Origin of the sequence: Kitasatospora sp. NPDC004669 (assembly GCF_040609455.1) — a bacterium.
In the GTDB taxonomy this organism is placed as follows: domain Bacteria; phylum Actinomycetota; class Actinomycetes; order Streptomycetales; family Streptomycetaceae; genus Kitasatospora.
This window is the reverse complement of sequence record NZ_JBEXKB010000025.1, coordinates 1-115343: the sequence shown is the minus strand read 5'-3', so window position 1 is coordinate 115343 and position 115343 is coordinate 1. Positions and strand designations below refer to the sequence as shown.

General features: G+C 71.5%; 94 protein-coding genes, 1 tRNA gene and 5 pseudogenes (1 of these 100 running past the window's edge). 59 read left to right on the top strand and 41 right to left on the bottom strand.

Annotated elements, in window-relative coordinates; translation table 11 throughout:
• Together ABZW30_RS21985 and ABZW30_RS21980 are read left to right on the top strand one after the other, a co-directional pair.
• Window positions 1-250: pseudogene (locus ABZW30_RS21985) on the top strand (hypothetical protein) (its annotated part extends 632 nt beyond the left edge of the window); the annotation flags it as partial.
• 441 nt (window positions 251-691) lie between these two features.
• Window positions 692-1618: a tetratricopeptide repeat protein gene (locus tag ABZW30_RS21980; RefSeq protein ID WP_355672834.1), complete on the top strand. Its 927-nt coding sequence runs from the start codon at window positions 692-694 to the stop codon at window positions 1616-1618.
• 80 nt (window positions 1619-1698) lie between these two features.
• Here ABZW30_RS21980 and ABZW30_RS21975 read toward each other — a convergent pair whose 3' ends face one another.
• Entirely contained in the window at window positions 1699-3069 is a 1371-nt protein-coding gene (locus tag ABZW30_RS21975) for a DUF1015 domain-containing protein (RefSeq protein ID WP_355672825.1), read from the bottom strand.
• 93 nt (window positions 3070-3162) lie between these two features.
• On the opposite strand from ABZW30_RS21975, the gene ABZW30_RS21970 reads away from it, so the two are divergent.
• A complete protein-coding gene (locus ABZW30_RS21970) occupies window positions 3163-3747 on the top strand; it encodes a tetratricopeptide repeat protein (RefSeq protein WP_355672824.1) in 585 nt (194 codons plus the stop codon).
• 80 nt (window positions 3748-3827) lie between these two features.
• Complete coding sequence (locus ABZW30_RS21965) at window positions 3828-4865, top strand: HAD-IIA family hydrolase (protein ID WP_355672823.1); 1038 nt, start codon at window positions 3828-3830, stop codon at window positions 4863-4865.
• Window positions 4866-4886: 21 nt separating this feature from the next.
• Here the strand turns inward: ABZW30_RS21965 and ABZW30_RS21960 are convergent, their stop codons facing one another.
• Window positions 4887-5234: an SCP2 sterol-binding domain-containing protein gene (locus ABZW30_RS21960; protein ID WP_355672822.1), complete on the bottom strand. Its 348-nt coding sequence runs from the start codon at window positions 5232-5234 to the stop codon at window positions 4887-4889.
• Between the two features lie 160 nt (window positions 5235-5394).
• Here ABZW30_RS21960 and ABZW30_RS21955 point away from each other — a divergent pair, with 160 nt between their 5' ends.
• The 4 genes from ABZW30_RS21955 to ABZW30_RS21940 all read left to right on the top strand — a co-directional run bounded on the left by ABZW30_RS21955 (window position 5395) and on the right by ABZW30_RS21940 (window position 8258).
• Window positions 5395-6234: a hypothetical protein gene (locus ABZW30_RS21955; RefSeq protein WP_355672821.1), complete on the top strand. Its 840-nt coding sequence runs from the start codon at window positions 5395-5397 to the stop codon at window positions 6232-6234.
• Window positions 6218-6415, top strand: coding sequence for a hypothetical protein (locus tag ABZW30_RS21950; protein ID WP_355672820.1), 198 nt, complete (start codon window positions 6218-6220; stop codon window positions 6413-6415). Before ABZW30_RS21955 ends, ABZW30_RS21950 begins: the two co-directional genes overlap by 17 nt.
• Before the next feature lie 36 nt (window positions 6416-6451).
• Complete coding sequence (locus ABZW30_RS21945) at window positions 6452-7258, top strand: TlyA family RNA methyltransferase (protein ID WP_355672833.1); 807 nt, start codon at window positions 6452-6454, stop codon at window positions 7256-7258.
• Window positions 7259-7349: 91 nt separating this feature from the next.
• Entirely contained in the window at window positions 7350-8258 is a 909-nt protein-coding gene (locus ABZW30_RS21940; protein ID WP_355672819.1) for an NAD kinase, read from the top strand.
• Window positions 8259-8277: 19 nt separating this feature from the next.
• Here ABZW30_RS21940 and ABZW30_RS21935 read toward each other — a convergent pair whose 3' ends face one another.
• The gene (locus ABZW30_RS21935) at window positions 8278-9798 is read right to left on the bottom strand and encodes a PLP-dependent aminotransferase family protein (RefSeq protein ID WP_355672832.1); all 1521 of its coding nucleotides are present in this window, start codon (window positions 9796-9798) and stop codon (window positions 8278-8280) included.
• 281 nt (window positions 9799-10079) lie between these two features.
• Between ABZW30_RS21935 and ABZW30_RS21930 the strand changes: the two genes are divergently transcribed.
• The 3 genes from ABZW30_RS21930 (at window position 10080) to ABZW30_RS21920 (ending at window position 13946) form a co-directional block, all read left to right on the top strand.
• Window positions 10080-10712, top strand: coding sequence for a hypothetical protein (locus ABZW30_RS21930; protein ID WP_355672831.1), 633 nt, complete (start codon window positions 10080-10082; stop codon window positions 10710-10712).
• 88 nt (window positions 10713-10800) lie between these two features.
• Window positions 10801-12534 (top strand): DNA repair protein RecN, encoded by a 1734-nt coding sequence (gene recN, locus ABZW30_RS21925; protein ID WP_355672830.1) that lies wholly within the window; start codon window positions 10801-10803, stop codon window positions 12532-12534.
• Between the two features lie 233 nt (window positions 12535-12767).
• The gene (locus ABZW30_RS21920) at window positions 12768-13946 is read left to right on the top strand and encodes a glycosyltransferase family 4 protein (protein WP_355672818.1); all 1179 of its coding nucleotides are present in this window, start codon (window positions 12768-12770) and stop codon (window positions 13944-13946) included.
• 7 nt (window positions 13947-13953) lie between these two features.
• Here the strand turns inward: ABZW30_RS21920 and ABZW30_RS21915 are convergent, their stop codons facing one another.
• Entirely contained in the window at window positions 13954-15939 is a 1986-nt protein-coding gene (locus ABZW30_RS21915) for a glycoside hydrolase family 15 protein (protein WP_355672817.1), read from the bottom strand.
• A 717-nt stretch (window positions 15940-16656) separates the two neighbouring features.
• Between ABZW30_RS21915 and ABZW30_RS21910 the strand changes: the two genes are divergently transcribed.
• From ABZW30_RS21910 to ABZW30_RS21865, 10 genes are all read left to right on the top strand, one after another.
• Window positions 16657-18336: a CTP synthase gene (locus tag ABZW30_RS21910; protein ID WP_355672816.1), complete on the top strand. Its 1680-nt coding sequence runs from the start codon at window positions 16657-16659 to the stop codon at window positions 18334-18336.
• Window positions 18337-18429: 93 nt separating this feature from the next.
• Window positions 18430-19077 (top strand): NUDIX hydrolase, encoded by a 648-nt coding sequence (locus ABZW30_RS21905; RefSeq protein WP_355672815.1) that lies wholly within the window; start codon window positions 18430-18432, stop codon window positions 19075-19077.
• A 220-nt stretch (window positions 19078-19297) separates the two neighbouring features.
• Complete coding sequence (locus ABZW30_RS21900; protein ID WP_355672814.1) at window positions 19298-21346, top strand: AAA family ATPase; 2049 nt, start codon at window positions 19298-19300, stop codon at window positions 21344-21346.
• Window positions 21347-21607: 261 nt separating this feature from the next.
• Complete coding sequence (ald, locus tag ABZW30_RS21895) at window positions 21608-22723, top strand: alanine dehydrogenase (protein WP_355672813.1); 1116 nt, start codon at window positions 21608-21610, stop codon at window positions 22721-22723.
• A gap of 326 nt (window positions 22724-23049) precedes the next feature.
• On the top strand, window positions 23050-24216 hold the full coding sequence (locus tag ABZW30_RS21890; RefSeq protein ID WP_355672812.1) for a ParA family protein: 1167 nt from the start codon (window positions 23050-23052) through the stop codon (window positions 24214-24216).
• The gene (locus ABZW30_RS21885; protein WP_355672811.1) at window positions 24213-24803 is read left to right on the top strand and encodes a hypothetical protein; all 591 of its coding nucleotides are present in this window, start codon (window positions 24213-24215) and stop codon (window positions 24801-24803) included. Before ABZW30_RS21890 ends, ABZW30_RS21885 begins: the two co-directional genes overlap by 4 nt.
• A 351-nt stretch (window positions 24804-25154) precedes the next feature.
• Entirely contained in the window at window positions 25155-26033 is an 879-nt protein-coding gene (locus ABZW30_RS21880; RefSeq protein WP_355672810.1) for a segregation/condensation protein A, read from the top strand.
• 227 nt (window positions 26034-26260) lie between these two features.
• The gene (locus ABZW30_RS21875; protein WP_355672829.1) at window positions 26261-26854 is read left to right on the top strand and encodes an SMC-Scp complex subunit ScpB; all 594 of its coding nucleotides are present in this window, start codon (window positions 26261-26263) and stop codon (window positions 26852-26854) included.
• A gap of 62 nt (window positions 26855-26916) precedes the next feature.
• Window positions 26917-28116: a pseudouridine synthase gene (locus ABZW30_RS21870; RefSeq protein WP_355672809.1), complete on the top strand. Its 1200-nt coding sequence runs from the start codon at window positions 26917-26919 to the stop codon at window positions 28114-28116.
• Window positions 28117-28351: 235 nt separating this feature from the next.
• Window positions 28352-29359, top strand: a complete 1008-nt coding sequence (locus tag ABZW30_RS21865) for a helix-turn-helix domain-containing protein (RefSeq protein ID WP_355672808.1) — start codon at window positions 28352-28354, stop codon at window positions 29357-29359.
• Between the two features lie 33 nt (window positions 29360-29392).
• Here ABZW30_RS21865 and ABZW30_RS21860 read toward each other — a convergent pair whose 3' ends face one another.
• Genes ABZW30_RS21860 through ABZW30_RS21850 form a run of 3 tightly spaced genes read right to left on the bottom strand, consistent with a single transcriptional unit; the run spans window position 29393 to window position 33641 of the window.
• On the bottom strand, window positions 29393-29755 hold the full coding sequence (locus ABZW30_RS21860; RefSeq protein ID WP_355672807.1) for a DUF952 domain-containing protein: 363 nt from the start codon (window positions 29753-29755) through the stop codon (window positions 29393-29395).
• A 52-nt stretch (window positions 29756-29807) separates the two neighbouring features.
• Window positions 29808-31370 carry a mucoidy inhibitor MuiA family protein gene (locus ABZW30_RS21855; protein ID WP_355672806.1) on the bottom strand — a complete coding sequence of 521 codons (1563 nt, stop codon included), beginning with the start codon at window positions 31368-31370 and terminating at the stop codon, window positions 29808-29810.
• Between the two features lie 3 nt (window positions 31371-31373).
• Window positions 31374-33641, bottom strand: a complete 2268-nt coding sequence (locus tag ABZW30_RS21850; RefSeq protein WP_355672805.1) for a DUF4139 domain-containing protein — start codon at window positions 33639-33641, stop codon at window positions 31374-31376.
• Window positions 33642-34056: 415 nt separating this feature from the next.
• Between ABZW30_RS21850 and ABZW30_RS21845 the strand changes: the two genes are divergently transcribed.
• From ABZW30_RS21845 to der, 4 genes are all read left to right on the top strand, one after another.
• A complete protein-coding gene (locus ABZW30_RS21845) occupies window positions 34057-35142 on the top strand; it encodes a prephenate dehydrogenase (protein ID WP_355672804.1) in 1086 nt (361 codons plus the stop codon).
• A gap of 62 nt (window positions 35143-35204) precedes the next feature.
• Window positions 35205-36590 carry a DUF4419 domain-containing protein gene (locus ABZW30_RS21840; protein WP_355672803.1) on the top strand — a complete coding sequence of 462 codons (1386 nt, stop codon included), beginning with the start codon at window positions 35205-35207 and terminating at the stop codon, window positions 36588-36590.
• Window positions 36591-36779: 189 nt separating this feature from the next.
• The gene (gene cmk / locus ABZW30_RS21835) at window positions 36780-37493 is read left to right on the top strand and encodes a (d)CMP kinase (protein ID WP_355672802.1); all 714 of its coding nucleotides are present in this window, start codon (window positions 36780-36782) and stop codon (window positions 37491-37493) included.
• Between the two features lie 198 nt (window positions 37494-37691).
• The gene (gene der, locus ABZW30_RS21830) at window positions 37692-39146 is read left to right on the top strand and encodes a ribosome biogenesis GTPase Der (protein ID WP_355672801.1); all 1455 of its coding nucleotides are present in this window, start codon (window positions 37692-37694) and stop codon (window positions 39144-39146) included.
• A gap of 81 nt (window positions 39147-39227) precedes the next feature.
• Here der and ABZW30_RS21825 read toward each other — a convergent pair whose 3' ends face one another.
• Together ABZW30_RS21825 and ABZW30_RS21820 are read right to left on the bottom strand one after the other, a co-directional pair.
• Window positions 39228-39836, bottom strand: coding sequence for a hypothetical protein (locus tag ABZW30_RS21825; protein ID WP_355672835.1), 609 nt, complete (start codon window positions 39834-39836; stop codon window positions 39228-39230).
• 187 nt (window positions 39837-40023) lie between these two features.
• Window positions 40024-40860: a hypothetical protein gene (locus ABZW30_RS21820; protein ID WP_355672800.1), complete on the bottom strand. Its 837-nt coding sequence runs from the start codon at window positions 40858-40860 to the stop codon at window positions 40024-40026.
• 592 nt (window positions 40861-41452) lie between these two features.
• Between ABZW30_RS21820 and ABZW30_RS21815 the strand changes: the two genes are divergently transcribed.
• The 6 genes from ABZW30_RS21815 to ABZW30_RS21790 all read left to right on the top strand — a co-directional run bounded on the left by ABZW30_RS21815 (window position 41453) and on the right by ABZW30_RS21790 (window position 46904).
• Window positions 41453-42223 (top strand): transglycosylase family protein, encoded by a 771-nt coding sequence (locus tag ABZW30_RS21815; protein ID WP_355672799.1) that lies wholly within the window; start codon window positions 41453-41455, stop codon window positions 42221-42223.
• A gap of 312 nt (window positions 42224-42535) precedes the next feature.
• Window positions 42536-43228 carry an alpha-ketoglutarate-dependent dioxygenase AlkB gene (locus ABZW30_RS21810; protein ID WP_355672798.1) on the top strand — a complete coding sequence of 231 codons (693 nt, stop codon included), beginning with the start codon at window positions 42536-42538 and terminating at the stop codon, window positions 43226-43228.
• Window positions 43229-43434: 206 nt separating this feature from the next.
• On the top strand, window positions 43435-44295 hold the full coding sequence (locus ABZW30_RS21805; RefSeq protein ID WP_355672797.1) for an acyl-CoA thioesterase II: 861 nt from the start codon (window positions 43435-43437) through the stop codon (window positions 44293-44295).
• Window positions 44296-44487: 192 nt separating this feature from the next.
• Window positions 44488-45276 (top strand): DUF1684 domain-containing protein, encoded by a 789-nt coding sequence (locus ABZW30_RS21800; protein ID WP_355672796.1) that lies wholly within the window; start codon window positions 44488-44490, stop codon window positions 45274-45276.
• A gap of 165 nt (window positions 45277-45441) precedes the next feature.
• On the top strand, window positions 45442-46692 hold the full coding sequence (locus ABZW30_RS21795; RefSeq protein WP_355672828.1) for an MFS transporter: 1251 nt from the start codon (window positions 45442-45444) through the stop codon (window positions 46690-46692).
• 135 nt (window positions 46693-46827) lie between these two features.
• A tRNA-Pro gene (locus ABZW30_RS21790) sits at window positions 46828-46904 on the top strand.
• Here the strand turns inward: ABZW30_RS21790 and ABZW30_RS21785 are convergent.
• Window positions 46883-48328, bottom strand: a complete 1446-nt coding sequence (locus ABZW30_RS21785; RefSeq protein WP_355672795.1) for a site-specific integrase — start codon at window positions 48326-48328, stop codon at window positions 46883-46885. The genes ABZW30_RS21790 and ABZW30_RS21785 overlap by 22 nt on opposite strands.
• A 261-nt stretch (window positions 48329-48589) precedes the next feature.
• Here ABZW30_RS21785 and ABZW30_RS21780 point away from each other — a divergent pair, with 261 nt between their 5' ends.
• On the top strand, window positions 48590-48832 hold the full coding sequence (locus tag ABZW30_RS21780; protein WP_355672794.1) for a hypothetical protein: 243 nt from the start codon (window positions 48590-48592) through the stop codon (window positions 48830-48832).
• A 13-nt stretch (window positions 48833-48845) separates the two neighbouring features.
• Window positions 48846-48974, top strand: a complete 129-nt coding sequence (locus ABZW30_RS21775) for a hypothetical protein (RefSeq protein ID WP_355672793.1) — start codon at window positions 48846-48848, stop codon at window positions 48972-48974.
• Window positions 48975-49025: 51 nt separating this feature from the next.
• Here the strand turns inward: ABZW30_RS21775 and ABZW30_RS21770 are convergent, their stop codons facing one another.
• The 5 genes and pseudogenes from ABZW30_RS21770 to ABZW30_RS21750 form a co-directional block, all read right to left on the bottom strand.
• Window positions 49026-49559, bottom strand: coding sequence for a hypothetical protein (locus ABZW30_RS21770; protein WP_355672792.1), 534 nt, complete (start codon window positions 49557-49559; stop codon window positions 49026-49028).
• 33 nt (window positions 49560-49592) lie between these two features.
• Window positions 49593-50879, bottom strand: a complete 1287-nt coding sequence (locus ABZW30_RS21765; protein WP_355672791.1) for a NucA/NucB deoxyribonuclease domain-containing protein — start codon at window positions 50877-50879, stop codon at window positions 49593-49595.
• 86 nt (window positions 50880-50965) lie between these two features.
• The gene (locus ABZW30_RS21760; RefSeq protein ID WP_355672790.1) at window positions 50966-52306 is read right to left on the bottom strand and encodes a hypothetical protein; all 1341 of its coding nucleotides are present in this window, start codon (window positions 52304-52306) and stop codon (window positions 50966-50968) included.
• Window positions 52307-52492: 186 nt separating this feature from the next.
• Window positions 52493-52982 (bottom strand): annotated as a pseudogene (locus tag ABZW30_RS21755) (integrase core domain-containing protein); the annotation flags it as partial.
• 86 nt (window positions 52983-53068) lie between these two features.
• On the bottom strand, window positions 53069-53533 hold the full coding sequence (locus ABZW30_RS21750; RefSeq protein WP_355672789.1) for an HD domain-containing protein: 465 nt from the start codon (window positions 53531-53533) through the stop codon (window positions 53069-53071).
• A 191-nt stretch (window positions 53534-53724) separates the two neighbouring features.
• Between ABZW30_RS21750 and ABZW30_RS21745 the strand changes: the two genes are divergently transcribed.
• The 6 genes from ABZW30_RS21745 (at window position 53725) to ABZW30_RS21720 (ending at window position 59132) form a co-directional block, all read left to right on the top strand.
• Entirely contained in the window at window positions 53725-54303 is a 579-nt protein-coding gene (locus ABZW30_RS21745; protein WP_355672788.1) for a DUF4240 domain-containing protein, read from the top strand.
• Between the two features lie 131 nt (window positions 54304-54434).
• Window positions 54435-55094 carry a hypothetical protein gene (locus ABZW30_RS21740; protein WP_355672787.1) on the top strand — a complete coding sequence of 220 codons (660 nt, stop codon included), beginning with the start codon at window positions 54435-54437 and terminating at the stop codon, window positions 55092-55094.
• 38 nt (window positions 55095-55132) lie between these two features.
• Window positions 55133-55366 (top strand): DUF4253 domain-containing protein, encoded by a 234-nt coding sequence (locus ABZW30_RS21735; protein ID WP_355672786.1) that lies wholly within the window; start codon window positions 55133-55135, stop codon window positions 55364-55366.
• A gap of 1079 nt (window positions 55367-56445) precedes the next feature.
• Window positions 56446-57387, top strand: coding sequence for an ABC-three component system protein (locus tag ABZW30_RS21730; RefSeq protein ID WP_355672785.1), 942 nt, complete (start codon window positions 56446-56448; stop codon window positions 57385-57387).
• Entirely contained in the window at window positions 57384-57650 is a 267-nt protein-coding gene (locus tag ABZW30_RS21725; protein WP_355672784.1) for an ABC-three component system middle component 6, read from the top strand. Before ABZW30_RS21730 ends, ABZW30_RS21725 begins: the two co-directional genes overlap by 4 nt.
• Window positions 57651-57710: 60 nt before the next feature.
• Complete coding sequence (locus tag ABZW30_RS21720; protein ID WP_355672783.1) at window positions 57711-59132, top strand: ABC-three component system protein; 1422 nt, start codon at window positions 57711-57713, stop codon at window positions 59130-59132.
• 259 nt (window positions 59133-59391) lie between these two features.
• Here ABZW30_RS21720 and ABZW30_RS21715 read toward each other — a convergent pair whose 3' ends face one another.
• The 14 genes and pseudogenes from ABZW30_RS21715 to ABZW30_RS21650 form a co-directional block, all read right to left on the bottom strand.
• On the bottom strand, window positions 59392-59550 hold the full coding sequence (locus ABZW30_RS21715) for a thiazolylpeptide-type bacteriocin (protein WP_355672782.1): 159 nt from the start codon (window positions 59548-59550) through the stop codon (window positions 59392-59394).
• Between the two features lie 36 nt (window positions 59551-59586).
• Window positions 59587-59751, bottom strand: coding sequence for a thiazolylpeptide-type bacteriocin (locus ABZW30_RS21710; RefSeq protein ID WP_355672781.1), 165 nt, complete (start codon window positions 59749-59751; stop codon window positions 59587-59589).
• Window positions 59752-59866: 115 nt separating this feature from the next.
• Window positions 59867-60682: an ABC transporter permease gene (locus ABZW30_RS21705; protein WP_355672780.1), complete on the bottom strand. Its 816-nt coding sequence runs from the start codon at window positions 60680-60682 to the stop codon at window positions 59867-59869.
• Entirely contained in the window at window positions 60679-61644 is a 966-nt protein-coding gene (locus tag ABZW30_RS21700; RefSeq protein WP_355672779.1) for an ABC transporter ATP-binding protein, read from the bottom strand. Before ABZW30_RS21700 ends, ABZW30_RS21705 begins: the two co-directional genes overlap by 4 nt.
• 57 nt (window positions 61645-61701) lie before the next feature.
• Entirely contained in the window at window positions 61702-63576 is a 1875-nt protein-coding gene (locus ABZW30_RS21695) for a TOMM precursor leader peptide-binding protein (RefSeq protein WP_355672778.1), read from the bottom strand.
• Window positions 63573-64760 (bottom strand): peptidase M50, encoded by a 1188-nt coding sequence (locus tag ABZW30_RS21690; RefSeq protein ID WP_355672777.1) that lies wholly within the window; start codon window positions 64758-64760, stop codon window positions 63573-63575. Before ABZW30_RS21690 ends, ABZW30_RS21695 begins: the two co-directional genes overlap by 4 nt.
• Window positions 64757-65842 carry a lantibiotic dehydratase C-terminal domain-containing protein gene (locus ABZW30_RS21685; RefSeq protein WP_355672776.1) on the bottom strand — a complete coding sequence of 362 codons (1086 nt, stop codon included), beginning with the start codon at window positions 65840-65842 and terminating at the stop codon, window positions 64757-64759. Before ABZW30_RS21685 ends, ABZW30_RS21690 begins: the two co-directional genes overlap by 4 nt.
• Window positions 65842-68505 (bottom strand): lantibiotic dehydratase, encoded by a 2664-nt coding sequence (locus ABZW30_RS21680; protein WP_355672775.1) that lies wholly within the window; start codon window positions 68503-68505, stop codon window positions 65842-65844. The genes ABZW30_RS21685 and ABZW30_RS21680 overlap by 1 nt, the downstream gene beginning before the upstream one ends.
• Window positions 68506-68571: 66 nt before the next feature.
• Window positions 68572-70110 (bottom strand): SagB family peptide dehydrogenase, encoded by a 1539-nt coding sequence (locus ABZW30_RS21675; protein WP_355672774.1) that lies wholly within the window; start codon window positions 70108-70110, stop codon window positions 68572-68574.
• 37 nt (window positions 70111-70147) lie between these two features.
• Window positions 70148-72094, bottom strand: coding sequence for a TOMM precursor leader peptide-binding protein (locus tag ABZW30_RS21670; RefSeq protein WP_355672773.1), 1947 nt, complete (start codon window positions 72092-72094; stop codon window positions 70148-70150).
• Entirely contained in the window at window positions 72081-74327 is a 2247-nt protein-coding gene (locus tag ABZW30_RS21665) for a TOMM precursor leader peptide-binding protein (RefSeq protein WP_355672772.1), read from the bottom strand. Before ABZW30_RS21665 ends, ABZW30_RS21670 begins: the two co-directional genes overlap by 14 nt.
• A gap of 221 nt (window positions 74328-74548) precedes the next feature.
• A pseudogene (locus tag ABZW30_RS21660) lies at window positions 74549-75322 on the bottom strand (AfsR/SARP family transcriptional regulator); the annotation flags it as partial.
• 90 nt (window positions 75323-75412) lie between these two features.
• On the bottom strand, window positions 75413-75862 hold the full coding sequence (locus tag ABZW30_RS21655; protein ID WP_355672771.1) for a hypothetical protein: 450 nt from the start codon (window positions 75860-75862) through the stop codon (window positions 75413-75415).
• 117 nt (window positions 75863-75979) lie between these two features.
• The gene (locus ABZW30_RS21650) at window positions 75980-77044 is read right to left on the bottom strand and encodes a helix-turn-helix transcriptional regulator (RefSeq protein ID WP_355672770.1); all 1065 of its coding nucleotides are present in this window, start codon (window positions 77042-77044) and stop codon (window positions 75980-75982) included.
• Between the two features lie 135 nt (window positions 77045-77179).
• Here ABZW30_RS21650 and ABZW30_RS21645 point away from each other — a divergent pair, with 135 nt between their 5' ends.
• The 5 genes from ABZW30_RS21645 to ABZW30_RS21625 all read left to right on the top strand — a co-directional run bounded on the left by ABZW30_RS21645 (window position 77180) and on the right by ABZW30_RS21625 (window position 80756).
• Window positions 77180-77434, top strand: a complete 255-nt coding sequence (locus ABZW30_RS21645) for a hypothetical protein (protein ID WP_355672769.1) — start codon at window positions 77180-77182, stop codon at window positions 77432-77434.
• Window positions 77435-77465: 31 nt separating this feature from the next.
• A complete protein-coding gene (locus ABZW30_RS21640) occupies window positions 77466-77699 on the top strand; it encodes a helix-turn-helix transcriptional regulator (protein WP_355672768.1) in 234 nt (77 codons plus the stop codon).
• 74 nt (window positions 77700-77773) lie between these two features.
• A complete protein-coding gene (locus ABZW30_RS21635; RefSeq protein WP_355672827.1) occupies window positions 77774-78223 on the top strand; it encodes a UPF0158 family protein in 450 nt (149 codons plus the stop codon).
• A 356-nt stretch (window positions 78224-78579) separates the two neighbouring features.
• Window positions 78580-79332 (top strand): hypothetical protein, encoded by a 753-nt coding sequence (locus ABZW30_RS21630; protein WP_355672767.1) that lies wholly within the window; start codon window positions 78580-78582, stop codon window positions 79330-79332.
• Window positions 79329-80756, top strand: coding sequence for a helicase-associated domain-containing protein (locus ABZW30_RS21625; RefSeq protein ID WP_355672766.1), 1428 nt, complete (start codon window positions 79329-79331; stop codon window positions 80754-80756). Before ABZW30_RS21630 ends, ABZW30_RS21625 begins: the two co-directional genes overlap by 4 nt.
• A 699-nt stretch (window positions 80757-81455) precedes the next feature.
• Here ABZW30_RS21625 and ABZW30_RS21620 read toward each other — a convergent pair.
• Window positions 81456-82616 (bottom strand): tyrosine-type recombinase/integrase, encoded by a 1161-nt coding sequence (locus ABZW30_RS21620; RefSeq protein ID WP_355672765.1) that lies wholly within the window; start codon window positions 82614-82616, stop codon window positions 81456-81458.
• 633 nt (window positions 82617-83249) lie between these two features.
• On the opposite strand from ABZW30_RS21620, the gene ABZW30_RS21615 reads away from it, so the two are divergent.
• From ABZW30_RS21615 to ABZW30_RS21590, 6 genes are all read left to right on the top strand, one after another.
• Window positions 83250-83393 carry a hypothetical protein gene (locus ABZW30_RS21615; RefSeq protein WP_355672764.1) on the top strand — a complete coding sequence of 48 codons (144 nt, stop codon included), beginning with the start codon at window positions 83250-83252 and terminating at the stop codon, window positions 83391-83393.
• Between the two features lie 1407 nt (window positions 83394-84800).
• A complete protein-coding gene (locus ABZW30_RS21610; RefSeq protein ID WP_355672763.1) occupies window positions 84801-86084 on the top strand; it encodes a cytochrome P450 in 1284 nt (427 codons plus the stop codon).
• Between the two features lie 1305 nt (window positions 86085-87389).
• Window positions 87390-89231 (top strand): asparagine synthase (glutamine-hydrolyzing), encoded by a 1842-nt coding sequence (asnB, locus tag ABZW30_RS21605; RefSeq protein ID WP_355672762.1) that lies wholly within the window; start codon window positions 87390-87392, stop codon window positions 89229-89231.
• Between the two features lie 195 nt (window positions 89232-89426).
• Window positions 89427-89780, top strand: a complete 354-nt coding sequence (locus ABZW30_RS21600) for an IS3 family transposase (RefSeq protein ID WP_355672826.1) — start codon at window positions 89427-89429, stop codon at window positions 89778-89780.
• 896 nt (window positions 89781-90676) lie between these two features.
• Entirely contained in the window at window positions 90677-92701 is a 2025-nt protein-coding gene (locus tag ABZW30_RS21595; protein ID WP_355672761.1) for an ABC transporter ATP-binding protein, read from the top strand.
• A 644-nt stretch (window positions 92702-93345) separates the two neighbouring features.
• Window positions 93346-93630, top strand: a complete 285-nt coding sequence (locus ABZW30_RS21590; RefSeq protein WP_355672760.1) for a DUF5132 domain-containing protein — start codon at window positions 93346-93348, stop codon at window positions 93628-93630.
• Window positions 93631-93650: 20 nt separating this feature from the next.
• Here the strand turns inward: ABZW30_RS21590 and ABZW30_RS21585 are convergent, their stop codons facing one another.
• A complete protein-coding gene (locus ABZW30_RS21585) occupies window positions 93651-94298 on the bottom strand; it encodes a hypothetical protein (RefSeq protein WP_355672759.1) in 648 nt (215 codons plus the stop codon).
• A 261-nt stretch (window positions 94299-94559) separates the two neighbouring features.
• Here ABZW30_RS21585 and ABZW30_RS21580 point away from each other — a divergent pair, with 261 nt between their 5' ends.
• Window positions 94560-95936, top strand: a complete 1377-nt coding sequence (locus ABZW30_RS21580) for a hypothetical protein (protein WP_355672758.1) — start codon at window positions 94560-94562, stop codon at window positions 95934-95936.
• A 139-nt stretch (window positions 95937-96075) separates the two neighbouring features.
• Here ABZW30_RS21580 and ABZW30_RS21575 read toward each other — a convergent pair whose 3' ends face one another.
• Window positions 96076-96738, bottom strand: a complete 663-nt coding sequence (locus ABZW30_RS21575) for a hypothetical protein (RefSeq protein WP_355672757.1) — start codon at window positions 96736-96738, stop codon at window positions 96076-96078.
• Between the two features lie 934 nt (window positions 96739-97672).
• Between ABZW30_RS21575 and ABZW30_RS21570 the strand changes: the two genes are divergently transcribed.
• Window positions 97673-99130, top strand: coding sequence for a hypothetical protein (locus tag ABZW30_RS21570; protein WP_355672756.1), 1458 nt, complete (start codon window positions 97673-97675; stop codon window positions 99128-99130).
• A 137-nt stretch (window positions 99131-99267) separates the two neighbouring features.
• Here ABZW30_RS21570 and ABZW30_RS21565 read toward each other — a convergent pair whose 3' ends face one another.
• The 4 genes and pseudogenes from ABZW30_RS21565 to ABZW30_RS21550 all read right to left on the bottom strand — a co-directional run bounded on the left by ABZW30_RS21565 (window position 99268) and on the right by ABZW30_RS21550 (window position 104213).
• Window positions 99268-100518 carry a tyrosine-type recombinase/integrase gene (locus ABZW30_RS21565; protein WP_355672755.1) on the bottom strand — a complete coding sequence of 417 codons (1251 nt, stop codon included), beginning with the start codon at window positions 100516-100518 and terminating at the stop codon, window positions 99268-99270.
• 717 nt (window positions 100519-101235) lie between these two features.
• Window positions 101236-102069 (bottom strand): site-specific integrase, encoded by an 834-nt coding sequence (locus ABZW30_RS21560; protein WP_355672754.1) that lies wholly within the window; start codon window positions 102067-102069, stop codon window positions 101236-101238.
• 63 nt (window positions 102070-102132) lie between these two features.
• The gene (locus tag ABZW30_RS21555) at window positions 102133-102642 is read right to left on the bottom strand and encodes an N-terminal phage integrase SAM-like domain-containing protein (RefSeq protein WP_355672753.1); all 510 of its coding nucleotides are present in this window, start codon (window positions 102640-102642) and stop codon (window positions 102133-102135) included.
• 435 nt (window positions 102643-103077) lie between these two features.
• Window positions 103078-104213, bottom strand: a pseudogene (locus ABZW30_RS21550) (NAD(P)/FAD-dependent oxidoreductase).
• A gap of 69 nt (window positions 104214-104282) precedes the next feature.
• On the opposite strand from ABZW30_RS21550, the gene ABZW30_RS21545 reads away from it, so the two are divergent.
• Window positions 104283-105011: a TetR/AcrR family transcriptional regulator gene (locus ABZW30_RS21545; RefSeq protein ID WP_355672752.1), complete on the top strand. Its 729-nt coding sequence runs from the start codon at window positions 104283-104285 to the stop codon at window positions 105009-105011.
• Window positions 105012-105277: 266 nt separating this feature from the next.
• Here the strand turns inward: ABZW30_RS21545 and ABZW30_RS21540 are convergent, their stop codons facing one another.
• On the bottom strand, window positions 105278-105694 hold the full coding sequence (locus ABZW30_RS21540; protein ID WP_355672751.1) for a hypothetical protein: 417 nt from the start codon (window positions 105692-105694) through the stop codon (window positions 105278-105280).
• A gap of 29 nt (window positions 105695-105723) precedes the next feature.
• The gene (locus ABZW30_RS21535) at window positions 105724-106599 is read right to left on the bottom strand and encodes a LysR family transcriptional regulator (RefSeq protein ID WP_355672750.1); all 876 of its coding nucleotides are present in this window, start codon (window positions 106597-106599) and stop codon (window positions 105724-105726) included.
• Window positions 106600-106721: 122 nt separating this feature from the next.
• Here ABZW30_RS21535 and ABZW30_RS21530 point away from each other — a divergent pair, with 122 nt between their 5' ends.
• The 3 genes from ABZW30_RS21530 (at window position 106722) to ABZW30_RS21520 (ending at window position 108501) form a co-directional block, all read left to right on the top strand.
• Window positions 106722-107720 carry an NADP-dependent oxidoreductase gene (locus ABZW30_RS21530; RefSeq protein ID WP_355672749.1) on the top strand — a complete coding sequence of 333 codons (999 nt, stop codon included), beginning with the start codon at window positions 106722-106724 and terminating at the stop codon, window positions 107718-107720.
• Window positions 107717-108118 carry a nuclear transport factor 2 family protein gene (locus ABZW30_RS21525; RefSeq protein WP_355672748.1) on the top strand — a complete coding sequence of 134 codons (402 nt, stop codon included), beginning with the start codon at window positions 107717-107719 and terminating at the stop codon, window positions 108116-108118. Before ABZW30_RS21530 ends, ABZW30_RS21525 begins: the two co-directional genes overlap by 4 nt.
• A gap of 173 nt (window positions 108119-108291) precedes the next feature.
• The gene (locus tag ABZW30_RS21520) at window positions 108292-108501 is read left to right on the top strand and encodes a hypothetical protein (RefSeq protein ID WP_355672747.1); all 210 of its coding nucleotides are present in this window, start codon (window positions 108292-108294) and stop codon (window positions 108499-108501) included.
• 124 nt (window positions 108502-108625) lie between these two features.
• Here ABZW30_RS21520 and ABZW30_RS21515 read toward each other — a convergent pair whose 3' ends face one another.
• Together ABZW30_RS21515 and ABZW30_RS21510 are read right to left on the bottom strand one after the other, a co-directional pair.
• Window positions 108626-109222 (bottom strand): NAD(P)-binding domain-containing protein, encoded by a 597-nt coding sequence (locus ABZW30_RS21515; RefSeq protein WP_355672746.1) that lies wholly within the window; start codon window positions 109220-109222, stop codon window positions 108626-108628.
• A 41-nt stretch (window positions 109223-109263) separates the two neighbouring features.
• Entirely contained in the window at window positions 109264-110082 is an 819-nt protein-coding gene (locus tag ABZW30_RS21510) for a 3'(2'),5'-bisphosphate nucleotidase CysQ (RefSeq protein ID WP_355672745.1), read from the bottom strand.
• A 139-nt stretch (window positions 110083-110221) separates the two neighbouring features.
• Here ABZW30_RS21510 and ABZW30_RS21505 point away from each other — a divergent pair, with 139 nt between their 5' ends.
• Complete coding sequence (locus tag ABZW30_RS21505; RefSeq protein ID WP_355672744.1) at window positions 110222-111127, top strand: LysR family transcriptional regulator; 906 nt, start codon at window positions 110222-110224, stop codon at window positions 111125-111127.
• Between the two features lie 477 nt (window positions 111128-111604).
• Here the strand turns inward: ABZW30_RS21505 and ABZW30_RS21500 are convergent, their stop codons facing one another.
• On the bottom strand, window positions 111605-113590 hold the full coding sequence (locus ABZW30_RS21500) for a BTAD domain-containing putative transcriptional regulator (RefSeq protein WP_355672743.1): 1986 nt from the start codon (window positions 113588-113590) through the stop codon (window positions 111605-111607).
• Window positions 113591-113716: 126 nt separating this feature from the next.
• On the opposite strand from ABZW30_RS21500, the gene ABZW30_RS21495 reads away from it, so the two are divergent.
• Window positions 113717-114595 carry an alpha/beta hydrolase gene (locus tag ABZW30_RS21495; RefSeq protein ID WP_355672742.1) on the top strand — a complete coding sequence of 293 codons (879 nt, stop codon included), beginning with the start codon at window positions 113717-113719 and terminating at the stop codon, window positions 114593-114595.
• Between the two features lie 221 nt (window positions 114596-114816).
• Window positions 114817-115343: pseudogene (locus tag ABZW30_RS21490) on the top strand (hypothetical protein); the annotation flags it as partial.

The window sequence follows — 115343 nt, the reverse complement described above, 5'->3', positions numbered from 1 at the left end:
CGATGACCGTGGTGGCGACCGCGGTGGTTTCCGCCGTGACGACCGTCCGGCCGGTGGTGGTTTCCGTCGTGACGACCGTCCCTCGGGCGGCTTCAACCGTGACCGTGGCGATGACCGTGGTGGTTTCCGTCGTGACGACCGTCCGGCCGGTGGTGGTTTCCGTCGTGACGACCGTCCCTCGGGCGGCTTCAACCGTGACCGTGGCGATGACCGTGGTGGTTTCCGTCGTGACGACCGTCCGGCCGGTGGCGGCTTCCGCCGGGACGACCGTCCCTCGGGCGGCCCCCGTCGTGACGACCGTGACGAGCGTCAGGGCGGCTTCCGTCGCGACGACCGTCCGGGTGGCTTCCGTCGTGACGACCGTGACGAGCGTCCGCGTCGTGACGACCGTCCGTACCGCGACCGCGATGACCGCGGCGGCTTCCGTCGTGACGACCGTCCGGCCGGTGGCGGCTTCCGCCGCGACGACCGCCCCTCGGGCGGCTTCCGCCGCGACGACCGTGGTGGCGACCGCGGCGGCTTCCGTCGTGACGACCGCGGCGACCGTGGCGGCTTCCGTCGTGACGACCGCCGGGACGACCGGGGCGGCGACCGCGGCGGTCGGGACTACGACGACCGCCGTGGCAACTACGAGCCGGTCAAGCGCCTGCCGATCCCGGAGGACGTCACCGGCTTCGAGCTGGACGCGGATGTGCGCCAGGAGCTCAAGAGCCTGCCCAAGACGCTCGCGGACGACGTCGCCCGCAACCTGGTGATGGTGGCCCGTCTGCTCGACGGCGAGGCGGAGGAGGCCTACCAGTACTCGCGCGTCGCGCTGCGGCTGGCCTCCCGCGTCGCCGCCGTCCGTGAGGCGGCCGGTTTCGCCTCCTACATGACGCAGCGCTACTCGGAGGCACTGACCGAGTTCCGCGCCGCCCGTCGGATGACCGGTCGCGCCGACCTGTGGCCGGTGATGGCCGACTGCGAGCGCGGTCTGGGCCGTCCGGAGCGGGCGCTGGCGATGGCCGGTGAGCCCGAGGTGAAGCAGCTGGACAAGGCCGGCCAGGTCGAGATGCGCCTGGTGGCGGCCGGTGCCCGCAGCGACATGGAGCAGTACGACGCCGCCGTCGTCACCCTGCAGAGCCCGGAGCTGGCCTCCAGCGCCGTGCACCCGTGGACCGCGCGGCTGCGGTACGCCTACGCCGAGGCGCTGATCGCCGCCGGCCGTGGCGACGAGGCCCGCGAGTGGTTCGCCAAGGCCGCCGAGGCCGACACCGACGGTACGACCAACGCCTCCGAGCGCCTGGCCGAGATCGACGGCGTGGAGTTCACCGACGCGCTCGACCCGGAGCTGGCCGAGGACGAGGCCGACCAGGCCGAGGCCCCGGCGAAGAAGCGCGGCGGCGACATCGCCGACGACCGCGTGATCTTCGAGGACGAGGAGGACGTCGAGGAGTACTACGACGAGGACGACCTCGAGATCGACGAGGACTTCGACGGCGTGGTGCCCGAGCGTTCCCAGGATGCCGAGGCCGAGGAAAAGCAGGCCGAGGCCGAGGAAAAGCAGGCCGAGGCCGAGGAAAAGCAGGCCGAGAAGGCCGAGAAGGCCGAGGACAGCAAGGGCGACGCCCAGGGCTGAGCGCCCTGACCTGCCCTGAAACACCGTGAGGCCCTGCCGTTCCCCGAAGGAGCGGCAGGGCCTCACGGCGTCCTGGACCGTCAGCCCAGGGCGAGGTTGCGCAGCACCAGCCCCGTGGCCGGCTTCGGCCCGAAGGAGGTGGACTTGCGCGGCATGGTGACGCCCTGTTCGGCCAGTCGCCGTACCACGCTCTCCCGGACCGGGTGCAGCAGGACGGCGGTACCGCCGGTGCGGGCGGCCTCGCGCTCGGCGGCCGCGGCAGTGTGCAGGTAACCGATGTCGTCCGGGCCGTCGGGGACGTGCCAGGTGCGGTCGAGCAGGGTGGCGTGCAGGACGGTGGCGTCCAGGTGGCGCCACTCCTCGGGCCGGTCGTGCGGCACGGTCGCGTCGAGCAGGGACTCCTCGGGCTCACTGAGCAGCCAGTAGACGCCGGCGCCGCCGGTCAGCACGAACCCGTTGCCGCCGTGCCGCTTCTGCTCGGCGAGTGCCTGGAGCGCGGCGGGCAGCGGGCCGGGGACCTCCTTGACCTTCCACTGGTCGCCGAGCTTCTCCAGCGCGTCGGCCACCGGCAGCCGGTACAGCACCCGGTGGATGGCCCGGACCCGCAGCGGGTAGCGGGCGGTGTCCACCAGGAGCACCATGCCGCGGTCCCAGGGGCTGCGCGGCAGGTGGCGGTGCTCGCGCTGGAGCCGCAGGTACATCTCCCAGCGGTGGTGGCCGTCGGCGATCAGCGCCCGGCAGGTGGCCAGGTCGCGGCCGATCTCGGCGATCTCGGCCGGGTCGGTGACGGCCCACAGGCGGTGGTGGGTGCCGTCGCTGGTGGCGGTGGAGAGCAGCGGCTCGCCCTCGACCGTCCGCTCGAGGACGCCGGAGGCGCCGCCGTTGCCCCGGTAGGTGAGCAGCAGCGGTTCGAGGTTGGCCCGGGTGGTGCGCATCAGGCCGACCCGGTCGGCGACCGGGCGGGGCATGACGTCCTCGTGCGGGAGGACGACGCCGGCCTCGGGCCCGCTCACGGCGAGGGCGCCGATCAGGCCGCGCTGGAGCAGCTCGGGGGAGTCGCCGGTGGCGGGCACCCGTTGCTCGTAGACGTAGATCGCGGGGACCGGGTCGGCGGCGAGCACGCCTTCGCGCTGCCAGGCGGCCAGCAGTCGGGCGGCGTGCCGGTACCTGGTGTCGCGGTCGGGGCGGTCGCCGGCGTCCTCGGGCTCGGGCCGGGGCAGGATCAGCCGGACCACGTTGTGCGGGTCGGCGGTCTCCAGGTCCAGTCGGCGCCCCGGGTCGACGACGTCGTACGGCGGGGACGTCACCGCGGCCAGCGCGCCGACCCGGTCGGGGACGTAGCGCAGTCCTCGGAAGGGGGACAGCGACAGGCCTGCGGTGGCGACGTGCCCGGGATCGCCGGGGCCGCCCTCGGGAGTCTCGACTCCGTCTTCTGCACTGGGTGCGCTCATTCTGGGCATGGTAACCGGGGTAGACGTTGTTGAAAGATCTGAATACCCGTGCCGTCTTGTGGGGCGGGCGAGTGATCGAGGGCGAGGTACGGCATGGACGACCGGCAGGGACGGGCGGACGGCGGCGGCCCGGGGGAGAGCGTGCCGACGGGGGGCATCCCGGCCCAGGGGCGGTCCGGGGAGCCCGCCGGAGACGTGTACGACTGGTTCCGCAGGGGCGCGAAGCTGCTGGCCCAGGGGCATCCGGCGGCCGCCGAGCAGCTGCTCGCCCGGGCGGCGGAGGCCGAGCCGCACTCGCGCAGCATCCGGGAGGCGCTGGCCCGCGCGCAGTTCGACGCCGGTTCGTACGCGGCGGCGCTGGAGAACTTCCGGGCCGTGGCGCTGGCCGATCCGGCGGACGACTACGCTCAGTTCGGGTGGGGCGTCGCGGCGGCCCGGCTGGGCGACTTCGAGACGTCCGCCGAGCACCTGGCGCTGGCCGTGGCGATGCGGCCGGAGACCGACCACTACCGGGAGGCACTGCGGCAGACCCGGGCCACCCTGGCGGCCCGCGCCGGGGCGTTCGGCCCGCTGCTGCCCGGGGTGCCGGCCAGCGGGAAGGTCCGGGGCGGGGGGCCCGGAGCGGGTGCCGGGAAGCAGGCCGGGGGAGAGCCCGAGGGCGTCAACGACGACGCCTGAGCGGGCAGGTACGAGCAGTGCAGTCGGCGAACGCGGTGAACCGCAGTGAACGAGACTGCGATGAACGAGATTGGGCAGGCATGACCGAGACGGCCACCACCATGCGACGGACCGCCCCCGGCGGCAGTGACAGCCCGCTGACCGAGGCGTACGACACCGCGCTGCTGGACCTGGACGGCGTGGTCTACGCCGGCCCGCGCGCGATCGAGCACGCGGTGGACTCGCTGGCGGCCGCCCGTACGGTCGGGATGCGGCTCGCGTACGTGACCAACAACGCCTCCCGCCCGCCGCGGGTGGTGGCGGAGCACCTGACCGAGCTGGGCGTGCCGGCCGAGCCGACGGACGTGATCAACTCGGCCCAGGCGGCCGCCCGGGTGGTCGCCGAGAAGGTGCCGGCCGGGGCGAAGGTGCTGGTCGTGGGTGGTCTGGGGCTGGAGGAGGCGCTCGCCGAGCGTGGGCTGGTCGCGGTCCGCTCGCTGGACGAGAAGCCGCTCGCCGTGGTCCAGGGCTTCGACCCGTCGGTGGGCTGGCCGCAGCTGGCGGAAGCCGCGTACGCGGTGCGCGGCGGGCTGCCGTGGGTGGCCTCGAACACCGACATGACCGTGCCGACGGCGCGCGGGATCGCGCCCGGCAACGGGACGCTGGTCGCGGCGGTCCGGGCGGCGGCCGGGGTGGAGCCGGAGGTGGCGGGCAAGCCGCTGCCGCCGATGCACCGGGAGACGGTGCTGCGGACCGGAGCCCGGCGGCCGCTGGTGGTCGGGGACCGGCTGGACACCGACATCGAGGGCGCGTTCAACGGCGGGGTGGACAGCCTGCTGGTGTTCACCGGCGTGACCACCCCGGCGCAGCTGCTGGCGGCTCCGGTCGAGCACCGGCCGACCTACCTGGCGGCGGACCTGCGCGGCCTGTTGGTCCCGCACCCGGCGGCGACGGCCCGGGACGGCGGCTTCGGCTGCGGCGGCTGGGTCGCCGCGGTCGAGGGCGGCGAGCTGAGGCTGACCGGTACCGGCGACCGCTGGGACGGCCTGCGGGCGCTGTGCGCGGCGGCGTGGACGGCGCTGGACGCGGACGGCGCTCCGGCGGACGGGCGGAAGGCGCTGGCCGAGCTCGGCTTCTGAGACCGGTGGACCGCGGAGCGGTCAGAGCAGGGTGCGCAGCCGCAGCAGGTCGCGGAAGCGGGCCTCCAGCTTCACCCGGCCGCTCGCCCAGGCGGAGGCGAAGTGGAGCTTGCCGCCGACCAGGGCGAGCAGGTCGTCGCTGGCCATGGTGAGCCGGATCTCCGCCTTCCCGGCGGGCGCGCCGGGCGCGGTGACGACGTCGTGGATCCGGCCGTCGCGCAGTTGCCCGGTGAAGGTCAGGTCGAGGTCGGTGATCCGGCAGCTGAGCGAGCGGTCGAGGGCGGCGGCCTTGCGGACGTCGCCGGTGGAGTCGGCCATGTTCCGGCTGAGCTGCTCCAGCGCCTCGCGGCACTCCTCGGCGTTCGCCATGACGGTGGCTCCATCCCCAGGTCACTACGGTGCTCTGACTGCCGGGCCACGGTACCTCAGGAGGGTTTTGGCGGTAGCGTCGTCAGTGGGGTGCCCGGAAACGGCCCGGGTACCGACGGCGACGGAGCGATGCGCGCGTAGGCGCTAAGGAGGCACCCGGATGCTGCCGAGGACGGTGCGGGGAGCGGTGGCGACCGCCGCTGTGGTGGTGGAGGAGGTCGGCAAGCGGGTCGTCGGGACGGCGGCCGCGATCCTGGAGAAGACCGGCGTCGATGTCGCCGAGGTCGAGCGCAAGCTCGGCGGGCAGTTCCCGCCGTCCGCCAAGACGCTGCAGACGCTGGCGGAGGAGGCGGTCACCGCCGGGCGGGCCGGAGTGGACCTGGCGGTCGGGGTGGCGCGCAACGAGGTGGAGAAGGCCTTCGAGAAGGTCGGCGACCAGGTGACCAAGGTCGGCGTGGTGCTGGCGTACCTGGAGAGCAAGCTGCGCGAGGTCGAGGAGGAGCCGGCCGCGGCCGGGCCGAGCCCGTACCCGGCGGCGGAGGAGCCGGCGCCGGCGCCGCGGGCGGACGACCTGTTCGGGCGCGGCTGGGAGTACGAGAACGAGCGCACGGCGGGCGAGCCGATAGTGGCCGAGCGGGTGGAGGTGGACGAGCCGGTCGAGGTCGATCCGCCGGTGCCGCCGACGGCGTTCGCGGTGCCGGCCGCCGAGAAGCCGACTGCCGAGAAGCCGACTGCCGGCGAGTTGGCGGCCGCGAAGGGGACGACGGCGAAGAAGGCCGCCGTGAAGGAGACGACCGCCGGCAAGGCCGGCGCGGCCAAGAAGACCGGCGCGGCGAAGAAGACCACCGTCGCCAAGAAGGCCACGGTCAAGAAGACCGCCGCCGCGAAGCGGACGCAGGCGGACGCGCAGCCCAAGACCCCCGCCAAACGGACGGCGACGAAGAAGACCACCGTCCGCAAGGCGACCAGCACGAAGAAGCCCGATGCCCGAGACGAGTGAACCCGGCCCGGCGGTCGAGCCGCTCGGCGTCGAACTGCTGCCCACCGGACACCCCGGGGTGGACGCCGGGCTGGCCCGGCTGGAGGCCTTGGACGGGGTCCCGGCTGAGGCACACGTCGCGGTGTACGAAGATGTTCACCAGCGGCTCGCCGACACGCTGGCCGCGCTCGACCAGGAATGATCCGCAGGACCCGTAGGAGCTGAAGCACCAGTGGCAGTGGCACGACGCCGACTCGACGCGGAGCTGGTCCGCCGCAAGCTGGCCCGATCGCGTGAGCACGCGTCCGAGCTGATCGCGGCCGGCCGGGTGACCGTCGGCGGCACCACCGCGACCAAGCCGGCCACCCAGGTGGAGACCTCGGCGGCGGTCGTGGTGGCCAAGGACGACAACGACCCCGACTACGTCTCGCGCGGCGGCCACAAGCTCGCCGGGGCGTTCGCGGCCTTCGTGCCGCAGGGCCTGGTGGTCGAGGGCCGCCGGGCGCTGGACGCGGGCGCCTCCACCGGGGGCTTCACCGACGTGCTGCTGCGGGCCGGGGCCGCCCGCGTGCTGGCGGTGGACGTCGGTTACGGGCAGCTCGCCTGGTCGCTGCAGAGCGACGAGCGGGTCACCGTGATGGACCGCACCAATGTGCGCGAGCTGACCCTGGAGACGATCGGCGGCACCCCGGTCGACCTGGTGGTCGGCGATCTGTCCTTCATCTCGCTGGGCCTGGTGCTGCCGGCGCTGGCCGCCTGCGCGGCCGAGGACGCGGACCTGGTGCTGATGGTCAAGCCGCAGTTCGAGATCGGCAAGGAGCGACTGGGCAGCGGCGGGGTGGTGCGCAGCCCGCAGCTGCGCGCCGAGATGGTGCGGCAGGTGGCGGGGCAGGCGTGGGAGCTCGGCCTGGGCGTGCGGGCGGTCACCGCGAGCCCCCTGCCGGGGCCGTCCGGGAACGTCGAGTACTTCCTCTGGATGCGCCGGGACGCCCCGCAGCTGGACCCCGCGGAGGCGGACCGGGCCGTGGCGGAGGGGCCCCGGTAGGGTGCTCTGCGAGCGTCCGGCCCGTCATGCTGTATGGCGCGGCCGCACCGGGCCAAGGGCGACCCGGCAGGCGTAGGGAGAGGGCAGCGGCATGAGCGATGAAGAACGTACGGTCTTCCTGATCGCGCACACCGGCCGGGAGGCGGCGCTGCGCAGCGTCGAGGGCCTGGTGCACGGGCTGCTGAAGGCCGGGCTCCGGATCAGACTGCTGGAGGCCGAGGCGGTGGACCTCGACCTGCCGGACGGGGTCGAGAAGGTGGCCGAGGGGCCCGGGGCGGCGGACGGCTGCGAGCTGATCCTGGTCGCCGGCGGGGACGGGACGCTGCTGCGCGGCGCGGAGTTGGCGCGCTCGCACGGGCTGCCGATGCTGGGGATCAACCTCGGCCGGGTCGGCTTCCTGGCCGAGGCCGAGCGGGACGACCTGGCCGTGGTGGTCGAGCGGGTGGTGGACGCCGACTACGAGGTCGAGGAGCGGATGACGATCGACGTGATCGTCCGCACCAACGGTGATGTGGTCCACGAGGACTGGGCGTTGAACGAGGCGTCCATAGAGAAGGCCTCCCGGGAGCGGATGCTGGAGGTGGTGACCGAGGTGGACGGCCGCCCGGTCTCCAACTTCGGCTGCGACGGGGTGGTCTGCGCGACGCCGACCGGCTCGACCGCGTACGCGTTCTCCGGCGGTGGGCCGGTGGTGTGGCCGGAGGTGGAGGCGCTGCTGATGGTGCCGATCTCCGCGCACGCGCTGTTCGCCCGGCCGCTGGTGACCTCGCCGGACTCGGTGCTGGCGGTCGAGGTACAGCCCAAGACCCCGCACGGGGTGCTCTGGTGCGACGGCCGGCGTTCGGTCGAACTGCCCGCCGGGGCACGGGTGGAGGTGCGCCGGGGGCGGACGCCGGTGCGGCTGGCCAGACTGCACCGGGCGCCGTTCACCGACCGGCTGGTGGCCAAGTTCGCGCTCCCGGTGACGGGTTGGCGCGGACGGTCGAACACCAAGCACTGAAGCGACGACTGGCGGACCGTCAGACCGCCAGCGGCTGAGCCTCGTCGGCCGAGCCGAGCCGGCCGCCCGCCGCCGCGCGGGCGGCCACCGCGGCGAGCCGCTCGACGGCGGCGGGCACCGTCGCGGCGGGCACGGTGACTGGCAGCCGGATGTGGTGCTCGAAGGCGCCGTCAGAGCCGAACCGGTTGCCGGCGGCGATCCGGATCCCGGCCCGCTCCCCGGCCTGGGCCAGCGCAGCGCCGGACAGGCCGTCGGTGGACACCCACAGCGCCAGGCCGCCGGGCGGCATCGGGAAGCTCCAGCCGGGCAGATGCTCGGGCAGCGCGGCGGCGAAGGCGTGGGCGGTGGCCCGCAGCCGGGCCAGCTGGTGGGAGCGGACGGCCCGGAGCGGCTCGCCCAACAGCTCGGCGGCGATCAGCTGGTCGAGCACCGGGGTGCCGACGTCGCTGTAGACCCGCTCGGTGGCCAGCCGGCGCACGAGCGCGGGCGCGGCCCGGACCCAGCCGATCCGCAGGCCGCCCCAGAGCAGCTTGCCGGCCGAGCCGACCGTGACCACCTGGGCGGAGCGGTCCAGCGCCGCCATCGGACGCGGCAGCGGCGTGGACTCCGGCACGCCCCAGCCGAGTTCGACGGTGGTCTCGTCCACCAGCACCACGCTCCCGGCGGCCCGGGCGGCGGCCAGCAGCTCGCGGCGCTGCTCCTCGCCGATCAGCGCGCCGGTCGGGTTGTGGAAGTCCGGGATGACGTACGCGACCCTGGGCGCGGCACCGCGCAGCACCCGCTGCCACTCCTCCAGGTCCCACAGTGACTCGCCGGCTCGCCTCCGGGACTGCGGATCCCAGCTGTACGGCACGGGCACCAGGCGCGCCCCGGTGAGGCGCAGCGCCTGCAGGGTGTGGGCGTAGCTGGGCGCCTCGACGGCGACCCGGTCGCCGCGGCCGATCAGCACCCGCTGGACCAGGTGCAGGCCGCCCATCGCGCCGGTGGTGATGAGGATCTGGTCGGGAGTGGTGGGCAGGCCGCGCTCGGTGTAGCGGCGGGCGACGGCCTCGCGCAGCACCGGGACGCCGGTGGGGTAGTGGCCGTGCCCGGCGGCGTAGTGCGGCAGCAGCTCGACGGCCCGGGCGGCGGCCTGCCCGAGCCAGGGCTGCGGGGCGGGCAGGGCGGCGACGCCGAGGTCCAGGGTGCTGCCCTGCTCGTCCGGCGGGACGGGGTGCAGCGCGTCGCTGGGCGGCGGGGCGCCCTCGGGCAGGGCGGTCCAGCTGCCGGCTCCGCGCCGACTGAGCAGGTAGCCGTCGCCGCGCAGGGTCTCGTACGCGGTGGCGACGGTGGTGCGGCTGAGTTCCAGGGCGGAGGCGAGTTCGCGTTCGGCGGGCAGCCGGGCGCCGACCGGCAGCCGGCCCTCGGTGACCAGCAGCCGGATCTGCCCGGCCAGGGTGCGGTAGGCGGGGCGGCGCGAGGTGGCCGGTTCGGGGAGCCGGGCGGTGGCGAGCAGCCGGGCCAGTGCGGGCGGGGTGACGGTGGTGTGCCAGTCGGCCATGGCGCTCATGCGCCCACCTCGCTTCGCTCGGCAGGCGCTTCGCGCAACCCGCACCTCTTTGGTGATGAGCTCGCTTCGCTCGCTCAGCAGTCCACTTGCTCGGAATTGGCCCTGTCGGGGGCTCGTTTGGCCTGTTCATCATGGCAGCGCGGCCGTTGCGCCGCCACCACCGGGGGCCGCCCCGGGGTGCGGCACCACCCGCAGGAGCAGCATTGGCCACCCCGACCCCGACCACGACCCCGCCCGCCCCCGCGCCGACCCGGCCGAGCCTCGCCGTCCGGATCCTCGGCGACACCCATGCGCTGGGCCGCCGGCTCCCGCAGCTCGTCGTCGGCCTGGGCCTGTACGGCGCGAGCATGGCGCTGATGCTCCGCTCCGGGCTCGGCCTGGACCCTTGGGACGTCTTCCACCAGGGCCTGCAGCGGGTGCTCGGCCTCACCGTGGGCGCCTGGGTGACCATCTGCGGAGCCCTGGTGCTGCTGCTGTGGATACCGCTGCGCCAGCGCCCGGGCCTGGGCACCGTCGCCAATGTGCTGATGATCGGCGCGGCCATGGACCTCACCCTGAAGCTGGTCTCCGGCCCCGAGGGCCTGTCCGCCCGGATCGCGCTGATGGCCACCGCCATCGTGCTCAACGGCCTGGCCTCCGGCCTCTACATCGGCGCCCGCTTCGGCCCCGGCCCGCGCGACGGCCTGATGACCGGCCTGCACCGCCGCACCGGGCGTTCGCTGCGGCTGGTCCGCACCGGCATCGAGGTCATCGTGCTGGCGGCCGGCGTCCTGCTCGGCGGCACCGCCGGGGTCGGCACGGTCGCGTACGCGCTGGCCATCGGCCCGCTGGTACAGCTGTTCCTACCCTGGTGCACCGCGCCGGGCCTTGGGATGAGCCCGGCGCAAACGTCCCGGAAGGGATGAACTTCCGGGCGTGGAGTTGCCGCGCGCCGTTGCCGCTCGTCGCGCTCCGGGGGTGGAACCTCGTAAGGTCGTCTCCGTGTTGGACGAGATGCGGATACGGGATCTTGGGGTCATCGACGACGCGGTGGTCGAGCTGGCCCCCGGCTTCACCGCCGTGACCGGTGAGACCGGCGCAGGCAAGACCATGGTCGTGACCAGCCTCGGCCTGCTGCTCGGCGGCCGCGCCGACCCGGGCCTGGTGCGCAACGGCTCCGGCCGTGCCGTCGTGGAGGGCCGGCTGGAACTGCCCACCGACTCCCCGGTGGCGGCCCGTGCCGTCGAGGCCGGGGCGGAACTGGACGACGGCGCCCTGCTGGTCAGCCGGACCGTCTCCGCCGAGGGCCGTTCCCGGGCCTACGTCGGCGGGCGGGCCGTCCCGGTCGGGCTGCTCGCCGAGATCGGCGAGGACCTGATCGCGGTGCACGGACAGACCGACCAGCAGCGGCTGCTGCGCCCGGCCCGCCAGCGCGGCGCGCTGGACCGCTACGCGGGCGAGGCGGTGGCCGAGCCGCTGGCCCGCTACCGGGAGACCTACCGCGCCCTGCGCGAGGTCTCGGCCACCCTGGAGGAGCTGACCACCCGGGCCCGCGAGCGCGCCCAGGAGGCCGACCTGCTGCGCTTCGGCCTGGACGAGATCGCCGCCGCCGAGCCGGTGGCCGGGGAGGACGTCGAGTTGGCCGCGGAGGCCGAGCGGCTCGGCCACGCCGACGCGCTGTCCTCCGCCGCGACCCTCGCCCACGCCGTCCTGGCCGGCGACCCGGCCGACCCGGAGGCGCTGGACGCGGGCACTCTGCTCGCCCAGTCCCGCCGCGCCCTGGACGCCGTGCGCCACCATGACGAGCGGTTGGCCGCCCTGGCCGACCGCCTGAACGAGGTCGGCTACCTGCTGGCCGATGTGGCCGGGGACCTGGCCGGCTACGCCGACGACCTGGACGCCGACCCGGTGCGCCTGGCCTCCGTCGAGGACCGGCGGGCCGTGCTGGCCCAGCTGCTGCGCAAGTACGGCGGCGAGGAGAACACCCTCGCCGAGGTGATCGCCTGGGCCGAGGTCGGGTCCGTCCGGCTCGCCGAACTCGACGGCGACGACGACCGGATCGACCAGCTCGGCGCCCAGGAGACCGAGCTACGGGCCGAGTTGGCCGAACTCGCGGCCGAGGTGTCGACCGCCCGGCAGGCCGCCGCCGGCCGCTTCGCCGCGGCCGTCTCCGCCGAACTCGCCGAACTGGCCATGCCGCACGCCCGGGTGACCTTCTCGATCACCCAGGTCGACGACCTGGCCGGGATCGAGGTCGACGGCCGCACCGTCGCGTACGGGCCGCACGGCGTGGACGAGGTCGAGGTGCTGCTCGCCCCGCACCCGGGCGCCCAGCCGCGCCCGATCGCCAAGGGCGCCTCGGGCGGTGAGCTGTCCCGTGTGATGCTCGCCGTCGAGGTGGTCTTCGCGGGCGCCGACCCCGTCCCCACCTACCTGTTCGACGAGGTGGACGCGGGCGTCGGCGGTAAGGCCGCGGTCGAGATCGGTCGCCGACTGGCCAAACTGGCCGAAACCGCCCAGGTCGTGGTGGTTACCCACCTCCCGCAGGTCGCCGCCTTCGCGGACCGGCACCTGGTGGTGGAGAAGACCAACGACGGCACCGTGACCCGCTCCGGCGTCAAGGTGCTGAACGACGAGGAGCGGGTGCGCGAACTCTCCCGGATGCTGGCCGGCCTGGAGGACTCGGAGCTGGGCCGCGCCCACGCCGAGGAGCTGCTGGCGACCGCCCGGGCCCCGCGCCAGCGTTAGGGCCCGCCGGTGGGTTTTGTCGGATCAGCCCCGGCAAGGACCCGCCGGGCAGGCCCTGGGGCCCCTCCGCCGGGTCCGGCGGCCCTCACGCCACGACGACGCGCCCCCGTGGCGCCGACTGTCCAAGAGGGCCGCCGACCTGGCATGGTGGCGGCTGGACACTGGCTTTCCAGTCCCGAGCGCCGCCGGGCGGGCAACCCTCGCGAAGCGGCGCGCGAACCTGATCGAGTCGGATGCGAGACGACGTGGACCATTCCGCCGCCCGGGCCACCGCGGCCGCCCCGGAACCGGGGCAGCTGCACGTGGTACTCGTCCTGGCCGCCAGCACCGGCGGCATCGGTGCGCACGTGCGCTCCCTGGCCCAGGGCCTGGTCGCGCACGGGGTGATCGTCACGGTCTGCGCGCCGGCCGGCACGGACGCGCTGTTCGGTTTCTCCCGCACCGGCGCCCGGTTCCACACCGTCGACATCACCCCCACCGCGGGCGCCCGCAGCGACGCCACCGCGATCGGCGAGCTGCGCAGGGCCTTCACCGGCGCCGACGTGGTGCACGCCCACGGACTGCGCGCCGGGCTGCTCTCCGACCTCGCGCTGCGCACCGCCGGCCGCTTCCCGGGCCTGCGCCCGGAGACCCCGCTGGTGGTCACCTCGCACCACGCGCTGCTGGCCACCGGCATGGAGCGCCGCCTGCAGCGGCTGATGGAGCGCCGGGTGGCGCGCGCGGCCGACCTCGTCCTCGGCGCCTCCTCCGACCTGGTCGCCCGGGCCCGCGAACTGGGCGCCACCGACGCCCGGCTGGGCCCGGTGGCCGCCCCGCCGATGCCCGAGGGCCGGCTCGGCCGCCCCGAGGCGCGCGCCGCGCTGCTCGGCGACGGCCCGGACCGCCCGCTGGTGCTGGCGGTCGGCCGGCTCGTCCCGCAGAAGGCCTTCGGGGTGCTGCTGGACGCCACCCGGGAGCTGTCCGCGCTGGACCCGGAGCCGTTGGTGCTGCTCGCCGGGGACGGCCCGGAGGCGGGCCCGCTGCGCGAGCGGGTGGCGGCCGAGAAGCTGCCGGTGCGCCTGCTCGGCTACCGCACCGATGTGCCCGACCTGTTGGCCGCCGCCGACGTGGTGGTGGTCTCCAGCCGCTGGGAGGCCCGTTCGCTGGTGGTCCAGGAGGCGATGCGGGCCGGAGTGCCGGTGGTCGCCACCGCCGTCGGCGGCATCCCCGAACTGGTCGGCGACGCCGCCGTGCTGGTGCCCCCGGGCGATCCGGCGGCGATCGGACGGGCGGTGCGCGAACTACTGGCCGACCCCGCCGGCCGCGAGCAGCTGGTGGCGGCCGGCCGGCAGCAGGCCGAGACCTGGCCGGACGAGGCCGCCACCGTCGCCCAGGTGCTCAGCACCTACGACGAGTTGGTGCAGCGGCCCTAGGCGTGCCCTAGACGGTCGCCTGTTCGACCCGGTCGGCGGCCGGGCCGTCCGGCTGGGCCGACAGGTAGGCGGCGCCGCAGGCGGTCAGCCGCAGCGCGGTGTCGATCAGCGGGACGTGGCTGAAGGCCTGCGGGAAGTTGCCGACCTGGCGCTTGAGCCGTGGGTCCCACTCCTCGGCGAGCAGCCCGAGGTCGTTGCGCAGCGACAGCAGCCGGTCGAACAGCTCGCGGGCCTCCTGCACCCGGCCGATCATGGCCAGGTCGTCGGCCAGCCAGAACGAGCAGGCCAGGAAGGCGCCTTCGTGGCCGGACAGGCCGTCCACGTTGTTCCCCGCCTCGTCGTGGGTCGGGTAGCGCAGCACGAAGCCGTCCTCGGTGGACAGTTCGCGCTGGATGGCCTCGATGGTGCCGATCACCCGCTTGTCGTCCGGCGGCAGGAAGCCCACCTGCGGGATGAGCAGCAGCGAGGCATCGAGCTCCTGGCCGCCGTAGTACTGGGTGAAGGTGTTGCGCTCGGGGTCGTAGCCCTTCTCGCAGACGTCCCGGTGGATGGTCTCGCGCAGTTCGCGCCAGCGCTCCAGGTGGCCGTCGGAGGGGGCGTCCTCGGGGGTCTGCTCCAGCAGCTTGATGGTGCGGTCGACGGCGACCCAGACCATCACCTTGGAGTGGACGAAGTGCCGGCGCGGCCCGCGGACCTCCCAGATGCCCTCGTCCGGGTTCTGCCAGTGGTCCGCCAGGTAGTCGATCAGGCGCAGCTGGAGGTGGTGGGCGTGGTCGTTGCGGACCAGACCGGTCATGTGGGCCAGGTGCAGGGCCTCCACCACCTCGCCGTAGACGTCGAGCTGGAGCTGACCGGCGGCGCCGTTGCCGACCCGGACGGGCTGGGAACCCTCGTAGCCGGGCAGCCAGTCCAACGAGGACTCGGTGAGCTCGCGCTCGCCCGCGATGCCGTACATGATCTGCAGGTTCTCCGGGTCGCCGGCGACCGCGCGCAGCAGCCACTCGCGCCAGGCGCGGGCCTCCTCGCGGTAGCCGGTGCGCAGCAGCGAGGAGAGGGTGATCGCGGCGTCGCGCAGCCAGGTGTAGCGGTAGTCCCAGTTGCGCTCGCCGCCGATGTCCTCCGGCAGGGAGGTGGTGGGGGCGGCGACGATGCCGCCGGTGGGGGCGTAGGTGAGGCCCTTGAGGGTGATCAGCGAGCGGATCACGGCCTCGCGGTAGGGGCCCTGGTAGGTGCACTGGTCGGCCCACTCGTGCCAGAAGTCGGTGGTGGCGTCGAGCATCGCCTGGGCGTCCGGGACGGCGGGCGGGTCCAGGTGGGAGGCCTGCCAGGTGAGGGCGAAGGCGATCCGCTCGCCGGCGTTGACGGTGAAGTCGGCGTAGGTGGTGAGATTGCGCCCGTAGGTCTCGGCCTCGCCGTCCAGCCAGACCGAGTCGGGCCCGGCGACGGCGACGGTGCGGTGGCCGCCGTCGGCCTGCTCGACCCGGTGCACCCACGGGACGATCCGGCCGTAGGAGAAGCGCATCCGCAGCGCCGAGCGCATCCGCACGGTGCCGGCCACGCCCTCGACGATCCGGATCACCTGGGGGACGGCGTCGCGGCCGGCCAGCGGGCGGGGCGGCATGAAGTCGATCACCCGGACGGTCCCGCCCTGGGCGTCCCACTCCTGCTCCAGGACCAGCGAGTCGCCCCGGTAGCGGCGCCGGTCGGCGGGCAGGGCGGGGGCGGACGCGGTGGGCGGGGGGACGCGCAGGTCGGCGGTGTCGGTGGGGCGGGCCCGGCCCGCGGCCGTGACGGGAACGGGGACCTCGGTCACGACGGCTTCGACCGGGCCGATCCGCCAGAAGCCGTGTTCGTCGGTGCCGAGCAGGCCGGCGAACACGGCCGGCGAGTCGAAGCGGGGAAGACAGAGCCAGTCCACCGCCCCGTCCCTGCTGACCAGGGCGGCGGTCTGCATGTCCCCGATGAGTGCGTAGTCCTCGATACGGCCGGCCACGTGGATCTCCAGTTCGCAATGTGGTCAGGGCATCGGCGAACGAGGGAGCGAGCGGTCTGCGGGGCCGGGGGTCCATCCCGGGACGTCCGGTCCGCCGGGGGTGGTGGCGGGCCTTGCTGGAGTGTCCGCGCGGAGCTCGGTCGAGCCCCTGAGGTGGGTGGGGAGGAGCTGAAATACGGGGAGGTCCGGTCGCGCATCGGGGACCGGGAGTGTCCTGACCTCCCACGCCCTCCGCGTGCTCGTGCTGTCGGCGATGCGTCCGTGCAGCTTACGACGGACGAAAGGGGCGAAGCACGCGGACGCAGCCTCGTGTGGCGCCGCAATTCGGCGGAAATGCCGTGCATCGCGTGGGCCCGGCGCAGGATGGTCCGGAAGGATCACCTCCGGGTGGTCGTAACGGAGGGGCTGGCATGGCCCGGACGGAGACCGCGGGCTGGCCCGGTCCGGCCGGTGGTGCGACCGGTGTGACTCGTGCGGCGTATGGTGCGCCGGTGGTGCGCCCGGCGCACGCCCCCGGAGCGCCGCGCGCGGGCCGAAGGGCGTCCCGGTCAGGTCACTGATACCCTGGTATCCCGTGGACCGGCGGGATCAAACGTCCCGGACCAGCCGAACCGACGACCCTTCGAGCGCCGAGCACCTGTCGGCCTCCCGTCGCCCGGCGAGCCGTGAGCCTCCCGCCCACGTCACTTTCGACACGCGACCCACGGGAGCCCCCTCTTGGCACAGCCCCATTCCGGCAAGGCAACGAACGGCCGCGCCGTGACGACCAAGCACCTCTTCGTCACCGGGGGTGTCGCCTCTTCGCTCGGCAAGGGGCTCACCGCCTCCAGCCTCGGCGCGCTGCTCAAGGCCCGCGGCCTGCGCGTGACGATGCAGAAGCTCGACCCGTACCTCAACGTGGACCCGGGCACCATGAACCCGTTCCAGCACGGTGAGGTCTTCGTCACCGACGACGGCGCCGAGACGGACCTGGACATCGGCCACTACGAGCGGTTCCTGGACACCAACCTGCACGGCTCGGCGAACGTCACCACCGGCCAGGTGTACTCGACCGTCATCGCCAAGGAGCGTCGCGGCGAGTACCTGGGCGACACCGTCCAGGTCATCCCGCACATCACCAACGAGATCAAGTCCCGGATCCGCCGGATGGCGACCGAGGACGTCGACGTGGTGATCACCGAGGTCGGCGGCACCGTCGGCGACATCGAGTCGCTCCCGTTCCTGGAGGCCGTCCGCCAGGTCCGCCACGAGGTCGGCCGGGACAACGTGTTCTTCGTGCACGTCTCCCTGCTGCCGTACATCGGCCCCTCGGGCGAGCTGAAGACCAAGCCCACCCAGCACTCCGTCGCCGCCCTGCGCAACATCGGCATCCAGCCGGACGCCATCGTGCTGCGCGCCGACCGCGAGGTCCCGCAGGCGATCAAGCGCAAGATCTCGATGATGTGCGACGTGGACGAGGAGGCCGTGGTCGCGGCCATCGACGCCAAGTCGATCTACGACATCCCCAAGGTGCTGCACGGCGAGGGCCTGGACGCCTACGTGGTGCGCCGCCTCGACCTGCCGTTCCGCGACGTGGACTGGACCACCTGGGACGACCTGCTGCGCCGCGTCCACGAGCCGCAGCACATCGTCAAGGTTGCCCTGGTCGGCAAGTACATCGACCTGCCGGACGCCTACCTGTCGGTGACCGAGGCGCTGCGCGCCGGCGGCTTCGCCAACAACGCCCGGGTCGAGATCAAGTGGGTCACCTCGGACGACTGCGAGACCCCCGAGGGCGCCCGGGCGCAGCTCGGCGACGTGGACGCGATCTGCATCCCCGGCGGCTTCGGCGACCGCGGCGTCAACGGCAAGGTCGGCGCGATCACCTACGCCCGCGAGAACAAGATCCCGCTGCTGGGCCTGTGCCTGGGCCTGCAGTGCGTGGTCATCGAGGCGGCCCGCAACCTGGCCGGCCTGCCCGAGGCCAACTCCACCGAGTTCGACGCCGCCGCCAAGCACCCGGTCATCTCCACCATGGCCGAGCAGCTGGCCATCGTCGACGGCAAGGGCGACCTGGGCGGCACCATGCGCCTGGGCCTGTACCCGGCCAAGCTCGCCGAGGGCTCGATCGTCCGCGAGGTCTACGGCGGCGAGCAGTACGTCGAGGAGCGCCACCGCCACCGCTACGAGGTCAACAACGCCTACCGCGCGGACCTGGAGAAGACCGGCCTGCAGTTCTCCGGCCTCTCGCCCAAGGGCGACCTGGTCGAGTACGTCGAGTACCCGCGCGAGGTGCACCCGTACCTGGTGGCCACCCAGGCCCACCCGGAGCTGAAGTCCCGCCCGACCCGCCCGCACCCGCTGTTCGCGGGCCTGGTCAGGGCCGCCATCGACATCAAGACCGCGGCCTCCGAGTAATCCCCGGTCGTTCACCGGACGGCGGCCCCGCGATTCCCGCGGGGCCGCCGTTCGGCGTTAGATTGTGTCGTACTGACGAAAAGGGGTAGAGCGATGGACGAGCAGAGCGACCAGGGGATCGCCGACGTGGCCGAGGAGTGGGAGGTCCGGGGCGGCGAGACGCCGTTCCAGGGCAAGGTCACCGGTGTGCGCAGCGAGGAGGTCCGGATGCCCGACGGCAGCTGGGCCCGCCGCGACTACCAGACCCACCCCGGCTCGGTCTCGGTGCTCGCCCTGGACGACAAGCAGCGGGTGCTGGTCCTGCGCCAGTACCGCCACCCGGTGCGCCAGCGGCTGTGGGAGCTGCCGGCCGGCCTGCTCGACGTGCCCGGCGAGAACCCGTGGCACGCCGCGCAGCGCGAGCTGTACGAGGAGGCGCACTGCAAGGCCGACACCTGGCGGATCCTCGCCGACTACTACACCTCCCCGGGCGGCACCGACGAGGCGCTGCGGATGTTCCTGGCCACCGACCTGTCGACCGCCGAGGGCGAGCGCTACGAGGCCGAGGGCGAGGAGCAGGAGATCGAGGTCGCCTGGGTAGCGGTGCCCGAGCTGATCCGGCTGATCCATGCCGGGCAGCTGCACAACCCGACCCTGATCACCGGCACCCTCGCCGTGCACGCCGCGCTCACCGGCCCGGACGGCCTGGACGGGCTGCGCCGGCCGGACTCGCCGTGGCCGGCCCGACCCTTCGAGGCGTGAGCGCGCCTCATGGGGCGGGCGCCCTTCCAGGCGTGGGCGGACGACCCGGTTTGATGCGTTGGGGTGATTTGCCGGTTCGTACGACCGGATGTCACCTCGGCTGAGCCGGACGGTCGAACTACGCTTCGCAGACAGGGCGCCCGTGCCGGGCCGCCTCCGCCGAGCGCCGGACGCTGACCAGCCGGACGCCGGACGCGGGATGATGTCGGGAGTGGCACGGGTGGCGAGGAAGACGGCGACGATGGACCCCGGCCCCGACACGCCCGCGAGTGCCGTCCCCGGTCTGGAACGGCTGCCGGCCGGGCCCGCGCTGTTCGCCGGGCGCCGCGCCGAACTGGCCGCGCTGCGGGCGGCCGCCACCCGCCGGGTGAGCGGCCGCTGCCCGGTGCTGGTGCTGGCCGGGCGCCCCGGCTCCGGCCGGACCGCGCTCGCCGCCCGCTTCGCCCGGACCGTCGCCGCCGACTACCCGGACGGCGTGCTGTTCGCCCGGCTGTCCGCCCCCGACGGCGGGCGGGTGCCGCCCGGTCGGGCCGCCCGGCTGCTGCTGGAGCAGCTCGACCCGCAGGCCGCCGTGCCGTTGTCGGGCACGGCCGAGGACGGGCGGGACGAGCCCGGCTGCGTGGCACTGCGGGAGGCGCTGGCGGGGCTGCGGGTCCTGCTGGTGCTGGACGACGTGCGGGACGCCGGGCAGGTGTGGCCGCTGCTGGCCGACGAGCCCGGCTGCCTGGTGCTCGCCACCACGGCCGGGCCGCTCACCGGGATCGAGGACATCGACCCGGTGATCCTCGGCGGGCTGGACCGGCAGGCCTCCGGCGAACTGCTGGCCGACCTGGTCGGCGGCACCCGGATCTCCTGCGACCCGGTCGGCGGGGCCGACCTGGCCGAGGCCTGCGCGGCCCGGCCGGCCGCGCTGCGGCTGATGGCGGGGTGGCTGCGCGGCAACCCGAAGACCGCGGTCACGGACGCGGCGCGGGAGCTCAACCTGGTGGTGGCGGAGGAGTCGGCGGCCGCGGGTGCCAAGGGCGGCAAGGCGGGCAAGGCCGGGGAGGCGGCCAGGGCCGCCGCCGAGGCGGTGAAGAAGAAGGAGAGCCCGCAGCAGTCGGCGCAGGACAAGGCCGCGGAGCCGGCCGTCGCGCCCGAGCCGGCCGGCGACCCGTCGACCTGGGTCAAGCCGGAGCCGGAGCCGGCCGAGCCGGTGCCCGTCCCCGACAACGACCCGCTGATCGGGGCGTTCACCCTGATCTACCGCACCCTGTCGTCCGCCCAGGCGCGGATGCTGCGCACCCTCACCCTGGCCCCGGCGCAGACCGCCGACCCGCGCACCGCCTCCGCGCTGGTCGGCTGCCCGGCACCGGAGGCCGCCGCGACGCTGGCCGCGCTGGTCGAACGGGAGCTGCTCGGCGAGGAGGCGCCGGCCGCCGACGGCACCCCGCGCTACCGGGTACCCGGGCGGCTCTACCCGCGGCTGGTCAAGCTGCGCGAGCAGGAGGACCGGTCCGCCGAGACCGAGCTCGCCCGGGCCCGGCTGCTGGAGCGGCTGGTCCGGCTCACCGAGTCGGCCCGCGCCCTGCTCGACCCGGCGGGCGGCCCCGGCCCCGAGCCGCTGCCCGTCGCGCTGCGGCTGCGCTCGGCCGAGCACGCCCGGGACTGGCTGCTCGGCGAGCGGGAGCTGCTGCTCGGCGCGGTGGCCGACGCGATCGGCCAGGGGGACCTGGACGGCTCGGCCGGGCGGCTGGTCACCGCGCTGCTGCGCTCGCTGCCGCTGACCGGCGCCGCCGCCCCCGCCGACCTCTACCGGCTGCACGAGCTGGTGCTCACCGTCGCCGAGCGCAACGGCCGCCCCCGCCGGGCCTCGGCCGCACTGCTCAACCTGGGGGACCTGCAGGTCGCGGCGGGCCGCTGGGAGCGGGCCGCGGCCCACTACCGGGCCGCCCTGGAGCACGCCCGGACGGCCGCGGACGAACCGCTCTGCGCCCGGGCCCTGGAGAGTGCGGCCGGCTGCCACCGGGCGCTCGGCGACGCGGTGCGCGCCGCCGACTGGTACGGGCGGGCGCTCGGCCTGCGGCAGTCGCTGGGGGACCACGCGGCGGAGGCCCGGCTGCTGGCCCGGGTGGCCGAGGCGCACACCGCGCAGCGCCGCTTCGAGGAGGCCGACCGGGAGTACCGGGCGGCGCTCGCGGTGCTGCGCAGGATCGGCGACGAACGGGGCCGGGAGGCCGTCGGGGCGGCCCTCGCCGACCTGCGGGAACGCGTCGAGGCCGGATGGTGAGGGTGGTTTCAGAGGTATTGTCGAAAGTGCCCGATTGTGACGCCTTTGACAGGTAAGTTCCGGCGGAAGCCTACGAACCTGCCAATGTGTTCGGCGAAATTATTCGATTTGGAAGGCTGACAGGCTGCCTGGGCTTCATTACACTCGAACTCAGTCGCGCAGCGATCCCCTGCCCCGGCCTGCCCGGAGGCTTCCCCACGTGCGCGTCGCCCACCGGTCTTCTCCGGTCGGGACCCCCATGGCAAGAGGACGTGTTTAGCCGTGAAGGTCGGCATCCCCCGCGAGGTCAAGAACCACGAGTACCGCGTGGCCATCACGCCCGCCGGCGTGCATGAGCTGGTCCGCAACGGACACGAGGTCTGCATCGAGGACAACGCCGGTCTCGGCTCCTCGATCCCCAACGAGGAGTACGTGGCCGCCGGCGCCACCATCCTCCCCACCGCCGACGAGGTGTGGGCCACCGCCGACCTGCTGCTGAAGGTCAAGGAGCCCATCGCCTCGGAGTACCACCGGCTGCGTAAGGGCCAGACCCTCTTCACGTACCTGCACCTGGCGGCCGACCGGGCCGGGACCGACGCGCTGATCGCCTCGGGCACCACCGCCATCGCGTACGAGACCGTGCAGCTGGGCAACGGCGCGCTGCCGCTGCTCGCCCCGATGTCCGAGGTCGCGGGCCGCCTGGCCCCGCAGGTCGGCTCGTACCACCTGATGCGTCCGGCCGGCGGCCGCGGCGTGCTGCCCGGCGGCGTGCCCGGCACCCACCCGGCCAAGGCCGTCGTCATCGGCGGCGGCGTCTCCGGCTGGCACGCGGCCACCATCGCCATCGGCATGGGCTACGACGTGACCCTGCTCGACCGCGACATCAACAAGCTGCGCGAGGCCGACCGGATCTTCGGCACCAAGATCAAGGCCATCATGTCCAACTCCTTCGAGCTGGAGAAGGCCGTCCTGGACGCCGACCTGGTCATCGGCGCCGTGCTGATCCCGGGCGCCAAGGCCCCGAAGCTGGTCACCAACGAGCTGGTCTCCCGCATGAAGCCGGGTTCCGTGCTGGTCGACATCGCCATCGACCAGGGCGGCTGCTTCGAGGACTCGCACCCGACCACGCACGACGACCCGACCTTCCAGGTCCACAACTCGGTCTTCTACTGCGTGGCCAACATGCCGGGCGCCGTTCCGAACACCTCCACCTACGCGCTGACCAACGCCACCCTGCCGTACGTCATCGAGCTGGCGAACCGCGGGTGGAAGGAGGCGCTGCGTCGCGACGAGGCGCTCGCCAAGGGCCTCAACGTGCACGAGGGTCAGATCACCTTCCCGGCCGTGGCCGAGGCCTTCGGCCTGGAGTCGGTCTCGCTGGAGAGCGTGCTCGCCTGAACTCCCTGACCGCACGGCGGTCGTTCGCCCCCGACCCGATCCGTTCGGGTCGGGGGCTTCGCCGTGCCCGTGAACACTCGGCGGACCCGGTGGGTCGCTCTGTCGTCAATTTCCGTGGGTCGTGTCACCCGCCCGCAGAAACGTTAGGGTCATAGGCCTACTCATCCCTTGACAGCAGCCCGCCCGATAGTCGACACATGGTGCCTACTACCGTGGATTGTGTTGCTGCGAACGCCTTGAACGGCCTAGAGTCGCAAACCGTCGGCATGCTGCCACGCTGACGAATCGACATAGAGTCCTGGATGCCCAAGGAGGTAAGACGACTTGTGAATGAGTCGACAATTGCTCCCGGGGGTGGTCAGCCAGGACTGGCGGAGCTCACCGCCGGCCAGCCGAGTGAGGAGTCCGGGGCCCGGCAGTCCACCGTGGGCTCGGCCGAGGTCGGCTCGGTCGCACTCCGTACCTTCGAAGCACGCCAGAACACAGCACAGGTGACCGCGGTGACCGATCAAGACGCCGACCTGGCGGCCTACGGCCTGGCCTACGGCGAGTTCGCCTACGGCGCCTACGACGACCCGGACGCCGAATACGAGCCGGACCCGGAGTACGCCGCCACGCTGGCCCCCGACGCCGCGCGCCAGCGCCGTGAGCGGGTCGGCCCCACCGGCCGTCCGCTGCCGTACTTCCCGATCCCCGCGCCGGTCGCCGAGCACGGCCCCGCCCAGATCATCGCCATGTGCAACCAGAAGGGCGGCGTCGGCAAGACCACGTCGACCATCAACCTGGGCGCGGCGCTGGCCGAGTACGGCCGCCGGGTGCTGCTCGTCGACTTCGACCCGCAGGGCGCGCTCTCGGTCGGACTGGGCGTCAACCCGATGGAACTCGACGTCACCGTCTACAACCTGCTGATGGAGCGGGGCCTGACGGCCGATGAGGTGCTGCTGAAGACGGCCGTGCCGGGCATGGACCTGCTGCCGTCCAACATCGACCTCTCCGCTGCCGAGGTGCAGCTGGTCAGCGAGGTGGCCCGGGAGTCCGCGCTGGCGCGCGCCCTGAAGCCGCTGCTGCCCGACTACGACTACGTCATCATCGACTGCCAGCCCTCGCTGGGCCTGCTGACGGTCAATGCGCTGACGGCCGCTCACAGCGTGATCGTCCCGCTGGAGTGCGAGTTCTTCGCGCTGCGCGGTGTCGCGCTGCTGACCGAGACCATCGAGAAGGTGTGCGAGCGGCTCAACCCCGAGCTGCGCCTGGACGGCATCCTCGCGACCATGTACGACTCGCGCACCGTGCACAGCCGTGAGGTGCTGGCGCGGGTCGTCGAGGCGTTCGGCGAGCACGTCTTCCACACCGTCATCGGGCGGACCGTGCGCTTCCCGGAGACCACCGTCGCCGGCGAGCCCATCACCACGTACGCGACCAACTCGGTCGGTGCCGCCGCCTACCGCCAGCTCGCCAGGGAGGTGCTCGACCGGTGCCGCCCCGCCGAGTGAGTCTCCCGGGTGCCGACGAGCTGTTCCGGACCACCGGCGGGATGGCGCTGTCGCCGTCCCTCGCGCCGCGTCCGGCCGCCGAGGCATCCAGACCGGAGACCGCGCGGACCGTCAACGGCACGGGCGGTGCCGAGGGCGCCCAGGGTGCCCAGGACGACCGGCAGGTGTCGCAGGAGCAGCAGTCGGCCGCCGCGGTGCCGTCGCCCGCACAGCGGCCCGCCGGGGACCAGGGTGCCGCGACGGCCGGGCAGACCGCGTCCGGCGGCCGAGGCGCCGCAGCCGCCCCGGCGGCCCGTACGCACGCGGGTGCCGCCGAGGAGCAGGCCGGTGCCGCCGGGCGCGCCCGGCCGCGGGGGCGCGCGCCGCGCCGCCCGAGCGGGCGTGAGCGGCACGACGAGAAGATCACCGTGTACGTGTCCGCCGAGGAGCTCATGGACCTCGAGCACACCCGGCTGGTGCTGCGCGGTGAGCACGGCCTGGCCGTGGACCGCGGGCGGATCGTCCGGGAGGCCATCGCGGTCGTCCTGGCGGACCTGGAGCAGCGCGGTGAGGCCTCCATCCTGGTCCGGCGGCTGCGCGGCCGCTAGGGGCCTGCCTCTCGGATCCTTGCCGGGGCCGCGACGCTCCCCCAGCCTTCGGCCGGGAGGTACCCCCAGGGCACGAGCGCACCTGGCCGCGTTGTCGTCGGTCGCCGATGGGCCCAGCCTTCGGGCGGGAGGTGCCCCCACCTCCGCCTTGTGATGCACGCGCCCCAACGCCGCGGCCTGATCCGACGAAGTCCGAGAGACAGGCCCCAGGGGCTGTCCGGGCGGGTGCCGAGGGCCGGCCCGACGGGCGCTGGGCGCCCGGCCGTCGGCCGGGGTCCCGGGCCCCGTCGGGCGGCGTGTCGGTGGCCCCGGGGCGGGGCGGCGGGCGGCGGCGGGTGAAGATGGACCGTCATGCCGAGCACCGTCGAAACACCGGCCAGCGCCGCGAACCCCGCCGGGGACGAGTCCCGGGGCGGCTTCCGGGTGCGGCTGGACAACTTCGAGGGGCCCTTCGACCTGCTGCTCAGCCTGATCGCCAAGCACAAGCTGGACATCACCGAGGTGGCGCTGGCCACGGTGACCGACGAGTTCATGGCGCACATCCGGGCGATGGGGCCGGACTGGGACCTGGACGCGGCGACCGAGTTCCTGGTGGTGGCCGCCACCCTGCTGGACCTCAAGGCCGCCCGGCTGCTGCCGGTGGCCGAGGTCGAGGACGCGGAGGACCTCGCGCTGCTGGAGGCGCGGGACCTGCTGTTCGCGCGGCTGCTGCAGTACCGGGCGTACAAGCGGGCGGCGGCGCTGTTCGGTGAGCGCTGGGCGGCCGAGCTGCTGCGGCGGCCGCGGACCGTCGCTCTGGAGCCCCGGCACGCCGAGCTGCTGCCCGAGGTGGTGATCACCGTCGGGCCGGAGGGGCTCGCGCAGCTGGCCGCCAAGGCGATGGAGCCCAAGCCGAAGCCGGTGGTCTACGTGGACCACATCCACACCCCGCCGGTCAGCGTGCGCGAGCAGGCCGGGCTGGTGGTCGACCTGCTCACCGGGCTGGGCGAGGCATCCTTCCAGCAGCTGGTCGCGGACGCGCCGGACACCCTGGTGGTGGTCGCCCGCTTCCTGGCGCTGCTGGAGCTGTACCGGGAGCGGGTGCTCGCCTTCGAGCAGCCGGAGGCGCTCGGCGAGCTGCGGGTGCGCTGGGTGGCCGAGGAGGGCCGGGGCGCGGTCGAGGTCACGGACGAGTTCGACCGCCCCGCGGGCGAGGCCGCGGAAGAGGCGAAGGAGGACGGGCGGCGATGAGTGCCGGGAACGACGGCGGGCGGCCGGCGCGGCGCCCGCTCGGGCTGCCGGGGCAGCCGCGGGCCGAGGAGTGGCTGGAGCCGGCCTTCGAGCTGCTGCCGGAGCCGGTGGCGGCCCCCGTGGACGCCGAGCCGTGGGTGGGGCACCGGAGGGCGGACCCGTCGACGTCCGGGGTGCCGGAGGAGCCCGCCGGGCCCGGGCTGCGGGCCGAGCTGGAGGCGATCCTGATGGTCGTCGACGAGCCGGTCACCGAGGAGCGGCTGGCCGGGGTGCTGGAGCGGCCCCGGGCCGAGGTGGCCGCGGCGCTGCGCGAGCTGTCCGCCGAGTACGATGCCGCAGGCCGCGGGTTCGACCTGCGGCTGGTGGCCGGCGGCTGGCGGTTCTACAGCCGGGAGAGCTGCGCGCGGGCCGTCGACCGGTTCCTGCTGGACGGCCAGCAGGCCCGGCTGACCCAGGCCGCGTTGGAGACCCTGGCCGTGGTCGCCTACCGGCAACCGGTGTCCAGATCGCGGGTTTCCGCCGTCCGCGGTGTGAACTGTGACGGCGTGATGCGTACCCTGGTACAGCGAGGACTGGTGGAAGAGGCCGGATCCGAGCCCGAAACAGGTGCGATCCTGTATCGGACGACGAACTACTTCCTGGAACGGATGGGGCTCCGCGGCTTGGACGAGCTGCCGGAGCTCGCTCCCTTCCTGCCCGAGGTCGACGACGTGGAAGCGGAGTCCCTGGAGGGCACGATGATCGCGGAGGCGGTCGCCGCCGCTGCCGCACAGGCCGCGGACGGCAGTGGCGAGGCCGACCGGGCAGCGCCCGATCGGTAGGGGGAGGTGAGGTCGGCCGAGACGACCGCACATCCCAGACGGAACGACGTACGGACATTTTGATGCGTAGCAGTGGCAACGGCAGGAACGGCAGCGGCGGCGGCAGCGGTCGCGGCGGACAGGGTGGGGGCCGGGGCGGCTCCTACGGCGGGGGCGGCGGCCGCGGCGGCTCGGGCTCGCGCGGCGGTTCGTACGGCTCCGGTTCGCGCGGCGGGTCGGGCGCGGGCTCGCGCGGCGGCTCGTACGGGCGGGACGACCGGCGCGACGACCGGGGCTACCCGGACCGCCCGCTGCGGCCCGAGGAGCGCAAGTACGACCGCCCCGAGTACGGCGGCGGCCCGAACGCCACCCCGGCCCGCGGCGGCTTCGGCGGCCGGCGCCCCGGTCCGGCCCCGCGTCCGCGCCGTGAGGGCCAGGGCGCCCCGGGCGACCCGCGCCGCCAGCCGCAGCGCTCGCGTGAGCTGCAGGCCAAGATCGAGGACGCCGTCCTCGCCCGGCACGACAAGCCGGCCGTCAAGCTGCCCAAGACCTTCGGCGAGCCCGAGGGCGAGCGCCTGCAGAAGGTGCTGGCCCGGGCCGGCGTCGGCAGCCGCCGCGCCTGCGAGGAGCTGATCGAGCAGGGCCGGGTCGAGGTCAACGGCAAGCTGGTCACCGAGCAGGGCAAGCGGGTCGACCCGGCCAACGACGAGATCAAGGTCGACGGCCTGACCGTCGCCACCCAGTCCTACCTGTTCTTCGCGCTCAACAAGCCGGCCGGCGTGGTCTCCACCATGGAGGACCCGGAGGGCCGCCAGTGCCTCGGCGACTACGTGACCAACCGGGAGACCCGGCTGTTTCACGTCGGCCGCCTGGACACCGAGACCGAGGGCATCATCCTGCTCACCAACCACGGCGAGCTGGCCCACCGCCTCACCCACCCCAAGTACGGCGTGACCAAGACCTACCTGGCCGCCATCCAGGGCCCGATCCCGCGCGACCTGGGCAAGCAGCTGGCCCAGGGCGTCGAGCTGGAGGACGGCTACGCCCGCGCGGACAGCTTCAAGGTGATCTCCAACGTCGGCAAGAACTACCTGGTCGAGGTGACCCTGCACGAGGGCCGCAAGCACATCGTCCGCCGGATGCTGGCCGAGGTCGGCTTCCCGGTCGAGAAGCTGGTGCGCACCCACTTCGGCCCGATCGCGCTCGGCGACCAGAAGTCGGGCTGGCTGCGCCGCCTGACCAACCCGGAGGTCGGCCAGCTGATGCGCGAGGTCGGCCTGTAGGCCACCGGTTTTCCCCGGGTCTTCACCGGTTGTTCGTCGGAGGGTCCCCCGCCCGTGGTGGCGGGGGGCCCTCCCGCGTGTATGTGAGCCAGGACGCAACCGCTGGTCACGGCCTTGTCAGCGTCATGATCCGTGGCAGAGGATGGCCACCGGACCACCGCCCCGCCGTGTGGCGGGACTGCGCCAGGACGGGCGCCGGTGGGGGTGTTCGGGGCGAACAGGGGGAGACGGCGTCGTGTCCGATGCAGTACTGGGACGATCAGCCGGACAGGCGCTCGGGCCGCTGGGACTGGCCGAGCCGGACGGGCAGGTCTACGCGGCGCTGGTGGCCAGTCCGCAGTCCACCGCGGAGGAGCTGGCCGAGAACTGCGGTCTGACGTTCCAGCAGAGCGTGCGCGCGCTGGACCGGCTGGCGCAGCAGGGTATGGCCACCCGCGCGCCGGTGGACCGGGAGCGCTACCTGCCGGTCGCCCCGGACGTGGCGATCGGCACCTTGATCGGCCACCGGGAGTCCGAACTGCGGCACGCCCGGGCCGAGATGCACCGGTTGATGGACGCCTTCCGGGAGGCCTCGCGCTACACCGACCCGGCGCACTCGGTGGAGGTGCTGACCGGCGGCGAGGCGATCGCCCAGCGGCTGGAGCACATCACCGAGACCAGCCAGTACCAGGTCCGCGGCTTCGACCGCCCGCCGTACATCCAGGACCCGGTGGCGCCGATACCGCTGCAGCGGCGGCGGCTGCGGGAGGGGCTGAAGTTCCGGACCATCTACGACCGGGAGGCGGTGGCCTGGCCCGGCCGGCTGGAGCGGAACATCCTGGTCGGCGTCACGGACGGCGAGGAGGCCCGGGTGCGGCCGACCCTGCCGATGAAGATGATCATCTCGGACGACCGGATGGCGATCATCCCGATCAGCGTCGGCGACAGCGTCCTGGACGCCGCGTACGTGATCCACCCCTCGGCTCTGCTGCAGGCGCTGGACACGCTGTTCGAGGCGGAGTGGGAGCGGGCCGTACAGCTGCAGGCCGCGATCGGCACCGGGGAGGCGTCGCTGGAACCGGAGGCCGACCACCGCAAGCTGCTGGGCCTGCTGGCGGCCGGGCTGACCGACGAGTCGATCGCCCGCTCGCTCGGCTGGAGCGCCCGGACCACCCAGCGGCGGCTGCAGAGCCTGATGCGCTCGCTGGGGGCCACCACCCGCTTCCAGGCCGGGATGGCGGCCCGGGAGCGGGGGTGGCTGTGAGCTGTCCTTGTACGGGGCCCTTCTCGTGTGGGCTCAGCTCCAGGGGGTGAGGGCCGCCCAGCGGCCGTCCGGGCCGCGCTCGACCTTCTCCAGGCCGACCACGGCGGAGCGGTTCAGCCGGCCGTAGATGTGCGGGAACAGGATGTCGGGGGTGGCTCCGGGCGGCGGGGCGCCGTGCGGGGCCTCCCACTTGACCATCGGTTCCACCAGCGACTCCTCGATCAGCAGCACCATCAGCGGGTCGGGGGTGTCGGCGAAGAAGGCGTTGGCCACCGCGAGCGCCGTCTGCTCGTCCGCCGAGCAGTGGATGAACCCGTCGGTGAGCAGCGACGCGGCGGCGTACGGGCGGCCGGGGTCGGTCAGCCAGTCGTCCAGGGGAGAGAGGTGGAGGATCATGTTCCTTTTCTACCCGTTTCAGTCCTGAGCGGTCGTCACGAGGGCTCGGGCGTCACAGCCCGGCCACCTTGGCGGACGCCGAGACCTCGTACACCAGGGTGAGGGTGCGGCGGGCGCCGGGGCCGAGCGGCACGTCCCAGCGGACGATGCCCCCGGCGTCGAAGGAGTCCGGCGGCGGGGAGCACTCCTCCTTGCACAGCCGGACCTCGACCGCCGTCACCTCGGAGACCGGCACCCGTTCGCGCACCGTGACCAGCTGCTCGCCCCGCTCCTCCGGGCCGGAGAAGCGGGACAGGTGCAGCCGGACGGTGCGAGTGGTGGTCCGGCGGCCGGTCAGGGTTGCGGTGGCCCGGTGCTCCTCGGCCTCGCGGACCACCCGGTAGCCGTCCGAGCTGCCGAAGGACAGCTCGGCGTCGGCCCCGGCGGCGGTGAAGCGCAGCTCGCCGCGGCCGGTGAAGCCACTGCCCCGGACCAGCTCGACCGGGCCGGCCAGCAGCGGGTGCCCGGCCGCGTTGCGGAACCGGACCACCTGGGTGACCAGCGGCGACAGCTCCGGGGCGCAGGCGTACTCGCGGCCCGCCGGGCCGGTGAAGGCGCCCAGCGGGACCTTGTGGGCCCGGCCGTCGGAGGGGACGGTGGCCGGGGCGGGGGCGGGCAGCACCCGCACCTCGCCGCCGTCGTCCAGGCCCGGGACGGCCGCGGTCGGGCCGAGGGTGCTGATCGCCTCCTCGCGCAGTTCGACCTCGACCGTGCGGCGTTCCTCGTCGGTGCGCTCGCGCAGCATCAGCACGTCCTCGGTGAGCGCGGGCGGGTCGGTGGCGAGGGCGGAGCGGGCGGTGGAGAAGGTGAGCCGGGCGCCCGTCCAGTCCTCGCCGGTGCGCTGCCAGACCACCGCCTCCGACTCCAGGCGCAGGCTGCCGCCGTCCAGGGTGGCGCGGTAGGAGGGGCGCCAGAGCGCGCAGGGCACCAGGTGGCTGACGGTCAGCCCGGCCGGGCCGGGCCGTGCGGCCTCGACGGTGAGCTCCAGGTGGGCCACCAGTTCGGCGGGCTCCTCCTCGGCCTCGTCCAGGGCGATCAGGGCCTGGGACCGCTCCTGGTCCAGGCGGCGCAGCCGGGAGTGGGTGGCGCGCAGCTCCTCGCCGTAGCGCTCGCGTTCGGCGTCCACCCGGTCCAGCTCGCGGGCCCAGCGGGTGCGCTCGATCTCGCCGACGCCGGCGCCCTCGCCGACCTCGCGCAGCAGGTCGGCGGTCAGCTGGGCGAGCAGCGCCAGGCGGGCCTCCAGCCGGGCCCGGGTCTGGTCCGCGAGGCGGGACTCGGCCTCCAGCCCGTGCAGCCGGTGGCGCAGCGCCGAGTCCTGCGGCCCGGGTGGCAGCGGGGCGCGCAGCGTCCAGGTGCGGACCAGCCGGGCCTCCAGCACCCGGGTGCCGGGATCGGCGGTCTCGGCACGCAGGGTGCGGTCCACGGCCAGGGCGGTGAGCGGGCCCAGGCGCAGCCGCTGGACGCCCTCGGCGAGCTCGACAGTCACCGTGCGCTCGATCTGGGCGCGGTCCTCCAGGCAGGTGACGGCGGTGACGGGGAGGGGGGTGTCCTGAGGAGGCGTGTTGGCTCCGGTCATCTGTCAGTTCCTCCGGTTTCCGCCGACGATGGCCTTTCCGGCCGGGATCTTGATCTGGTAGCCGCCGTCCAAATCGGTGCGGCCGCCCGGCGGCAGGTCGACCCGCCAGAGCCGGGTGCTGGGCGGGCACTCCGGCGTCGGGACGGTCGGGGCGTGCCAGTCGGCGCGCTCCTCGATCCGGATCTCGGCGTCGGAGGTGACCGGCACGCGCTCGCGGACCTCCACGGTGACGGCGCGGCCGAGCCGGTTCGCCAGCTGGACGTGCACCCGGTGGTCGAGCACGGTGCTGTTGCCCTTCAGCATGCCCGTGGCGGACTCGCGCAGCTCGGTGCGGCGCGCCACCTCGATGCTCTCGGTGACGCCGATGCCCAGGCGCCGCATGCCGCCGGGGGCGAGGGTGGGCAGGGCGGCGGTGAGCAGGAACTCCTCGTCCACGGTGACCTCGACCGGGCCGGCGAGCACCGCGCGGTCGGTGCGGTTGGCGAGCACCAGGGTCGCGTACACCTTCTCCTCGACGGCCGGGACGGTGACGTACTCCGGGCGGACGGAGAGCGGGATCTCGTCCACCGTGACGGTGTGCCAGGTGCCGTCGGACGGGATGTCGGCGGGGGCGACCGCGTCGAAGCGGTGGTCGAAGGAGCCGGCCGACTCGCGGGGCGGGACGGCGTGGCGGGGGAGGGCGAGGTCGCGGACGCGGCTGCCCTCGCGGCCGCCGGGGAGGAACTGCTGCAGCTCCTCGCGCTCGACCCGCGCGGGGTTCGGGCGCAGGGTGCCGCGCCGGTCGGCGGGGGCGTCGGGGCCGGCCAGGACGAGGTCGGGGTAGTCGAGCAGGGTGGTGTCGGGGGTGAAGCCGGTGCTCGGCGGCGGGGTGCCGCGGCGGCGAAGACGGCTCCGGCGGGCCTCCTCCGGCGGGGCGCCGCCCGGGGCCTGCGGCATCGGTGCGGCGGCGGGGGCCGGCGCGGGGGCGGAGAGCGCGGGCGGGGCGCCGTAGCCGGCGAAGCCCGGCGGCGGGGGCGCGGGCATCGACCGGGCGGGCTCCTGGGCGGGCTCCTGGGGCGGTTCCTGGACGCTCAGCGAGCCGCCGCCGTGCGGGCCGGCGGGCGGTGCTTCGTCCGCGAGGAACTCGGGGCGGGGGCCGGTGGGACGGGCGCCGCCGGGGCGGCCGGGGCGGCCGGTCGTCCGAGCGGCCTTGGCCGCCATGGGGGCCGACACCGGGAGCGGGACGTCGCGCTTGGCGGTGGGGCGGGTGGCGTCGGCCGCGTCGTAGCCGGTGAAGAGGTCGGACAGGCCGGCCGGGGGCTCGCGCCAGCCGGAGGGGGGCGGGGCGGGCTGGCTGCGGCCGATCCGCAGCGAGCTGAGCTTGGGCAGGTCGGTGCGGCGGTCGAGGTCGGCGGTGGACAGGGCGAGCCGGACGCCGGTCCAGTCCTCGCCGGTGTGCTGGGCGACGGCGGCGCGCAGGACGAGGCGGCCGGCGTCGGAGCCGGTGCGGTAGGAGAGGCGGTAGGCGGGCACCCAGCGGGCGGTGGGGACGCCGTATTCCAGCTCCAGCTCCAGCTCCAGGTCTGGGGCCAGGTCGGGGTCCGGGCCGGGGTGTCGGGCGTCGGTTCGGTCTTCGGTGTGCTCGGGCGGGTGCCCGGTGTGCAGGGTGAGCAGGACGGTGGCGGTGGTCCCGACCGGCTCGGTCCGGTCGGCGGTGGACGTCCGCTCCAGTCGGTCGGCGGCCAACCGGCGCTCGTGGTCGGCGAGTTCGATCTCCCGAGTGAGCTGCTCGGCGCGCTCCTGGAGTCGGGCCAGCCGCTCGTCGACGAAGTCGGCGAGCTCCAGCCACGCCTCGGCGGGGGTGCGGCGCAGCGGCTCGTCGGGGCGGCGCTGCGGCGGGACGGCGCGCAGCGCGGCGGTCTCGGCGATTGCGGCCTGGACCAGTCGGTGGCGCTCGTTCAGTGCGCTCTGGCGCTCCATGGCCTCGTCCAACTCACGCCGCAGGGCGGGGAGTTCCTCCGACTCGCGGAGCTCGGCGAGCTGTTCGAGGCGGGCCTCGGTGACCACCGCGCCGGCTGGTCCGGAGAGCACCCGGGCGCGCAGCGAGTTGCCGTCCAGAGAGTCGGGCAGGCCGGTCAGCCGCAGCCGTCCGTCGGGCGGGACCGGGACGGTGGCCCGGCGGCGGCACACCGCGCCCTCGGCGTACACCACGACGGAGTCCAGTACCGACGGGTGGGCCGGTACGGCAGGCGGTTTCGACGGTCCGGTGTGACTGCTGTGCTGATCGTCCATGCGCAACCCCTTCGTTCGCGTCCGGTGTGCCGCATCGCCTCGCGCCGACTTGCCGCGTCGTCCTCCGGGCGGCCAGTCTGCCCCGGTTCGGGGTGGGCGTCGCCGGATTTCCCGGGGCGCGGCGTGTGCACCGTGTGGGACGGGGACGGGGGCGGTGTGGTTGCCGTCGCTGGTGCTGGTGCTGGTGCTGGTGCTGGTGCTGGTGCTGGTGCCGGTGCCGGTGCCGGTGCCGGTGCCGGTGTTGGTGTCGGTGCCGATGTCGGTGCCGGTGGGGCGGGGTCGGGGCGGTTGTCGGGGGCCGGTGGGTGGGAGGATGGGCGCGGGTGCTCCCGGCCGGTCCCGGCACCTGGCGAGAATCGTCGGAGCATCGTCGAACCGTCGAGTCGAGAACCGTGATCGAGGAGAGCCACCCGCCATGCGCACTGCCGTCGTCGTCGGCACCGGACTCATCGGCACCTCCGCCGCCCTGGCCCTGGCCGCGCGCGGGCTGACCGTCCACCTGGAGGACGCCGACCCGGACGCCGCCCGCACCGCCGAGTCGCTCGGCGCGGGCACCATCGAACCGGCCGAGGGCCCGGTGGACTTGGCGATCATCGCCGTTCCGCCCGCGCTGGTCGGCAAGGTGCTGGCCGACTGTCAGCGCCGCAACCTGGCGCGCTGGTACACCGACGTGGCCAGCGTGAAGGCCGGTCCGGGCAGTGAGGTGGCGGCGCTCGGTTGCGACACGGTCCACTACATCGGCAGTCACCCGATGGCCGGCCGCGAGCGCTCCGGCCCGCTGGCCGCCCGCGCCGACCTGTTCGAGGGCCGCCCCTGGGTGCTGACCCCGACCGCCGACACCGACACCGACACGCTCAACGCCGCGCTGGAGCTGGTCGCGCTCTGCGGTGCGATGCCGATCGTGATGGACGCGGCCCAGCACGACCGGGCCGTCGCGCTGGTCTCGCACGCCCCGCAGCTGGTGTCCTCGCTGGTCGCGGCCCGGCTGGAGCACGCCGACGAGACGGCGATAAGGCTCTCCGGCCAAGGCGTGCGCGACGTGACCCGGATCGCCGCCTCCAACCCCGGGATGTGGGTCGACATCCTGTCCGCCAACGCCGACGCGGTCGCGGACGTGCTGGAGGAGGTCGCCTCGGACCTCGGTGAGACCGTCACCGCGCTGCGCGCCCTGGCGGCGGTCGAGGAGGGCGAGCGCCGGGCCGGTGCCCAGGGCATCGAGGCGGTCATGCGGCGCGGCAACTCCGGGCAGGCCCGCATCCCCGGCAAGCACGGCGCGCCGCCCACCCGGTACGAGACGGTCGCGGTGGTGCTCGGCGACCAGCCGGGCGAGCTGGGCCGGCTGTTCGGAGAGGTCGGCGAGGCCGGGGTCAACATCGAGGACGTCGTCATCGAGCACTCGGACGGGAAGCAGGTCGGCTTCGTCCAGCTGGCGGTGGCGCCGACGGCGGTCAAGCGGCTCGCGGTGGCGCTGCGGGCGGGCGGGTGGAGCGTTCGCGACTGACGGTCGTCGGGGGATCGACGCCGGCCCGGGGGGCGGCGAGAGGAACAAGTGTGGGGGTTGGTGTGATCATCGATATTCCGCTCGGGGACGGGCAGGAACCGGGCGACGCGGCGGGACTGGAGGTCGTCGGGAACGACGGCTTCCTGGCGGCGGTGGTCGGCGGGGAGTTCGCCGTCCTCCACCGCAGCACGGGGACGTTGCTGGCGGCCGAGGGAGCGTCGGGACTGCCGGAGGGCGCGCCCGAACCGACCTGGAGCCTGCTGCTACGCGCAGCCCACCAGGCGTTCTGCGGACACCTGCCGCTGAGCCTGTCGCCGGACGTGCTCTGGTACGCGGTGGTGCACGAGGTCGCGGTGCACGTACGGCTGAACGCCGGGGCGTACGAGGGGCTGTTCACCTCGACTCCGGGGCAGAAGCGGACCATCGTGGTCCGGGACGACAGCCTGCTGGACGCCGATCCGGACTGGGCGCGGTCGATCAGGCTGGTGCGGGAGCCGCTGGCGGCGGCGATCGGGCCGGAGCTGGTGGAGCTGTTCCAGCCGACCTTCTCCACCACGACGCCGGACGACGTCTCGGCGGCGCTGGTGGCCCTGATGGACGTGGTCAGCCCGTACTACGAGTTCCTCTGGGTCTCGCTGTGCGGCATCCCGAGGATCCGGCTGGAGGGCACCGCCGAGGACTGGGCGCTGCTGGCCCGGCGGGTCGGGGAGCTGGCGCGGTGGTTCGAGCCGCTCGGGCCGTGGCTCGCGGAGCTGCGGCCGGTCGTGGCGGAGATCGCGGCGACGGCGTCGGGCGGGCCGGTGGACCAGGAGTTCTGGGGCTCGTTCTACAAGTGGCGCTCGGAGTCCGGGGGCCCCTACGTGTCCGGGTGGCTCACCGCCTTCTTCGCGCACACCCAGACCATGTCGGGGCCGCAGGCGCGGACGGACTTCCGCTGGCGGGACGGGCGGACGCGGTTCACCGAGAACGCCTTCCCGTCGCACGTGTCGAAGGTGCCCTTCGACTGGCAGACGCCGGCCGGGACCTCGACGATGGCCTTCGTCGGCGGGGTGCTCGGCATCGAGCGCGACGGGGAGTACGTACGGCCCAGGCTCGGGAACGCGGTGCTGCGGATCCTGCGGGCGGCGCCGGACCCGGCGGCCGAGCAGGCCCGGCTGGCCGCGGAGCAGCTGCCGGAGGGGTGGACGGTCGAGCGGGTGCGGGAGGTGACCGGGGTCGACTTCGCCCGGCTGCTGGAGACGGACCTGGAGGTGGTGCGGCGGCCCGAGGACGGCAGTCAGGCTGCGCTGCGGGCGGTGATCGAGCTCCATCCGCCGCTCTCCCTGATCAGGCTGGACGAGGAGTGGTGGACGGCACTGCTGATCCGCCACCGCGGTGAGGTCTGCCCGGAGTTGCGGCGGGGCCCCGATCTGGAGGCCGCGCTTCGGGGGCTGCACCGCTGGTGGTGAGCGGGGTGGGGGCGGGGTGCCGGTCGGGGTGGGACGGGGCTGGGACCGGGGTGGGACCGGGGTGGGACCGGGGTGGTGATCGCGGGGGATCGGGGTGTGGCGGCGGTCCATTAACCTTGAGGGAGACAAATCCCCGGCCGTCCGCCCGCGCAGGCGTCGGCTTCCATGCTCAGAGAGAGGTTCGCCCCCGTGGACACTGCCGACCGAGCGCACGCCCCGGTCGTCGTCGCCATCGACGGACCCTCCGGCTCCGGCAAGTCGACCGTCTCGCGGGCGGTCGCCGCCCGGCTGGGCCTGAGCTTCCTGGACACCGGCGCCATGTACCGGGCGATGACCTGGTGGATGCTGGCCAACGACGTCGACGTCGACGACGCGGAGGCGGTGGCCGTCGCGTGCGGCAAGCCGGTGATCGTGTCGGGGACTGACGCCGACGGCCCCACCATCACGGTGGACGGCCGGGACGTCTCCGGCCCGATCCGGGGCCCCGAGGTGACGGCGCAGGTCAGCGCCGTGGCCGCGGTGCCGGCGGTGCGCGCCCGGCTGGTGGAGCTGCAGCGCGGCTGCGCCGAGGTCGCCGAGCGCGGCATCGTCGCCGAGGGCCGGGACATGGGGACCGTGGTGTTCCCGGACGCCACCGTCAAGGTCTTCCTGACCGCCTCCGAGCGGGCCCGGGCCGAGCGCCGGGCGGCCGAGCTGCGCGCCAAGGGCGTGGACGAGGCGACCATCACCGCGATGGCCGCCGACCTCGCCCGCCGCGACGCCGCCGACTCCTCGCGCGAGACGGCTCCGCTGACCCAGGCCGCCGACGCGGTGCTGGTGGACACCAGTGAGCTCACCCTGGAGCAGGTGATCGACCGGATCACCGCGCTGGTGGAGGAGCGGGCCGGGCTGTCGTCGGTCTGACCGGTGGTCGAGCCGACCACCGGCTGACCACCGAATGGCGATCCGACCGCTGTGACGATCTGACCACTGAATCTGACCACTGAATGAACCGCGGGCCGTCGAGGTGCCGCGGAGGAAACCATCGCGCTGCCCCGAGCGGGGCAGGTACGCACGGCACGCCCCTGGGAAGGGCCGGGCCGGGAAACGGAACAGACGAACATGACCGCAGAGCACTCCGCCACCGGGCACGGTGAGCTGGACGCCGCCGAGTACGCCGAGTTCATGGCCCTCGCCGCCGAGGAAGGCTTCGACCTCGACGGCTTCGACGGTGTGGACGGCGCCGAGCACGTCCGGCTGCCGGTGCTGGCCGTCGTGGGCCGCCCGAATGTCGGCAAGTCGACCCTGGTGAACCGCATCATCGGCCGCCGTGAGGCCGTCGTCGAGGACAAGCCGGGCGTCACCCGCGACCGGGTCACCTACGAGGCCAGCTGGAACGGCCGTCGCTTCAAGGTGGTCGACACCGGAGGCTGGGAGATCGATGTCCTCGGCATCGACGCCATGGTGGCCGCGCAGGCCGAGCTGGGCATCGAGCAGGCCGACGCGGTGCTGTTCGTCGTCGACGCCACCGTCGGCGCCACCGACACCGACGAGGCCCTGATCAAGATCATCCGCCGGGCGGGCAAGCCGACCGTCCTGTGCGCCAACAAGGTCGACGGCCCGTCCACCGAGGCCGAGGCCGCCTACCTGTGGTCGCTGGGCCTCGGCGAGCCCTACCCCGTGTCGGCCCTCCACGGCCGCGGATCCGGCGACCTGCTGGACGCCGTCATGGACGCGCTGCCCGAGGCCCCGCCGCAGACCTTCGGCGACGCCGCCCCCGGCGGCCCGCGCCGGATCGCGCTGATCGGCCGGCCCAACGTCGGCAAGTCCAGCCTGCTGAACAAGGTCGCCGGCGAGGAGCGCGTCGTCGTCAACGAGCTGGCCGGCACCACCCGTGACCCGGTCGACGAGATGATCGAACTCGGCGGCAAGACCTGGAAGTTCGTGGACACCGCCGGTATCCGCCGCCGGGTCCACCTGACCGCCGGCGCCGACTTCTACGCCTCGCTGCGCACCGCCGCCGCGCTGGAGAAGGCCGAGGTCGCGGTCGTCCTGATCGACGCCAGCGAGACCCTCGCCGAGCAGGACACCCGGATCATCTCGATGGCCGTCGAGGCCGGGCGCGCCGTCGTCATCGCCTACAACAAGTGGGACCAGCTCGACGAGGAGCGCCGCTACTACCTGGAGCGCGAGATCGAGCGCGACCTCGTCCAGGTGCAGTGGGCCCCGCGCGTCAACGTCTCGGCCAAGACCGGCCGGCACATGGAGAAGCTCGTCCCGGCGATCGAGACCGCGCTGGAGGGCTGGGAGACCCGCATCCCGACCGCGCGCCTGAACGCCTTCCTCGGCGAGCTGGTGGCCGCCCACCCGCACCCGATCCGGGGCGGCAAGCAGCCGCGCATCCTGTTCGGCACCCAGGCGGGCATCCGTCCGCCGCGGTTCGTGCTGTTCGCCTCGGGCTTCCTGGAGGCGGGCTACCGGCGCTTCATCGAGCGCCGGCTGCGCGAGGAGTTCGGCTTCGTGGGAACGCCGATCTCGATCTCGGTGCGGGTGCGGGAGAAGCGCAACAAGAAGTAGTGGCGCGACGTAGTACGTCGTTGCCGGAGGGCCGTGGGGCTCCGTCACCGTGGTGGCGGGGCCCTTTCGGTTTTCCGGGTGTCAGTGGTGTTCGCCGGCGCGGCCAGGGGGGAGGGAGAGCATCTGGCGGTGGCGGCCGCCGGTGGACGGGGTGGCGACGAGGCCGGCGGCCGTACCGAGCGTCGGGGACGGGGCCGGAGGCGACGCGGGCACGGCGTGCGCGACCGGGCCGAGGTAGCCGGCCGCTACCCAGCCCTGGCCGTTGGTGAACTGGGCGCCGGGCGGCGCGGCCGGGGCCGTCTGGCCGAGGCCGTCGCTGGTGGGGGCGATGGGCTCCTGGCCGTTCCCCGGGTGGGCGTGCTGCTGCTGGGACGGCACGAACTGGGGGAGGCCGGGCGGCTGGCCCGCGTAGGTGTGGAAGGACTGCTGCTGCTGGGGCGGGTACGCGCGCTGCTCGCCGAGCGGCGGATAGCTGTCGCGGATCGCGAAGCCGGTGAACTTCAGGTCCTCCTCGCCCGTGCGGTCGCCCGGCAGGGCACGGAAGAGCCGTCGGTACTCGGAGTACAGCTCGTCGTAGATCGGGGTTGTCGAGTGCGGGTGCTCCGCGTCGTACGACGGGCGCATGCCCGGGATCGAGCGGGAGGCGGTGGCAGACCGGCCGGCGGGCGCGGAGACGTCGTAGCTGTACACGTAGGGGCCAACGAGTGAGAGGCGGTGGGGATGCGGGGGCGTTCGGCGTACGGGGCGGCCGGTGGGAGCGGGCGCGTGGGGGATGTGGCCCCGCCGTACCGGGGCCGTCGGGTACGGACCGGGCCCCGGACGGTGGCCGCTGCCAAAGGCCGGCAGCGGCCACCGTCCGGCGCTCCGGAGCGGCCGATCAGGTGCCGGCGAGCGGGAGGGAGGCGGCGACCACCTGGCCCAGCGCCACCGCCCGCTCCAGGGCCTGGCGCAGCAGGTCCTCGCGGGGCTGGCGACCGACCATGCCGGCCGGGACGGCGTACATGGTCACCTCGGACAGCTGGCTGGCCGCCATCCGCCAGGCGTCGGTCACCTGGAGCGGCTGGTGGGCCTGCCACCAGCCGGTGCTGCCGCCGGCTGCGGCGGGCTGCAGGATCGCGTGCAGCTTGCCCATGGCGACCAGGACCGACCAGCCGGACAGCTGGTCCGGGGTCTCGTCGAGGTCGCTGACCCGCTGGAAGCCGGCGTCCTGGAGGAGGTCGAGGAACTCGTCCTCGCCGGAGGTGCTGCCGGGGCGGCCCACCGGGCCGGTGGGCTCGACCACCAGCGAGGCGTGGCCCACCTTGCCGTGCAGGACGAGCCCGCAGGTGATGCCGAGGATGGCGGCCTGGCCGGGGACGGTCGGTTGGGTCGGGGAATCGGCCGGTCCGACCGGAGCGGCCGGGGCGGGGACGGTGAGGTTCGGGGCGGCGGCGGGCTGGGTCTGGCTGATGCTGCGGACGGCACCGGCCAGCTGCTCCTCGGCGACCGGGACCACCTGGGAGGGGACGCAGCGGGCGTGGGCGAAGGCGAGGACGGCCGTCTCGTCGCCTACGAACAGCACCGTGCTGGTGGGCTCCGCGTGGGTGTCGCCGGGGGTGCGGCAGGAAGTGCATTCGTAGCTGTCCGGGGCGCGGTCGCCGCCGAGCAGGCGGTCGGCCTCGTCGTCGCCGATCTCGGACCGGACCTCGTCGCTGACGTCGAGCATGCGCGGCACAGGGTCTCCTCGGATGGGTGCGGATGGGGTTCGGGGGCGGACACGGGGAGGTCGCCATGCCCAACGGGCCCTTGTGTCAGGCGTCACGGGTGCCTGACGAGGCTGACGGGAATTGCCCCGGATCCGACCGCGCCGCGTGTTCTCCTGGTCGCAATCTGTCGATGTCGGTATCGGGGCTGCCGGAACGAAGCCGTGAGGTGAGTCACGCCGCCTTGCGGTTTGATCAAGGAATCAATGGTCAAATTAGACATTTCGGGCAAAGATGTGTGGCTATTACCGCCGGTAACCCTTTGCTGAGCTGGGCAGACCGGTCGAGTTTTGGTTTCCCCGCCGACTGGCTCGTAGCTTCTTGGGCGGCGCAACGAGCGCCACCCGGGTTCACCCCCGACGCATAGCCCCCTGGTTCCCGCCGGGCAGGGCAGGTGCCCGCCGACGCGATCGCTCGAACAGGTCGCCGGTGAGCGGCTGGGTGGCCAGGGCGGCAGCGGCACGTCCGACACGTGCACGGCCGCCCGACGGACGCGGCAAGCAATCGCGGCCCTCTCCAGGGCCTGGTTCCGCATGCCCGCCCGGGGCTGTCGAGAGGAACCCCATGACTTTCCGTAACGAGAACGCCGCTTCCACCACCTTCACCGCCACCAAGCGCAACCGCGTGCGGATGGCTGTCGTGGCGGGCGCCGCTGTCGCGGCCCTGCCGGTGGCCGGCCTCGTCACGGCCACCTCGGCCTCCGCCGCCCCGGTCTCCACCTGGGACGCTGTCGCCCAGTGCGAGAGCGGCGGCAACTGGGCCATCAACACCGGCAACGGTTACTACGGCGGTCTGCAGTTCACCTCCAGCACCTGGGCCGCCTACGGCGGCACCGCCTACGCCGCGCAGGCCAACCAGGCCACCAAGGCGCAGCAGATCGCCGTCGCCGAGAAGGTCCTCGCCTCGCAGGGCCCGGGCGCCTGGCCGGTGTGCTCCGTCAAGGCGGGTCTGACCAAGGGTGGCGCCCCGGCCGCCGTCGACACCTCGGCGGGTTCCGGTGCCGCTGCCGCCAAGCCGGCGCAGACCCCGGCGCCGAAGGCGGCCGCTCCCAAGGCCGCCGCTCCCAAGGCCGAGGCCGCGCCGAAGGCCGCCGCCGCCAAGACCGACGTCGCTCCCAAGGCTGACACCGCGCCGAAGAAGGACGCCGCCAAGTCCTGGACCGGCTCCAACGACGCCAAGCCGGCCAAGGGCAGCTACACCGTCAAGTCCGGTGACACCCTGAGCGCCATCGCCGCCGCGCAGGGCCTGGACTGGCACGACCTGTACAAGAACAACGCCAAGGTCATCGGTGGCAACCCCGACCTGATCCTCCCGGGCCAGACCCTGAGCATCTGAGGTATCAGCCTCTCAGCCTCTTGGCCTCTCGGGCTTCTCGGCGACTTGGGTCGCTTGGGCTCTGCCGCTCGGGCTGTGACGGCCGCTCCTTCGCTGTTCGGGGGAGCGGCCGTCGGCGTTCTCGGCGTTCTCGGCGCGTCGGAGCCGGTGGGGGTGGGGGTGGGGGGGCTGTCTAGGGTCGGCCGCCGTGCCGGATCCGTGTGACGATCGCATTGGCCGTGCCGGGGGCGGGTCGGTCGCTGTCCGGGTGGGTCGCTGTCCGGGGGGCGGGGGCCGGGTGGTGGCGTGCGGGTGGTGCGGGAGGATGGTGGGGTGATCCAGGGCGAGCTGTTCGGTGACCTGCCTGCGGGCTCCACCGCCCGGGAGCGTTCGGAGCCCGCGCCCGGGGCCGTCCTGCTGCCCGGCTGGCTGGGCCTCGACGAGCAGCTGCGCCTGATCGCCGCCTGCCGGGAGTGGGCGCGACCGCCCGCCGGGCTGCACGCCGTGCGGATGCCGACGGGCGGGGCGATGTCGGTGCGGATGGTCAGCCTCGGCTGGCACTGGTATCCGTACGGGTACGCGCGGGTCGCCGAGGACGGCGCGCCGGTCAAGGCGTTCCCGCCGTTGCTCGCGGACCTGGCCCGGCGGGCGGTGGCGGACGCGTACGGGGAGCGGGCCGCGGAGATCGCGGGTGCGGTGGCGTACGAGCCGGACATCGCGATTGTCAACCACTACCCGCACGGTGCGAAGATGGGCCTCCACCAGGACCGCGACGAGCGGACGGACGCGCCGGTGGTCTCGCTGTCGCTCGGCGACAGCTGTGTGTTCCGGCTCGGGAACACCGAGACCAGGACCCGGCCGTGGACGGACCTGGAGCTGTGCAGCGGGGACCTACTGGTGTTCGGCGGGCCGAGCCGGTTCGCGTACCACGGGGTGGTGCGGACGGTGCCGGGGTCGGCGGATCCGGCGCTGGGACTGGTGGGGCGGCTCAACATCACCGTGCGGGAGTCGGGATTGGTGGGGTAGACGGCGGGTGGGCGGGGCCGGTGGTTCGGCGGCTCTGGTGCGGTTGCGGCTCCGTTGCGGCTCCGGGAACGCGTCAGCCGGGCGCTTGATCGATTGCTCGTTCGAGTGAATTGGTGGCTCGGGCTCGGTGAGCGGGAATGACCTGGGTCGCCGGAGAATTCGAGTGAGCTGGAGAATCAATCGAAGCCCTGAGAGGGAGCGTGCGCGTGGGTACCCCCGTCGACGACCTTGTGGATCTGCTCGACCTGGAGCAGATCGAGCTGAACATCTTCCGGGGCCGCAGCCCCGAGGAGGCGCTGCAGCGCACCTTCGGCGGCCAGGTCGCCGGCCAGGCGCTGGTCGCGGCGGGGCGGACGGTGGAGGGTGAGCGCCCCGTCCACTCGCTGCACGCGTACTTCCTGCGCCCCGGGGTGCCCGGCGTGCCGATCGTCTACCAGGTCGACCGGATCCGCGACGGCCGATCCTTCACCACCCGCCGGGTACTCGCCATCCAGGGTGGCCGGTCGATCTTCGCGCTCACCGCCGACTTCCACAGACCCGAGGAGGGTGGCATCGAGCACCAGTACCCGATGCCGGAGGTCCCCGCCCCCGAGGAACTGCCCAGCGCCCTGGAGGAGGTCGGCTCCCGGCTCGGCGAACTGCCCCCCTTCATCAGCCGCCGCCAGCCCTTCGACATCCGCTACGTCGACCGGCTGCGCTGGAGCAAGGACGAACTGGAGGGCGTCGAGGCGCGCAGCGGCGTGTGGCTGCGCACCAACGGCCCGCTGCCGGACGACCCGCTGATCCACGTCTGCGCCCTCACCTACGCCAGCGACATGACGCTGCTGGACGCTGTCCGCGCCCCCGTCGAGCCGCTGTGGGGCACCCGGCACTTCGACATGGCCTCGCTCGACCACGCGATGTGGTTCCACCAGCCGTTCCGGGCCGACGAGTGGCTGCTCTACCAGCAGGAGTCCCCGATAGCCCACGGCGCCCGTGGCCTCGCGCGCGGGCAGATATACGACCGGAACGGGCAGCTGGTGGTATCGGTGGTGCAAGAGGGCCTGTTCCGGCCGCTGAAGGGCTGAGCTGCTCGTGTGTTGCCGCCGTACCGCCGCCGCATTGCCGTCCCTTGCGACTTCCTTGCGGTCTCCTTGCGGTATCGGCGGCTCCCCCGGAACGGGGAATGATCCGTCCGGGCGAGCAGTGTTGTGGAGGATGACCGAAACGGACGGCTCGAACGGCGGGCCGTCCACGGACCGGACCGGGAGGGTTGACCGATGACTGCGACGGCGGCGGAGGACTGGAAGCACTGGAGCGACAGGCGGGCGGCATCGGTGAGCGCGCTGCACGGCCAGCTCGCACTCACCGGCACGCACTGGTTGGAGCCCGAGCCGACCGAGGTCCCGGGCCTGCCCGGACGATGGTGGGCCGACACCGAGGGCGTCCGGGTACGGGCCGCGGCGGCCGACGGCATCACCGTCGAGGGCGCCGACAGGCCGGTGGACGGCGAGGTGCTGTTGCGCCCGGACACCGACCCGGCCGCCGACACCGCCGTTCTCGGCGACCTACTGCTGGTCCCGATCGAGCGCGAGGGGGAGCTCGCCCTGCGGGTCTTCGACCCTGCCGCGCCCGGCCGGGCCGCCTTCATGGGGATCTCCGCCTACCCCTACGCGCCCGAATGGGCCGTACCCGCCGTCTACACCCCCTTCGACGACGCGGCGCAGTCGGTCGTGGTCCCGAACGCGGACGGCAAGGACCGCCCGTTGGCCGTCACCGGGAAGATCGAGTTCACGGTGGCCGGGGAGCACCGCACGCTGACCGTCAGCCTCGCCGGCGAGCGCCTCAGCGGCGTCATCGCGGACGCCACCAGTGGCGTCGACACCTACCGCTTCCGCTTCATCACCCTGCCGGCGCCGGACGACCAGGGCCGTACCGTCCTGGACTTCAACCGGGCCTACCTGCCGCCCTGCGCCTTCGCGGACCACTTCATCTGCCCGTTCCCCCCGCCGGGCAACCGGCTGGACTTCGCGGTGGAGGCGGGGGAGAAGCAGGTGCTGACGGGGTAGTCCGGCAGGGCGGCGGGGCCGGCCGTGGTGTCGGCCCCGGTGCGGAGCGCGTGAGGGGCGGGGCGGAGCATGGGGATCGTGTCGACCAATCATCCTGCCAATTCAGCCGCCGATCCCGCCCCGCCGTCAGCCCCGGTGCAGGCCGATGAGCCGCCCGCCCCAGGACTGACGGCGGAGCCCCGTCCCTGGTACCGGCGGGCCTTCGCCGATGTCAGTCCACTGCGCGAGCACCCCGACTACCGCCGGGTCTGGTTCGGGCAGGTGGTCTCCTCCATAGGCCAGCAGATGACGGCCGTGGCCGTCTCCGTCCAGGTCTACGACCTGACCGGCTCCGCCTTCGCGACCGGCCTGGTAGGCCTGTTCTCGTTCGTCCCGCTGGTCGCCTTCGGCCTCTACGGCGGCGCGATCGCCGACACCGTCGACCGGCGCAAGCTGGGCCTGATCGGTTCGGCCGGCCTCGCCGTCGTCTCCGCCGTCCTCGCGGCACAGGCCATCGCCGGGCTCGGCCTGGTCGCGGTCCTCTACGCGGCCGTCGCCGTCCAGGCCGGGTTCTTCGCGCTCGGCTCACCCGCGCGGTCCGCGATGATCCCCCGGCTGGTCCCCAGTCACCAGCTCCCGGCCGCGAACGCCCTGGCCACCGTCAGCATGAACCTCGGCCTCACCGTCGGCCCGATGCTCGGCGGCGTCCTGATCGGCGCCTACGGAGCCCAGGCCGCCTACCTGATCGACACCGTCGCCTTCACCGGCACCCTCTACGCGATGTGGCGCCTGCCCGCCATGCGGCCGCTCGGCGAACGCAAGGGCCGCGCCTCCGTCCTCGACGGGCTGCGCTTCCTGCGCGAGCAGCCCAACCTGCGCACCAGCTTCCTTGCCGACCTGGCCGCGATGATCTTCGGCCTGCCGCGCGCCCTCTTCCCGGCGATCGCCGTCACCTTCTACGGCGGCGACGCCCGCACCGTCGGCCTGCTGGTGGCCGCCCCCGCCGTCGGCGCCCTCATCGGCGCGCTGTTCTCCGGCTGGATCAGCCGGGTCCACCGCCAGGGCGCCGCCGTCCTCGCCGCCGTCTCTGCCTGGGGCCTCGCCATCGCCGCCTTCGGCGCGCTCCACAACCTCTGGCTCGGCCTCCTGCTGCTCGCGGTGGCCGGCTGCGCGGACACCGTCAGCATGATCTTCCGCAACACGATGATGCAGGTCGCCGCCCCCGACGAGATGCGCGGCCGCCTCCAGGGCATCTTCACCGTCGTCGTCGCGGGCGGCCCCCGCCTCGGCGACTTCGAGTCCGGCGCCGTCGCAGCCCTCACCAACCCCGCCACCTCCGTGATCACCGGCGGTCTAGCCTGCGTCGCCGCTGTCCTCCTCCTCGCCGCCCGCCGTCCCGCCTTCCTCACCTACGACGCCCGCCACCCGACCCCCTGACCACCTCACCCCAAACCTGGCAGCGAGCACCCCCCGACGTGCTGTATTGTTTTCCACGTCGCCGGGACAACCGGAGACAAGGTCGAAAAGCCAACCGGCAGAGCCCCCCAGGCCCGGCCGCACGGCACGAGACCACGGGACGTGGCGCAGCTTGGTAGCGCACTTGACTGGGGGTCAAGGGGTCGCAGGTTCAAATCCTGTCGTCCCGACCAGCGTTTTCGCAGGTCGGAGGCCGTTTTCGCAGTAATGCGGAAACGGCCTTGATGCGTTTTCGAGGCCTTGTGAGTGCATGGTGATATCGGGGATCTGAGATGGATCTTCTCGCTCTCCGGGCGTAGGCATCAACGTGCCTTCTATGTCGGAATCTTGTCCGTGGCGCGTTGCCTGGGGCTTCGGGGTGCGTGAGTCTCGGGTGGGGGAGCCGGACGGGAGTGGGCACCGGCTGGTCGGCGGTGGTGAGGGCGCGGTCGATGGTGTCGACGGCGTCGTGCGCGGCCTGGGTGGTGAGGTGGCCGTAGATGTTGGCGGTGGTGGACAGCGTGGCGTGCCGGAGCGTCTTGGAGACGACGGTGAGGGGCACGCCGGCGGTGATGGAGATGGTGGCGGCGAGGTGGCGTAGGTCGTGGATGGTGGTGCGGGGGACGCCGAACTCGCGGCAGAGCTGGTGGAAGTGGTTGAGGACGTATTCGGGGTGGAGGGGGCGTCCGTCAGGGCGGTGGAAGACGAAGCCGCCGCGGATCGACCGGGTGGGTGAGGGGCTCTTGTCCTCGGCCCGGTGGCGCAGGGCGACGGCGACGCGTGGGGAGATGGCGACCCAGCCCTTGCTGCTCCGGGTCTTCGGTGCGGTGATGATCAGGTGGTTGTTGTCGACGGCGGAGAGCGTGTAGCGGATGTAGAGGACACGCTCGGGCAGGTGGACGTCGTTCCAGTGCAGGGCGAGGGCTTCTCCTTTGCGGATGCCGGTGCCGATGAGGACCTCGATGAGGTCGGCGAAGGCGGGATCGGCGGCGCGGCAACAGTGCAGGAAGTGGATGGCGTCCTGGACGGTCCAGATCTGACGTTCGGCTGCGGCGGGCCGCGGGATGACGGTCGGGCGTGCCGGGTTGTAGGGGAGCCGGTGGTGTCGGACGGCGTCGCCGAGGGCGCTGGAGAGCGTGGCGAGGCAGCGGTGGACGGTCACTTTGCCGCGTCCGGCGTCGAGTTGGGTGTGGACGAAGGCGGCGATGTGCGAGTAGCCGAGATCGTCGAGCCTGACCTGACCGAAGGCGGGGATCAGGTCGTTGGTGACGTAATCGCGGTAGCGGACGTAGGTGGTGGGCTTGAGGGTGAGCTTCTTGTCCTTGAGCCAGGAGGTGAGGTAGTCGGTGATGGTCTGGTTGGGGTCGGCGTTGAAGCCGCCGGCCTGCCCTTCGATCATCCGGCGCAGGGCGGTTCGGGCGGCTTCGGCGGTGGGGTAGCCGCCGCGGCGGACGATGTTGCGGTGCCGGCCGGGGGAGGGGAGGTCGAGAGAGAAGGTCCAGGTGCCGTGATCGGGCTCGGTGGCGAGCTTGGGGCAGCTGGCCCCGAGCTGCTTGCCACCCAGGTCGCGGCAGCCGCACCGGCGGAAGACGTGCCCGGTGTGGGCTGCGGAGCGCATGGTGATCGCCCCCAAAGGGGTTCGTGTGAAATTGCCACGCTCATGCTCCCGCGCTGCGGATCGAAGGTCGAGCAACGCCGCACTCACCCCGCTCTCACCGGGGCACCAAAACCTGCTCTGACCTGGGACGATCCCTTGTCGTGGCGACAAGTGCGAGGGCGTGAACGACCACATGAAGACCAGACGCGGCTATCGGGTGACTGACACCACCGCATGTGCGTACGGTGGATAGAGCGACTGTACGGACCCCTTCTCTTGGGGGTGGCAATGAATGCCTTGGATTTCGATAGCGTGGAGCTCGATACGCTGAAGCAATTCGCTGATCAATCCGATGACTCGCTCGGAATTCTGGTTGGCGCCGACGCATCGATTGCTGCATGGCTGCCGACGTGGCCTGTGGGGTTCCAGAACTCGGCCGCCGGTGCTGACCAGCCGTTCTATGCCGTCATCTCGTATTCGTTGATGAGGCCTCCGAGTACGGGTCGGCGCCTGATCCGCTCTTGAGTGAGGTCTCGGCGTGGAGATCAGCTGGCCGATCACGGAGAAGCCCTTGATGCGCAGTGTTCTCACCATGCCCGGCATCATGCCAAGCGCTGGCGACATCACTGCCACAGGGCTGGGAGACCCGGTGCTGTTCGGAAGTTGATCTGTTCCATGGGTGTGGCACCGCCCATGGCGGTGCCACACCCCGGGGTGCCTATTCGTCGTCCTCGTCGTCCTCGGACTCGGCAGTCCACCACAGGTCGATCAGGTAGGTCTCCAGAGTCTCGTGGTGGGCCGCGAAGGCGGCCTCCGAGTGGAGTTGGCCTTCGGGCGTAGCGAGTTGGGCGCGCAGGCTGCTCTGCTGGTCCTCGGCAGCCTGGCGTCCCCTCCAGGAGATGCGTCCTTCGTAGACTCCCGGGCGCGGCAGCTGGAAATCGCCGGCGATCTCGGGTGAGAACGCGCGGATGACCACGCATCCCGTCGGCGTCTCGAGTTCCACCTCGCGTTCGCCCTCGGCTCCCCAATCTCTGTCGGCCGGAGTCGGGCCGTCCCACACGCGAACTACGATCTCGGCAGGGGCAGTGCCCTGAAGACTGTGGACGTAGATCTGAGTGCCGGTCCCGGCGACCACGTCTCGTCGGCTCTTGACGAGGGCTTCGTCGCTCGGGACGGTGGCATCGGAGTCGTATACCACGATCTTGCCGTTGTCGGGCCAGGCTTCGGTGCGGAACTCGAAGAGGACGGGCACCACTTTCTCCTTGCTGCTCTGAGCAGTGTTCGCCTACGGGATGATCTTCACGTAGAAGGGGTCGTTGTCCAAGAGCCGGTTGACGGAGTAGACCTCCCCGATCATGTTGCCGCCCTTGCCGTTGTCATCGCCGTCTATGAGGCGTGCGGAGTACCGGTTCACGGCATTGCCTGAGCTGTCCTTGCTGTTTGCGCCTTCGTAGGTGGAGGCGAAGGGGTACTCGTCGCACTCCAGACCGGACTTCGTGTAGTCGCCCCAGATGTCTTCGCAGGTCTTGATAGCGGCGGCACGATTCTTCTTCTGTGCTTCGCGGTCGACGAGGCGGTGCAGGGGCTCCTTCGCCCCGGGGATGGTCTTGCCGTTGAACGAGGGGAAGGTGCGTTCGGGGTTGTTCTGCGCGTCCGCTATATGCCGTGCGCTCTCCCGGACTGCGGGGTCGGAGAGTTTCATGACGAGTTCGACCCGGGCGTTCGTGAAGACGGTGCCCTTGTGCTTGCCCGCGATGGGGCCGGCGTAGTCGAAGCGGACGTTGGACTTGGCGGCGCCGAAGTCCGACCAGGGGATGTTCGGCGCGCTCGGCGATGTGACGCCCATCGAGAGCATCATGTCAGCGTTGACGATCTGCTGGTCGCCTTGGTCGTACAGCGGGCCGTTGTCCGGGGACGTGTAGGTGAGGGTCCACAGAGGCTGCTGCTTCCAGGAGCCGATGGGTTCGACTCGGCTCTGCTTGGCGGGCTTGGTCACGCTGCCGGGGCCCTGGCCGCCGACGTTGACGTCCTGGCTGATGGTCCACTTCGAGGAGTCCTCACCAGGAACGGGTTCGTCGATGATGTCCTTCACGCTGACGACGTAGTCCACCTTGCGCTGCCCGTCATAGGCGAAACCGAGGACCCAGGCGTCGAACCGAAGCCTTCCGATCATCACGGACCCGTCTTTGGTCCGCAGTGCCAGGTCGTAGTGGCGGTGCACACAGGTTTCGAAACGGTTCTTGATCCAACCCGTGGGCGAGTCCGCCTCAGGGTGCTTCGCGCACTCCTCGTCGAGTCCCGGGTCATCGGCCAACGCGCCCGCGGCTGCCGGTGTGGGTGCGGCGTCGACTGTTCCGGTCTGCGTCCCAGCGCTGTTCCCGTGTGAGCGGGCAATCGAGTTGAACCGTGCCAGCTGGTCTACGGGGACGGATGAAGTAGGCACGAAGCCCGAGGTATCAGGGTCTTGAACGGCGACGGCCGGACTGGCGGAGAGGGTGCCGGCGGCGAGCAGGGCGGCGCAGGCGGTGGCGCTCGCGGCCCGCAGGAGCCGGCGGATGGCTCGCGCGTTCACGATGGAACTCCTTGGTGTGGGGTGTGATTGGTGATCGGTCCGGACTGTGGGCGTCGCAAGGTGGCTTGGAGTGGGGCGCTTGGCCGTCACCGCGAGCACGCCGAACCCCAGCAGGCGTCGACGATGTCGCCTGTGCTCTGGGTGTAGGTCACGGCGAGGCCCACGCTCTGGGGGCCGGCCTGCTGCCGGCCGCGGTTCGGCGCATCGGATGTGATCACCCACAGCGGGGTGTCGGCGTCCCACCGTGCGGCCCTGCGGCGCCCGCTGGAGTCGTCGGCAACGGTTCCCGCGCTCACCCGCAGCGAGTCCACCGGGACGCCGAACTCGGCGGCGGTACGCAGCTTGAGGTCGTCGACGTTCACGTCGGTGGTCAGGGCGGGGGGCACGTGGTCGCCCTTGCGTCGCAGTGCCGTGGGGGGCTGGTCGGCGTTGCACTGTTTGGCGGTGCGCAGGCAGTCCGCGAGGCCGGGCACCGTGGTCAGGCAGGCGTCGGGGGTGTTCTGGAGGCAGGTGTGGAGCGTTTCCTGGTCGACGCCGTTGAACACAGTCGGCCGTTCGAGTGCGGGAGTTGCCAGGCTGCGTGCCGAGACGGGGGCGATGGGAGCGGGTGTGGCCAGCGGTTTGCCGGCGCTCCAGGAGGCCGTTCCGGGAGGGGACGGCAGAGGCTGCGTATTGGTCTTCTGCTGGGCGGTGAAGCAGTACGGCGCGGTGTAGGGGGTGTTGCTGCCGGGGCGCGGGTCGCCGCACTTGCCGAGTCCGAGCTGGGTGGCGGTGTTGGCGGGAGCGAAGCGTGCCCAGACCTTGTTCTCGTCCATCCACAGGGCGCGGTCCTCGAAGACCGGCACGTCCACGTGCTCGGGGTGGTTGACCTCCAGGCCGACGTCGATCCGGTTCCCCTCGGAGGCCCGGGAGACGGGTTTCTGTCCGGTGGTGGTGCCGACCGAGTTGAAGTCGTAGAACACCTCCCACTGGTCACCGTTGTCCTGGCGTTGGAGGAGGTAGCTGTGGTTCCTGCCATCCGCCTGGTTCGGGCCGACGCCGACGTTGACGGCCGTCTCCCGGCCGCCGCCCTGGTCGGGCACTTCCTCCCAGTGCGGTGCGTAACTGGCGCTCTGGGCGTCGGTCTTCTGCGCGTACAGGCCTATTCGCACCGTGGCGGACGAGGCGATGTCCGGTGTGACGGTCAGATAGTTCGCCGCCCCGACCATGATGTTGGGGTTGTTGCTGGAGTCGAAAGTGATCGGCAGGTTGCGCCAGGTGGCGAACGCGCCTCGGATCGGCTGGCCTGCGTTGGCGCAGAGCATCGCCCACTGGGTGATCCTCGCGCTGTACATCCCGGTGCAGTCCCGCGTCGGTGCCTGCGCCGACGCGGTGGGCGCTGCGGACAGTACGGCTGCGACGGTGCCGGCCCATACTCCGGCAGCCATCAAGGCGCGCCTGGTTCGTGGTGTCACGGGTCCCCCTCCAAAGTCCTGAGACATTGGGACGGACACTAACAGTCATGTCTGTGACAAGTGTGACCGTATGAGTTAAAGCGATGGCTTTCGGCCAGCCGGCGGCAGTCGTGACGGTGATGGCGGCGCAGAGTTTGCCTAGCACCTCATACGCCCTGTTCAGGCGGCATCTTGGTACACGTGGAGGAGGCCGCCGAGTCGGTCGGTTCGGCGTATGTCGAGGCGAGCGATTTGCTCCGGGTCGTTGATTGGCTGGGGTAGCGCACGGATAGGGTGGGCGTTCGCGATGCCTTGGTGTGGCCTGTGGGTGTTGTAGAACTTCCAAACTCCCGCAGGGCGTGGAGTAGATGCCGCTCGTTCCAGATCAGGGTTCGGTCCAGCAGCTCTCGGCGGCAGGTCTGCACCCAGCGCTCCATGAGGGAGTTCATGCGTGGGATCCGGACACCGCTGAGCACGACCTGGATCCCCGCGTCAGCGAGGACGCGTCGAACAGCTCGGAGGACTTTCCGTCCCGGTTGCGGATCAGGAACCGCGCCCTACAACTGGCGTCCTCGAGGTCCATGGCGGGGTTCTTCGCGGCTTGTGCCACTCAGGATGCGGTCGGATGAGCGGTTGCGCCCAGGATCCGGATCCGGCGGTTGGCGCCCTGGTATTGCGCCTGGCCTCGGAGAGTCGATCCCGATCAGGCTGGCGGAGAGGCTACGCGTGTGTGGCATGCGTCAATGCGTCGGGCGCTCATCCGGCGCCCGGAACGACTGGGTGCTCAGCTTGGAACGCCAGCCTGCGTTCGGCATCCTGCGCGATGTGGTCGAGAACATCATCGAGTGCCACGAACGCCTCCCAGGGCCGCTGGTGGTCGGCTTCGGAGAGGCGCTCGATGAGTAGTTGTTCGAGATCGGTGACGCGCTTGCCCTTCCAGACTTTGTCGGCGACGCTCACCAGCAGGTCGTCGGTGCTGATGCTGGGGTCGTTCCATGATGCGTGGTTGCGGGCGAATCGGGTGAGTTCCTCGGTGACTCCCCGGGCGATCAGCAGGTCGTGGCCAGCCTGCTCGTGTTCGGAGCCGGGCCGGGAAAGCTCCTCGGGGTGCAGGACTTTTCCGATGTCGTGGGTGGCGGCGCCGAAGAGGACGGCGTGCCGGTCGAAAGTCCAGCTGGGGGTAGTGCTGTTCGGCCCAGTCGACCAGTTGGTGGGCGACATTGTGGACGGCGCGCAGATGGGCCGCGAGCCTGGGTGGGGCGTGCAACTCTTCGAGGAGGACGGCGACCTGGCGCGGGAGCGGTCGCAGTACGGGGTCGCCGGGCAGGGTGAGGGCTCGGTGCAGTGCATTGGGGGTCATTCGGGACACGGTGGGCCTCACATGTCCGACCTTGCTGCAAGGGTGGATGGTCATGGACGTCGACGGGTTCTGGAATGTGGTCGGGGCAGCGCGGGCCGAAAGCAGCGGCTCGCATGGTATAGCGTTCGCCGAGGCATTGGTGGACCAGCTGGCGAGGCTCCCGCAGGAGGAGATCCTCGCCTATCAGGAGCGATTCGACGAGGTGCACGGCGCCGTGTACCGCTGGGACGTGTGGGCCGCTGCCTATCTCATCGGGGGAGGCTGCTCGGACGACGGTTTCATGGATTTCCGGGCCGGTCTGATCGCTCTCGGGCGGGAGTGGTACGAGCTGGCAGCTGCCCATCCGGATGCTCTGGCGGGCCACCCCGCCGTGATCGACGCTGCCGCCCGGGGCGACGACTACGTGATCTTCGATGAGGACGTGAACTACGCGGCCGGCTACGCGTTCGAGCGCCTCACGGGTGACACCGATGCCTTTCACGAGGAATGGAAGTGCCGTCGGGCCGGGCGGGACCTGGATCCGGCGCTGGAGTCCGACACGGGTGAGGACTTCGACTTCGACGACGATGGCGAGATGCATCGTCGCCTTCCCCGTCTTGCTGCCCTTTACCTCGGCGCGGCCGCCGGCTGAGACGTGTCAGCGCCTCGAAGGGCGTCGCTACCCGGATGGGGCCGCTGTCCCGGTTGGTCGCCGATGTCCCTTGCGCGGCGGCCTGCCGGAGACCGTGCGGGTTGTCACTGGGGTCCGCTTGGATGATCGGCATGACCGTCAACGATGTCGCCCGTTTGCTGCCTGATCCCGACATCCTGCGGGACCACTGCCGTGCCTTGGCGATGCTGGATGCGATCCTCAGCCCCGATTGGTCCTCGCGCTACTTCTCATTCGACGCGCGGTGGTCGCAGATGGAGGAGATGGCGTCGATGCGCAACGGTTCGGGGGATGAGTACTCGATCGTCTTCGCTTCGGCCGGCGTGTACGTCAGGGGCTTTGACCACGAGTCGCCGATGAGCCCCTACATTGAGGACGGAGTGTGGCCCGGCGTGGTGGACTCTGTTCCCGAACAGTTCCGGTCCTGCGTGGAGGAACCCGCGTTCAACGACGACGGCGTACCGACGGTGACGGCCTGTCTGTGGCGTAGGGCGACTGATGCGAGTTGGCAGACAGGGGAGATCGACTTCCCGGAGGGTTATGTCGACCCCGACGGGGCTGACTGGTTGTTCCGGCTCCTCGCCGACCGATCTCCGGAGGCGTACGCGAGCTTCGCCGTCGACTACTACGAGGTACCAGTCGACCTGGATACCGTCCGGCGCATCTGTGCTCTGAGGCCGCTCACCGATGACGTGGTCCGTGCCCTCAACGCCGAGATGACCCTCGCGGACCTCGCCGAGGACATTGCCGAGATCGGCTACCCCACGACGTAGGGAAATTGACCGGATGAGTAATCCGCTGCGAAGGCGGTGTGCGCCGAGCTCTCTGCCGTCCCGCGCGACTGGGAGCACAGTTACGGGATGCGCGTCATGGCCGTCGGCTTCCGATATCTCAGCGCCCTGCTCCTCCGGCCACTTTGCCGGCAGCAATGCGCATGGCTGCAGAACACCTCGCGTTCCGCCCGGACAACGTCGACGGCTCAGTTCATGAGCTCGCCGAATACGCGAAACGGCTGACCAGTGCGCGCTCCTGGACCTTCTCGTGAGACTGAGGGCCGTTCTCCCGCGCCGAACTATTAGTGGGTGATGCGTTGCCCGGCTGCCGTGAAAGCGTGGTGCTCACAGGGGTGAGCGAGTTCTAGAATGTGACCGTGAGGCAAGTCACTCTCGAAGCCCAGGTCGTCAGGTGCCTCTCACACGCCTCTCACGGACTGGGCGTCATGAGGTGTCATTGGGCGTCATGCGTGGTGGACGAGGTAGGCCCTGACCTGCGGGTTCTGGACTGAGCGGACGGACCGTCACGCCCTTTCGACCGCTGGGGGTCAAGGGGTCGCAGGTTCAAATCCTGTCGTCCCGACTGGAGTTCAACTCCATAGTCGCAGGTCAGAGGCCGTTTTCTCGTTCGCGAGGAAGCGGCCTTCGGCGTGCTCTGGAGCCTGCCTCTCGCATTCGTCTCACGGTTTCCACGGTTCATTGGTGGCACTGAGGGCTGCGCGGGTCGTTAGGTGGCGACCATATGCGCCGCTTCAGGCCTTATGTCGGATTTATCGATCACTGCTATGGGTGCGATGGTTGCTCGCCGTGATCGCATCTTCTGGCCGGAGGGTTCGCACTTGACGTATCTGCCGTCGGTCAAGTGCGCGCCGACAGGTCCAGTTGCTGCCCGAGGGTCGGGTGGGTCGAGCGACGATGAGGCAGCCGCAGCCGCAGCCGCCTTCGTTGAAGATGTAGGCGACGTAGGGGGCGGGCAAGGGCTCCTGGCGTGGCGTCAGGAATCGATCGCCATCTCCATCGAACGGGAATCGGCGGGGAGATGTCCGGGCGCGGTGGTTCGCCACGAGACGTTCCAGCCGGCACGCGGCCCTGGAGAACAGACCAGGTCGCTTTGTAGCATTTCTCTTCCTCGTGCTCGCTGGATGACCTGAACGTGACGGTCTCTCGCGGCTACGAGGCCGCCTGTCGGCCCTCGTACCGGCCGTGCCACCTCGCGGCTAGGTCTCCGCGCGCCGAGCGAGAACCACCGCTGAGTCGCGCCCTCACTGGACGGCGAAGCGGAGGGCTGAAGGCTCTTACACGGCCCAGTTGCGTACAGCTACGATGGCGCTCTTGTGAGTGAGGGGGGCGGGTGAATTTCGAGCAGCGGATGTACGCCCGCCTGAAGTTCCTTGACCTGATGGCGGACCTGACCGGAGCCGCCTTTGAGGAGTTCTTCCACAAGGTCATGCTGGCGCGTCACCCGGACTTCCTGGACGTCCGAACCCACGGGAAGCTCGGGGACCAGGGAGCTGACGGGCTGATGCTGCACTCAGACAGTCTCTTCGCCTGTTACGGGCCGCACTCAGTCAGTGCGAAGGATGTGAAGGACAAGTTCACGAGCGATCTGGCCAGCGCTTGCCGGCAGCGGCCTGGCCAGTTCCGCACTTTTGTCTTCGTTCACAACGACCGGCGCGGCATACATCCCGAGGTCGCGACTCTCATTGTTCAGGCCAAGCAGGCCAACCCTGACTTGAGATTCGCGCAGATGGGCAGCCGGAGCCTGTGGCAGGAACTGATGCAGCTTGACGTGGCTCTGGCCGAGGACGTGCTCGGATGCGAGATACCGGTGAAGCCGACGACGTACGGCGTCGGAATGGAGGACCTCGCACCACTTCTGGGGCAGCTCAAAGAACTACGTACCGCTGCCGACCCGCTCATGGACCTGCCGCAGGTCCGCGCGGACAAGCTCGACTTCAACTGCCTCGAAGGGGAGTCCCGCGAAGACCTCCTTCGCGGCATGCGGCACGTCCACTTGGTCGAAGCCTTCTACGACGGTGGCCTCCGCGCACTGGAACAGGATGAGGTAGCCCGCGGCTTCCGCATCTACTACGAGCAGGTGCGCCAGGACTACCCCGACCCCGAAGACATCCTGTGGCAGTTGCAGAGGTACGTCCTGGGCAGCGAGAGCCAGCGCCCTCGAGTCCACCGGGCAGCATGGGTCGTCCTTGCGCACTTCTTCTTCCGCTGCGACATCTTCGAAGCACCGCCCGCCGACTGGAACTCGGCCGAGCTGGCAGGAGCCTGGACGTGATCACCCCTACCAAGGGCATCGCCCCCGAACGATGCCTCCTCGCGGTTGGTGCCCAGATCCTCCTCCAACTGGACGAGCCCCGAACTGTCAGCCAGACCTGGGCTCGGCTCAAGGCATGGCGCAGTGAGAAGAGTCACCACTCCCCGCTATCGTTCGGCTGGTTCGTGCTGACCTTGGACGTGCTGTACGGAATGGGTGCGTTGGAGCTGCGCCACGACCTTCTCGTCGCTAGGAGTGCAGATGCTGCGTCGGCTGAGCGCTGACGATGCCAGGTTCAAGACGGTCGCCTTCGGCGCTGGCTGTTGGACCCGGATGTGGCGGGTGTGTCTGACGGGTTGTTCTCGGTCGACGGCGCGACGAATGTCCCGCTCACGGAGTGGAATCAGCTCATCGACCGTCACCTGTTCGGGATGCGATCGGATCATCCCGGTGTGAGCGGGCGGACACTGCTGTCGTACCTGGTGCGCCGCGTCTCCGCACACGGGTTCAACGAGGCGGGAAAGACGTTCGCCCAGCAATCCGCAGCCGATGCCACGACCAACCTCGCGTATCTCCTGGGTCTCGACTGGCGGCTCGCTGACGGGTATCGGCAACTGGCAGCCCGCGAGGCAACCCGCAAACAGCTCCGTAAAGCCGTCAACGATCCTGTGTGGGGGCGGATCGTCGGGTCCACCGCCGAGCTGCGTGGGCAGATCGCGCTGGCGGAGGCCCAGGTAGCGCGGTTGCGCGAACAGATCCAGGCATTCCAGGTCGTTCCGGAGTACGAGCACCTGAAGGAGCAAGCGGACGCACTGACCCGGCGCATCAAGCAGCTCGCGCAGGACGACGTCATCGACCAGCTCAATCTGGAAGAGCTGCAGCAGGCTGTCACAGAGACCGCGGACGTTGACATCGAATATCTCCAGCCGGTTTACCGTGAGCTCGGGATCGTCCTTCCGGATCAAGTACGCCGCAGGTTCGACGAGGTTGAGACGTTCCACCAGTCCATCGTCCGCAACCGCCGTCGCTTCCTCGACGCCGAGATTGACCAATTGTCCCAGCGCCTCGCGGAGCGGCGCGCAGAACGCGCGCGCCTCGGCGATGAACAGGCCAGACTACTGCGCCAACTCGCCGAGGGCGGCGCCTTGGAGGCGCTGACCGCCCTACAGCAGGCCATGGCACGCGAGGAGGCTGCCCTGGGCGCGCTGCGACACCGCTACGACGCCGCGCAAACCCTGGAGGCTAGCTCCCGGCAGATCACCGCCAAACGAATCGAGCTGCAACAGGAACTGGACGCGGACATCGACGAGCGAAGCGAGCAAACCCGCGAGGCTACGCTGCTGTTCTCCCGTTTCGCGCAGGCGCTCTACGGCACACGCGAGGCATTCCTCGCGATCGAGGCCGGCCGCCACAGCCTGAATGTCACCCCACGCATCGACAGCGACGGCAGCCGCGGCATCGGAAACATGGTCATCTTCTGTTTCGACCTCACCCTGGCTGTTCTCGCTCATCGCCATGGACGCGGACCCGACTTCCTGATCCACGACAGCCACCTTTACGACGGCGTCGACGCCCGGCAGGTAAAGGCTGCACTCGAACTCGCTGCGCAAGTGACCCGAGAGGAGAACATGCAGCACATCGTCACTCTCAACACGGACGATCTGGCAAAGGCCACCAATCTCGGTTTCGACGCCGTCCCATACACCAACGGCACCCTCCTTACTGACGAGCACGAGACCGGAGGGTTGTTCGGATTCCGTTTCTGAAGGCCCCGCCGCGAGCGGCAGCACTGCCTTAGGACACACACTGGGCCATCCGAAGGGCTGACCAGGAGCGACATCTGGACTTCGCAGCGGCCGTGACCGCGCCGCTGGACGGCTCAAGGGGGTGTTGCCTGCACCACCTTTCCGGGTTCCGCCGTCACGCGGGGACGGAAGGCGCGGAAGCGGAAGCGCGGGGACGGAAAACGCCGAGGCCCTCCCACGGGGGTGGGGAGGGCCTCGGCGTCTGGGGCGGGTGGGGTGGTCACTTCACCCGGGAACAGCAGGAGCTGGTGGTGCTGGAGCAGGTGCCGTTGAGAACCTCGGTGGCGTCCGCGTAGTCGGTGATCTCGAAGGTGTCCGACTCCAGCTCCAGGATCTCCTGGGCCAGGGTGGCGAGGGCGTCGTCCTTGGCGGTGTTCATGGGAGCTCCTTGGTCGGTGGCGGGCGGCTGGGGGTCTTACTTCTTGCCGGCGCAGCAGGAGCTGGTGGTGCTGGAGCAGGTGGAGCCGTTCATCGCCTCGGCGGCGTCGGCGTAGTCGGTGATCTCGAAGGTGTCCGACTCCAGCTCCAGGATCTCCTGGGTCAGGGTGGCGAGGGTGTTGGTGTCGGTGGCCTTGTCCATGGTCTTCTCCTGTGTGAGGTAAGGGTTTCGTGGTCTCGGCGGGCGTTCGGTTCCTCCCGCTGAACTCATTTCTAGTGCGGCGCACTGACCGAACCGCTGTCACTCCGCTGGCACTTCACTGACGGCCGGTGTCCCAGCGGAAGCGGCGGACGGCGACGACGGCGCCGGCAACGCCCCAGGCGGCGAGGACGCCGAGGTGTTGCCACTGGAAGCCGGTGTGCTGGGCGAACGGGCCGAGCAGGGCCTGGTTGAAGGGCTGCATGGGGAGCACGCCGGCGACGGTGTTGATGACGTCGGAGTGGATCGGGAAGTAGTTGCCGGAGACGAACAGCAGGGGGAACTGGACGAACTGGACGACGGCCGAGGCCGCGTCGGAGTTGCTGATCAGCGAGGCGAGGCCGACGCCGAGGGCGCAGAAGCACACGGCGCCCAGGACGAGCGTGACGACGACGGCCGCCCAGTGGGTGGGCAGGGGCACCCCGAACAGGGAGCCGGTGCCGACGATCAGGGCGACGTCGATGGCGCTGACCGTCACGCAGTGCACCAGCAGGCCGGCGAAGTACGTCGCCGCCGACACGGGGGTGGCGTGGACGCGCTTGAGCACGCCGCTCTGGCGCCGGATGGACAGGGTGATCGCGAGCTGGGCGTAGCAGGAGCCGAGCACCGAGAGCGCGGCGACGCTCGGGGTGAAGTACTGCAGGCCGGAGAGCCCGTAGAAGAAGTCGTCCCCGGCGCTGCCGCCGAAGATCAGTCCGAAGATGAGGATGGTGGTGACGGGCAGGGCGAAGGTGAAAAACACCGACTGTGGGTTGCGCCAGAAGGAGAGCTGCTCGTAGCGGATCTGGTGCAGCAGCAGGGTAGTCCGGCTGCGGTGGGCGGCGCGGGTTCCGGTGGCGGTGGTGGCGGGCGCCGCAGTGGTAGCGGTGGTCATGGCTGGCTCCGGGTGGTCGGCTGGGGGGCGGGGGGCGGGGTCGGTTGGTCGGTCAGGCTCAGGTAGACGTCTTCCAAGCTGGGTTGACTGACCGTCAGATTGTCCAGTGGGTGCCCGTGGTGCAGGGCCCAGCCGGTGATGTCGTGCAACGCGCGGGTGGGGTCGCCGACTTCGACGGTCGCGGTGCGCTCGCCGGCGGCGCTCGTGGTGGCCGTGGCGGGCACCGGGAGGTCGGAGGGGGTGACGCCGGGCGGGAGGGTGAACCGGATGCGCTTGCGGGCGCTGTCGCGGCCGCCGATGGTGGCGGGGGTGCCGGTGGCGACGATCTCGCCGCCCGCGATGACCGCGATCCGGTCGGCGAGCGCCTGCGCCTCGTCCATGTAGTGGGTGGTCAGCATGATGGTGGTGCCGGCCGCCTGGAGGTTGCGGACGACCTGCCAGGCCTCGTGGCGCGCGCTCGGGTCGAAGCCGGTGGTGGGTTCGTCGAGGAAGAGCAGCCGGGGGTTGCCGATCACGCCGAGGGCGAGGTCCAGACGCCGCTTCTGGCCGCCGGAGAGCTCCTTGACCTTGGCGCGATCCTTGCCGGTCAGGCCGGTGAGCTCGATCACCTCGTCGACGTCGCGAGGGTTCGGGTAGTAGCCGGCGTTGCGGGCGATCGTCTCACGGATCGTCAGATAGGGCTCGACGGCGATGTCCTGGAGTACCAGGCCGATGCTCTCGCGCAGCCGGCGGCCGTCCGCGCGGTTCCCGGGGTCGCAGCCGAGGACGTCGACATGGCCCTCGTCGCGGGCGCGGAAGCCCTCCAGGATTTCCAGGGTGGTGGTCTTGCCCGCGCCGTTGGGGCCGAGCAGGGCGTAGATCTCGCCGGCCGCGATGGTGAAGCTCACCCCGCGCACCGCTTCGTGGCCGCGGTAGCTCTTGCGCAGGCCCGCCACGGTCACGGCGTCGGATCGGTGTGTCATCGGCTTCCTCTCGGAGGTGCTGTTGCGCAGTGGTGGCTGGGAGAAGTAGGGGGTGGGCTAGGAGAACGGGTGCGGGACGAGGTGGGCGGCCCGGCCCGGCGGGAGGAAGCGGTGCAGGCGCGGCAGGTGCAGGGCGCGCTGGCGCGACCAGCCGAAGTCCATCGGGAGCAGGCCCGGCACCAGGGCGCGTATGGTGCTCAGGCCCAGGCCGTGTTGCTCGGGCGAGGTCTGGTCGACGACGATGACGTCGTGCCCGGCGTGGACCAGGGCGTCCCGGCAGTACCAGACGGCGTCCAGCAGGTCCTCCGATCGCGGGCGCTCGCGTTCCCAGTCGGCGTAGAGCTCCTGCGGGCGGCGTCGGGCGGCGGGGTGCAGGTAGCCGTCGGCGTGGTGGGCCATCTCGGGCAGGCCGAACAGGGCGGAGTGGTCGGGCAGGGCCCTGACCAGGTTGAAATCCCGTGCCATGCCCGACAGTTGGCGCTTCCGGTCGAGGACGCGGGCGGGCAGCTGGGGCAGGTAGGTGAGGGTTTCCGCGAGGGCGTTCTCGATCGCGGTCATCGGGTCGAGCGCGGCGGCCGCGGCGAAGGACAGGGTGCCGGGGCCGCCGTCGCGCCGCACCGCGAGGCTGGTCACCACGGGGATCGGCAGGTCGGCGCGGGTGTCGAAGGCACGCAGGTGGTAGCCCTGGAGGCGGGCGCGGTCGAGCATCGCGGGGACGGTGTCGCCGCCGCAGGCGTCGAGGTCGATCTCGGTGAGCGGCGGCCGTCCGTACCAAGCGAGCAGGAAGGCGTCCCGTTCGATTAGCTCCAGCAGGCCGGACAGCACCGCCTCCTCCAGGCAGCTGCCGATCGCGCAGCCGTTGGAGCACTCGTCGACGAAGGCGTCCTCGGCGCTCCCCTCGCAGTAGTAGGCCAGCCGCAGCGGCACCAGGACGGGCCGTCCGCTGCGCAGCGAGTGGCCGCGCACCCAGGGGATCTCCGCCGCCGGATCGAAGGGGCGCAGGTCGGCCTCGGCTCGGTAGGTCTCGGGTGCGTACTCGCCGCAGTCGCGGGGGTCGAGGACGGCTGTGCCGCGTCGGACGAGGGCGTCGTAGGAGGCTCGCAGCGGCGGCCGGCGGTGGCGGCGGTGGGTGCCGGCGTAGCGTTCCAGCCCTTCGAGTAGGGCGAGGTCGCGGCTGGCGCGGAAGGTGTTGGCCTTGCCGCTCCACGTCATGTCGCTGAGGCCGCTGTGGGTGCGCATCAGGACGGCGCCAGCGGCGGGGGCGGTGGTCGGCGAGGTGAGGTCGGTCGACACCCGGCCGCCGAGCACCCCGCAGACCGGGTTGGCCAGGGCCGCGGCGGGCAGCCGGTAGGAGGCCGGGGTGCGCAGTCGGTGGCCGGCGGTGGTGGCGGCGATGCGCGGGACCAGGGTCAGTGCGCGTTCGCTGCTGCGCCGTTCGGCGCAGTGCGGGCAGAGCGGTTCCGGCAGCAGCGGCACCTCGCTGGCGTGCAGGGTGGTCAGGTCGACGGCGATGACGCGCGCCGCCGCGCCGGATCTGGGCCGTGCGGGGGAGCCGAGCCGGTAGGTGGCCCAGACGGCGGTGGCGGCGAAGTCGGTGATCAGCGGCCAGGCACCGGTGCCGGTGACGGCGGAGCCGGTTTCGAGGGCGTCGCGTTCGGCGCTGCCGCGCAGGCGCTGCCAGCGCATCGCCAGGCAGTTGCCGCAGCCGCCGGTGCCGGCGTTGTCGTCGCTCCAGGGGCCGACGAGGACGGACTCGGGGGTGACGTGGACGCGGGCCAGGGCACGCCGGGTGAGCGCGGCGCCGAGCTCGGGGCGCAGCGCGTCGGTGTCGCCGATGGTGGCGACGTACGGGGCGGGCAGGGCCTGCTGCCGTGCCCAGTGGGCGAGTCGGCTCTCCAGGGCGCTGCGGGCGGTCTCCCAGGGACCGGTCATGACCTCCCCTCCTTCCGGTGGTGCCGATCGTTCAGCAGGTGTAGCAGCGGGGACACGACCAGGAGCGCGGCGGACACCAGCAGGACCCAGCCGACCTGGGCGAGGGCGAGGAGGAGCGCGCCGGTCAGCAGCGTCCAGCCGAGGGCGTAGCCGCCGAAGACCAGCCGGGCCCGTGTCGGGTAGGCCCGGACGCCGGAGCCGCACCGCACCACCCGGGCGGCCGCCAGCATGGCGAAGCGGCGGCTCTCGGCGGCCAGGTGGGTGGTGCCGAGCAGGTACTCCAGGATTCGGTAGCCGTCCAGCGGGGGCAGCGGCAGCAGGTTGACCAGGCCGGCGGCGGCACCGATCAGCAGCAGTCCGTCCAGGGCGGGGTGGTCGCCGAGCAGCAGCCGCGCGAGGTCGACGGGCAGCAACAGGGCGAGGTTCATCAGGACGCCGGCCCCGGCGGTGACGAGCTGGCGGGTGCGGCTGGGCAGGAACCGTACGTCGGCGACGACGCAGTACAGGTAGGCCATCGGCAGTCGCCAGCGCACTCCGAGTTCGGTGACGGTCCCGCCGGCGGCGTGTCCGGCCAGGGCGTGGGCCACCTCGTGCAGCGCCATGCTGACCCAGACCGCGAGGAGGACGGCGGTCAACGACAGCGGGCGGTGGGCGAGTTCGGCGGTGCCGGAGGCCAGCTCGGGGAGTCGGCGGGCCAGGTCGGCGAGCATGGCCGCGATCAGCACGACGAGGATGGCCAGGACGCGGCGGTCGCGCAGCGGTCCGGTGGCCCGGTGCAGCCGGGCGACCAGCGCGGGGGTGTCCGCCGCCAGCCGCAGACGGCCGTCGAGCAGGGTCGGCCGTGGCCCTGGGCCGGGTTGCGGCTGTGGCCCCGGGCCGGGTGCGGGCTCGGCGGGCGGGCCGTCGAGCAGGCGCCGGCCGTACAGCAGGCCGAGGAGCTGGCGCCACTGCGGGGCGCCGAGCAGGGTGCCGAAGCGGGCGGTGTAGGCCTCCCCGATCTCGCCGAGGGTGCGTCGGCCGTCCAGCAGGTCGAGGACGAAGTGCACCTTGGGGGCGAGTTCGAGCTGGTGGCCGGTGTTGGGGTCCAGGACGAGGTGGACCTGGGCCGGTCCGCGCTGCAGTGGGCCGCTGACCAGGATCTCTGCCCGGCGGCGGGGCCGGGCCTGGAGCAGGTTGGCGCTCATCCGGCCGGCTGCCGCAGCTCGCGCAGCGCCCGGGCGAGGCCGTAGGCCAGGTAGGCCTCGTCCTGGATGCTCATCGACAGGCGGTTGTTGGTCATGTGCAGGTAGGGGACGAGCAGCCGGGGCAGGGTCTCGCCGGGGTCGGTGAGCGGCTCGCCTCGGCTGGGCTCGCCGGGTTCGGCGTCCTCGTCGAAGGTGAGATCGCCGCGGGCGGTGAGATGGAGGACGCGCGCGCGCAGCTCGGTGCAGTGCGCGGCCCACCAGCGCAGGGTGGCGGGCAGGGCGGTGCGGTCCTCGTGCCGCAGGGCGTCGAGGATGCGCCGCACGCGGGGGGCGAGCCCGGGGCCGGATTCGACCCAGGCACGGTCGAAGTCGGCCAGGTCCTCGTCGGCGCCGCTGGTGGCGGCGCGCTGCCAGAAGCCGTGGTAGGCGTCGAGGAACCGTTCCAGCTCCGCCGGGTCGGGGATCAGGCAGGCGGCCATCACCGTCATCAGCTGCGCGGCGAAGCCCAGGGCGACGGTGCGCAGGTGCAGGTTGAGCGTGCGGTTGGCGGTGAGCACCAGCTCGCTGGAGCGCTGGAAGTGCCACTCGGCGAGGGCGACGCCGGCCGGGCCGCCGTACTTGCCGTACTCGGGCTGGTAGGGCTCGCGGTCGAAGGTGTTGTTGGGCCGCAGTCGCATCAGGCCGTTCGGGCCGGTCAGGGCCTCGCGCTGGGCATCGGAGTACTCCAGGGCGAACAGCTTGCGGTAGTAGTCGTCCAGGTAGCCGGGCGGGACCTCGTAGAGGGCAGGCCGGCGGCGCAGGAAGGCGGCGATGGCGGCCTCCGCGCGGGACCGGACGGCATCGGCGGCCGCCGGGGAGGCGGGGCGCAGCCGGAGCCGGACGTGGGCGCCCTCCAGCCAGTAGTTGATGAAGAAGTGGCCCGCGAGCAGGCCCTCCGCGGTGAGTTCCTCGACGAGCGGTTCGACGCACTGCAGCAGCAGCGGGCGGGGGCTGGCCGAGTAGAAGACGTGGTACGCCTGCCAGGGGGCGGCGGTGTCGGCGTGCGTGTCGGTGTCGGTCGTTCTGGTGTCGGTGTCGGGCATCAGCGGGCGTCCTTCGGGGATGGGGCGGGAATGGTCTCCACCGCGAACTCCGCGACGTGGTAGCCGTGTTCGGACCGGACGTGGAGGTCATCGGCGGCCGGGAGCAGCTCCTCGAAGACGACCCCGGCTCCGCCGGTGCCGAGCGCGCCGTCCAGGGCGAGCAGCGAGAGTGGGCTGGCGAAGTCGACGTACTGGGGCTTGCCCCGGCCGAACTCGCCGCCGGGGGTGTTGGACCGGCGTTCGTGGTGGAGGCGGGCGAAGACCTGGGCGGGCAGGCCGTGGCGGCGGCGCCAGCGCTGCCAGTCCAGGTAGCGGTCGGCGTCGGTGGCGCCGGAGCGGCGGGCGGGCAGCGCGTTGGCGTCGGCGCTCCAGCTGCGCCGCTGGAGGACCAGGCTGCGGTATCGGACCCGGGGGCGGGTGGTAACGCCGTCGACGGCCGGGCCCGGGGGGACGCCGCGCCACACGTCCAGGCGTACCTGGAAGGTGGGGGAGAGCAACAGCAGCGTGCGGGGGACCTCGGGCAGTGCCTCGGGGATCAGGTAGCCGAAGTAGATCGGCACCACCTCGCGGGCCAGCCGGCGGGAGCGCAGGACGAGCCGGTCGGCGGCCTCGTCGTGTTCCAGGTACAGGTCGTCGAGCGGGAGTCGGGCCTCCTCGTGCGCGGTGCCGATCTCGCCGGGGCAGACGATCTGGTAGTCGGTCAGGGGGCTGTGCAGGTTGAGGTTGGTGGTCGCGGAGCCGGCGGTGACCTCGGCGAAGACGGCACCCCCGGGTTGGCGGGCACGCAGGCTCTCGCGCAGTTCGGCGGCCAGCGAGGGGTTCTCCTGGCCGGGGGTCTCGAAGCAGTGGGTGAACCGGGTGAACGGGAAGGCGAGTCCGCCGTAGGAGTTGTTGAGCACCATCAGCGGGTCGGCGCCGGGCCGGTGGGCGAGTTGGAGGAAGTAGCTGCGCGGTTCGAAGCCTCGGGCGACGGGGGTGAGCCGCTTCGCGGTGGCGTCCAGGAGGGCCCGGTCGAGGTGGATCTCGGCGGTGTCGCCGCGGAGTTCGCACATCCGGGCGGTGAACTCCTCGCGGGCCTCGTCCAGGGCGTTGAGCTCGGGCAGGCCGAGCCAGTTGAGCTCCCGGTCGGCAGGGCCGTCGGGCTGGGCGGTGTACTCCAGGTAGCGGTCGAAGATGTCCTCGTGGAAGTCGTGGACGAACGTCAGCAGGTCCTCGCAGCGTCCGCCGCGGCCGTGGCGGGTGGTGAAGAAGCCCTTGAGCGTGAGGCGTTGGGGCAGTATCGGGTCGAAGGCGGGGAAGACGGCGGACAGCTCGTCCAGGGGCCGGGCGGCGTGCCGGCGCCAGGTGTCCTGCCGAGCGCGGGTGGCTGCGGTGGTGGTGTCCTCGTAGACCAGGACCTGGGGGAGGGAGGGGGTCTTGGTCCCCAAGTCCTCCTGTGCGGCGAGCAGTTCGGAGCGCAGGCGGGCGAGGATGGCGCGGCGCTCGGCGGTGGTGGCTGCCGGGTAGTCGGCCAGCCAGGCCTGCGCACCGGCGAGCCGGTCGGCGAGGGCGTCGGCCCAGGGGCGGTCGAGTGCGCGCAGGGCGGTGCGGAAGGTGTGCAGCGGGTCGGGGTCGTGGACCTCGGTGGTCAACGCGGGCAGTTGCAGCACGCCGAGGTCAAGCAGCGCGGTCAGGTAGTGTTCCGCTTCGGTGTGTTCGGCGCCGGTGTGTTCGGCCAGCCACTCCAGTGCCTCGGCGCAGCGCAGCCCCGGCCGGTCGTCGAACAGAGCGAGCAGGCGCTCCAGGACGCCGCTGCGGCGCAGGAAGAAAACCCGGTCACGGGCACTGTCGAAGGTCACCGAGCGGTTGTCGTCGCCGGCCGCGGTGGAGCGGCGCACGTAGCGAATGCGTCCCTCTCCGAGGGCGAGGCCGGAGGCCGGTGCCAGCGGCAGGTCGCCTCGGGTGCGTGGGCCGGCGGCGATCACATGGGCGAGGCGGGCCAGCACCACGACGTTGAGTCGGGTGTGTCCGGCCCAGCTCTGACTGATCGTCACCTCATCCGTTTCGTCGGGCACGAAACACCCGGCGGAGAGGCTGGTGAAGGTGGCGAAGGGGCTGGTCTTGCAGGCCGTGCGGTAGAGGTAGGCGAGCAGGGAGCGTTCGAGCTTGCGTCCGCGCTTGTCGGGAGCGTCTTCGGCCGCCCGCAGGTGGGCGTCGAGCTGCCCGTCCAGCGTCGGGGAGGCGAGCAACAGTCCGAGTCGCAGTCGGCCTTCCCTGGCCAGGGTGCGCAGTTCGGCGCGGGTGCGGGCGAGTTCGCGGGCGAAGCCGTCCGGGAAGGCGTGCAGGTCGTCGGCGTGGCGGCGGCGGTCGGAGAGCCAGTCGGTGAGCAACTGCCTGTTGTTGCCTCCGAGTTCGGCGGCGAGGCGCAGCGCCGCGTCCGGATCGGCGGGCAGCCGGTTGTTGAAGACCTGGCGACGCAGGGTGAGGAGGGACCGGCGCTGCCGGTCGTCGGTGAGTCCGCCGATCCGTTCGCCGATCCGTTCGCCCAGGGCGGCCCCGGCGGTGCCGAGACGGGCCTCCTCGGCGAGCAGGCGCTCGGCCGCGGAGTGCAGGGACGGGCTGCGCAGGCGGGCCACGGACTCCAGTGGCAGCGCGGCGACGCGCAGCATGTAGCGGCTGCTCAAGTCGTGCTCTTCTTGCGCCACTTGGGCTTCTGTGGTTTCGGGGCTCCGGTGGATGGTGCTCATGGGTCAGGCCACCTCGTAGCGGTAGTCGGCGGGGTCGGGCCGCTCCGGGCCGACCGCCGTGATCAGCAGCGGCAGTTCCCCGGTGCCCGTGAGGCCGAGTTCCTCGGAGTAGGACACCCCGTCGAAGGCGAGGGCGACGCCGCAGCCCAGGCCGCAGGCGGCGGCCGCGGTGTAGAAGGCCTGGGAGCTCGCGCCGATGGCCGCGTTGGCGAGGCGGTAGCCTCGGTCGCCGACGGCGTCCAGTAGGGCGGGAACCCGGACGGTCGGCACGATCACGGCGGCGGCCTGTTCCAAGTTGTAGTTGTCCAGCGTGTAGTTGCGCTGGAGGAAGGCGCCGCGCGGCCCGGCCTTGACGAGCCGCAGCTCGCCGGTGGCGCCGTCGTACAGGTAGCTGCCCGGGGCGACGTCCGCGACGTGGTTGACGAAGACGTACAGCCGGGTGAGCCGCTCGCCGGCCGAGGCGGCGGAGGCCAGCAGGGCGGACAACCGGTCGGCGGCCATGGGGGTTTTCCCGCTGAAACGGCCGAAGCTGCTGCGTCGGGTGCGCAGCGCCGTCCGCAGGTCGGTGGGCAGCGGCGTGGGCGCGGGCAGGGTGACGCGGTCGCCGTCTGGCGGTACGGGCAGCGCGGGGGCGGGCGGTTCGGCGGGGAGGGCGCCGGTGGTCAGGGTAGCGGCGTGGAGGCGGCGGATGGTGTCGAAGGTGAGCACCGCGCGGGAGCGCTCCTCGGGCGCGCGGCGCACCCGCTGGCCGGTGTCGGGCGACGGGGCGGTCGGCGCGCCGTCCCAGCGCAGCGGGACGACGGCGAACACCCCCTCCTGGTGCTCGCGCAGCCCGAGCAGCCGGGTGAGCCGGGGCTCGTCGAACCAGAACTCCCCGTCGAGGCGCAGGCCGTGGGCGCGGGCCCACAGGCGCCAGGTGTGCAGCAGGGCGCCGATGTCCATGCTCACGACGTGGTAGCCGAAGCTGTTGTACTTGAAGGTGTTCTTCCAGAACCGCACGGAGATGATGAGGAACTGGTCGGTGTCCGCGACGCCCTTGGCCGCCGGGCCGAGCGCGGCGCGCACCTGCGCCGTGACGTCGCCGGTGAGCAGCCGCTGCATCGCGTGGTGCGGGACGGCGTAGTGGTAGACGCCGGGGGTCAGGGGGCCGGACGCGCCGGCGGCCCAGTAGATCTCCAGTGGGTAGAGTCCGCCGCCGGAGCCGCAGCCGCGCGCCCAGCCGGCGGCGGTGTAGTCGGGCATGGTCTCCAGGTTGACGTTGGCGTGCACGGCCAGGCGGCGGCTGGTGAGGCCGTAGGAGTCCAGCAGCATCCCGCCGAGCGCGGGCAGGGTGAAGGCGCCGGTGCCGGCCGGTCCGGTCAGGGCTCGCTGGGTGGTCGCCTGCGGCGGGGTGCGCCACGGCGGCAGCGGGAGGCGTTCGGCGCCGGGGTGGTAGCTGTGCTCACGGGGCTGGTCGGCCCAGTCGGGCTCGAAGCCGACCGGTTCCATCGGAATCCTGGCCCGGTGCAGGATCGCGTCGGCGTAGTCATGGGCGACACCCACTGGTTCGTCCTCTCAAGTTCACGGGAAGTCGTGACGGTCACGGGAAGGGGTGCGGGGCCGGATTGGGCCGTGGGTCGTGGCGCAGCCCGGCGGCCCGCAGCGCGGTGTGCACCCGGGGCAGGTGCCGGGCCCGCTGCCGGCGCCAGCCGAAGTCGATCGGCACCAGTCCGGGCACGATGACCTTGACCGTGTGGAAGCCCAACTCCCTTTGCGCGGACATGGTCTGGTCGACGACGATGGTGTCGAACCCGGCGCGGGCGACGGCGTCCACGCAGGCGCGGACGTCCTCGGCGAGGTCGTCGCCGAGGGCGAGCGTTCCGTCCCGGAAGGTGTCAGCGAGTGTCTTCGTGGGCCGGGTGCCCCCGAGCAGGAAGTCGGCGTGCGGGGCCATCTCCGGCAGCCCGTACAGCAACGGGTGGTCGTGCAGGCCCTCGACGAGGTTCGGGTCCTTTGCCATCGCGCACAGCCGGTCGTGCTCGTGGGCCGCCATCCGGCGCAGCTTGACGGCGTCGGTGGCGATCTCGCACAGCCCGGCCGCGAGCGCGCTCTCCGGGTCGAGACTCGCGCCGGCGCCGAAGCTGAGGGCGCCGAGGCCGCCGTCGATCCGTTCGGCGACGGCCGTCACGATCGGGATGGGGAAGCTGATCCTGGTGTCGAAGAACCGGGCCCGGTAACCGTAGAGTTCAAGCCGGTCGACCATGGCCAGGGTGTCCTGGCGGGTGCTGCTGCGCGGGTCGATTTCGGGCAGTTCGGCCCGCCCGTACCAGGCGATCAGGAAGGCGTCCCGCTCGATCACCTCCATCAGGCCGAAGTAGACCGCCTCCTCCAGGCAACTGCCGGAGGCGCAGCCGCTGGAGCTCTCCTGGACGAAGCGGTCCTCGGCGGCGCCGGGGGCGTGGAAGTAGGCGAGGATCTCCGGCACCAGGACGGGGCGTCGGTCGCGCAGCGAGTAGCCCCAGACCCACGGGACGGGTCGGTCGGGGTCGAAGGGCCTGGTCCGGCCGTCGTGGCGGTAGAAGTCGTCCGCGTACACCCCGTACGTGCGCGGGTCGAGGGCGTTGTCGGCCAGTTCGTGGTAACTGCCGTGCACTACCGTGCGCTTGTGGCGTGGGCGCATGCCGGCGAAGCGCTCCAGGCCTTCTAGCAGGCCGACTGTGACGCTGGTGGCGAAGCGGCCGGTGTGGCCGCCCCAGAAGGTCTCGTCCAGGTAGTCGGCGGAGCGGACGGTGAAGCAGCCGAGCGTGGCGGAGGTGGTCACCGAGCACAGGTCGGGCAGCACCGAACCGCCCAGCATCCCTGCCACCGGGTTGGCCAGCGCCCCGGCCGGCAGCCGATAGTCGCCGATCGGGCGGCGCCGGAAGACGTCCGGGGCCGGTTTGGGAATGGTGGTCAGCTCGATCACGGCGAGGTCGGCGGAGTCGTCGGGCAGTCCGGGTGGGCCGGGTGAGTCGGCCGGTCCGGACGGGGAGCAACCGGGGCAGTCGGTGTCCGGGAGTAGCGGGTGGCCCTCGACGAGCAGGCGTTCCAGGTCGATCCGGTAGACGGTGGGGTACCGCTCGCCGGGCCCGGTGCGGTGGGCGGCGGTCGCGGCGGTAATCAGCGCGGCGAGGGTGTCGGCGAGGAACGGCAGTGCCCACGGCGGGGTGCCGACGGCCCGGGTGGGCCCGCCGGTCTCCAGGGCGTCGCGCAGCGCGGCGGAGCGCACGCACTGCCAGCGCCGGGCGAGGCACTGGGCGCACGGGGCCGGCCCGGACGGCGACAAGGGCGGCAGGGGGCCGATGAAGGCGTGGTGCCCGTACAGGTGGACCGGAACTCCGTGGGCCGTCCTGGCGGGCTGGGCGAGTTCGTCGCGCACGCCGAGGACGGTCAGTTCGACCGGGTGGGCGCCGCCGGCGCGGGCGAGCGCCTCGGTCAGCAGCGCGGCCAGGCCGTCAGGGCGGGCCCGCGTCTCCTCGACGGGCGCGGGGGCTTCAGTGGTCGTCACCGCGGCACCCGTCGGTGAGCAGGACGCGGGCCGCGCTGATTCCGCCGGCCCGCAGGTCGGGCGCGTCGACCGGCGCCACCAGCACGTCCCGGCCGGCGGCCCGCAGCCGCTCCAGCACACAGGCCCAGGACGGCGTGTCAGCGTCGGCGCCGGGCGTGGCTGTGGCCGAGAGGGCGCCGACGTCCAAGTCGTCGAAGAGCGGGTCCCCGGTGTCCACGCCCGCCTCGGCGCTGAGCTGAAGCCGCCCCAGCAGGTCGCGCACCGCCTCCAGCGCCGCGTCCCGCCGGCGCGGGGCAGCGCCCACCGCCCACTGCCAGGCGCCGGTCAGCGGGTCGGCGCAGCGGGCGAGCACCACGGGGACGGGCCGGAGAGCGGGCTCGCCCAGCTCCAGCAGCTCCATCGTCACCTCCAGGCGCTCGGCCGTACGGGCCAGGAAGGTCAGTTCGGCGTCGTCGGTGAAGTCCTCCGGTGCCACCCGGGCGACCGGCGTGGTGCGCCGCAGCGCCTTCCGCAGCTCGTCGTGCGCGAGGGCGGTGAGCAGCCCGCGCCGCACCGCCCCGGCAGGGTCGGACCCGGCGCCGAGCCCGGCGGCGGTCGCCTCGCAGAGCCGTTCCCGGTTGTGCGGGCCGAAGGTGCGCAGGGCGGCGACGGGCACCCGGACGGTACGGCCGTCCAGCAGCGAGACCGCCGGCGCCCAGGCCGTGATCGCGTCGGGGTGGACGTCGGTGCCGCTGCCGGTGGACAGGTGCCTCGGGGGGACGGCCGGCCACGATGCGTCCGGCGCCGCCGTGTCCACCGGGACGACCCGTGCGACGTACACCTCGGCGGCCCGCAGTAGCGCGCGCAGCCGGGCGGCGGCGACGTGGTGCAGGTCGAACGCCGAGATCAGGCGTCGTCGGCCGTCGCCGACACCGACGCCGACCGTGCCGACCTTGAGCGGGCTCTGGTTCCAGTGGTCGTCGGCGAAGGAGACGAAGACCCCGGCGCGGGCGCCGACGAGTTCCTCGCGGGCGGTCAGCTCGGCCAGCGCGGCCTGCTTCGCCTCCTCCCCGGCGGGCTCGGAAGCGGTCGCGTCGTGAGCGTGGCTCTCGGGGGCCGGGCCGTCCACGGCACCGATCGGAAGTGGCACTGCCGGGGTCGTGGGGGAGCAGTACGGGCAGCGAGGGTGCGCCAGCAGCCGCTCGGAGACCACGTCCAGCGAGTCCAGCTCCTGGACGATCACCCGGCCCGCCGTTTCGGCGGGCAGCGCCCCGGTGGCGAGGCGGAACACCTCGAAGCCGAGGAGGTTCCCCAGCATCGCCGTCACCGGCCCGGTCCACGGCGCGGGCTCGGACGCCCACGGCCCGTCCGTGGCGACGGCGCGCCACACCTCGGCCGCGTCCTCGGCCGAACCGTTCGTGCCCAGCCGCAGCACCGCGCAGCCCCAGCAGCAGTCGGCGCCCTCCGTCGTCAGCGGGCCGATCACCGCGCTGCGCCCGAACGCCCAAGCGGGCAGCAGTGTCCGCCCGGCCGGCACGCCCTGCGCCAGGAGCCGCGCGATCCTCCCGGTGCCGCCGGCCACCACGGTGCGGTAGCGGTCGAGTTCGGCCCACTCCGGTTCGGCGGGGCCGTTCAGCCGGGTCACCGTTACGGGGCAGCCGGCCTCGGTCAACTCCCGTGCCTCGTCCAGGAGGTCGGACAGGCCGGGGCCGTCGGTGACGGCGACGTCGGCGCAGCCGTTGCTGATCAGGCCCAGCGCGCACGAGCGCGCGAGCGGATCGTCGCCGAGGACGGCCACCGGGGTGGTGCGGAAGCGCTGGAACCGGTCGGCGCCGTGGTCCGCGTAGTGGTCCACGTACGCGATCTGGGCCGCGAAGCGGGCCGCGACCTCGGGGGCCGGCGGCTCCTGTTCGGGGGCAGAGGTGGGCGTGGCGTCACGGGCGAAGCCGTGCTCGTACAGCGTGCTCACCAGCCTCACCAGCATGGCGCGCTGCGTCGGCCCGAGCCCTCGGGTGAGGGCGGCCACGGTGGCGGCGCCGTCCAGGTGGGGCACGACGAGCGTCGCGAAGCGGTAGGCGGCCCGGCTGTTGAGGCTGAAGCCGCCCTTGGCGTTGTGGAACAGCACGCCGTCCGGCGTCTCGGTGAAGAGGACGTCCCGGCGCAGCCGGGGCCGGGAGTCGGCGATCCGGTCGTAGGCGGTGTCCGGTTCCTGCGGGGCGGTGGCCGGGTCGGCCGCGGTGGTCATGGTGTTCATCTCGTTCCCGTCGGTTGTCGCGCAAACGCGCCCTGGAGAGCGGGGGCGGCGTGGTGCTCGCCCGCCGCCGCACGCGCGAAGGCGTGCAGGAGGTCGTTCATTCGGTAGTCGCCGTGCGGTCCCTGCTCCAACAGGCCAGCGCGCAGCAGGAGTTCAAGGACGCCGTCGCCAGGTCGGCCCGGCCCGGCGAGCTCCGGCACCAGCCGTACGGGCGACTCCGGCTCCAGCGACTCGCCCCGCAGGATCGCGAGTTCGAGCCGCTGGAGGGACGGCCCGGGGTCGATCCCGAGCTCGCACAGCAGGTGGTCCTTGACGCGGCGGTACTCGGCGAGTGCCTCGGCCCGGCGGCCGGTGCGGTAGAGCGCCTCGATCAGCTGCTCCCAGAACCGTTCGTGGGCCGGGTGGCTGCGGGTCATCGCCATGTTCTCGGTCAGCACCTCGCGGCAGCGGCCCAGCGCCAGCTCGATGTCGAAGATCCGCTCGACCGACTGGAGCCGTTCCTCGTCCAGCCGGGGGACCTGATCACGGTGCAGCAGGTCGGAGTTGACGTTCCCGAGGAGCGAGGTGCCGCGCCACAGCCGCACCGCCTGGCGCAGCAGGTCCCGTTCCTCCGAGAGGCTCGCGGCGGCGGCGGCCTGGGTGCGCAGCTCCCGGTAACGCAGCAGGTCGAGGGTCTGCGCGTCCGCGTTGATCCGGTAGCCGTCGGAGGCCGCCTCGATCACTCCGGCCGGGACGCCGTACTTGGCGAACAGTCGGCGCAGCCGCAGCACGCAGCTCTGCACGGCCGCCTTGGCGGTCTCCGGCGGCTCCTCGCCCCAGATCGCGCGCTGGAGGAATGGCACCGGCACGACGGTGTTGGCGTGCAGCAGCAGGGTGGCGAGCAGGGCCGAGGGCTTGGACGACGGCAGGACGGCGGTGGTGGTGCCGTCGGTGATGCTCAGCGGTCCCAGGACGACGAATCTGACCGGTCCGGCGGCCGGTTGCGGTGCGGCCATGGACGTCCCCTCTCTGAAGGGTGGGTTGCGGAGGCCTCGGGGCATGCGGAGGTCGCGGAACGGCACGCGGACGAATCTCCGGTGACGGTGTCAGCGGGGCGAGGGGATGGAGAGCACGCCGTAACGGGCGTCGGCCGTGCCGGTGGCGGTGTAGCGGGTGCCCGGCGGCAGGTAGAGCAACTCGCCGGTGCGCAGGCGGATCTGCTGGCGCCGCATGGGGCGGCAGGGGAGGGACACGGTGACCCCGACCGCGCCGGCGCCCTGCACGATCAGAGCGGCGCTATCGGTCTCGGCCGCCGCCCCGACGTCGGTGCCGGCGGCCACCAGCTGCGCCAGGTGCACGGGCCGGTCCAGGCGGATCGCCAACTCGGCCGTCAGGAGGCTCATATGGGTGTCGAACCCGCCCCGGAGGCTCGGCGGCTCGTCCTGCGGCCAGAGCACGGCCGGCTGCAGGACGCGCCGCCGGTCGGCGAGGAAGCCCGCGATCTCCCGCAGGTAGTGATCGTCGCCCGGCTGTTCACGGGCCTCGCCCCACTGCATCGGGCGCCCTCCCTCACGTCTCCCGACTGTTCCTTCGGAAAGTCATGGTGGTGGCGCGTCAGGGGGGCGGACCAGTCACGTATTTCCGGTCACGTACTCCCGGTCACGTACTCCCGGTCACGGGTTGGCGGTCCCGTAGCCCTGGTCACGGGCCTCCGGTCCGGCCTGCTCCTTCAGTAGCCCGGCCCGGACGGCCGCGACGCCCGCCTGGAAGCGGCTCTCCGCGTTCAGCTGTTGCAGGATGTCGGCAATGTGCCGGCGGGCCGTGCGCAGCGACATGCCGAGCCGCCGAGCGATGGTCTCGTCCTTGAGCCCGGCGGCGAGCAGTTCGACGATCGTCTCGTCGAGCTCCTGGGCGACCTGCTCCAGGCCGTCGTCGGCCGCGTCGGCGAACGGCCGCGCCGCGGCCCAGGTGTGCTCGAAGAGCTCGCACAGGTACGCCACCAGCGAGGGCTCGCGGATCGCCACCGCGCCCCAGGAACCGTCCTGCACAGGGACGAAGGCCAGTTCGCGGTCGAAGACGATGAGCCGGCCGAACAGCTGATGGGCCGTGCGGTACTGGCCGCCCAGCCGGGAGGCCGCCGCCACGTACGCCTGACTGGGGCCGTTGAACCGCGCGGTGTGGTGGTAGAGGGTGCGCATCCTCACGCCCCGCCCCAGCAGGGCGCGGTCGCGCACCAGCGCCTCCTCCATCGCCTCGGGGACCCGGCTGCCGCCGCCGGGCTGGCTGGCCAGCACCTCGCGGGTGCAGTTGTCCGAGGCGTGGTTCAGCGCGGAGCGGACCTCGGGCAGACTGACGATGACCTGCACCCCGGAGCCGGTGCAGCCCGCGCCGCAGCTGCGCTGGTAGTACGGGGTGAAGCCGGCCAGCAGGCCGCGCATGTGGGCCAGTTCCTCCTGCTGCGCCCTGATCCGCGCCTCCACCGGGGCCGCCAGTTCGCTCATGGCGAGCTCCGGGGCCACCGCGTAGCCGGCGTCGGGATCGTCGGCGTCCCGGAAGACGAGGCGCAGCGCCACCAGCCGTTCCAACGCCGCCCAGCCCTGCTCGACGGAGATGCCCAGGTCATGGGCGAACTCCGCGACCGTCGTACGGCGGTGCCCCAGCACCCACGCGTACACCTGCCGGTCGACGGGATCGACCGACGCCCGCATGATCGTGACGTTTTCGGCGAAGTCGTCCATCTTTCTCCCTCGCTCCCTTTCCTGCCGGACACTATGGTGAGGCCGGCCGCCTCTAGTGCCCCCACGCAGCCGTGATCAAGCTGGTTCACGTCACAAGAGAGCCGGAAGCTCGGCCCAGTTCCCAGGAGGACGCACATGAAGCGCTCGATCATCGCAGGCCTGGTCCTCACGGCGCTGCTCGCGACCGGGGCCGCCGCGCTCGGTTCCGCGGACGGCACCGCCGGGCGCAGCACGGTGGCGGACACCTCGTGGGGCGGCTGGGTCTGCCCGCCGCACTCGACGGTCGCTATCTGTGGCGCTCACCACCGCTTCCCCCACCCGCCCGGGCACAACGGCGCCGAGCCCGGCGCGACCACGGACACCGGCACCGACACAGGCGTTCAGGCCTGAGCGCGCAGCCACGATCCCGCAGGAGCCCGCCTTGTCCCAGTCCGACCTCGTCACGGTCACCCCGCCCCTGACCGACCGCGAGCACCAGGTCCTCGAACAGCTCGCCGCCGGCGCCACCTACCAGGCCATCGCCCGCCGCCTGAACCTCAGCCCGCACACCGTCGACACCTACCTGCGCCGCATCCGCAGCAAGACCGGAGCCGTCAACCGCACCCAGCTCGCCCTGCTGGCCTTCTCCCTGGGCCACCGCCCAACGACGGACTGAACCCGCCGGGATCAGCGGACCGCCCACCGGCCCGTCGCACGAGGTGGAGCGTGCGGCGGGCGGGCCTCCCGACCATGCCACTCGGACGGATGCTCCTCGGACAAAGGATGACGGCGCTTGTCCCACCGCAGCCTGTCTACCAGTGCGGCGACGTCTTTCGGGGAGACCGTGTGCGTGGCCGGATCGACCTGACCACCGGTGACTGCTGGCCCCAGCAGGTCGACTCCGACGAGCGAGCGGAGGATGACGAAGACCCAGAACGGTGGCTGCCAGTGTGGTGTGAGGGTTCCCGGGACGGATACCGGGACATGGAGCTGTTCATCGCGACGGTCGGTGACGCCGATTTCGCGGATCGCCTGGAGATCGCGATCGCTGGCCGCGGGGCGTTCCGCCGCTTCAAGGACGTCCTGGCGCGTCGTGAGGACGAGCTGCACCGGTTCCGCCTGTTCGCCGAGGAGCGGCAGCGCGGCCGGGTGCGGGCCTGGCTCGCCGGGAACGGCTACCGCCCGGTGGCCCGCCCGTGACCGCCGCTGGACGGAACAGCCGGCGCATTGGCGGGCACGGGGATCAGCGATTGTCCGGGCAACGCCCGGCGGCTCGGCGGTCGCGTTCGGCGACGGCGACCACGGTGGCGAGGACGGCAGTGGCGGTTGCAGGGAGGCCTGCGAGTTGCAGAGGTGACACAGGACTGCGGAGGTGACGTAGCCGGGTTGAGATGAACGGGCAGGCGGACCCGATCGTGGCGGAAGCCGACCCTGGAACGCTCCAGCATAGCGGCACTGCCACGTCGGCGGCGGCCGTTTGGGGCGTGCGCCAGCCGTTGGGGTCGAACGCTCATGGGCGGGTTCTCCGGTGTCCGGGGCTGGTGGACAATGCCCGGGTGATGGAGAGCGATGACGTCCTGGCCAGGGTCTCGGAGCTGCGGGCGGCGGGGAGCGGGCCGAAGCAGATCGCGCGGGCGCTGGGGCTGCGCCCTGCGCAGGCGAGTGTGCTGCTGCGACAGGTGGCCGAGCGCCGGACGGAAGGGGTGGCCCCGGCCGATCGGCCGGTGGTCGGGTGCTGGGTGAACGCGGGCTGGAGCGTCGGGCTGGGGCTGGCCGCCGTGCCCGCGTGGGCGGAGGCCGACCCTCCCCCAGCCTCCGGCCGGGGGTACCCCCATGCCGCCGACGATACGGCGACCAGCGGTTTCGCCCAGGTGCTGGTGGCCCGTCAGGAGCGCGCCAGCAGATTGACGGTGTGCGGGTTCCTGGTCGACGTCTACTGCATGGGCGTCAAGAACACCGTCGAGCCGGAGGTCATCGGAGCCGGCTCACTCCTTGCGTACCTGCGCCGGTACTACTCGGCCTTCGACCAGCCGCCGCTGAGCATCGAGCTCGACCAGGCTCGCACGATCGTGCACGGTGCGGTCGAGTACGCGCGTTCCCTCGGTTTCACGCCCGCACCGGGCTTCGCGGACACCGCCCCTTACCTCGGGTCCGTGCGAGGCGATGAACCCGCGATCGTCTTCGGCCGCGAGGGGAAGCCGTTCTACGCCTCCGGCCCGTACGACGACGCCCGGAACATCGTCCGCACCCTGGAGCAGTCCTGTGGCGCGGACGGCTTCCACTACACCGTGGCGATGGGGCAGTTGTGAGCATCGATCACGAGCTCGAGGACTGGCAGGAGAAAGAGCACCGGATCCGCGCCACCGAACACGAGGCGCAGGCCAACCTGGCCACCGTGCTCCAGCTGTGTGCCACGGGCAAGCTCCGCTGCAGCGAGAAGACCCGCAGGCCCAGCGCGGCCACCGTCGCCGCGATCACCGAAGCCCTCGACGGCGGCGACTTCTACGAACACGAGGCCATCGCCGCCTTCGCCTGGCCGCTGCTCCTCCAGGCCGGCGGCCTGGCGACCCTCGCCTCCGGCAGGCTCACGCTGACCCCGCGCGGCCGCACCGCCCTCGCCAAGCCCGCACACGAGAGCATCGCCGCCCTGTGGCAGCGCTGGCAGAAGAACACCCTGCTGGACGAGTTCTCCCGGATCGAGGAGATCAAAGGCCAGCGCGCCGCCAACGTCCTCACCGCCGCCCGACCGCGCCGTGAGCTCGTCGGCCAGGCGCTCACCACCCGCACCGCCGGCCAATGGATCACCGTGGACGACCTGTTCGCGCGGATGCGCCGAGCCGGCCAGGACCCCGTCATCACCCGGAGCGAACGCGCCCTGTGGAAGCTGTACCTGGAAGACCCCCAGTACGGAAGCCTCGGCTACGACGGCCATCACGACTGGTCACTGCTCCAGGGACGCTACACGCTCGCCGTGCTGTTCGAATACGCGGCCGTCCTCGGCCTGATCGACATCGACTACATCCCGCCCGCCGGAGCCCGCACCGACTACCAGCACAACTGGGGCGGCGACTACCTCGACCAACTCAGCCGTTACGACGGCCTGCTCGCCATACGCCTCAACCCACTCGGCGCCTACGCCACCGATCAGGCGGCCACCTACACCCCCAGCTCCAAGCCCCAACCGGCAACCCCGGCCGGCCGGATCACCGTCCTGCCGAACCACGACATTGCCGCCCTCGACGGACTCGCCCCCGGCGACGCCCTGCTTCTGGACGCCTTCGCGGACAAGGCCAGCGGCCACGTCTGGAGCCTCACCCCCCGCTCCCTGCTCCGAGCCGTCGACGCCGGACGCGACCTCACCGAGCTGCGTCGCTACCTGGAGTCGGCAAGCCGGCATCCGCTGCCGCAGACCGTCACGACGCTCCTGGACGACGCAGCCCGCCGCCTCGGCCAGGTCCGCGACACCGGCCCGGTCCACCTGATCGAATGCGCGGACGGTGCCATCGCCGCTCTCCTGGCCGGGGACCGGCGCTTGCGCACCCTCGTGACCCGGCTGGGGGAGCGCCATTTCGCCGTCCCCGCCGATCGGCTCGCCGCCTTCCGAAAGGCCGCTCTGGCCCAGGGGTACCCGCTGGACAGGTCCGATGACCACCGGACGCCAGGGCCAATCGCTCAAGTAGCAGCCCGAACCCGCGCATCCGGAGACGGCAGGGAACCGACTCGGACGAGGTGAGCCGCAGTGAAGAAGTTCACTGCGGCTCACAGCGCCTCTCACGCGCTGAATATCCAGGGTGGCTGGAGTCGGCTGCTGGTTGCGCCAGGACGGAGGCGGAATGAGGCACCATGGGGTGCTGATCAGCGCCACCTGGAGGTGTGAGGCAAGTCACTCTCGAAGCCCCTCTCGCTTGCCGCCTCTCACGCGCCTCTCACGGATTGGGCGTCATGAGGTGCCATCAGGCGTCATGCCGTGGTGGGCAAGGTAGGCCCTGACCTGCGGGATTCAGCTGGGGGTCAAGGGGTCGCAGGTTCAAATCCTGTCGTCCCGACCAGCGTTTTCGCAGGTCGGAAGCCACTTCTATCAAAACGATAGGAGTGGCTTTTTCCTTTGGTGGTCGCAATGTGGTCGTGAACGCTCGTTCACACCACTTTGCTGAGCGCGTTTCCGCAGGCCCGGCCCCTCCGACCTGGTCGTGACGGGGCATTTGTTCATTCATCGGGAATCCGCGTGCCGTCGATCGCGTACTGGTCGCCTCTTCGGCGCGGAAGCGGGCCCGGATTCGCGGGAAATAGGCATGCCGACAGAACCTGCGGCGTCATCTGCTTCGACGGGCCGCATGTTTATCGGGTGTCAGCTATGAGCCGGGAATCCCGGTTGCTTGTCGGCCCTGGTGCCGGAGCGGCCAGGAGTGCCGAGCCCCCTACGGTGGGGCCGTCAGGCCGCGTGGCTGAACAGCGGGTTCGGCAGGCCGATGTCGTGGGCGGGGGCGTCCGGGTCGTGCCGGGTGCTGGCTTCGACGAGGTGGAGTCTTGCCTCGATGGTGTTCACGGCGGCCCTGGCGACGTCCCAGGTCAGGTGGCTGTAGATGTTCGCGGTGGTCGAGAGTGTGGAGTGCCGCAGGGTCTTGGAGATGACGGCCATGGAGACGTTGCCCTCCAGGGCGAGGGTGGCGGCGAGGTGGCGCAGGTCGTGGATGGTGACGTGGGGCAGCGCGGCCTGCTCGCGCAGCTCGTGGAAGCGCCGGCGGACGGCGGCCGGGTGGAGGGGCTGGCCGTCGGGGCCCTGGAAGACGTGTCCGTTGATAGTGGCGGTGCTCCGGTCCATGGCGCGCCGGAGGGCGGCGGCGACGCGCTCCGACAGCGGCACCCAGTTGCGGCTCTTCCTGGTCTTCGGCGCGGTCAGGACGAGTTCGTGGTTGTCGACCGCGGACAGGGTGTGGCGGATGTACATGACGCGGTCGTCCAGCCGTACGCACGGGCGCTGGAGACCGAGTGCCTCGCCCTTGCGCAGGCCGGTGCCGATGATGACCTCGAAGAGGTCGGCGAAGGCGGGGTCGACATTGCGGCAGTGGGAGAGGAAGGCGACGGCCTGCTCCGCGGTCCAGGGCACTCGTTCGTCGGGGCGGGGCCTGCGCATGGGCAGGGGCTGGGCGGCGTTGTAGGGGAGGCGGTGGGTGCGCACGGCGGATCCGAGGGCGCTGGAGAGCGTGGCGAGGCAGTGGTAGACGGCCTGGCGTCCGCGGCCGGCTTCGAGCTGCTCGTGGGTGTAGGCGGAGATGTGGTCGTGGGCGAGCTCCTCCAGACGCAGCTTGCCGAAGACGGGTATCAACTCGCAGAGCACGTAGGTGCGGTAGCGGGCGTAGGTGGTGGGCTTGAGGAGAAACTCCATGCCCTTGAGCCACTTGGTGAGGTAGGCGGCGACCGTCTCGTGCGGGTCGGCGTCGAAGCCCAGCTTCCGGCCTTCGAGGAAGCGCCGCAGCGCGCTCTCGGCGGCGAAGTCGTCCTCGAACCCGCCGCGCCGCACGGTGCGCCGCCGGCCGCTGAGGGAGGGCACATCGACGGCGAACGTCCACGTGCCGTGCCCCTCCTCGGCCAAACGCGGGCACCCGGCGCCGAGCTGACGCCGGGTTGCGTCCCGGCATCCGCATCGACGGTAGACCCGGCCTGGCCGTCCTGACCTGTGCACTTCCTGTTCCTCCTGCGGCGATTGGTGCTCGATCGGCTCGCGGAGGCTAGCGGGGTGACCACCCATCGGGTCGTCTGCGACCACCATGCGATCACCAACGCGGAATCAGGCCCCTGACCTGCGGCTCGCGGTGAGAGCCCGCACCTAGGAGTGCCAATGCGCGGTCGGGTTGCCGTGACGCCCATCGGATGGTGCGGGTGGCCGGATGCTGTCACTGCACGTAACGGCTCAGGGGTCTCGACCTGGATGCCATGCGGCGATAGCCGGGGGAGTGCGATTCTCGGCAGGTCGGCCGTGAGTGGCATCAGGCCGATAGCGGAGGCTGCCGGGGTCGGGGGCGCGCTGCGGGCGTAGACCGGTCCGGGGTCGGACGGGACTCCGGGCGCTCCGCGACTGGGTGAGCGCGGCAGGCGGTCAGGTGAGTCGGTCGTGGTGCGCGCTGCGGAATTGCGGATGAGGCTGGCGAAGTGACTGCGACTGCGGTCGTGTGTGGGGCCGACGTGTTCGTCGTCGAGGGCGTCCTCGTCTTCGAGGTCTTCGAGGGTGTTCGAGGTGTTCGCGCGGGCCTGCGGGGTTGGGCAGGAGACCGTTGGCGACGTGGAGGGCGTGGCGCACGAGGCCGGTGACCGCGTCGCAGGGGGAGACGCCGGCTTCGAGGAGGCCGAGGACGAGGGTGGGGTTTCGTAGGGGAGGGCTTCGATGTCGTTGGCTTCGAGGAGCACGGTGGTGGGGAGTGGCCGGTGGCTTCGGCGGCGGTCTCGGCGGCTGCTGCGAGCCAGTGGGCCGCGGCGATGGATGCGGCGGTGGTGTCGATCTCGGAGAACAGCGCGGCGGGGCCGAAGGTGTGCTGTCGAGGAGGCGGTCGGCGGCGGCGACCTGCACGGGGGAGGCGCCCTCGCGGCTGAGGAGGACGGCCTGCTGAGCACGGTCGGCCAGGTCGCCGAGCTCGGCGTTCTGGACGGCGGCGAGTTCGGTGGCGGTTTCGGCGAGGACGGCTTCGGCGTGTTCGGGGTCGTTGAGTTCGTGGAGAGCCCGACCGACGCGGTTCGCGGATTCGATCATCCGGCTGGAGGAGACGATCACCGAGCCGTCGCCGGGAAGGTCCGGCCTGGCGGATCGCGTCCGCGACCTCGGCGAACTGCTTGCGTTCCTCCTCGCGGCGCCAACCCTCGGAGTTGGGCTCCAGGGAGCGGGCGGCGCTGGCGGGGTGGGTGTAGGTGCGCCAGGCGGCATCGGACAGCCGGGTGAGGGTGCGGGCCAGGCCCAGGAGCGCGGAGGTGTCGGAGGGGGCTGGGACGACGGCGATTCGGGTGGCGAGATCGCCTTCGCCGGTTCCCCAACCGGCGATCAGCCCGCGCCGGTCGGGGCCGACGCTGTAGCGGGTCATGAAGCCGGTACCTCCCGTGTTCCGTGGGTGCCCCCGATCCTTCTGGCGGCACATCAGGACCTCTCGTGGTGTTGTGGCCGGAAGCCCTGGCGATCAACCCTTGGATCCGGGAAATCGAGGTTTCGGCTTGGCCGTGACCGTCGGCTCGATCAATGCCAGCTGCTCATCCGATAAGTCGCCTGGTGCGCCCATCTGTCCGTGTGTCGCAGAACATCACCCGGACCCAGACTGAAACGCCAATACGGCCAGTTTTCGCACGAACCTGCGATCACGAACCGCGAGAAAAGGGACTTAGCGTCCTGTCGGTGAAAATCCGAAGAGATGACTAAATAATTCGATCGGGTGATGGTCGAATGAGGGAATCTGAACCCTTTACCTGCTCTGACCAGCTGAAACGGCCTTCCGAACGACGGGCGGGAGCGTTGCTCCATCCGTGCGGCGCGTAGGGGTGATACGCCAAAGTGTTCATCGGACGGGTACCCGAGTCCACCCAATGGCCCCGGCGCACCAGCGGCGGGGTATCAGACGTAACAGATGAGTAGGTGACCGTAATGATCAAGAAGATCCGACGCGTGATCGGCATGCAGGGCCCCAGCCTGGCCGGCCGTTACGAGCAGTACGTCTGGGCGCTGTAACGGAGCCAAGCGCGGGCTGGGGACGAGCATCTGCACGATGCCCGTCCCCAGCCCTTTAACGGAAGGCAGATCGTGGCGAACTCACTTGATGCACTGGCGCTTCCCGGACCCACCGGTGCGGATCGCCGCCGATGGCGCAGTGCCTACGACGCCGACCCGGCCGGATTCCTCTCCGCGTGCCGGGAGCGGTGGGGGGACGCGTTCGCCCTCAATGAGAACCTGGTGGTGGTGTCTGATCCCGACATCGCGCACCAGATCCTGGTGGCCACCGACCGTGAGTCGGTGATCGGCCCGGACCGGTTCCTCGGGCGCTTGCCCACTGCCGAGGAAACCCGGGAATGGATGGGGACGCGCAAGCTGATCGGTCGGGTTCTCACGCCCCAGGCCGTCCGGGACCGGCTGCCCCGACTGGAGCAGGCCGTGGATGCCGGCTTGCAGTCGCTGGCCGAAGGCGGGCAGTTCGACCCGGTGGCGGTGGCGCACGAAACCAGCCTGCGGGCCTTCCTGCCGATGTTCCTCACCGACCCCGCGCCCACGTTGGTCACCGCGGTGCTGGACTCCATCAACGCTGCCCTTGTACTGGTTGACGCCGGCGTGCGCCGACCCCGTTGGTGGCCCAGTTCGCTGCGACGGAATGTACGCGACGCTCGCCGCCGGGGGCAGGCCGAACTGCGCGCGCTGATCGCCGATCACCGCCCCGACGGCCGGCTCCCAGACGGCAGCCCGACCTTGTTGGACACCCTGCACACCGCTTCCGTTCCCACTGATCTGGCGGTACATGTCATGGGCCATGCCCTGGCAAAGGGACTGCCCGCCACGGCCGGCGCCTGGTGCTGGCTGCTGCACGACCTGGCTGCCAATCCCGACGACATGGCACGGATCCGCGCCGAGGCCACCGCCTGCCGCGGATCCGCCGAGGAGCTGTCGTACACCAGGGCGTTCGTCCGGGAATCGATGCGCACTCACCCGCCCGCCTGGCTGCTGGCCCGTGAGACGTTCGCGCCGACCGCGGTCACCGAGCGGTGCACCGTCCCCGCAGGCACGACCGTCTTCATCAGCCCGTACCTGATCCACCGTGACCCTCGCTACTGGCCCGATCCACACCGGTTCGCCCCACAGCGCTGGATGTCCCCGGACACCAAGCACCACCGCTACGCCTACCTGCCCTTCGGCGCCGGGCCCCGGGTCTGCGTCGGCCTGCATCTGGGCGAGGTCCTGCTCACCCTGACCGCGGCCCGCATCGCCACCCGCTATCAGCTCACCGTCTCCACCCCGGCCACCGCGCCGGCCTTCACGTCGGTGCTGCACCCGACCGGGCTCTCCCTCCAGCTCACCCACCGCGCTCCGGGTACCTGATCGGCTCGGGCCGACCAGCCGGCCGGGAGTGACAGGCCCGGTGGCGCGAGGGAATGCCGTCCCCGAGCAGAAGTCGTCGGCGGCTGAACCGTTGGACGGTCGCCGAGAGCAGTCCGGGCGGCGAGGGCCTGGGCCCACGCCGCCCGGCTGCGGGTCGAGATCGAGGGCGCCGCGTAGCCGCCGAGCAGCACGCGCGTGTTCACTCGTCGTGCTCGTCCGGCTCTCCGGCCCAGCCACGACTCGAAGGCGGCATACCGCCCGGAGGTGAGCCGGGTGGCGGGTTCCGATTCCTGCCGCGAGCCGGCCCAGCCCGCAGGGGGCGCGAAGCCGCCCCGTCCTCCCGGCCGCCGCCATCGACGACCCGTCCCCGAGGCAGGCGCCGCACTGCGGCGCCTGGACGTCGGACTCAGGGAGAAGACGTTCTGGAAGCTCCTCCACGAAGGCGCCGCACGGGCAGATGAGGTGCTGTGCCTGAACGCGGAAGGCCTGTACCCGTAGGACGAGCGCGGGAAGATCACGGCCAAGGGCGACGCGACCGAGTGGAATCACCGGCAATCCGGCACCGCTCGGCTCCTGACCCGACCGATCGCCCACCGCATCCGCGGCCCGCTGTCGAGGACATCGAGAACCCGGGCGGCTTCACGCCGCACCGGCTCGGCCACAGCGACCTCACCCACGGCGCCTCGGCCCCGATGCTGCTCGCCCGCGCTCGCCGCGGTGCCCGTCCGCGCCCTGGAGCGATACGCCCCCGGCGTCGACTCGGTCACCTGACAGGTCGCCGAACGCGACCCGGCTGCGCGCCGCCGAACGTAAGTCCGGGCAGATCATCCTGTTACCACTTTTGGGTGCATCTCGGTCACACTCCGTGGCGTTCCCGAACCCGGCTCGGCGGGACATGCGCACGGTCATGGGACCCTCGCGAGGGAGTCCGATGAGGGCGAGGAGTGCCTGTTCCCGTCGGCAGCCATGCCTGCATCGTGGCCCACAGCCGCCACCTCGGAACTGAGTCGCCGCCCGACCCGTTCGGCCGCCATGTCATCAAATCCCGCCTTTTGCAAGCCAGTTGAAGCAGTGCTTTCTCCGCCTGCATCGCCCTGCCATCCCCTGACCAAGAAGGCGCAAAGGCATCCGCGCGGATCGCGCGCAGCCCGCTGGGACGGGTGGGCGCACCGCCACCACGCGCAACGCGCCTGATGTGCAAGGCGCTTGACGCTCTTGACTCATGGTGACACTACGTCATATTCCGTCTCGGTGGGTGCAATAGCATCGCCGCCACACGCGTAAGACAAGGGGCGGAGATACAATATGTGTGGAATCACCGGATGGGTCTCGTACAGCAGGAACCTCTCCTCTGAGCAGGAGACCGTCGACGACATGACCGAGACGATGGCCCTCCGGGGGCCGGACGAGCGTGGTACCTGGACGTCCGGGCCCGTCGCACTCGGCCACCGGCGACTGGCGATCATCGACCTGCCCGGCGGGCGGCAGCCGATGACGCTGGACACCCCGGACGGCCCGCTCGCCCTCGTCTACTCGGGCGAGACCTACAACTTCGAAGAGCTCCGCGAGGAACTCGCGGGCCGCGGACACCGCTTCACCACCCACTCCGACACCGAGGTCGTGCTGCACGGCTACCAGGAGTGGGGTCCGGCGGTGGCTGGACGCCTCAACGGCATGTTCGCGTTCGCCGTCTGGGACGGGCGCGAGAACAAGCTCGTGATGATCCGCGACCGGATGGGCATCAAGCCCCTGTACTACTACCCCACCGACGACGGGGTGCTCTTCGGCTCGGAGCCCAAGGCGATCCTCGCCAACCCCCTCGCCCGCCGGGAAGTCGCCCTGGACGGCCTGCGGGAGCTCTTCGCCTTCGTCAAGACACCCGGACACGCCGTCTGGGCGGGCATGCGCGAGGTGGAGCCGGGCACCGTCGTCACCGTCGACCCCAACGGCCTCCGCACGCACACCTACTGGGCGCTGGAGACCCGCCCGCACACCGACAGCCGGGACGAGTCCGTCGGACACGTCCGCGCCCTCCTCGACGACATCGTGCGCCGTCAGCTGGTCGCCGACGTACCGCGCTCCACCCTGCTCTCCGGCGGTCTGGACTCCTCGGCCATCACCGCGCTCGCCGCGCGGCAGCTGAGCGAGACGGGCGAGACCCTCCGCAGCTTCACCGTCGACTTCGTCGGCCAGACCGAGAACTTCGTCGCCAGCGAACTGCGCGGCACCCCCGACACCCCCTTCGCGCACGAGATGGCGCGCGCCGCCGGCACCGACCACCAGGCCATCGTTCTCGACTCCCAGAAGTTCGCCGACCCCGAGCTGCGCTCACAGACGATCCGCGCACGGGACATCCCCATGGGCCTCGTCGACCTGGACCCCTCGCTGTACCTGCTGTTCAAGGGCATCCGGGAGCACTCCACGGTCGTCCTCTCCGGCGAGGCGGCCGATGAAGTCTTCGGCGGCTACCGGCAGTTCTTCGACCCGGTGGCGCGCGAGGCCGACACCTTCCCCTGGCTGATGAAGTTCGCCAAGCAGGCCGGCGACGACGGCAACATCCTCACCCCGGACGCCGTCCGCGCCCTCGACCTGGACGGCTTCGTCCGCGACAGCTACCGGTCCGCCGTCTCCGGCGTCCAACGCCTGGACGGCGAGAGCGACTTCGAGTTCACGATGCGGAAGCTCTGCTACCTGCACCTGACCCGCTTCGTCCGCACCCTGCTGGACCGCAAGGACCGCGTGAGCATGGCGGTGGGCCTGGAGGTACGCGTACCCTTCTGCGACCACCGGCTCGTGGAGTACGTCTACAACACCCCCTGGTCGATGAAGTCCTTCGACGGCCGCGAGAAGAGCCTGCTGCGCGAGGCTGCCGCGGACGTCCTCCCCCGCTCCGTGTACGACCGCGTCAAGAGCCCCTACCCCTCCACCCAGGACCTCGGCTACACCGAGGGGCTCAAGCAGCACGTGCAGGACATTCTCGCCAAGCCCTCCCACCAGGTCTTCGACCTCGTCAGCAGGGACTGGGCCGAGCACGTCGTCAACACCGACACGGCGCGGATCAGCCTGGCGGCCCGGTGCGGGCTGGACCGCATGCTGGACCTGGCCCTCTGGATGGACATGTACCAGCCGACCCTGACCCTCTCCTGACCCGGCCGGCGGGCCACGGGGAGGATCACCTGACACAGGCGCTCACGAGGACGTCGCTCCCGACGTCGTCATCTCACCGCACCGGCTGCCGCGTTCGCTCTCCAGCACGATCCGCACCGCGCCCTCACGGGAACCCGGCGTCGAGGCTGCGTCGCATCCCGCCCTCAACCGGCGAATCCCCAGGCGAGCGAGCCGATTTCAGGCCGGGAGCTGCACGGCCGGACCTTCACGACCCGGGTCGAGGCGAACCCCGCGCTCTTCGAGTACATCGACGGCTTCAACAACAGCCGCCACATTCAGGAGAAGCTCGGCAGGCTCATTCTCATAAGGTCCGAAGAAATGACTAAGTACCTCGATCGGGTGATGGCCAAATGGGGGAACCTGAACCCTTCTACCCACTCCGACCAGCTAAAACATCCTCCCGAGCGACGGGCGGGACCTTGCTCCATCCGTGTAGCGAGTAGGAGCGATACGCCAAAGTGTTCATCGGACGGGTGCCCGAGTCCACCCAATGGCCCCGGCGCACCAGTGGCGGGGTATCAGACGTAACAGATGAGTAGGTGACCGTAATGATCAAGAAGATCCGACGCGTGATCGGCATGCAGAGCCCCAGCCTGGCCGGCCGTTACGAGATGTACACCTGGGCGCTGTAACAGAGCCAAGTGATGACTGGGGGCGGGCATCTGCACTGATGCCCGTCCCCAGCCCTTTGACGGAGGGCGGATCGTGGCGACCTCACCTCTGGCCGCCGCACTCGTCCTCGCGTCTCCCGTCGGCCCGCTTCGAACAGCCGCTGCGGGCAGCGGTCGCACCTTCGGAATGGCACAGGGAGGGGTGAGAGAGATGAAGGAGCGCGTCTCCTTTGGTAGTTCGGCCCGTGCATTGACGCGTATGCGGTGGCTCTGGGACGGGAGGGTTCCACCTCAGGGCCTGTACTCAAGGGTGGATCCCACATGAGCTTGCTTCTCGAAAGGCGGCGCCGTACGGCCCCGCAGACCCGTGGCCCCGAGGCCGCCCGGCCACGGGCCCTTTCGGTGATTCCCGGGCGACAGCGCTGGCATGTCGACGCGGTGAGCCGTGACCCCGTGGTGGCGCGACTGCTGGAGGAACTGCTGCTGGTGGGCACGAGGGTCCAGCAGGTCCGGGCCAATCCCATCACCGGCCGGGTACTTGTCGTGCACGACCCGGCCATCCCGTCGGCCGAGGTGGCGACGCTGCTCGGAGAAGCCGTGGGGCGAGCGGTTTTCGCCTCACGCAGCAGTGCGGGCCGGAGCGAACTTGCCGCCGGACACGGAACGGACCACCGGAACGGGAAGGGAACCTCCGCGAGGAGCACGCCGGCCGCGCCCGGTAGGGCGGAGACCGCCCGGTCGCTGCCTGCCCTACCGCCATCGGGGAAGGACGGTCCCCCTGACGACATTGCCGTGCACGGTCCCCGCACCCGATTGTCGAGGGGTCTCGTCGCGGGCGCGGTCACCACGCTCGCCCTCGGCTGTGGTTGGCTCTGCCGGAGGTTGCTCGCCCGACCCCTCGTCGGCCTCGGCGTGGCCGTGGCGGCGACCGCCACGGTCGTCAAACGCGCCTCGCGACGTTCCGCTGCTCAGGACCCGCCGGACGCCGACGCGCACGAGAGCGCGGACGGCAGTACGGACAAGCATCCTCTCTGGCGGATGATCGGCCCGCACAAACGCAAGGCCGCATGGGCCTCCCTGCTCTCGGCCACCGGGCAGATCGTCGAGGCATCGATGTTCGTCCTCAGCTCCTTGGGCGTACTGCTCCTGGCGAACGGTGGGAACGCCACGCTGGCCGGCCTGGGAATCACTGCCGTCACCGGTCAACTCGCCTTCCTCGCCGGGGCCATCGCGCTGGCGTGCCTGGCAAGCGGCGCCCTGAACTACAGCGCGACGGCCGCATGGCGCGACCTGGGTCACGAGGTGGAACACGACTGGCGCACCCGCACCCACGCGCACGCGCAGCGACTGCCGATGGCCTACCTGGAGGACGAGCGCACCCACCACGTCGCGTCCGTGCTGTCCGACGACATCGGCCAGATCAGCCCCTTCCTGGGCAGCGCACCCCACGAAGCGATCCAGTTGGCCACCAGCATCGCCATGCTGGTTCCCGTCTTCACTCTCATGGTGCCCCAGATCGCCTGGATCGCCTTCGCGCCGATCCCGCTGATGGCATGGCTCTCGTACCGCTACCACGACAAGGCGATGACCGAACAGGTGGTGGCCGGCGAGCGGCGCGCCAGCATGAGAAGCCGCATCAGTGAAACGCTCCAGGCCGCCAGCACGGTCAAGTCCTCGTGTACCGAGCCACATGAGGACGAGCGTCTGACCGACCTCAGCCTCCAGTACAGCGCGGCGAACAAGCGCACCGACCGCAGCTCCGCGGCGCAGGCCCTGGTCGTCCGGGCCTGCGCGATGGCGGCGCTGCCGGGTGTGTTGTTGTTCGGCGGCCTAGCGGTCCTCAACGGCCGGATGTCCGCGGCCGTGGTCACCCCGCTGATCCAGATGCCCGGCATGGCCTTGTACCGGCTCTCCCGGCTCGGCGCGGTCACCGACCAGTACCAGCGCGCGCTCGCCGCCTTCGGACGCGTGGAGCGCACGAACCAGCTGCCCGTCGAGCCGGAGACCGGCCGTACCGAGCTGCCCGCCGTCCCGATCGCCGGCCGGATCGACCTTCACGACGTCACCTTCTCCTATCCCGGCCGGCCACCCGTGATCAGCAACCTCTCCCTGGAGGTACCTGCCGGCCGCACCACCGCCATCGTCGGTGCCACCGGGGCGGGGAAGAGCACGATCGCCAAGCTCCTGCTTCGCCTGCGCGACCGCGACGACGGCCTGATCCTCCTGGACGGCGCCGACGTCAACGACCTGTCCCTGCAGGACCTCCGCCGGACCATCGGCTACGTGGGCCAGGAGCCGTACCTGTTCGACGCCACGATCGGCGACAACATCCGCTACGGCGCCTTCGACGCGTCCGACGACCAGGTGACCGCCGCCGCGCGCATCGCCGGTGCGCACGACTTCGTCCAGGCACTCCCGCTCGGCTACCGCACGCCCGTCGGTGAACGCGGTGCCGCCCTGTCCGGCGGCCAACGCCAACGAGTCGCCCTGGCCCGCACGATCCTGCGCGACCCGCCGGTCGTCATCCTCGACGAAGCCACCTCGGCCGTGGACAACGAAACCGAAGCCGCGATCCAGCGCGCGCTGAACGCCTTCGGCCACCAACGGACCATGCTCGTCATCGCCCACCGGCTGTCCACCGTACGTGACGCCGATCTCATCTACGTCCTCGACAAGGGCGGCGTTCCCGCAGAGCGCGGCACCCACCAGGAACTGGTCCGACAAGGCGGCCTGTACGCCAACCTGTGGAAACTCCAGGCCGGAGAACAGACGCGGCGCACCACTGCCCGAAAGGCCGGCAACAAAGCCGCTTCCCATACCGCCAAAGCCGACGGATAGCCCCCGGTCACCGATCCGGCGGAGTACGTACCACCACCCATGGCGCGCACTCATCGGGGCGGTCTTCGCCTTGCACCTTGCCCGGCTCAATGCCCGTCCCTCGCAGAACATCCGGACAACCGTTCAGGAGGCCGACCCATGGTGGACTCGAACATCTCCGTCGAGGACGACACCACTACCCACCCGATCCCGGGGCCTGACCGCGGCGGGCGCACGCCGCAACCGATGCACCCCGCCGCGCCGGTCGACCGCCGGATCCCGGCCCTTCGCGATGGATCCCTGGGGCATCTCAGGTGCCATTGGACGAATACGTGTCTCAGGGGCCTGGGGGGAGAGCTGGAGACCCGCTAGGGCCGTGGACGGGATGTCCGGCGGAGGCGTGGAATTCCTGCCGCTATCCCTCGAACTGTCGTCGGCGTTCACCCGCAGGGATGAACTTGTTGCGATAAACGGCCGAGTTATTCCCGAAACCGTTAGCGTTTCACTGGTCGGCCGTGCACAACCCGGTCGACGGCGATACGCAAGAGCGAGCCTGTTGACATACGACGCTTGATCGTTTACCGAGTACCGCTGTCCATGCGGACGGCACTCGCCGGATGGCTGCGGGCCGTCCTGTCAGCCACACGCAGAGAGAGATCACCACCATGCTGCCTCCTGTCCCCTCCTTCCTGCTCGGTCTTCTCGTGGCACCGCTGGCAAAGCGCCTCGCGAAGCCACTGGTGGTCGGCGTCGTCAAGACGTCGGTGGTCCTCGCGATGGAGGTGAAGAAGGTCGCGCACCAGGCCAACGAGGGGCTCCAGGACCTCGCCGCAGAGGCGACTGCCGAGATGATCGGCGCCCAGCTGCGGGCCGACGCAGAAGCGGATGCCAAAGCGGTGAAGCCGCGGTCGGAAGCAGCCGCGCCGGCCGCCGCAGACCCGAGCCACTGACGACGATGACACAAGCCCATTCAAGTACGGAGCCCGACGTTGAGGGTCGTGACCTGGTGAATCCGACCGCCGCGGACGACGCGTCGGTGGACGTGCTGTACACCGCCGAACTCGTAAACGACTGCGGGGCCTACAAGTTGATCGTCCGGGACCTGGCGCACGGCACCCTGCAGTCGGTTGACATCCCCAGGAAGACAGTCGGAAAAATCCCCATGTACCTGTCCATGGTCGGCCTCCAGTAGTGCTCCGAGGCGCACCGAGTCCGGGCACGGCGGCGCCCTGGGGCTTGTCATCCCCTGGCGATGCGGCCGGTACGGCCGGGGTTGCGTGAACCGCCGGATCTCCTTCGCCCGGTCGATCAACTCCCGAAGCCACGTCCGATGCGTGAGTGCTGGGAGCCGTTCCCACAGCGAACAGCCGGCATGCCCCCAAGGCTCTTCAGCCTTGGGGGCCGCGGCGTGCAGGTTCTCGAAGTCCAAGCAAGCGCTGGATCCCTGGAACGCCTCGGCGAGCAGCCACTCGGCTCTGGTGCTCCAGCCCCGTCGGCCCGGTGACACGAAGCGGGTGGCCTCGGCGACGAAGAGATCGGCAGGCCAGACCAGTTCGTAGCTGCTGAGGCCGATCACGAGAGTCCCTTCGCCGAGATCGTCTACGACGACGATCCCCAATTCCTCGCCCACCTCCGCGAACCCCGGCTTTGGACGGCCCCGCTCCGCAGGTGGGACACCGTGGGCGGAGACCGGTCGGCCAATGCGTGGCCCGACAAGGCGGCGGAGATCCCCGGCTACACCTGCCGACGCACATCAGTGGCAGCACGAACCTGACGCCGGCGAATCAGCAGTGCTCGCGTACGCCCCTGGCACGCGCCCCGAATGTGCGGCCTAAGGTGCGGCATCTGCTCTGCGGGACTGGAGAGTTGGGGGAACGCCATGGAGGGCAACGAGCCGAAGAACGTGCGCGAGGTGCTGCGGCAGCTCGCGCAGCCGTCGAACCTCGCGGTCCACTCCAGCGACAAACTGCTGGGCGAGGTCGAAGCCGTCGCGGCGAAGGACGACGAGGAACGCGAGCAGAACGAACTCGACGCGCTGCGCCGCAAGCCGGGCCTGCGACCCGTACCGTCCAGGGAACTCGGCGGCGGCGTCCAGCTGACGCCCTGGGATGTGCTGCACACCCTCGGACGCGCGACCGCGCTCGCGCGGCGTGGTGCCGGGCGGGGGCTCGCGGAGCACTGGGGGTGCCTCAAGTACAGCCAGGCGCTGGAGGGGACGCTCGGAACGTTCATGGCCCTGTCGGCCGAGGGCCGGGACACGGCGGACTACTACAAGGCCCTGCAGTCCGACGAACTCGGCGTCGGGTTCGCGCTGGCCGTGGCCAAGCACGTTCTGGCCAGGCGGTTCCCGGACCACAGCGTGTCGATCGTCCCCGTAGACGCCGCCCTGCGAGCCGGCTTCGCCGTGACCGGCCGGGACAGCGGCGTCTCCGTCGGCTACCGCTACCGCCCCCAGTACTTCGCCGAGGTGTGGAAGCCCGGTCGGCCCTCGCGGGTCTTCCCGATCGCCTGCAAGGGCAACCACAGCGGCGCCTCCGTCTCCCATACCCAACTCGCCTCGGCCGCGGTCCACGCCGAAGCCGTGCACATCGGCGGATGGACGGACACCCCGGCCCTGATCTTCAGCACCGAACTCCCCGTCGACGGGCCGATGACCGTCCACCTGCTGCACGCGCGCGGCAACGGCGGCACACTCACCCACCCGGCCGGCAAAGCCCGCGACCTGGACCTGGAGCTCGACCAGGACAACATCTTCCCCGGGATCCTGCCGCCCGCACGAGACGGTGAGAACCCCGACTCCGTCCCGGGCTTCCACATCGAAGCGGACCAGTTCGCCTGGTTCCAGCACGCCCTCGCCCGCACCGGTGCGGCGGGCCTGACGGCCTTCGCCGGCGACGCGGAAGCAACCGTCCCGTACCTCACCGCCCGGCAGGGCCGCAAGCGGTACGAAGGCATCTCGCACGCCGCGATCGGCAGCGTCCAGGACGCGGACCACGAACTCCTCGGCATCCCGTTCGTCGGCACCGATCACGTCCTGCGCCTCAACCGCACCCGGGTGGAGGCCTTCTCGGGCGTGGCGGAGGACCTCTTCGAGCACCTCGCCGATCGCCGCCTCACCCACTACCGCGACGAGGCCCACGCCCGCCGTTCCTCGTGGCCGACGGCCACCTGGGACGACGACTGGGACGGCCCCGTCTCCATCCACCCGGACGGATCCGTCCTCGCCCTGCGCGTGCTCCCGGAGCGGGACTGCTGACGGAGCAACGCCCCTGCGTGTTCCGGACTCCGGCTTCCGGTCGGCGCGACGGCCTGCCCGGACCGAGAACACTGGGCGGCCGACGAGAGACCGGGCCTGCCGGGCACAGCCACGCCACCTGCCATGCCCGCCGCTCTGCTCATCCCTCGTCGTCCGCCTCCGGCCGCCAGGCCCGGAGCAACGCGTGCACGGGAAGTGCGGAGTCTGGCACCGCGAGACGGGAGACCGGCATGGTGCTGGTGGCTCCCTCGATGAGGTGCTCGCCGATCAGATGCGGGACGAGCAGGGCCACCGTGCCGGACGGCCAGTCGACCGCGACCTGGTAGGTGGCGATGACGGCTGCCTCCCACGTGGTCAGCGGATCGTGCGCCCGTTCCTCGTAAGGCTCCTTCTCGGCGGCGGGGATCTTGACGGCGACGAGCTGCCGCGGGGCTTCGCCGTGCAGGGCGGCCTGCCGACGGGCCTCGCGGATCCAGTCCGCGGCGAGCTGGTCGAACGCGGCCTCGGTCTCGGGGCGGCCCTTTCGGCGGCGGCCGAACGCGTCGTCCACCACGGAGGACACCGCCCAGCCGTTGTCCTCCAGGCGGCTCCACGACCAGGATGCCCGGAGCTCCCAGGCGTGCCAGGCGCGTCGCACCACCTTGGCCGCATCCGCTCCGAGGCCCGCGAACTCCGGGCCCGGCGTGAATTCCAGGTCCGGCAGTAGCCCGACCGCTGCGGCCTCCACCAGCGGGACCGGCTGCACCAGGGCGGCGAACGCCCGGCGCTCCTCGTCGATGACCTCGGCGAGCCGGACCTGCAACGGCTCGGCCCAGGGCCGCAGAACGGGGAACGCCTGGAGGGCCTTGTTGCTCCTGAGTAGGACGGTGTGCAGGTGTCGCCAGTGCTCATGGTGGTGGCGCCGCGTCTCACGGGCGCGGGAGTAGCGCTCCCAGGCCTCGTCGTCGAAGTCCTCTTCCTGCTCCTCGGCTTTGCCGTCCGTCTCGTCCGACGGCTCACCCGTACTGCTCGGGGGTATTCTCCAGTGGCCAGGGCGAGGGCGGCGTCCGCTTCCTCCGCCTTCTCCTCCGCAGAGTCGGGTTCGCGGTCGAGCCAGATCTTGAGGGTGCCGATGTCGATGACCGCCGCCAGGAGTTTGAGGAGCGGGCTGTCGGCGGGAAGTGGCCAGCGGCAGGTCCCGCACAGCCGTCCCACAGCCTCACCCAGCGGGATCTCGGCGCTCCGGACGGAAGAGGCCGACCGCAGCAAACCGCAGTCTTCGTCGCCGTGAAGCTTGCCCTTGCCGGACGCCGTGGCGTAGCAGGTAAGGGGGACGTTCCAGGCAGGGCCGAGAGGAATCTCCGGAGTGAACGTGCGGCCGAGCGGAACAAGACGGACTGCGGCGGTAGTCGACGGCATGCTGGCACGCTAGCCGTTCCCACTGACACCCGTGCCGATATCCCTCCGCTGCCCTCCAACAGCGGCCACACGCCAGGGAATCCCCGAGACCGCGGCCGCCCGGGCTGCTGGGCCGTCAGAGACACAGCGACATCGCGGGGGACAACTCCTCGGCGACTCGGGTACGGTGTCGGACAGGGCCAGGTCCGGACCGCCGACAGCATCGGCGGAACCAGCCTCGGCCGATTGCCTTCTCCACCGTCCGGAGGCGCGTCAGCAGCGCGCCTACCAGCGGAACTCCACCATCTTCCGCGCCGCCATCGGCATGGCGCGCCTTCCACCGCACCGGAGTTCCCCGCATGCCCGAGCGCCAACTCACCGCCTCACCCCGCGACTTCCTCTGCGAACACACCCCCAGCAAGAGCCGCGTCCTCGCACTCCTCGCCCACGACGACGGACCCGACTCGCTCCAGGCCGTCCTCACCTGCCGAGACCCCGAACTCGCCCACCGCGCGGCCGAACTGCTGCGCCGAACCATGAGCAGGGCGGCGGGTGTCCTGCCGGCGGATTCCGTGGACGGTCTGTGCGTGCAGTTGCCAGACGCTCCGGCGTCCTCGCTCCGGCAGGCCGTGGCCCACGTGCTCGCTGGCACCTGGCCGGCCGCCACCGGAACGCTCATCACCTGGCCCGAAGGATCCGCTCACGAGGACCCGGGTCAGGACGACGACGCCGACAGCGAGGGCAGCGGCGACAACGACGAGGCCACGGAATCCGGCGGCCCCGCACGGGGTGAGGCGCGGCTGCGCGACCTGCCGGGCCAGGTCGTACGGATCGCCACGCTCCGCGAGTTCCACGTCCACGACCGGCAAGCCCTGCTGGACGCGGCGGGCGAGCAGGGCTGGGAGCCGATGCCGGCCGACCAGCTCGACGATGACGACCCGCACGACGTGGTCGGCGCGGTCATGTGGCTCGCGGACCCGCCCGTCGACGTCGATGGGGCGGACAGCCTCACCGAATGCAGCCAGGCCTCTCTGCTTCGGCGGGACAAGGGCCACGAGGTCGCCTCGTGGAGCGCCGAACCGGTCGTGGCGGACTTCGGACCGGGCTGGCGCGCCGCCCGCGCCGGGCAGCCTCCCGAGGACGCACTCGAGGAGGAACTCCCCGACTTCGCGGCGCTCTTCCCTGCGGAGCCTCCGCATTGCGAGGACCCGGAGTGCGAGGACGAGCGTTGCCTTTGGCAGTTGACCCCCCGCACGGCCGACCTCCTCTACACCGCGCTGTCACTCCTGGCCGACGAGGCGTACGACGACGCCGAGGAACTCGGCGACGGACGCCTCGTACCGGACGAGCACGAGGGCAGCTGGGGCGTGTTCCCACGGTTGCCGAAGCTGACCTTCGCCAGCGACCTCCAGTGGCGCCGCCGCTTCGCCCGCGCCGCCGACGACCTCGCCGACGACCTCGAACGCGGCCACTGGCCGCGGCCGACCTGCACAGCCGAGGAACTCGCCCTGCACCTCGCCATCGACGACGCCGGCGACAGCGCCGATGAGCTCGGGGACGACTCCGACGGCACCGGGCACGGCACGCGCAGCACGCTGCCGGTCCACCGCGACGACTACGACTTCGGTGCCTGCACGGACATGTTCTTCCAGGACACCGACGTCCTCATGCTCTACAGCTCCCGCTTCGACGGCATCGAGGACCCCGACGGCGACGCCAACCGGCAGCTCGGCGTGGGCGACCTGCGCGCGCAGGCGTGGTTCGAACCGTTCGGGAACGTCACGGTCCGAGACCCCCACCGAGGCTTCCGCCGCTGAATGGCAGGGCCCGGCGCCGGACGGCGGGCGGACGCACCTTGCGTGCCTCCGCCCGCCGTCCGCGGCGACCAGGGAGGAAGGCCGGCGGGGCACTTTCGGCCCGGCACGGCAGGTCGGGTGACCGACCAACCGGGCGGCTATGCCGCGAGCGGCAGGTCGTCGTCGCCGCGGGGGATGGCTCGGAGCCGGTCCGGCTGGGCTTGGTCGAGTGCTCGGGTGAGGGCGTTGACGGCCTGGTCGGCGGAGTCCTTGAAGAGGTGGCCGTAGAGGTTGATCGTGGTCGCCAGGGTGGCGTGGCGCAGGGTCTTGGAGACGATGGCGATGGGGATGCCTTCGGCGATCATGATGCTGGCTGCGGTGTGTCGCAGGTCGTGCAGCCCGATCTTCGGGAGTCCGAGTTCGGCGGTGCGTTTGCGGAGCTGGTCGAGGACCCACTGGGGCCGCAGCGGCGATCCGTCCGCGTGGGCGAAGACCAGGCCCACGAGTCGGCCATCGGGGTGGTCGGCCATCTGGAGGTCGGCCTGGCGGTGGAGGGCGGCCATGACCCTGGGGGAGAGGCTGATCCAGGCTCGGCTGGCCTCGGTCTTGGGCTGGTTGAAGTGGAGGTCGCCGTTGTCCACGGCGGACAGGGTCCAGCGGACGAACAGCTTGCGGTCCATGAGGTGGACGTCCGACCAGTGCAGGGCGAGGACCTCACCGCGGCGCATGCCGGTGCCGATCAGGACTTCGAACAGGTCGGCCAGTGGGTCGGCATACTGCTCCGCGTTGTGCAGCAGGAACACCGCGGCCTCCTTCGGCGTCCAGCACATGCGCTCCTCGGCGCGGGGCTTGGGCGGCACGCAGTGCTCGGCCGGGTTGAACTTCAGCCGCCACGACCGCACCGCGTGGTTCAGCGCGTTGCGCAGCGTCGAAACCACCCGGTACAGCGTGACCCGACCCCGGCCGGCCTTCCGCTGTCCGGCCATCCAGGCCTCGATCTGCTTCGGCCGCAGGTCCAGCAGCCGGCACCGCCCGAACGCGGGGACCAGGTCCCTCTCCACGTACGCCTTGTAGCCGGCATAGGTGTTCGCCGTGAGCACCTCCTTCCGCGCCGCTAGCCACTCCCGCAGGTACTCCGCCACGGTGGTGCGACGCTCCTCGTACGCCCCGCTCAGCTCACCCTCCAGCACCGCCGCCAGCTCCTGCGCCGCCTCAACCTCGGTCGCGAACCCGCCACGACGCCGGGTGCGCCGCCGGCCGTCCTGCGGCGCCAGGTCGACGCAATACGTCCACGACCCGTGCCCCGCCTCCTCCAGCAACCGCTCACACCACGCACCCAGCTGCTTCCCGCCCTCGTCCCGGCACCCGCACCGCCGGTACACCCTGCCCCGCTGCGCACGCTGTCCCATGAGCTTCCCCTTCTCCCGGACTGCCTGGTGAATCTGGGGCAAGAGTGGCTGCTGTGTCGGGTGTGGCGGCAGAGCGCGTTGGGCGGTGCGTGAAGTCCTCAGAACTGGATGGCGAGGACACGCTCAAGACGACACACCGCCCGGAAGATCACTATCCGTATCCAGTGGGTAGTCGACCCTGATCCGACCGGACTGCCTCGTCTGGCCAGGGGCAATGCGCGACGGGCTGCTGCGGTCGGCAGAAGGGTCCTGCTGAAGGGTCGACAGATTGCTGTCACTCGCGGTGACGAAGGCGGGTCCGGGGGCCTGGGGACCATTTGGGGACCAGCTTGGGACCGCGCCTGGTGAGCGCCCGTGAGCGCCCGTAGGCGATAACGGGCATCTACGTACGAACTTGAACCCGCCTGGGCATCCGCCGGGCTCCGGCTCTGTCGACCGCAGATCTCCATGGTGAGTTTCAACTTCCGTTGTTTTCAGTGTACTTGACCAACAAATAAGCCGAGGCCGTGAGGTCTCGGCTGTCGACACTAGTTGAACCCCTTGACTGGGGGTCAAGGGGTCGCAGGTTCAAATCCTGTCGTCCCGACCAGCGTTTTCGCAGGTCGTAGGCCGTTTCCACCGTGAGGTGGGAGCGGCCTTGACGCGTTTTTCGGGGCTCGTGAGTGCATTGTGAGGGCGGGATTTCGCCCGAGCTGATCACGTCAGGGATGCGGTGTCTCAACTCGCCTTCCGTTGCTGGGTTCTGGTGGCGACCCTCTGGTTGCGTACTCGGGTGGTGTGATCCCCGGGTGCGCGCGGGCGTGGGAGCTCGATTGGGCTGGCGGAGGTGAGGGCGTGGTCGATGGTGTCGACGGCGTCGCGGGCGGCCTGGGTGGTGAGGTGGCCGTAGATGTTCGCGGTGGTGGACAGGGTGGCGTGCCGCAGGGTCTTGGAGACGACGGTGAGGGGGACGTCAGCGGTGATGGAGATGGTGGCCGCGAGGTGGCGCAGGTCGTGGACGGTGGTGCGGGGGACGCCGAATTCGCGGCAGAGGTCGTGGAAGTGGTTGAGGACGTAGGCGGGGTGGAGGGGGCGTCCGTCGGGGCGGTGGAACACGAAGCCTCCGTGGTCCGCGTGGGAGAGCGACGGATCCTTGTCCTCGGCGCGGTGGCGCAGTGCGATGGCGACGCGCGCGGAGAGGGCGACCCAGTCCTTGCTGGAGCGGGTCTTCGGTGAGGTGAGGATCAGACGGTTGTTGTCAATGGCGGAGAGCGTGTAGCGGATGTACAGGACGCGTTCAGGCAGGTGGACGTCGTCCCAGTGCAGGGCGAGGGCTTCGCCCTTACGGATGCCGGTGCCGATGAGGACTTCGATGAGGTCGGCGAAGGCCGGGTCGGTGGCTTGGCAACAGTGCAGGAAGTGGATCGTGTCCTGCACGGTCCAGATCTGCCGTTCTGCCGCCGCGGGTCTCGGGATGACGGTGGGGCGGGCCGGGTTGTAGGGGAGCCGGCGGTGGCGGGCGGCGTCGCCTAGGAGTCTGATGAAGATCTTGAAAATGCGCCCGGCTTGCACCAGTTCGACCTGATTGACATTTGCCGGCAATCTGGGGCGAACTGGGCGACCGAACCAAGATCTTCAGGAGACTCCTAGGGTGCTGGAGAGCGTGGCGAGGCAGCGGTGGACGGTGACCTTGCCGCGTCCGGCTGCGAGTTGAGTATGGGTGAAGGCGGCGATGTGGGAGTGGCCGAGGTCATCGAGCCTGATCGCGCCAAGGGCGGGGACGAGGTCGTTGGTGACGTAGTCGCGGTAGCGGACGTAGGTGGTGGGCTTCAGGGTGAGCTGCTTGTCCTTGAGCCAGGCCGTGAGGTAGTCGGCGAGGGTCTGGTTGGGGTCGGCGCTGAAGCCGGCGGCCTGGCCCTCGACCATCCGGCGGAGTCCTGCGCGGGCTGCGTCGGCGGTGGGGTAGCCACCGCGACGGACGTTGTTGCGTCGGTGATCGGGGGAGGGGAGGTCGAGGGAGAAGGTCCAGGCGCCGTGATCGGGGTCCGCGACGAGCTCGGGGCAATGGGCCCCGAACTGCTTGCCAGCCTCGTCGCGGCAGCCGCACCGGCGGTAGACGTGCCCGGCGTGGGCTGCGGAGCGCATGGTGATCACTTCCAACGCGGGTCGTACGAACAGCCATGCTCATGGTCTCCTGACAGACGTCAGCCGACGGTGAACCCCCGCACTCACGCCGTGCCCACAAGCGGGCGAAATGGTGCCCTGACCTGCGACGATCTCTTGTTGCGGCGACAAGGGATCGTAGTCGCGCGCCCACACCTTACGGGTTCGTCCCGATGGGACTTCCGTCAACACTGCGGCAAGGGACATTGTGCGAGGCACTTGGTCGACGCTGTTGTCTGCAGGTGCGGGGATGGTTAAGCAGACTACTGACTTCGGCTCGTTACTGACTTCGGCGCTTCGGGGTGATGGATCGGCGCGTTCTACCGGCGGACCGTCGCAGCCGTTTCCAGGATCTGCCACCGGCGTCACCTTCAAGCGCCGAGGTCAGTAACTCCCTTTCCCCTCCAGCGATCTCGCTCACTTGGTCGCCTCCTGGCCGATGAGCAGGTCGAGCAGGCCGGCGGGGGCGTTGTCGCCGAAGATCAGCTGGTGATTCTTGTCGGATTCGGCGGCGAACTGGGCACTGCGGGGAAAAAGGGCCTGCTCGTACTCCGCAAGGGCGGCTTCGACGTCGTCGGGATGTGCGGCGATGGCTTTGCCGAGTTCGGCGCCGTCGAACATGGCGAGGTTGGCGCCCTCCCCGGCGAACGGTGACATGAGGTGGGCGGCGTCGCCCAGCAGCGTCACTCCGGGAACGCGGTCCCAGCGGTGGCCGATCGGCAGGGCGCTGATCGGGCGCGGGGCGAGGGCTGTTTCCCCGTCAGTGATGAGTGCGGTGAGTTCAGGCGCCCATCCGGCGAATTCTGCCGTGACCTGGGCCGCCGCCGTTTCGGGACTGGCGACAATGGCGGCGATCCAGTCCTGCGGCTTGTTGAGCGCGACGTAGGTGTGAAGAACGGCGTCGGCCTCTCGATGGCCAAGGATCCCCTTGCCGGCCGTGACCGCGAACAGGGAACCGTCGCCGACGGCCTTGGCCGCTGCGGGGTGGCGCTGGTCGGCGTCGTACAGGTAGGTCTCGATGAACGACGTGCCGACGTACTCGGGCTTCGCGTCGGAGAGTAGCGGCGCCGGATCCTCGACCAGGCGCCGTCCGCGCCGACGAGGAGGCCGGTCGTCACGGTTGGCCCGTCGGCGAAGGTCAGCTCGTGCCTCCCGTCTCCGAGGGGGTGGACGCTGGTGACCTTGTGTCCCCACTGGATCATCTCGTCGGGCAGCGAGTTGATCAGGATCCGGCGCAGGTCTCCGCGGAGCACCTCCGGGCGACCGCCTGTGCCGTCGTTGGGCTGGTCGAGCAGTACCGCGCCGTGCTGGTCGAGCACGCGCAGGGCCTCGCCGCCTTCGTGGATGATCGCGCGGAACTCGTCGGTGAGGCCGGCCGCTTCGAGGGCGAGCTGGCCGTTGTACTCGTGGATGTCGAGCTGACCGCCCTGTGCGCGGGCGTCCGCCGATATCTCGGCTTCGTAGATGGTCGCGGGGATGCCGTGCAGGTGCAGGACCCGTGCGAGGGTCAGGCCGCCGAGCCCGGCGCCGACGATCGTGACGGGAGTGGTCATGGTGGTTTCCCTTTCGCTTGGACGCCGCGATACTGCGAACAGTGAGCGCAGTAGCGAGGAGGAAGACCGATGGACGACGCTCACACGGTGATCTGGAACCGGCCGGAGCGGGCCGCGAAAGGCCCCGCGCCGTCACGCACCCGGGCGGAGATCACCAGCGCCGCTATCGCGATCGCCGACGCCGAGGGCATCGAGGCGCTGTCCATGCGGCGCGTCGCCAAGGAACTGGGAACGGGCACAGCCTCGCTCTACCGCTACCTGGCGTCCAAAGACGACCTGCTCGACCTCATGCTCGACGCCGTAGCGGCCGAAGGCGGCGGTCCGCCTGCCTCCACCGGCGACTGGCGCAGCGACCTGCGAGGCCTGGCCCGTCGTTCCCGGGCCGCCTTCCACCGGCATCCCTGGATGACCTCCCTCGCAGCAGGGCGCCCGTCGCTTGGACCGAACTCCCTCGATGCCATCGAACACGCACTCGCCGCCCTTGATCCCCTCGGCTTCGATATCGACGTCATGATCACCGTCGTCGACACACTGCAGGCCTTCGTCCGCGGCTACGCCATCGGCGAGCTCGCCCAACAGGAAGCCGTCCGACGCTCCGGAGTCGGCATTCAGCAATGGATGGACGCTCATGCGCCCTACCTCGACAAAGTCGTCAAGAGCGGGCGCCATCCACTCCTCGCCCGGGTCATTCGTGATGCCGAGCTTCCCCACGCGGCCGACAGCGCCGAGCGGGGGTTCGAATTGGGACTCGAACGGCTCCTCGACGGATGGGAGGCCAACCTCCCGGTCCGGCCCTGACGATCCGGCGCCGTCACCTGGCGGTTCATCGGGGAACTCCACCCCCCGACGCCGGCCTCCGCGCGCCGAACCCCCGATGCAACGCGATCCCCCGAAACGACCCGCCAGGGCTTGCACGGATCGGCGGACGCCTCGTCGTATCTGCTTTTGGGCCAGCTCGGCGACCATCTCCGGGGGAAGTCGATCCGCTACTTCAAGCCCTCTCCCGAGGCGATCTCGGAGCTGACCAGCCTCCTCGCGCCCGACGCTACGCGGCGCTGACTCACCTATCTGGTCAAACGAGCGAGCCGGGCCCGGTGGCCGCGTCGTCGGGGTGGCGTCGGCGTTGACCCGGGTACGGGGCTGGGAGCAGCACCGCATACCAGCCGCCGGGCCTTGGGCCGCTCGGGCAGCCGGATGTCGAACGGCATCCGGGTCTCGTCCTTGAACCAGCGCCGGTCGTAGTCGCACACCGCGCAGACCGACCGGGCGGCGCGGGCCTGCTTCTTCGACCAGGCGGGCCACTCCGTCGACAGCGCCACGTTGGCGATGGCCATGTCATCGGCCCTGGGCTGGAACACCGTGAAGTCCCAGTGCGGGGCGTCCTGGGCGATGTCGGCGACGGTCTGCTCCAGCGACGGCATCCACGGCACCAGGTGGGCCAGGTCCTTGCGCAGGATGCGCACCTCCTGGCCCTCGCGCATCGCCTTGCTGTAGGAGAAGGCGAGCCCGGTCAGGCTGCCGGGGCGGTCAGGACGGCCTTGGCCGCCAGCCGGAGATTCCTGATCATCGGATTCGGGTCGCCCTTGCGGCTGACCAGGACGACCTGGCTGGAAGGAGCGCCCTCGATCGGGACGGTGACGAGGTTGGGGCGCAGTGAGCTACGCCGATCGCCGACCGGTAGCACGGCGATCGCCCTGCCACTCGCGACGAGTTCGAGCTTGTCCTCGTAGCTCTCGATCGGCGGCACGTCGGCTCCGAGGATCCGGTAGGAAGTCCAGTCCGCAGTCTCGAACGGGCACGGCGCCGCCTCCTCGCCGGCCAGTTCTTCCGCGGTCACCGACGGGCGGTCGGCCAAGGGATGGCCGCGCGGGACCACGAGCATCCGGGGCTCCTCATACAGAGGGGTGGTGAAGACGTCGTCGGCGGCGAGCGGCAGCGGGGCCCGCGCGATCAGGGCGTCGACGCGCTTGTCGGACAGCGCCCCGACGTCGCGGCAGCTCAGGTACCGGGTGGTGATCTCAGCGTCCGGGTAACGGCGGCGCAGTTCCCGTACGGCGGCAGTGATCACCAAGTCTTCAACGTAGCCGATGGCGATTCGTTCGGTCTCGGCTTGTTCACGTACGGCCAGTTCGGCCTGGCGGGCGGCCTGCAGCAGGGCTTGGGCCCGGGGGAGGAACCTCTGGCCGGCCGGAGTGAGCCGGGCGCCCTGGGGCACGCGGTCCAGCAGTCGTGCGCCGAGATACTTTTCGAGCCGTTGGATCTGGCGGCTCAGCGCAGGCTGGGTCACGTGCAAGTCGGCGGCGGCCCGGCCGAAGTGCTGGTGCGCCGCCACCACGGTGAAGTAGCGCACCAGCCGCAGTTCCAGGTCCTGTCCGAGATCGTTCACCCTTGCAGCGTACGCGTCATGCCGTTTCGGAATGATCAGGTTGCCGGATTGGTCTTGGACGGCGATGCCGCGGTGGGCCTTGACTTAAGGAGCAACGTTTCCCCAGGAAGGCGACAGACGCGATGAAGGCGATCCAGTTCCATGAAGCGGGCGGGCCGGAAGTTTTGCAGTATGACGAGGTGCCGGTTCCCGAGATCGGCCCGGGCGAAGTGCTCGTCCGGGTGCACGCGGCGGGCATCAACCCGCCGGACTGGTACCTGCGTGAGGGGATGAAGGTCATGCCGGCCGAGATGAGGCCGGCCCTGGAGTTCCCTCTGGTCCCCGGAACGGACATGTCGGGAGTGGTCCAGGCGGTCGCTCCGGACGTGCTGGGGTTCGCCGTCGGTGACGAGGTCTTCGGCATGCTGCGGTTCCCCGGATTCGACGGCCGGACTTACGCCGAGTACGTGGCCGCGCCGGCTTCGGACCTGGCTCACAAGCCGGCCGGTATCGACCACGTGCAGGCGGCTGGGGCGCCGATGGCTGTGCTTACGGCGTGGCAGTACCTGGTTGACCTCGGCCACGACGTGCCGTCTGTTTTCACCGGTCAGGTGCACCAGCCGGTGCCGATCACGCCAGGGATGACCGTGCTGGTCAACGGGGCCGCCGGTGGAGTGGGTCACTTCGCGGTGCAGCTGGCGAAATGGAAGGGGGCACACGTGATCGCGGTGGCCTCTGGGCGGCACGAGCAGTTCCTGCGCAAGCTCGGCGCCGATGAGTTCATCGACTACACCAGGACGCAGGCCGCGGACGTGGCCAGCGGTGTCGACCTGGTGATCGACACCGTCGGTGGCCCGGACAGCTCACGCTTCCTGACCGTGCTCAAGCGCGGCGGCACCATGCTTCCGGTGTTCTTCGCCCAGTACGACCCGGAAGAGACGGCGAGTCTGGGCATCACGGTCTCGAACATTCAGGTGCGTTCCAACGGCCCCCAGCTCGCCGAGATCGGGCGCCTGTTCGACGAGGGCAAGCTGCAGGTCGGGGTGGACAGCACCTACCCGCTGCCCGAGGCGGGCAGCGCACACACGCGAGCCGCGCAGGGCCACATCCAAGGCAAGATCGTGCTGACGGTGGTCTCGTGATCGCCGAACTCCAGCAAGCCGTGGCGCACTACGCCCACGCCCTGGACGAGCTGAATGTGCCCGAGCTGGAAGCGGTTCTGACCGAAGACACCACCTGGACCTTTACGATGCCCGGACAGGGAGTGCTCGGCCCGGTCGCCGGACGCGCGGCGGTGCTCGACTTCATCCGTGACGGGCACACGGCCCAGACCGGAAGGGTGCGGCACCACCTGGGCAATGTCGTGGTCACGACGACGGACGCCGTCACCGCTGAGGTGCGGGCCTATCTGGTGCAGACGAGGAACACCGGCGAGAGCATCCAGATGATCTCGACCGGGGTCTACAAGTTCTGCCTGCGCCGCTCCGACGGTGGGTGGCGGATCGCCGAGCTCACCTTGACGCTGGACAACGCCGTTTAGGGCGGGGCCAGGCAGTGTGTCCGGCGGATCGTCGGGTGCCTGCCGGCGGCGCCCGGGTACCGATTGGGCCGACGACGAACAGCACGGGCCTCTGTAGGGGGATGGCCGGCTGGTCGACGCATTGTTGGCACGTGGGTACCGGCCGGTCCAGCCGGAGCGAGCCGGCTGGACCGTTGGCCGACGAGCAGTATCTGGTACGGGCCGAACCCGCCCTTACCGATGTGGCGTTCGAAGCGGTGCAGCCGCAGCCGAATCCGAGCGTCTTCCAGTCAGCGGGCCATGCCGATCGTGCTTGCCGAGCCGTCTCGGCCAAGATCAGCCTGCCGGACCCGGACATCGACCTGGACGCCGGCACTCTGATTTTCAGGAGAGTTCATGCCTGACGCCCCTAGGTCAACGTCAACTCCGCCACCAAGTCGGACAGTACATGCCACGATCGTGTGCCACTGGGAACCGATCCATGCCACGCGCCGGCTCCGGCTACCTCCAGCCGGCGCGGCTCGACAGTCAGCGGGCGATTGAGATCGCGAAGGGTGTGAATCCGCTGGAGCGGATGACGTGCGGGACGAAGAGGATCGCGGCCTCTGTGGCGCGGGCGGTCTGGATCCCGCCGAGATCGGTGATCCAGTCCTTGTGCCAGCCGAGGTCGGTGAGCAGTTCGCGGACGGTCTGTTTGGCCTGGGGGTCCTCGCCGGAGAGGAACGCGGTCGGTGTCTGGGTGAGCGTGGCCGGTGCGGTCATCACCGGGAAGAGCATGGTGTTGAGTGTCTTGACGACGTGCGTTTCGGGGAGTGCTTCCTGGAGTCGCTCGGCGAGGCTTGAGCCGGGGTAGATCAGATCGGCGGGCAGTCCGTCCGGTCCGTCGAGGGTGGCGTTGGAGACGTCGACGAGGATCTTGCCGCGCAGTTCGTCGCGCAGGGCGACGAGCCGCTCCAGCGAGCCGGCGCCCGGGGTGGCGTTGATGACGATCCGGGCTGTCCGGGCGGCGTCGGCGGCGGCGCCCGGCGCGCGGTCCGCCACGGTCACCTCATGCCCTGCCCGGGTGAGGGCTGTGGCCAGGTTGCCGCCGACGCGGCCGTTTCCGAGAACTGCGATCGTGGTCATGATGATCTGGTCCTTCCGTGCGTGCAGGTTGTGGTGCGCGGTCAGCGTGAGAGGGTGGCAACGGCCTCGGCGTGGACGCCGGGTGCGGCGGCCAGGAAGCTTTCGCTCTGCGGGGTCCAGGGGCGGCCCCCGGCGTCGGAGATCCGTCCGCCGGCCTCGGTGACGAGCAGCGCCCCGGGCAGCAGGTCCGCGCGGGCGCCGGCGAACTGCCAGAAGGCGTCGATCCGGCCGGCGGCCACGTTCAGCAGGTGCAGGGTCGCGGGCACGGCGGTGCGGACGACGAGCGCGTCGAAGAGCATCGCGGTGATCGAGGAGCCGACGCGTCGCACGACCTTCTCGTCCTCGTCGGGCCGGGCCTGGCTGGTGGCCACGATGCTCAGGCCGAGGTCCGCAGTGGGGGAGACGTGCAGCGGTCGGCCGTCGACGTGGGCGCCCGCGCCGGTGAGCGCGGTGTAGGTTTCGCCGGTCAGTGGCAGGTGGACCGCGGTGAGCACCGGCTGGTTGTCGCGCACGAGGGTGGCGGTCACCGCCCACTCGGCCAGGGCGTGCAGGTGGTTGACGTTGCCTTCGGCCGGATCCACTACCCACCATTCACCGGGCGGCAGCGCCCCGCCGTCCAGCTCGTCCTCCACCCAGCCGGCGTCCGGGCGCAGGCTCGTGAGGCGGGGGCGCAGGATGTCGAGGACCGTGTCGTCGTTGGCGGCCAGCGCGCGCATCAGCTCCTCGCGGGTCTGGTAGCGGACCACCTCGCCGAAGCGCTCGCGCAGCGCCGAACCCGCCTCACGCACGGCGATCGCGGTCTGGTCGAGCACGTCGGCGTCGGAGGCGGCGACGTCAGTGGTCTGAAGCGTTTCGGACATGGTGGTACTCCCGTCTGAGGAGGGGTGCTGAGGCCGGTCGAGGGCCGAACTGCGCGTTACTTCTTGCGCTTTCGCCTCAACGGTAGACAGCCCCTTAATTAACTTCAACTGCATGTCAAGCACGGCTAGGATTACTCACATGCAATTGGATTTGAACCTGCTCGCCGCGCTCGACGCGCTGCTGGAGGAGGGAAGTGTGGCCGGGGCGGCCGCGCGCCTGCATGTCACCGCCCCCGCGATGAGCCGGAGTCTGGGCCGAATCCGGCGCACGACCGGGGATCAGATCCTGGTGCGCACCGGCCGCACGATGACCCCGACGCCGTATGCGATCGCGGTGCGGGAACAGGTGCACGAGCTGCTACACCAGGTCCAGGGGGTGCTGGCGCCGAGCCGTGAACTCGATCTGGCAACGGTGGAGCGCACTTTCGCACTCCGCTGGCACGATTCCCTGGTCGCCTTGAGTGGCCCCGCACTGCTCGCGGCCGTGCGCGAACAGGCGCCGGGCGTGCGATTGCGCTTCGTCGCGGAATCGAGCGTCGACACCCCCGAGTTGCGGCGCGGCGAGGTCGACCTGGAGGCGAACGCCAACCGTCCGAGCGCACCGGACATCCGTGCCGAGAACGTGGGCGAGACCCGCCTCGCCATCGTCGTGAGGCAGGGACACCCCCTCACCCGTGTTAGGACTATCACCGCAGAGCGGTATGCCGCCGCTGAGCACGTCACCGTCTCGCGACGTGGAAACCTCAGCAACGCCCTCGACGACGCCCTCGCACGGCTCGGCCTCACCCGCCGCGTGGTGGCCACCGCGCCGACGGAAGCGGCCGCGCTGGAGTTCGTACGCGGCTCCGATCTCCTGATCAGCGTCCCCGAAGTGACCACGCGGTCCGCAGTCGCCGACCTCGGCCTGGTCTTGCTCCCGCTCCCTCTCGAACTGCCGTCGGCACCGATATACCTGTCGTGGCATCAGCGCTACGACACCGACCACGCCCACGCCTGGCTGCGCGGGCTGGCGCGAACCGCGCTAGCCGTGTGCGGAGCGTCGTAGTCGGCGTCGTCCGGCCGCTTCGGGGTCGGCACACAGACCGGTGGCCATGACGGGCATCGGCGGCATGCGGGCCCTGCGAAGCCTGGACCGCGCGGACGCCGAAAACCCCGGTCCTCCCAGCCCCAGCATGGCAAGCCGGCCGAGCCTCTGACTTCTCGGCCCTTGCCGTCGCCAGCAGGTCTGTTCGCACGACGACGGCGCCACGCTCGGGGCGCGACCTCGGGGCGGGATCACGAGCCCGGCCCGCCGCCGTCCTTCCATCATGGCTGACGATCCGCTCCGGGATCCGTTCGCGGCGCTGCCGCCTGGGCGTCCTGCGATCGATCCAGCCCCATCCAGATGAGTGATGGCAGCACGGCCCCGGAGCAGTCCGGCCCAGCCTCCCGCTCCTTCAGACTGCCTGCACAGGTCGACCAGGCAGACGGCCTGAAGCGGGGAGGCTAGGCCGGACTGATCCGGGTCCGTTGAATCGACATCTCAGCCGAGGGCGTCGGCGATGGCGGTGAGCCAGCGGTTCACCGGGCCGAGGGTGATCAGGCCGCTGCCTGCGCCCGCGAGTTCGCCCGAGGCGGGCAGCAGGCGGGCGTGGAGTCGCTTCAGCACCGCCCGGTCGCCGAGGTCCAGCGCGACTGCGGCCTGCAGGCAGCACAGTGCCTCGTAGGTCAGGTCGGCGGGAGGCTCGGGCACGGCGCGCAGCATCGCCTGCGCGTCGGCGCGTTGGCCGGTGCGCAGTGCGGCGAAGGGTGCGGCCCAGGGGTGGTACGGGCCCCAGTTCGCGTTCAGATCGACGTGTTCGGCTGCGTCCCGCGCGGACGGGCTGTGGTCGGCCAGATGCAGGCACAGCTGTGTGAGCGGCAGCAGTCCGTGCTCGACGCCGGGCATGCCGGCGCCGTCAAGCCGGGCGGCGGCGGCCCGGTATGCCCTCTGGGCCTGGAAGGTCTGCCCGGAGGCAGCCAACCGGAGCGCGCGGTACCACTGTGTGAAGACCGTTGCCAGCGGCACCTCATGGCGGTCCGCCAGGCTGTCCGCGGCGGCCGCGTGCGCGTCTGCGGCCGGGAAGTCGTCGAGCGCGCTGCGCGCCTGCATGCGGATCAGGTGGCCGAGCACTTCGAAGGTCACCAGGCCGTGGCGGGCGGCCAGTTGGACCAGTTCCGCGCCGATCGCGTCCCGCCGCGGTGCGAGACCGGCCCGGGCGCAGGACTGCATGAACGCCCCGTTGAGGGCGAACGCCAGCAGCGTGGGGTCGTCCAGGCGGCGGGCGATCCGCTCCGCCTCGCGCGCGGCTTGTGGGCCGCGCGGGGAGCGGGTGCCGCGCATCTCCAGTGCGATCGTGCCCAGCAGACGGCAGCGCGCCGCCTCGTGCGAGCCGTCGTCCGGCAGGGCGGCCAGGGTGCGCTCGGCGGCCGCGACGATCCGCTGGGCTTGCGTCGGGTCGTCGTTGCGGGTCCAGATCGCGGGGACGTCGTAGGCGCCGATGATCCGGGCGGTCAGGGCCGGGTCGCCGAACTCCTCCGCCGCGGTGATGGCCGGCAGGCGGTGTTCCTGCGCTGCCCGCAGGCCGGCGCCGCCGGTCAGCGCGAGGTTTCGGACCAGACCGATCGTCGATTCCAGTCGGGCTCGGGCGCCTGCGGCGACGGTTCGGTCGTAGGCAGCGGTCGCCCGGGTCCACAGTCGAGCCGCCGCCGTCATCGGTTCGGCCGGCAGGTCGAGCTGCGGGTCCTGGGTGAGGATGCCCGCCTCGAGGCGACGGATCTCCGGGCCCGGATCCACGCCCAACTGGTCAGCCAGCATGGCCCGGGCCCGGCGCAGCACCGCGAGCGCGTCCGCCTGGCGGCCCGTGCGGTACAGCGCAAGGGCCAGCAGTTGCCAGGCTTCCTCGCGCCAGGGATGCTCGGTCAGGTGGGCGTCCAGGTCGGGCACCGCCTCGGCGGCCAGCCCCAGGGCCAGCCGGGCCCGTGCCTGTTGCTCCACGGCCTGCAGCCGCAGTTCGGCCAGCCGGGAGCGCTCGCCGCGGGCCCAGTCCTGCTGGGCGCAGTCGGCGTAGGCCGGGCCTCGCCACCATCCCAGGGATGCCTCCAGCCGGTCCAGCGCCTGGGTGGGCGGCAGCTTCGCGGCGGCAGCGACGGCCGCCTCGAAGCGCCAGGCGTCCACGGCGTCCGGCGCCGCCCGCAGCGCGTACCCGGGGCCTTCCGTGACCAGCAGGCGGGCTGGGGCCCGGGGCGGGCGATCCGGCTCCAGGACACGGCGCAGCGCTGCGATGAAGGTCTGTACGGAACCCACGGCGCCCGGCCCGGGCTCCTCCCAGAGGTCCGCCACGAGGCGGGCGACCGGGACCACCCGTCGGCGGGCCGTGATCAGCCGGGCGAGCACCGCCCGGTGCCGCGGGCCCTTCAAGTCCAGGACGCCGCCGGTGCCGTCCCAGGCCACCACCGGCCCGAGCACACCGAAAGCCATCCGTTCCATCCGTACCTCCCGACCGTGCCCCGCGCCTGCCACGGTACGCGCTGATCGAGTGCTGATTGGCGCGCGGCAGGCTCGTCAGCGTCCGCCGACCGGCAGACACCGCACGCTCCGACGAAAGCACACACCATGGCACCGACCATCCCCGGTTTCGACTACCAGCGCGTCCAGGTCGCCGACGGCATCGCCCTCAACACCGCCGTCGGCGGCTCGGGCAGCCCGATCGTGCTCCTGCACGGCTTCCCGCAGACGCACCTGATGTGGCGGCACGTGGCAGCCGCTCTCGCGGCGGACCACACGGTCATCTGCCCCGACCTGCGCGGCTACGGCGCCAGCGACAAGCCCGCCGACCCGGACGGGGTCAGCTACGCCAAGCGCACCATGGCCGCCGACGTCGTCGCGCTCGCTCGCGCCCTCGGCCACGAGCGGTTCGCGCTGGCCGGCCACGACCGCGGCGCCCTGGTCGCGATGCGTGCCGGACTCGACCACCCCGCCGCCATCACCCTCCTGGCCTGCCTGGACGTCCTGCCGACCCTGGACATGTGGCAGGTGCTGCGCGGCACCAGCGCTACCGTCGGATTCCACCTCTACCTGATGGCCCAGCCCCCGGGTCTGCCCGAGCAGCTGATCGCGGCCGCCCCGGACGCCTTCTTCGGCCACTTCCTGGACATCTGGTCCCAGCGCCCTGAGGCGATCACCCCCGACGTCCGCGCCGCGTACCTGGACGCCTGCCGCGCGGCGGTGCCCTCGATCGTGGCCGACTACCGCGCGTCCGCAGGCATCGACGTCGCCCACGACCAGGCCGACCGGGACGCGGGCAACCAGCTGAGGATGCCGGTCACCGTCCTCCAGCAGGACTGGGGTGCGCTCCTTGGCTTCGACGCCCGGGCACTCTGGTCCGCCTGGGCACCGGACCTGGCCCACACGACCGTCAACTGTGGCCACTTCATGGCCGAGGAAGCCCCCGAGCAGATCACCGCGGAACTCCGCAAGCTCATGGCCCGCTGACCAGAACCTGCCCGGAAGATCGTGCAAGAGGTCGCCCGGATAGACCTGGTGGAGGACCTCGACTGACCGGACCACTCGGTGACCGATTCGCGGCGCTGCTGCCCGAGCGGCCCGAGGTTGCCACCGCCGATGTTCGGCTCAGGCCACGACGAGTGGATATGACTCGGCTTCTTGGCCCGGCTCAAGCAGATCCCGCCGGAGTCCCACGACCGGATCCGTCAGTGCGCCGGTTCTTCCGGTACGACGGGGACCAGCAGGCGGGCGGGCGTCAGCGGTCCGCTGTGGAGGGTCACGGTGTTGTCGAAGACCTCCGCCGGTCGGTCGACGGGGTCGCTGCGGGCGGCGCCGTGGAGCGGGTCGCAAGCTACGTCAACAGCCAGCCGACCACCGGCGGCGGCACGCACGAGCTCGGCTTCCGCGACGGCCTGGCGGCTGCGGTCACCGCCTACGCCCGGGAGCAACAGCTGCTCACCCCGTCCGACCCCGGCTTCACCCCCACCCAGCTCGGCGCGGGCCTGACGGCGGTCGTGTCGGTGAAGCTCGATCGCCCCGAGTTCGAGGGGGCCACCCGCGACTGGGGGTCAAGGGGTCGCAGGTTCAAATCCTGTCGTCCCGACCGGTTTCGGGCTCTTGTGCTGGATCTGTGGGTCGGATCATGTGAGTTGGCGTCGGGGCAGGGTGGGGCGGTTGCCGCCGAGGCAGAGCATGACGAGGGCGATGACGGCCTCGGCGGAGCGAAAGCCGAAGC

Excerpts from the sequence above, each read along its gene's own strand:
- ABZW30_RS21505 (WP_355672744.1), top strand. The coding sequence starts at position 110,222 with ATGCAATTGGATTTGAACCTGCTCGCCGCGCTCGACGCGCTGCTGGAG.
- ABZW30_RS21665 (WP_355672772.1), bottom strand. The coding sequence starts at position 74,327 with ATGAACACCATGACCACCGCGGCCGACCCGGCCACCGCCCCGCAGGAA.
- ABZW30_RS21545 (WP_355672752.1), top strand. The coding sequence starts at position 104,283 with ATGGACGACGCTCACACGGTGATCTGGAACCGGCCGGAGCGGGCCGCG.
- ABZW30_RS21875 (WP_355672829.1), top strand. The coding sequence starts at position 26,261 with ATGGTCGTCGACGAGCCGGTCACCGAGGAGCGGCTGGCCGGGGTGCTG.
- ABZW30_RS21920 (WP_355672818.1), top strand. The coding sequence starts at position 12,768 with ATGCGAGACGACGTGGACCATTCCGCCGCCCGGGCCACCGCGGCCGCC.
- asnB (WP_355672762.1), top strand. The coding sequence starts at position 87,390 with ATGTGTGGAATCACCGGATGGGTCTCGTACAGCAGGAACCTCTCCTCT.
- ABZW30_RS21785 (WP_355672795.1), bottom strand. The coding sequence starts at position 48,328 with ATGCGCTCCGCAGCCCACACCGGGCACGTCTTCCGCCGGTGCGGCTGC.
- ABZW30_RS21565 (WP_355672755.1), bottom strand. The coding sequence starts at position 100,518 with ATGGGACAGCGTGCGCAGCGGGGCAGGGTGTACCGGCGGTGCGGGTGC.
- ABZW30_RS21955 (WP_355672821.1), top strand. The coding sequence starts at position 5,395 with ATGCTGCCGAGGACGGTGCGGGGAGCGGTGGCGACCGCCGCTGTGGTG.
- ABZW30_RS21510 (WP_355672745.1), bottom strand. The coding sequence starts at position 110,082 with ATGTCCGAAACGCTTCAGACCACTGACGTCGCCGCCTCCGACGCCGAC.
- ABZW30_RS21845 (WP_355672804.1), top strand. The coding sequence starts at position 34,057 with ATGCGCACTGCCGTCGTCGTCGGCACCGGACTCATCGGCACCTCCGCC.
- ABZW30_RS21540 (WP_355672751.1), bottom strand. The coding sequence starts at position 105,694 with ATGCGCGAGGGCCAGGAGGTGCGCATCCTGCGCAAGGACCTGGCCCAC.
- ABZW30_RS21500 (WP_355672743.1), bottom strand. The coding sequence starts at position 113,590 with ATGGAACGGATGGCTTTCGGTGTGCTCGGGCCGGTGGTGGCCTGGGAC.
- ABZW30_RS21555 (WP_355672753.1), bottom strand. The coding sequence starts at position 102,642 with ATGCGCTCCGCAGCCCACGCCGGGCACGTCTACCGCCGGTGCGGCTGC.
- ABZW30_RS21935 (WP_355672832.1), bottom strand. The coding sequence starts at position 9,798 with ATGGCCGACTGGCACACCACCGTCACCCCGCCCGCACTGGCCCGGCTG.
- ABZW30_RS21965 (WP_355672823.1), top strand. The coding sequence starts at position 3,828 with ATGACCGAGACGGCCACCACCATGCGACGGACCGCCCCCGGCGGCAGT.
- ABZW30_RS21760 (WP_355672790.1), bottom strand. The coding sequence starts at position 52,306 with ATGGCTGCCGGAGTATGGGCCGGCACCGTCGCAGCCGTACTGTCCGCA.
- ABZW30_RS21745 (WP_355672788.1), top strand. The coding sequence starts at position 53,725 with ATGGACGTCGACGGGTTCTGGAATGTGGTCGGGGCAGCGCGGGCCGAA.
- ABZW30_RS21905 (WP_355672815.1), top strand. The coding sequence starts at position 18,430 with ATGGACGAGCAGAGCGACCAGGGGATCGCCGACGTGGCCGAGGAGTGG.
- ABZW30_RS21655 (WP_355672771.1), bottom strand. The coding sequence starts at position 75,862 with ATGCAGTGGGGCGAGGCCCGTGAACAGCCGGGCGACGATCACTACCTG.
- ABZW30_RS21715 (WP_355672782.1), bottom strand. The coding sequence starts at position 59,550 with ATGAACACCGCCAAGGACGACGCCCTCGCCACCCTGGCCCAGGAGATC.
- ABZW30_RS21815 (WP_355672799.1), top strand. The coding sequence starts at position 41,453 with ATGACTTTCCGTAACGAGAACGCCGCTTCCACCACCTTCACCGCCACC.
- ABZW30_RS21860 (WP_355672807.1), bottom strand. The coding sequence starts at position 29,755 with ATGATCCTCCACCTCTCTCCCCTGGACGACTGGCTGACCGACCCCGGC.
- ABZW30_RS21940 (WP_355672819.1), top strand. The coding sequence starts at position 7,350 with ATGAGCGATGAAGAACGTACGGTCTTCCTGATCGCGCACACCGGCCGG.
- ABZW30_RS21650 (WP_355672770.1), bottom strand. The coding sequence starts at position 77,044 with ATGGACGACTTCGCCGAAAACGTCACGATCATGCGGGCGTCGGTCGAT.
- ABZW30_RS21580 (WP_355672758.1), top strand. The coding sequence starts at position 94,560 with ATGGAGGGCAACGAGCCGAAGAACGTGCGCGAGGTGCTGCGGCAGCTC.
- ABZW30_RS21740 (WP_355672787.1), top strand. The coding sequence starts at position 54,435 with ATGACCGTCAACGATGTCGCCCGTTTGCTGCCTGATCCCGACATCCTG.
- ABZW30_RS21645 (WP_355672769.1), top strand. The coding sequence starts at position 77,180 with ATGAAGCGCTCGATCATCGCAGGCCTGGTCCTCACGGCGCTGCTCGCG.
- ABZW30_RS21495 (WP_355672742.1), top strand. The coding sequence starts at position 113,717 with ATGGCACCGACCATCCCCGGTTTCGACTACCAGCGCGTCCAGGTCGCC.
- ABZW30_RS21690 (WP_355672777.1), bottom strand. The coding sequence starts at position 64,760 with ATGAGCGCCAACCTGCTCCAGGCCCGGCCCCGCCGCCGGGCAGAGATC.
- ABZW30_RS21695 (WP_355672778.1), bottom strand. The coding sequence starts at position 63,576 with ATGACCGGTCCCTGGGAGACCGCCCGCAGCGCCCTGGAGAGCCGACTC.
- ABZW30_RS21950 (WP_355672820.1), top strand. The coding sequence starts at position 6,218 with ATGCCCGAGACGAGTGAACCCGGCCCGGCGGTCGAGCCGCTCGGCGTC.
- ABZW30_RS21880 (WP_355672810.1), top strand. The coding sequence starts at position 25,155 with ATGCCGAGCACCGTCGAAACACCGGCCAGCGCCGCGAACCCCGCCGGG.
- ABZW30_RS21975 (WP_355672825.1), bottom strand. The coding sequence starts at position 3,069 with ATGAGCGCACCCAGTGCAGAAGACGGAGTCGAGACTCCCGAGGGCGGC.
- der (WP_355672801.1), top strand. The coding sequence starts at position 37,692 with ATGACCGCAGAGCACTCCGCCACCGGGCACGGTGAGCTGGACGCCGCC.
- ABZW30_RS21750 (WP_355672789.1), bottom strand. The coding sequence starts at position 53,533 with ATGTCGCCCACCAACTGGTCGACTGGGCCGAACAGCACTACCCCCAGC.
- ABZW30_RS21960 (WP_355672822.1), bottom strand. The coding sequence starts at position 5,234 with ATGGCGAACGCCGAGGAGTGCCGCGAGGCGCTGGAGCAGCTCAGCCGG.
- ABZW30_RS21705 (WP_355672780.1), bottom strand. The coding sequence starts at position 60,682 with ATGACCACCGCTACCACTGCGGCGCCCGCCACCACCGCCACCGGAACC.
- ABZW30_RS21970 (WP_355672824.1), top strand. The coding sequence starts at position 3,163 with ATGGACGACCGGCAGGGACGGGCGGACGGCGGCGGCCCGGGGGAGAGC.
- ABZW30_RS21800 (WP_355672796.1), top strand. The coding sequence starts at position 44,488 with ATGACTGCGACGGCGGCGGAGGACTGGAAGCACTGGAGCGACAGGCGG.
- ABZW30_RS21590 (WP_355672760.1), top strand. The coding sequence starts at position 93,346 with ATGCTGCCTCCTGTCCCCTCCTTCCTGCTCGGTCTTCTCGTGGCACCG.
- ABZW30_RS21850 (WP_355672805.1), bottom strand. The coding sequence starts at position 33,641 with ATGGACGATCAGCACAGCAGTCACACCGGACCGTCGAAACCGCCTGCC.
- ABZW30_RS21870 (WP_355672809.1), top strand. The coding sequence starts at position 26,917 with ATGCGTAGCAGTGGCAACGGCAGGAACGGCAGCGGCGGCGGCAGCGGT.
- ABZW30_RS21515 (WP_355672746.1), bottom strand. The coding sequence starts at position 109,222 with ATGACCACGATCGCAGTTCTCGGAAACGGCCGCGTCGGCGGCAACCTG.
- ABZW30_RS21710 (WP_355672781.1), bottom strand. The coding sequence starts at position 59,751 with ATGGACAAGGCCACCGACACCAACACCCTCGCCACCCTGACCCAGGAG.
- ABZW30_RS21700 (WP_355672779.1), bottom strand. The coding sequence starts at position 61,644 with ATGACACACCGATCCGACGCCGTGACCGTGGCGGGCCTGCGCAAGAGC.
- ABZW30_RS21855 (WP_355672806.1), bottom strand. The coding sequence starts at position 31,370 with ATGACCGGAGCCAACACGCCTCCTCAGGACACCCCCCTCCCCGTCACC.
- ABZW30_RS21685 (WP_355672776.1), bottom strand. The coding sequence starts at position 65,842 with ATGCCCGACACCGACACCAGAACGACCGACACCGACACGCACGCCGAC.
- recN (WP_355672830.1), top strand. The coding sequence starts at position 10,801 with ATGCGGATACGGGATCTTGGGGTCATCGACGACGCGGTGGTCGAGCTG.
- ABZW30_RS21570 (WP_355672756.1), top strand. The coding sequence starts at position 97,673 with ATGCCCGAGCGCCAACTCACCGCCTCACCCCGCGACTTCCTCTGCGAA.
- ABZW30_RS21635 (WP_355672827.1), top strand. The coding sequence starts at position 77,774 with ATGCCACTCGGACGGATGCTCCTCGGACAAAGGATGACGGCGCTTGTC.
- ABZW30_RS21530 (WP_355672749.1), top strand. The coding sequence starts at position 106,722 with ATGAAGGCGATCCAGTTCCATGAAGCGGGCGGGCCGGAAGTTTTGCAG.